This is a genomic window from Puia sp. (assembly GCF_035546395.1).
GTDB lineage: Bacteria > Bacteroidota > Bacteroidia > Chitinophagales > Chitinophagaceae > Puia.
Genome location: NZ_DASZXR010000019.1, coordinates 919328 through 1034670, shown reverse-complemented (window position 1 = coordinate 1034670; position 115343 = coordinate 919328). Strand labels below are relative to the sequence as shown.

The following is a 115343-nucleotide window of genomic DNA, read 5'->3' as shown; positions in this document are numbered from 1 at the left end:
GCGTGCCCGTTTTTCGCTACGGGCGGTGGAGAGGTTCATAAAGTTGATACAAGCGATGAGCAGGATGAAGCCCGCGATCAGGGCAAATAGCCGGACGATATGGACCCTGTCGCCGACGAGGACGCCGTTCTCGCTTTTTGAATAAAGATGGAGCCGGGCCATCGGCTGGGTGAACACCTGGGTGGTCTCCTTGCGATCGGAGTGAGCGATGGTAATATCCCTGACCTCACGATCGAAGGCCGCCTGCGAGGCGCCGGGTTTCAACAATACAAAAGTAAATACGGAATTGGTTCCCCACTGGTCGTTGTCATGGCTGGTCCTTATGACGAAGGACCAGGGCAGGAGATAATCGAACTGGAAGGACGTGTTGGCAGGCAGGTCCTTCAGCACTCCGGTCACGGTAAAATTGGTGTTGCTGTCGATGCGAACGATCTTGCCCATCGGGTCGGAGTTGCCAAAGAGGTTTTTTGCCATCTGCCGGGTGAGGACGATGCCGCCCGGGGAGCTGAGGGCATGGGCGGCATCGCCCTGTATCATGGGCAGGCCGAACATTTTCAGGAAGGCGCTGTCGGCGCAGGCGCCCCTGGAATTGAGGCGGGTGTCGCCAGTTGAAAGGAGGTAGATGACATTCCGGTACCGGGTGACGTCCTCGACGTCGGGGAAGTCCTTTTTGATAAAGGGGGCGAGGGGTTTTGGCGTATTTGGCCAGGCCACGAGGTTGCCCTGGAGGTTATCGCGGTTGTAAAGTTGATAAAGCCGGCTGGTGTTGGGGTACCAGCGGTCGAACGTGAGTTCGTTGTGGACCCAGAGCAGGATGAGCAGGGCGCTGGCCATTCCGATGGCGAGGCCGCTGATGTTGATGGCGGAGAAGCCTTTATTGCGAAGAAGATTGCGGATGGCGATCTTGAGGTAGTTGTGTAGCATATCTTGCCAGCAACCAAGGGGGTGCCAGAGTGCTACTTTATTGGGGAACAAGGGGTTGTTTTTTCGGCTTGAGGGCCGGTTGTTCGGGTTTGATACAGGCGGTGTGCGGAGTGTACGGGGCTTCGCGTGGCGGTTGGCGGCGAGGGTTGGTGGCCGTTCATTCCGAGCGGAGGATGAGGACGGGGTTGGTGAGGGCAGCGCGGACCGCCTGGTAGCCGACGGTGCCGACGGCGATGATGACGGAGAGGAGGCCTGTGAAGGCGAAGACAGACCAGTCCATGGCGATGTGATAGGGGATGCCGTCGAGCCATTGGCGCATGAACCACCAGGCAACGGGACTGGCAATAATAAATGCGAGGATGACGAGGACAAGAAAGTCCCTGGATAGCAGGGTGGCGAGCCGCATGATGGAGGCGCCGAAGACCTTTCGGATGCCTACTTCCTTCAGGCGGGATTCGGCCATATAGGCGGAGAGGCCGAAGAGGCCGAGACAGGAGATGAAGATGGACATTCCGGCGAAGAGGGCGGCGAGGGTGCCGAAGCGGGCGTCGCCCTCGACTCTTGCCTGCATATACTTGTCGACGTAGAAATATTCCAGCGGATAGTTCGGATTGTATTTCCGCAAAATGGCGGAGAGCTGTGCTTCGCAGTCGGCGCGGCTGCTCTGTTCATTGAACCGGAAGCTGAGGGTGCCGTAGTTGGTGGCCTGTAAGGGAGTGCCCTGGACGACGATGGGAAACGTTCGGTTGAAAACGCTGCCGGTGACAAAGTCGTTGAGCAGGCCGACGACGTGCCAGTTGCGGGTCCGGTCGGTGATCGTATGGCCGACGGGGTTAGGGAGTCCCATGCGCAGGGCCGATTCCTTTGTCAGCAGGATGGCGGAGGTGTCGGCGGGGTATCTTTCGATGTCGATATCGCGGCCGGCGAGCAATTTCAGGCCCATGGTGGCGGCGAAGGCCCGGTCGGTGTGATACTGTATGAAGAAGACGCGATCCTGCGGGTCTTTGCCTTCCCAGGTGTAGCTATCGTTCCAGGTCCAGATCTCGGAGATGGGGGCGTCGGTGCGGGTGAGGGTGGTGACGGTGTGGGTTGCGAACAGCTGCTTGCGGATATCCGGGTAATTCCTGCGGATATCGCCTTTGATATACACGAAGGCGAGGCCTTCCTTGTCGTAGCCCGACTTGCGGTGCATGGCGTAATCGAATTCGCGGTAGATGACGATGGTACAGATGATAAAGGTGATGGCGAAGGCGAACTGGAAGACGACGAGGATGCGCCGGGGTGTCACGAGGGCGTGGATGGTCTTGAAATGACCTCTTAAAATATTAACGGGGCGGAAGGCGGAGAGATAGAAAGCGGGGTAGCTGCCGGCGAGCAGGCCGGTGAAGATGATGAAGCCGGCGCCGCCGAGCCAGAACGCCGGTTCTGCGTAGGGTATGGCCAGATCGGTGCCAACAAGCCGATCGAACCAGGGCAGGGCGATGACGACAATGCCGAGCGCGAGGGTGCCCGCTACCGCTGAGAGCAGGAGGGATTCCCCGAGGAAACGGCCGATGAGGGAAGGCCGATCTGATCCGATGACCTTGCGGATGCCCACTTCCCGGGCATGGCGGATGCTGCGGGCGGTGCTCAAATTCATATAATTGATACAGGCGATGAGCAGGATAAAGGCGGCGATGACGGCGAGCATACGTACGAAGCCGATGTCCCCGCCATCGGGCTTGCCGCCGACGAACTTGCCGTATAGATGCAGTTCACTTAAAGGATAGAAGAAGAGCTCTTCGGGGGTCTCCTGGGCGTGCTCGCGGATGACCATGCGCATGGCCTGGTTGGCGGCGGTTTGGGTGACGCCCGGGCGCATTAAAACATACGTAAAGATCGTGGACTTCTGCCAGAGGGGTTCTTCCCAGTGGACTTCCTTCGTATAGGACCAGGGGACTAAATAGTCGAACTGGAAGCTGGTGTTGGAAGGCGGGTCTTTGGTGACGGCCGTTACGACGAAGTTCTTGATACTGTCGACGCTGATGGTCTTGCCGAGGGCGGAGGAGTCGCCGAAGAGTTTTTTTGCCAGCCGCGCGGTGAGGACGATGCTGCGGGGGGTACTGAGGGCGGTGGCGGTGTCGCCGCTTAGCAGGGGAACGGAGAAGAGGCGGAAAAACCCCGGGTCGCAGAGATAACCGCCGGTTTGGACATGATTCCCGCCGTTGGAGAGGATGAAGGCGCCGACCCAGTTAATGCGGACGGCTTCTTCGATCTGCCGGGTGTAACGGGTCTTTAGTTCGGGGGCCATGACCATGGGAGTATGACGTGAGACCTCGAGTTGGCCGTCGAGGGGGGCGCGGGTCATGGCGAGGTAGAGGCGGTCGCGGTTGACGTGGAACTGGTCGAAGGAGAGTTCGTTTCGGATCCAGAGGAGGAGGACGACGGCGCTGGCCAGGCCGATGGCGAGGCCGGATATGTTGATGGTTGTGAAGCCTTTGTTGCGGCGAAGGGATCGCACGGTTGTGGTGAGGTAGTTGGCGACCAGGTCGCGGGTTTGGGCAAAGTTGAGGCGTTGGGCCTTGGGGGCGTATTTCGCGGCGTTGGTTTCGGGGGCCTTTGTTGCGGCGGGGGTGGTTTCGGGGGCCTTTGTTTCGGCGGGGGAGATGTCGCGGAGGACCATGCGGGTGAGGTGCCGGTTGAAGGCTTGTTCGGCCTCGGCTTCGGTCTCGTCTGCGGGCGGGTGGGACCTGTAGAGATCGGCCAGGAGCTGCAGGGAGTACGTCATCTCAGGATGTTGCTGCTGAAGGCGTTCGAGCTCAATTAGCTCATCAGGCGTCGCTTCGCCGGATAGCTTTCGGGCCGTGAGAGTCCATATCCGGGAGCGTTCCTTCATTTGTGCGTAGTGGTGCTTTATGCAGGCATTGCCGCCGGCCTAACCGGCGTCGTCACGAATATCGGAAGAATCGGTTGCATTGGAGCCAGGACCACCCTCTTTTTTGCTGTCTTCCACATAGGAGGCTTCCCTTTTACCCAAAACAATAAACCATGAAAATGGAACAGCTTGCCGAAGAGGCAAAGCTCTTGGAAGACCTTGAAAATAGAGATATCAAGGCCTTTATTCAACTTTATAAAAACAATAAGGACGACGTGATCATCTTTGCGTTCAGTCATCTGCAGGACCGGGCAAAGGTGGCGGAGGCCGTCGACGAGTTGTATGAGGGTTTATGGGTGGCAACAGGGGGGTTATTTTTCGACGAGCTGTTTGATCTGGTCGAGGATGGGACTCCAGCCACCGCCGTCGACGGTATGGCGGTAGCGGTTGTCGCCGTCGGCGACACCGCTGTAATCCCCTTGAGAAACAAAGAGATGGGTTTTGCCGTCCTGTTCGGTGAGGGTACAGGTGACGGTTAGGTAGTTCTCGGGGAGGTCGGGGATCGCGGGGTTATTGGGATCGATAACGGTATAGACGAGCGAATGGCCGGGATCGAACCGGACGACCTTTCCTTTTACCGCCACCATTTCCACGTCATTGAAGGTTCCTTTCCAAAGCAGGGGGCTGCCGGGTTTCCAGTCGGTGACCGGTTCGCATCCAAACATGTATTGTTTTGTCCATTCCGGTTCGGTAAGCACTTCCCAGACTTTTGCGGCGGGGCCGTCGATGGTGATGTCGTTGGTAACGATGAGTGGCGTATTCATATCTTTTTTTTTACAATAGTACGGCGGGGCCTGGGGGGCCGATTGCATTTTACGGATTTTTTCTCACTGCGTCCGGTGTGCTGCCGAAGCGCTTTTTGAAGGCGTTGTTGAAATGTTGCGGGGTGGAATAGCCCAGCTGGTAGCCGATGTCGGCGGCGGTGCGCCGGGTGTCGAGAAGATATTGCCGGGCCAGGAGGAGGCGTTGTTCGCTGAGATAGCCGAAGACGGTATTGTTGAATACCTGCCGGAAGCCGCGTTTCAGCTTGTACTCGTTGAGGCCGACGGTGCGGGAGATGGTGGTGAGATTGGGTGGTGACTCGAGCTTTTCGTTGATGAGGTCGCGGACGGCGAGGATCTTTTCCTTGTCGGCGGGCGAGGTGAGGAAGGCTTGCTTCTTTTCGGCGGTGCGGCGGCAGGATTCCGCACACAGGACGAGGAGTTCGACACTTTTGCTAAGGAGGAAGATGGGTTCGAGGTCGCCTTTGTAAGGGTTGTTGACGACCTGGTAAACGACCTGCTGGATGGCGGGGTCGACGGCGCCCCATTCTTCGGAGAGGATGGCCGGGGTGCCGGATTCAATCTGATCGGCAAACCGTTTGAGCCCATCGGAGGCGTTTTGGGTAAAGCGGAGGAAGGTGTCTTTTGGGAATTGGATGCCGAAGGTTTCGAGGGTAAGGGTGCGGTTCTCGACGGTCATTTCAAAATCTTTCGAATAGAGGATGTTGGCGTGTCCGCCGATGAGGTGGTAGTCGGTGTCGAGCTGGTGGTAGCGGAAGCTGTAGTTGCCTTTGAGGCCTATGTGGAGGCGGACGAGTTCTTTGCCGGCGCCTTTTGCGGTGAAGTGGGTGAGGTTGTTGAAGGCGCTGACGGCGTGGCCCATGCGGATGCCGTCAAATTCCCAGAGGAGGGAGTCGCGGGTGCCTTCGTTCGTCGAGGTGCGTTGGGGGGTGGACATTGCTTTGCAAATATAGGGGTTGCGATTGTGGGCGCGCTTCGCGCGCGAGCGCTAATTATTGGAGGCCTTCGTCGGAGCTGCTTCGCCACGCTCCTCCTCGGTCGGAACCTTCGCTTGGCTCGGTTCTGGCCGGGGCAGCTTGCAGCCGCCCCAGGGGCCTGTCGCTGACTTTGACGCCATTGGATCAGACGGCGGAGAGGGTGCGGGTATTGCGGATATCGGCGGTGGGGTCTTTGCCGAGGACGAGGAAGCTGGCGCGGCGACGAGCTTGCGGGCGTCCGTGAGAGGAAAGAGATGGGCGGCGGCGGGTGCGGCGGCGGCGTGTGCGGCGGTGGCGGCGTGTGCGGCGGCGGCGGCGGCAGCGTCTGCGGCGGGTCAGTGAGCGGCGGCCTGTGCGGTGGGTTGCATTGCGGTGGCGATGCCGACGCGGGTCCAGGCGTTGATGATGATCATCGCCATGAGGAGCTGGGCGAGGTATTCTTCGTCGAAGAGGGCGGCGGCGGCATTGTAGGTTTCATCCGACACGTGGTTTTGGATGAGCGTTACCTCTTCGGTGAGGGCGAGTATGGCGCGCTCTTCGGGCGTAAAGAAGGGGGTTTCGCGCCAGGCGTTGAGGGCATAGATGCGTTGTTCGGTCTCGCCGATGGCGCGGGCTTCTTTTGTGTGTTTGTCGATGCAGTAGGCGCAGCCGTTGATCTGGGAGGTACGGATCTTCACCAGATCGATATGGGTGGCGGAGAGACGGGTGGTTTCGAGATATTTGTCGAGGGACTTCAAGGCTTTGTAGGCGTTCGGGTCGGCTTTGCCGAGGAGGAGACGTTGTGACATATGATTGTGTTTTTGCTTTTCGATTTGGTTTTATTTTTTGCTTTTGCTCTACAAAATTGCGACATGGAGGAAGCGAAAAAAATAATCATGATTAAGAAATTGGCATTGGGAATTTTTTTTAATTTTGTCTTGCCTTTTCAAGCCAATCTTTCATCTTCACTTTAGGGTTTTTACTGTGCTATCGTGTAGCCGGTAAAAAAAATCAAAATGAGAACGTTTGTAATGGGGGACCTTCATGGGGCCCACCGGGCGCTTATGCAGTGCCTGGAGAGATCGGGTTTTGATCTTGGCAAAGATGTATTGATCCAGTTGGGGGATGTGACGGATAGAAATGATGAAGTGTACGAGTGTGTGGAGACCTTATTGACCATCCCGAAGCTGATCGCGATCCGGGGGAATCACGACGAGTGGTTCCGGGCGTTTATCGAGTCGGGATATCATCCGGCGCTTTGGACCTATGGTGGGGATGCGACTGCCCGGAGCTATTTAAAGCAAGTGAAGAAGGAGCGGTTGATCTTTCGGGGCAGCCTCGGATATAAGACGGCGTTGAATCCTTCGGATATTCCCGAACGGCATCAGGAATTCTTCCGGCGGCAATTGTTGTATTGTTTGGATGAGGTGGGGAATTGTTTTGTGCATGGTGGGTTTGACCGGGAGGTGGCGCTTGAGGGGCAGCGACCTGACATTTTCTATTGGGACCGGGAGTTGTGGCGGGCGGCGCTGGTTTGCGATCGGTCGCGGTTGCCGACGAAGGAAAGGATCGAATCCGTTTTTATTGGGCATACCAGTACGACGAACTGGAAGACGGACCAGCCGATGCGGGCGGCGAACGTATGGAATTTGGATACGGGGGCGGGGAATGTTGGGCGGCTGACGATCATGGATGTGGAGACGAAGGAGTATTGGCAGAGTGATCTGATGGGGGAGTTGTATGGGTGAGGCGGTGGCGGAGGTGGGTTATTGGCAGGCGGTGGGGTTGCGGTGTGGTGGCGGTGGGTGGGTGGCGACAGGGGATCGGGCGGTGGCGGGCTGGCGGCGGGTTACTTGCGGCGGGATTTGATCTTGCTGACGAACTCGGGGGTGAAACCGAGGTATGAGGCGACCATATATTGGGGGATGCGCTGGACGAATTCGGGGAAGCTGTCGCTGAAATGGTGATAGCGCTCTTCGCTGGAGAAATTGTGGATGAAGAAGAGTTTTTGCTGGGTGGCGGCGAAGGCGCGTTGGACGATGAGGCGGAGATAGTGATCGAGTTGGGGGAGCCGCGCGCAGAGGGCGGGGAGGTGGGTCCGGTCGAGGACGGTGACCTCGGTGGGTTCGATGGCCTGGATGTAAAACCGGGAGGGCTGTTGCCAGTCGAGGCTTTGGAAGTCGGTGATCCACCAGTTCTCGATGGCGAACTGGACGATCTGCTCGACGCCGTCCTCGCGGATGAAATACATGCGAAGACAGCCTTTGACGACGAAATAATTTGCCGGGCAGACCTGCCCTTCCTTAAGGAGGAATTCCTTTTTCCTGATCTTTTTGTGGTGGAGACCGGCGGCGAGGATCGACTCTTCCTCCTCATCGAGGGCGACGAATTTCCGCATGTGGGCGAAGAGAGGTGTCATAGTACGGACAGGGTTATCCTGACGATATCATCGGCGGCTTTTTTTTCGAGGCCCAGTTTGAGATTGGTGGTAAGGCCCCAGAGGCTGTTGAGCAGATAGCGGGCGAGGGCCCGGGGCTGGTGGTCCCTTGCGATAAGGCCCTGGTGCTGGCCGCGTTTTATGGCCCGGGCATAGGCATCTTCCAGCGCCTGCCGGTTCTCCCGCACGATATCCTCCACTTCTTCGTCGTGGGTGGCGACCTCGTTGAGGGTATTGACCATGAGACAGCCCTTGCGGGGTTGTTTGCTGGTGAAGTAGTCGTACGCCGCATGGAAGATGCGGCGAATGGCCTGGGCGGGATCGCTGGCGGCATCGAGGTATTCGATAGCGGCGGCGGTCTCGGATTGCCGGTAGCGCTGCAAGGTCTTTATGAACAGGGTGCGTTTGTCGCCATAGGTGTCGTAGAGACTGGACCGGCTGAGGCCGGTGCCTTCGAGAATGTCCTGGGGCGGAGTTCCGTTGTAGCCTTTCTGCCAGAACACTTCCTTTGCCTTGTCAAGGGTTTCGACTTCGTCGAAAGATTTGGTGCGGGGCATGTGCGGGTTTTGAAGGCTACTAAGGTACAAATTTCGGGCCGATCACCGGTGCTTCTTCAGGGCCCCGATCTGGGCCTGCATTTCGGCCATTTTCCTGTCCTGTTTGCCGACCTTCTTGTCCAGCTGGATGATATACAGGGCGAGTTCCTCCACGTTCTGCAGCAGCAGGGTCAGGTCATTGCCCAGGTTGACATCTTCTCCCTGCATCTTCTTTGCGGGGGCCACATCGGGCAGGTGGTGATTGGCGCGGATATAATTTTCCACCTGCCGCCGGGGTGGCAGCCGGTAGGAGGGTTCGAATCCGAAGTCGGCGACCGGTGGAAGGTTCGGAGCCGCCATGAAGGGGGTAGCCGGCAACCGCAATTCCGATCCCGGCGTTTCCGGTGGCGGGCCAGGGGTTTGTGTTCCGGGCGAAAAAATTTCCGACTATGACCTCATATGGGGCTTGCGCCAGCGGGTGAGCCACCAGGCGGGGGCAGCGGAGAGGAGGAGGATGATGGCGAGGGTAACGGGAACGGCCATCCTGCCGGAGGATTCCGATGAGATGGCGCCGGTGAGCGCCAAAACATACACGGCGAGTGGGAGGAGGAACAGGAAGCCAAGGCCGATCCGGCCAAGGGGGATGCGGAAGGGCCGCGGGCGATCGGGCTCTTTTATCCGCAGGATCAGCAGGGCGATGAATTCGAGCGAAAGGCCCGCGCCGTAGAGGATGATATCCATGACTACCAAATCGCCAAAGGTGAACAGGATGAGGACGCTGACGATGACCGAGGAGGCGATGATGGATACATACGGTGTGCCAAACCGGGGGTGACGGGTGCAGAGAAAGGAGGGCAGCAGCCGGTCGTCGGCCATGACCTGGGGAACGCGGGACACGGAGAGCAGCACGGCCGAATAGAGGCCCAGGGCGCTGGCCATGCCGCCTGTCGCGACGAGGATGCCGAGCCAGCGGCCACCGACGAAAGCGCCCAGAACGGGGAAGCCGCCCTTTTCGATATCGATGGCTTCCAGGCTGATGCCCGACCGGGCAACCGCCAGGGCGGCAATGAAATAGATGCCGAGGGTGATGAGAAAGGCGATGCAGACCGAGATGAAATAGGTACGGACGGGCCGGTTGACCTCTCCGGCATAGGTGGTGGCATTGTCCCAGCCCAGGAAGTTCCACATGACATAATAAAGGCCCATCCCCAGGGAGGAATAGCCGGCGCCGTTCAGGGATGGGGCCGGGATGGGGGCGCCGCCATGCTGAAAGGCCAATCCAAATGCGAACAGAAAGGGAATGAGGACGCACACGCTGAAGATGAGCGAGGCCCGGCCGACGGGGATGACGCCGATGATGTTGAGAATGGCAGAGGACCAGATGATGGCGAGGCAGACGGGTATCTTGTAATGCGCGATATCGGGGACGAAGTATGCGGCGTAGGTGATGAACAGGACGGGGTAGATGGCCAGGTCGCAAAAGGTATACAGCCAGGTCCACCACCCTTCAAAAAAAGCCCAGCGGATGCCGAGGGCATGTTTGACCCATTGGTAGTAGCCGCCGGTGATGGGCATGAGGCTGTTGAGCTCCAGGACGGTGAGGATCGTCGGGACATCCCACAGGAGTGGGGTGACGAGCAGCAGGAGGAGGGCGCCATGATTGCCTACTTCGGCGAACAGGGATTCGAGCCCGTAGGGGCCGCCGGAGACGGTGAAGAAGATGATGGCTGCAAGATGGAGCAGCCGGAGCTTGGGGGGATTTTTCGAGGTTTGACGCATTAGTGTGTACGGGCGAGGTTGGCGGGGTCGAAGATGCGGTCGTCGAGGGTGACATTGGTCTTGCAGTCATGGTAGGTCTCGACCTGTGCCAGCTTGCCATTGAAATAGAAGCTGCATTTTGTCTCGAGCCACCCGCCGTCCATGGGTTTCCAATCTTCGAAGAGGGCTTCGAGGTGGCTCCTGGGATCGACCTTTAACATGCGGACGGGATAGAGGTTTTCCTTGTCGATCCAAAGCTGGTTGGCGCCGGTGTCACCCTTGGCCGCGCCGATGACGTAGACGGAACGGCCATTCCAGACGTCCTCGTGTCCTTTGGACAGATCGTAGTGGAGGGAGTCGAAGATCTTTTCGGTCTGCCGGAGGGGATAGAAGAACATGCCGCCGAGCAGGAAGATGAGGCCCTCGTTGTTATTGATCGTGGTGCTCCGGAGCTTTCCGTTGCGGAAACGGTAACAGGAGTCCCGGCGGAAGATGGCGGCGTTGCCGCTGTCGGCGGAGCCGAAGTCCATGCGGAAGCGTTCGGGGAAGCGGATGAATTCGTACCAGGTCTGCGTGGACCTGAGCGAGTCGTTGCGGTAGACTTCGGTGGTTTGGGAGAAGGTGAAGCTTCGGTACCACTTGCCCGCATAGCGGTCGTGCATTTTTTTGACGACGTCACGCCCGGTGGGTTGGGCCGTGGCGGCCGTAGCGAAGGCGGCCAGCAGGACAGTGAGGAAGAATCTACTCATATTGGGCAATATAGCCATTAATCCAATGCGGCATGGCATCGGCATAGGAGTAAATATGTCTACTGCGCCCAAGAAATATCCCTTTTATGTCCGGGTGACGATCATCCTGTTGGGGCTGATCCTTTTCTCCTATGCCCTGGCGAATCTGCAGAGTATCCTGATCCCTTTTTCGTTTGCCTTGTTCCTGGGCATCCTGTTGAATCCGCTGGTTGAGCGGCTGATGGGCTGGCGGGTGCCGCATGTGGCGGCGATCGTGATCGCATTGGCGGTGGCGATCATCGTGATCGCGGCTGTCTGGTATTTCCTTGCGACGCAGATGATGCGTTTCACCTCGCAGTTGCCGGCGTTGGAGGCGAAGCTGGAGGCCCTGGTGTCGAGGTTGCAGCAGGAACTGGCGCGAAAGATCCCGTTGCAGAAGCAGAACCAATATATCGCCGAGGCAAAGGCGGGGATCAAGCCGCTTGTCGGGCGGACGCTGGGGTCGGTGGTGGGGACGCTGACGACGGCATTCCTGTTGCCGGTGTACACCTTTTTGCTGCTCTACTATAAGAACCTCATCCTGAACTTTCTTTATGAGATCTTCGCCAAGGAGAACGAGGAGGAGGTGCGGGCGGTGCTGCGGCAGACGCGGGGGGCGATCCAAAGCTATATGTATGGACTGCTGATCGAAGGGCTGATCGTGGCAAGTCTCAACACGTTTGCCCTGTTGATCCTTGGCGTGCCCTATGCGGTGCTGCTGGGGGTGCTGGGAGCGATCCTGAATGTGCTGCCTTTCTTCGGGGGTATCCTTGCGGTACTGTTGCCGGTGCTGGTGGCGACTATTGAAAAAGATGGGTTCAGCACGCAGATCTGGGTTTGTATCTCTTATATGATCATCCAATTCACGGATAATCATTTCCTGATCCCTTATATCGTCTCGGCGAAAGTAAGGATCAACGCGCTGATCTCGATCGTGGCGGTGTTGCTGGGAGCGGCGGTCTGGGGACTTTCGGGGATGTTCCTGTCAATCCCGTTCATTGGGGTGTTGAAGATCATTTTCGATCGCATCCCCGAGATGAAACCCTGGGGACGGTTGTTGGGGGATGAGACGCCGGCGAAGCTAGTGGGGATCCGGGGGCGGGTGAACCGGCGGCGGAGTGCGAGGGGTGCGAGGGCTGGGAGCGCGAGGGTCGGGGGACCTGGGAGTGCGGCGGAGGGCGGGGCTGGGGCCGGGAAAGGCGTCTAGAAAAGAGCCTGCCAATGTTGGCAATATAGAGAGAAAAAAGTCAACGCGGCGACGAATTTTTATCGACACGTTCATCGATTAATTGACACGGTTATTCGTGAAATCGACACCCCAAAAATTGATTTTTCCGATTAACGGATATAGTGCGGGATAAATCGGCTAAGGTTGTCGGTGACGAGGGTGTTGCTTTCGCGGATGCCGAGACCGGCGGGTTCCTGGCCGATGATCCAGCTGCCGAGGACGGGGTGGTTGCCGTCGAAATCGGGGAGGGTGGCGAGTTGTTGATAGATATAGCCTTCGGCGCCGTAGGCGCCGGGGGTGATCTGGAGCGTCGATGTACCACGGATCAGTTCGATATTGGCGCCTTCGCGGGAAAGGATGGGCTTCTTTACATAATCGGTCAGGCGGCCGGGTTCGAAATAGGCGGGCAACAGCCAGGGGCAGTCGGGGTACAGCTGCCATAGAATAGGCAGGATAGCCTTGTTCGAGAGGATCATCTTCCACGCGGGTTCGATCCAGAAAGACTTGTTGCGATCGGCCAGGATGTTTGCGCCAAACTCTTCCGCTACCATCCATTCCCAGGGATACAACTTAAAAATATTCTTTATCGGTTCGTCCTGCAGGTCGACGAAGACCTGGTCGTTGGTGTCCCAGCCGATATCGTCGATGAAGACGAGCTTTGTTTGCAGGCCGGCCTGGATAGCGCAGTCGCGGAGATATTCGGTGTTGGTAAGGTCCTCGAGGGAGGCTTTCACGCAGGAGAAGTGCAGCGGGCCGGGGTAGAGGTAGCTTTTCAGAACCTTCCAATAGTCGATCAACTTCTCATGGATGCTGTTGAACTGGTCCCTCCCCTTGTCGTAGTCCTGTAACCAGAACCATTGAACGATCCCGGCCTCGTAAAGACTGGTGGGGGTATCGGCGTTGAATTCGAGCAGTTTTGGTACGCCGTCCTTGTAACAGAAGTCATAACGGCCGTAGATGGCGGGGTGATCTTCCTGCCAGGTCTTTTCGATGTAGGGGATGTATTGATCGGGGATGGCAAACCGATAGTAGAGGTTGTTGTCCATGGCATACTGGACGGCGCCGAGACAACAGTCCCAGAGTTCGGCAGAGGCGCGTTCGATGAGAAGGATCTCGTCCATCGAGAATTCGTAACACGCGCTTTCATCCCAGTAGGGTACGTTGGTGGTGTGGAAGCCGAAGCCCAGTTTTTCAACCTCTTTCTGCCAATTATTTCGGGGGGTAAGCGTATGTCTTTGCATGTTCGATCGTTTAGGAGCTGACGGAATAGCCTGAGCCGAAGCCGCCGCGGACAATGCCGCTTTTTTCGCCGCTGAGGCCGATATTGCTGCGTTCGCTGATAGCGGAGGAATAATAGCCGACCCGGCGATAGCCTGAAAAATAACTATAGTTGCCATAGGGCCGGAAGGCATAGTACCAAAGCGGGCTGCCGGCGGGATGGGTCATGGGGGCGTAGGGCGCCGTGCTGTCGCTGCGGATATAGGCACGCCGGTGTTGGCCATTGGCATTTACCCAATCGCCATTACCGGGTTTATGACAGGAGGCCAGGGCAGCCGTGATGAGAACAAGCGATATCTCTTTTGTCTTTTTCACGGAGTTATTTTACGGTGATAAAGAGTTGGTAGTCCTTTTTCACCCGGACCTGCGTGGTATTGCCGTTGTCATTCCCGGCAGTTGTGGTGAGGGAGTCGAGACCCGGCACCGTATCGCGGTGGACGATGACGGCGTATTGCTTGTTCCTGATCCAAACCTTATGGTTGGTAAGGATGATATCGTGGGTGCTATCGGCATGTTCGACGCTGATGGTGGTTTCGACGGAGCCGTCCTTATCGAGGGTCTTGCCCTGGTCTTCGTCGGCGTCTGAGGATGAGTGCCGGTTGGCGAGATAAAGGATGACGAGGAGGGCGGCCAGGATGATTATTACGATGATGGGTCTACGGCGCATGATACGACGGGTTATAGGGGTAAAGATAGAATGCGCCGGCGAAAGTTGTCAGCGAAACAGGAGGAATGGCGGGGAATCTTATTGCGACAGGGCCGGCCAGAGGCCGGCCCTGTCGATACCTAATTGATAAGCAATGCCTTACTCGACTGTTAGCTGTCTGTCAACTTTTGTTTCCGTCTGGATATGCAGGGTGCGGGTAATCTTTTCCTTTCCGCTGCTGATGGTGACGATATACTCGCCGTCTTCAAGGTCGGAGAGGTTGAAGACGTTCTCATAGGTAGGTTTTGCGGTGAGGTCTTCGAAGAGAATATCGTGTCCGTGAAAGATGGAGATGGACACGGCGTGGTCGTTTGCGTTGACGACGGTGATCCGGAATCTCATTTCACCGGCATTGGTCTGTCTAATGGTGACCTGGAGCGGAGTTGGGGCGGCGGTAAGAGTCAGGGCGAAAAAAAGGGGAAGAATCGCCATTCCGGCGAATGCGTGTTTCCGGGTGAACATACTAATGGATTTTTGGTTTTCAATTGACCGGACCCAGTCCGGTCTGTTAGGGGCGGAAGCGCTTCTGCCTTTCGACGCCGCAAAGATCGAATGGGTATATTACCTGAGCGTTATGGAGAGATTACAATGTTGTTAACATATGCGTTGGGGTTATGCGCGGCGGGATTGTTCACGTTGCGGGATGATCCGGGTTGGAAGAAGTTGGAGGCCGGTAGCGGCTTCCTGCATTCTGAACAGTTCGATATGTTCTTTTTGGAGAAGGCCGCGGCGGAATTTTCTGCATTTATCATCATACCACCAATGCAGGTAGGCGTTGGTGCTTTTTTGGGGGAGGCTGCCATTGTTCTCTTCGATAAATTTCATCAGAGCTTCCAGCCCTTTCCCGAAGGATCGCTGCCTGGATGAGAATTTAAAACCCAGCTCCGTCAGTCTTGCCTCGACAAACTTTGGAAGGGTTCCGGCCTTCCTGGCTGCGCGGACGTTGAAAACGTCTCTATGGATACCGGTACCTTTACTGCTTGGAAATCCCTTATGTTTCGCAAAATAGGTCTCCATCCGCTTCAACCTGGCTGTCCATAGCTCCATGCGACGATCCTTGACCGACACTATTTCTTCCAGCAATTTCCGCTGCGCCGGTTTCAGCCTGTTCTGCCGGTATTTCACTTTTTGGATCGTGAGCCAGTTTGCCAGGAATTTGCCCAGCCGGTTGAGTGGAGGTAATTGGCCACGTTCTTCGATGATCTTCCTGACCTCGAGATAGTGGGCGTGCCATTTTGCATCGTTACTATTGTCCCAGATCATGCCGATGCCGGAAAGAAGGGCCGCCTTTTCCGGAGAAAGCCTGCCTGCCCTGAACGCCTTACGTTGCCAATCGAGCCACAGCAGAATGGCCCCATTTCCCTTTGTCTTCACTTTCAAATTGCCATTCCGCTCGTAGATCGCCTTCAGTTCCAGATATCTTATCATCCACCTGTCTATCCGGCTTTCGAAGGAGGTCAATATTTCCCGTATTCCCTGGGTTTCGTCGACAAATTCGACGGCAGTCGGCTTTATTTCCTGTCGCGTATAGGCTGCTCTTGTCTTTTGACCGATCGCCGCTGCCTTCTCTTCTTCGTAATCGGTCTTAAACCGGATATGCTGAATATTTCTGAAATTATTTACCAGGTCCAGGATGACGGGTTGTTCTGTTTGCCCGACGGAAAAACATCTCCCGATCTGCTGATACCATATTATCGGAGAGTTGGTCTCCCGTAATAAGATCACGGTGGAAATGTCCTTTCCGTGGAGTCCTTCGGTGACCATATTCACCGTGAAGAGGACTTTTGTCAGGCCATCTTCTTCATTAAACCTGGAAAGGCGTCGCTGATTCGTTTCCCGTCCGAATCTGGTGTGAACAGGCAGAGAAACGACGGCGCCAAAAATGGTTGTGAGAATGGGAGTGAGTCTTTCCTCGGCCATCGTCATTTCTTTCAGTGATGCGCAAAAGACGATAAGCTTCTTTCTCGATGGGGGCAGATGTTTCCTGAGAATAACGTCGAGGCCGCTGCTGTTCTCCCAGTCGATGACGCGGGATCTCAATTCCTTGAGCAGCGGCCCCTTTTGTTCCTGCCGGGAGCGGATGATCCGCTCTTCCATTCGCCGGTATTCCTGCGAAATCGAATATACTGCGCTGATGTATTTCGGCGCTATCAATATTCCTTGCAGGAAGGATTGATTGAGGGAGAAATAGGAGGCGATATTGCCCTTGAACAGTTCGAGAGCCATGTTCCGCTGGTCATCGAGGAAGCGAATGTGGGTGGCTGTGGTGCCGAGGACTTTTGCATCCGGGTTGGCGGCGAGCAATTTGAGAACCTGTGGTCCCCATTTTGCGGCGCCGACGCGATGGAATTCGTCGAGGTAGATGTAGTCGAAGAGCGGGGCCATAAACGTTGCGTTGGACAAGGAGGCATTATAGTTGTAGAAGCTGAATTCCGCGCCTTCGGTGTGCTTGGCGACCTCGGCGGCGATGTGTTCGCCTGGGGCAAGGAGGAGGTGGCGGGCGGTGGGGTTGGAGACGATGAATTTTGCGATGATGACGGCTTTGCCGGTGCCGGTGGGGTGGATGATGCAGGTGCGGTTGTGTTCCTTGAATATTTCGACGGCGTTATCGTAGGCCCGCTGGTTGTGGGGATAGAGTTGCATAGGGACTAGTTTTGGTCCGGAGCAAATATATCGGGGTGGGCTGCGCCTATTGCGCGGTCTCCTTTTTTGGGGGCGCGGCTTTTTGCGGCCGCCATCAGGTGGCGGTTAGGCGAGGCCGTGCTCGGAGCGGAGCTCTGGGATGCAGACGTCGGCGAAGCCTTTTTTGAGGAGGCGGGCCTGGAAGGCTTGCTGCACGTCGTATTCGCCATGAACGATAAACAGGGTCCTGACCTGTTTGGGGTCCTGGCAGGCGAGGAACTGGCTGAGATCTTCGTAGTCGCCGTGGGCGCTCATGCTGCGGATGCTACCGACCTCGGCGTGGACTTCGTGGTGAACGCCGAAGATGTTGACTTCCTTGGCGCCGGCGATGAGGCGGCCGCCGAGGGAATGGGGTTCGCAATAGCCGACGAGGAGGATGGTGTTGCGGCTGTTGCCGATGTTGTTCTTGATGTGGTGCTTGACGCGACCGGCATCGGCCATGCCGCTGGCGGAGATGACGACGAAGGGTTCGTCGCGGAAGTTGAGGAGTTTGGACTCTTCGACGGTCTTGATGTATTTCAGGCCGTGGAAGGCGAAGGGATCGTTGTCGGTCTCGAGTACCTTCTGTATCTGCTTGTTGAAATATTGCGGATAATGCTTGACGATCTCGGTGGCGGCAACGCTGAGCGGGCTATCGACGTAGTAGTCGAGCGGCGGAAGCCGCCGTTGCTCCTCGAGGGTGTTGAGTGCGTACAACAACTCCTGGGTGCGGCCGACGCTGAACGCGGGGATGATGAGCTTGCCCTTCTTCTTAAGACAGGTCTGGACGATCCATCTGAGCAACATATCGGGGGTGGTTTCGACGGGATCGTGGAGGCTGTTGCCGTACGTGGACTCGAGCAGGACATAGTCGGCCTGGGGGAAGACCGCGGGACTCCGGAGGATGACATCCTTATAGCGGCCGACATCGCCGCTGAAGGTAAGATGGGTTTCTTTGCCATCTTCCCTGATCTTCAGGCTGACAGCGGCGCTGCCGATGATATGGCCGGCATCGGTGTAGAGGACGCTGACATACTCATCGACGGCGAACCAGGAATCGTATTCGACAGTGACGAAATGATCGACGGTGCGTTTGGCATCCTCCTCGTTGTACAGCGGCTGAATATAGGGTTCGCCTTCGGCCTTTCTTTTCTTATTGATGTATCTTATTTCGTCTTCCTGTATCCCGGCGCTGTCCTCCAACAGAACGGCGGTGAGTTCGCGGGTGGCGGGGGTACAGTAGATCTTTCCTGTAAAGCCATCCTTGACGAGCTTTGGGATGAGCCCGCTGTGATCGATATGGGCGTGCGAAAGGATGAGTGCGCTTACCTCCGCGGGATTGAAGCCCCAGTTGCGGTTAAGAACGTCCGTCTGACTGCCGAGTCCCTGGAACATTCCGCAGTCGAGCAGGTATTTCTTACCACTATTGAGTGTGAGGAGGTGTTTTGAGCCGGTGACGGTACGGGCGGCGCCGTGGAAAGCGATCTTCATATCGTTTGATTATCGGGGTAAATGTAGGTAAAATGCGTTTATAAAGGAGGGAAAATCCGTTTATAAAACGCCCATTCTTTTTACTACTCAATTTGCTCTTATTTCCGCAGCCGCACAAAACAAGTACTTTGGCTGCTTTGTATGCGCAGCCATGACCGGCATAACAACCCCCACGAACCAAACCAATACATATGAACATTCGTTTACTTCTTCTCTTCTGCTTTTTCGCCGGCGCGTTGTCCGCAGCGCCGCCGCGCAAAGTCGGTAACCGGCTCTATTTTACACCGGCCTGTCCCATCATCGCTGAGACCTTCAATACGAGCTATGACGTAAATGGAGCAACCTCGGACCCCAGTTCCGTGGGATGGTACCTGGATGCGTCAAAGGTCCCGGGCGCCGTCTATTTTTCGATCAAATCGCATCGCATCAAGGCGCAGACCCTGGGCGGGGAAGGTGTTTGGTACTCGCAGGTGTTCGACATCTCCGGCTACACGGGCATCCAGGTGGATGCGAAGATATCTTCCGAGGGGACGCTGACCAGCAGTGAATATGTGAAGGTGTCCTATATCCTTGACGGCGGGCCGGAGACGCTGATCGCCACCTATACCGGGAACTTCGGGACGCCCCTGGTCACGTCGCCACAGATGACGGGCAAAAAAGTTCAGATCGTCATCCGGTTGAAGAACACCACCGCCGGCAATTCGGACTATTATATCGAACAGTACGATGTGTTCAAGGAGGCGGGTCCATGTACGGTAACGTCGATACCGGTGACGATCACCCCATCGAGCTCCCTTGGGCTGACCTGCAACAACACCTCCCTCATCCTGTCGGCGGGCACGACCGCGACGGGGACGACGACGTACAGTTGGAGCGGGCCCAATGGTTTTTCTTCTTCTTCCCAAAGTGTGACCGTGAGTACCGCCGGGACCTATACGGTAACCGGCACCAATTCCGCGGGTACGGGAACGGCCACCTATACCGTGGTCGCGAACAACAGCGCACCCGATGTAACCGCGACGGGGGCCGCGCTGGCCTGTGGCACCAGTGCAACGATCAGCGCCGGTTCGTCGGTGGCGGGAGCCGTGTTCGGCTGGACCGGGCCCAACGGCTTTACTTCTGCTTCGGCCAGTCCCACGGTGAATACACCCGGCGCCTATACGGTGACGGTGACCAATCCTGCGACGGGGTGTACGGCCACTCAGACCGTTACCGTCACTACCGGCGCGGCCGCGCCGGCGGTGTTCTGGCTGGAGGATTTCACCCTCGCCAACGGTACGACATCGGACAATGGAGCCACGGCCTGGACCTCGGCGACCAGCGGTACCGGTACGTACTCCGTGCAGAACAACGAATTCAAGACCTCCTTCAGCGGGCAGACCCTGGGCGTATGGACCTCCGCCGTGATCGATATCTCGAGACAGACCAACACGGCCTTCTCGGTGGACCTGCGAAGCGAAACGGCCTCCAGCGGCGACTTCTTCGAGAACGCCGACTATGTGAGTGTGTATTACAAACTTGACGGCGGCCCGGCGGTACTGGTGTATGCGGATTCGGCGGGCATCGGCAGCAGCACGACGGGGACGGCTTCCACTACGGTGACCTCCCCGGTATTGAATGGTCATACATTGCAGATCATTATCAATACGGACAATTCAGACCCGACAGAACGGTATTATTTCGACAATGTCAAGCTTACGGGAACGCCTGTGCTCGTCAATGCCGTTGCGAGTGCCGGCGGGGAGCTGACCTGTTCCAATTCCTCGGTCACCCTTACCGGCAGCACGATCGCGACGGGGGCCACGTTTAGCTGGACCGGGCCTGGGGGATTCAGTTCGACCGTTCAGAATCCCACCGCCGGTGCTGCGGGCATCTATACCCTAACGGTGACGGCAGGGGGTTGTACGGCCACGGATACCGCGCTGGTGGCATTGGACACGGTGACGCCACAGCAGCTGACCACCACCGCCGTCCCGGTGTCGATGCAGCTGACCTGTACCAGTTCCAACGTCGTCTTCACTGCCGGGTCTTCGACCCCGGGCGTGAGCTATAACTGGAGCGGCCCGGGCGGTCCGTTGTCCACTTCTACTACTGCGACGGCCACCGCTGCCGGCGTTTATACGCTGACCGCAACCAATCCCGCCAACGGGTGTTCGGCGAGCGTGTCTTCCACGGTGACGCAAAACACCACTCCGCCGCAGGGTGTGACGACCACGGCAGATCCAGCCACGGCACAGATCACCTGTACCCATCCGAGCGTATCGCTTACCGGCGGATCGGTCACCCCGGGCGTGACTTATGGCTGGAGCAGTTCGAACGGGTTCAGCGGGACCGGGCAGACCGTCCCGGTGACCGCGGCCGGTGTCTACACGGTAACGGTGACAGACCCGACCAATGGCTGTACCACGCTGTTGTCGGGGACGGTGACCAAAAATGTGAATGTCCCGGTTGGCTTAGCGGCCAGCGCGAGCGATATCATCAGTTGCTTCACCCCCACGATCGATCTACAGGGGAGCTCGACGACGCCGGGCGCCAGTTTCAGCTGGACCGGGCCAAATGGTTATACGGCCAATACGGCGATCGCTGAAACGGAATTGCCGGGGGCTTACACGCTGTTGGTCACCAACCCCGCGAACGGCTGTTCCGCCTCGACCGGGACGACCGTGCTGGCGGACACTGTTACGCCTGCGGGTGTGACGGCTTCCAACAACGGGCCGTTGAACTGTAACACGACGAGTGTGACGCTTAGCAGCAGCTCGACCACTCCGGGAGTGGACTTCACGTGGGTAACCCCGGATAACAATTTCATTGCCGGTTCCTCCGCGGTGGTGACTGCGCCGGGAATCTATACCATCGTGGTGACCAATGATGGCAATGGTTGCAGCTCGCAGGCTACGACCACAGTGATCCGAAACAATACCGGCTGTTCGGGATCGAACGCCTTCTCGTCCGGGTCAACTGCGTCGAGGATGGCTGTCCTCACCGACGCGCTGGTCGACTCAGTAACGGGTTTTGCCTACAAGGCTTATCCCAATCCGTTCCGGTCGACGGTGTCCGTAGAGTTTGTGGCGCCGGAAAGCACCGCCGTTTCCGTAGAGCTGTATAGTCTTTCCGGTTATAAGGAGCGGATTCTTTTCAACGGGCGGGCGAACGCCAACCAGGATTATAAAGTGACTGTGGGAGCCGCCGCGCTTTCTTCCGGCACTCATTTCTGTATTATCCGTACCGCGGACAAGGTTTATTCCATCAAGCTACTGCTGGTGAAATAGTTTCTTCCTTTTGCGTTTTTTGAGCCGTATTCCTACGAGGGATACGGCTTTTTTTCCTTAGACGCGGATAAGGGTATATTTCGAAGGGGGGAGGGGAAAATCCGCGGCGGAGTTTTTGTAAGTTTATCGCTTCTTAAACCCAACAATCGAACCCATGAAAAACTTTACGCTTACCAGTTGCCTGGTGCTAATATTGGCCATCACGGGCCGGGCGCAGGCCAGTCTGAATGGCGCTCTGCCGGCCGATACCCGGATCTGTACCGGCAGCAATGTCTCCTTCGCCGTGTCGGCCACGGCAAGCGGCGCCCTCACCTACCAATGGCAGGAAAGCACGGATGGCGGCATCAGCTGGAACAACCTGCTGGAGGGCACGACGACGGGAGCCAATCCCGCAAATGGCGTCTATACCGGCACGACCAGCGGCATGCTGACGATCACCCGCGCACCGTCAACGATGAACGGTAACAAGTACCAGGCGCTTGTTTTTGTCAACGGCGCTTTTGCCGCCACTTCGCGCGCGGCCACTTTAAACGTGGGCCCGGACGTCAGCCTGGATAACACTCCGTTGATGAACTGCCCGGGTACGAGTGCTACCCTTGGGGCGATACCGGCCACGGGTGGAAACTTTCAATGGCAGGTGAGCAGCAACTCCGGCGCGAGCTGGTCCGATATCGTGAACGGGGCCGATCCCACGGGCGTCACCTATTCCGGGGGAGCTACCGGCGCGCTGACGATCAATCCGCTGACGACGGCTGTCGACGGATATCAATACCGACCGATCGCGAGCGACGGGGCGGGATGCACGGTCACGGGCGGCGTGTTCACGCAACGGGTGCCGACGTTGGCGGTGTTTACTTTACCGGCGGCGGGAACAGTATCGGCCGCCGTTGGGCAAAGCGCCAGCATCCCGGCGACCATCACGGCCGGAACGGGACCCTTTACCTACCAGTGGCAGGTAGCCGTCGGAGCCGGGGGCTTCTCCAATATCTCCGTTGGAAATTCGGCTTATACCGGTCAGACGGCGAGCATTCTGAACATTCTCAGTGTTACGAGCGCCATCTATTCCAACCGGTATCGCGTTGTTGTAAAGAACGCGGGCGGGTGTGCGTCTTCCAGCGCCTCTTTTGCGCAGATTGGAGTAGCGGTGGCCTTGCCTTTGGCGATAACCACCTTTACGGCCGGACGCCAGGGACCGTCGCTAGTGAAGCTCAAGTGGACGGCGGAGAATGCTGCCGCCGCGGCCGCTTTTACGGTGCAACGTGCGGCGGCAGGGGTTGGGTTTGTGGATATCGGCGCCGTTGTGGGTGAGACGGGTACGAACGACTTTCATTTCGTAGACGCCGGAGCCGGCGGCGGCGCCCTCCAATACCGGGTAAAAGCCTTGAATACCGATGGGTCGGTCGTGTATAGTTCCCTGGCCGAGGTAGCGGGGGACAGCGGCGCGGATGTGCTGGAATTGCGGCCATCGGTTGTTACCGGTGGAAATCTTAATCTCTATTCCTCGTTGAACAATGGCGAGTCCCTTTTCCTGACGATCACGGATGTGACGGGCCGGGTTCTCTGGTCGGCGACGGTCCGGCTGAGCAAGGGCGCCAGTAGTACGTCGCTGGATGTGGCCCGGTTGGGTAAGGGTCTTTATTATTTGCGTGCCGCCAGCATGACGGGAGTCGCACGGACGATGTCCTTTGTCAGGGATTGAGGCTTTTCGCTTTGAAGGACCAGGTGATAAAAAATTCTGCTATGGGTTCGTTTTTGGCGTTCGTGCCGACCGAGCGGACTTTGATGGTGGTGGGCTCGCCGGTGGCGATAGCTTTTTCGACGGCGGACTTTATCGCGGCGCCGTCGGCGCAGAGGAAGCTGGTGGTGCCGGTGGCCTTTTTGAAGTAGGATGCTTCGGCATGGACGACGAGCATGGAGACTTTTGGCGTGCGTTTGTAAACACCTGCCATGGCGAGGACGCCGGTGCTCATTTCGGCGGCCATGCTGAGACAGGCGAAATACGTCGATCGGAAGGGGTTCTTTGTGAACCAGCGATAGGGGACGGTGACGACGCAGTGTTGCTCATCGGCCTCGGGGATCCTCAGACCGGCGAAGAAGGCGCTGGGGAGGTTGGCCAGGAGGAAGAGTTTTACTTTCAGGGGGCTGCGGATGAGGTTGAGGAAGCTGGCCATGGGTTAATGTTTGCTGATCTCGACAATGGTGGCGACGACGGCGTTGTCCTTGTCCCCGCTGACGGTGAACTGCATGTTGCCCTTGGCGGAGGATTTGAACTGGACATTTTTTACGAGCTGGCTGGCCAGGGCGGCGTTGAGACGGGCGCCGTAATCCTGCTGTGGGTTGCGGCTGATCTCGTTGTTGAGGGCATACCAGTTCAGGGGCTGCTTGCTGACGACAACGGCCATCTGGTCGCGGGTTCCGATACTATCGGGCATCATGCTCTGTCCTTTTGGGAAGAGGCGGTAGCCCGTGATGCCGCAGAAGGGAGAGTATTTTGTCTTTTGCGGATTGTCCTTTACGGGATAGGGAAAGAGTGTGTAGCTGGTGCCGTCGGTCTCCTTACCAAAGACATAGACATAACATTCGGTGCTGTTCCGGACCTCCATCTTGAAGCGGGTGCCCATTTTGACGGGGGAGATGGTTTCGAAGACGTTGTTGTTTTTCACCTGCAGCGGGATGTATTCCCCTGGGACTGTCTTGTTGCCTTCGTAGTGAATTTCGACGAGGCCGATCTCACAGGCGAAGGGTTCGTTGGCTGCGGCGCCTGTCTTCGCCATGGGTTCTATGCCGTAGGCCTCCTTCACGAAATATCTGAAGTCCGGGTATCTCACCCATGCGAAGCCATTGTTTCCCCATTCGGGTCCCCAGCTGTTCATGATGAGGAAGGCGCCGCCGTATTTCCTGTCGTCATAGGCGACGACGCATTGGGCGTGGCCGCCGAAGCCGGCGAGGCTGCGATCTTCGCCGGTGGGTTGCCAGACATCTTTGCCCATCATATCCTGCATGTAGGTGCCGCCGACCTGCATGCCGATGACGACGGGGGCGCCCTGGGAGATGTTTTCTTTAATGGCATGAAGATCGATCACATTGTTTCGGTCGCCGGGGGTGAGGCGGTTGAAGCCGCGCATCTTGTATTGCTGGGCTTCCTGCATGAGATTCTGGTCGGGCTGTTTTGAGCAATCGCGATCGTCATAGGGGAATTGATCGTAGGGGACGGAGCCGGAGCGGGTCATGAATTCCATGGCGCGTTCGATATAGCTGCCGTCGCAGTTGTCGAGGCCGATTTGGTTGTAGAGGAATGACGGGCTGAAGCGAAGGCTGTTGGGATCGGCGCCGCTGCGGGCGGCTTCGGCGATGGTGCGGGCGGCATAGGCGCTGGACCAGGCTACGCAGCTGCCCTGGTGGCCCTGGTTGCCGACATGGGGGGCGTAGCGTTGGAGGTTGGCGGCTTCGGGGAGCGGATCTTTTGTCGAGTCGAGGGACTCGTAGATGTTTGCTTTTTCAAATTGTTTGGGATCGAGGAAGCCGCCTCTGAACAGCGACTGACTTGTATTGGGTTGGTTGTTGTCGCCGGGGTTGCCACCGATGATATTGCGGCATCCGCCGCGGCCGAGAAGGAAGTAGCCGCCGGCGAGGATGGCCAGGAGGAGGATGAGGCCGCGGCCGCGGAAGAGACCGAGGAGCATGAAGATGAGGCCGAGGATACCGTTGTCTCCTCCTCCCCCGCCCCAACCGCCGCCCCTGCCACCACCGGAGTCTTCACCACTGTTGTCTTGCGGGTCGTTTGGGTCGTCAACCATTCGGATAGGCATGGCGTTACAGTTTAGTACTATAAATATAGAAAGATTGCGGGGATGACGTTACATTAAAGTTCTATTTGATTGCGGAGCAGATCTTCGAAGGTGTCGCGACGGCGGATAAGGTGGGCGGCGCCCTCCTTTACGAGGACCTCGGCGGGCTTGTAGCGGGAGTTGAAGTTGGAGCTCATTTCGAAGCCATAGGCGCCGGCGTTGTAAAACACGAGATAATCGCCTTCGCGGACCTCATTGATGGTGCGATCCCAGGCGAAGGTGTCGGTCTCGCAGATATTGCCGACGACGGAATAGCGCTTTGGCGCTCCCGTTGGGTTACTGATGTTTTCGATGCGATGATAGGCGTCGTAGAACATGGGGCGGATGAGATGATTGAACCCGCTGTCGACGCTGACGAAGGTGGCGGCGTCGGTGTCCTTCATCACGTTGACCTTTGTAATGAAATACCCGCATTCGCTGACGAGGAACTTGCCGGGTTCGAACCAGACCTGGAGGGGGCGGCCGCCGGAGCCGTTTACCGGCGATCCGTTGACGGAGGCGTGGTTGGCGAACGCCTGCTCGACCTTTTGGGCCAGCTCGGTGATGTTGGTTTCGCCGTCGTGTTCCTTGTAGGGCACTTTGAAGCCGCCGCCGAGGTCGATGAACTGTAATTCCTTGAATTTCGGGATGAGATCGAAAAGGATCTCGATGCCTTTTACGAAGACGTCGACGTCTTTGATCTCGGAGCCGGTATGAATATGGAGGTCGGCGATGCGGAGGCCATATTTTCCGACGAGGGCGAGGATCTTATCCGTTTGGTCTACCGGGATGCCAAATTTGCTTTTATCGTGACCGGTGCTGATCTTGAGATTGCCGCCCGCCATGATATTGGGGCGAAGGCGGACGCCTACCGGGTAGCTGTGACCGAACTTCTGGCCGAACTTTTCCAGGTTGCTGAGACTGTCGATATTGATGATCACCCCGAGGGCCTGGGCTTCGACGATCTCGTCAAAGCCGATGCCGTTGGAGGTGTATAGGATGCGTTGCGGCGGAAAGCCGGCGTGGAGGGCGAGCTTGACCTCGTTGATCGAGCTGCAGTCGACGTTGGCGCCGATGCTGTAGATGTATCGTAAGATGTTTACGTTTGTGAGGGCCTTGCAGGCGTAGAAGAAGACGGTGTTGGTGCCGCGGAAGGCGGTTGTGAGTTTGGCGTACTGTTCCTTTATCTTTTCGGCGTGGTAGACGTACAACGGGGTTCCGAATTGCTGGCCGAGGGTGATGAGGTATTCGGGGGAGAGTTGAGTTTCTTGCTGGGACATTGCGATCGGTTTTTTAGGGATGGGCTTCGTCAGGGCTTTCCGGGTCGACGGCTTCGCCATCTCCCTCTTCGTCAGATTCGCCTTCGGTTTCGGCGGGGCCTTCGGCCTCGGATTCTATTTGGGCTTCGGCCTGTTCGGCCTCAGCCAGTTCGTTGTTATCGTCGGTTTCGTCGGGTTGCTCATCCGCTTCCCCGGATCGAGGGGCAACGGGGTATTCCGGGGCGAGGCTTTCGCCGGCGTCGGAATACGGGGGAATCCCGCCGTCAACTTCCTGCAGTTCGCCTTGTTCAGAGACGTGGAGGGGAGAAGCTTCCCCTTCCCCTTCGTCTCCCGCCGTATTGGGTTGGAGCGGGGCGATGTCATCGGGGCTGTGGGTGATAGTGGTCGGCTCGACGAGCACTTCGGCGAAGACCTCCTTGAGCTTGGGCAGATCGGCGGGAGAGTTGATCCCGAAGTAATCCATGAAGGTTTTCGACGTGGAATAGACCAGGGGTTTGCCGGGCATATTTTCGTTGCGGCCGGAGATGACGATCAACTCCTTTTCGAGCAACTTCTGAATGCTGTAATCACTGCTGACGCCGCGGATGGCTTCGATCTCGCCCTTGGTGATCGGTTGTTTGTAGGCAATGATAGCGAGGGTCTCGAGCGCGGCGCTGGACAGACGTTTTAGGAACTTTTCGCCGTTGAGCTGGGCGACCGTCTTATGATAGTCCTTCTTTGTGAGGAACTGCCAGCCGCCGCCGCTTTCGCGGACTTCGAAGGGATAGAATTCGGATGCATATTTCTCGATGATGCCATCGATAGAGGTCTGGATCTGCTCGAGCGTGAGCTTCTCTTCCATGAATCCGAAGGCGTTGTTGATCAGCTCGGTGATCTCCATGGAGGTGAGCGGTTTGTCGCTTGCGAAGATAAGCGCCTCGATATGCGGGATGATGTTTCCGATTTCCATATGTTAAGTTTTCCGCCTTTGCCCGATGGGCCTGGCTGTTTACCCCTGGAGCGCCGCGGCGCCGGACACGATCTCGGTGAGCTCGGTCGTGATGGCGGCCTGACGGGCCCGGTTGTAGGACAGTCGAAGCGCCTTGAGCAGTTCGTTGGCGTTGTCACTCGCCTTGTCCATGGCCGTCATGCGGGCGCCATGCTCGGAGGCCCAGGCATCCAGCACGGCTTTGTACAGTTGGGTGTTGAGGATCTTCGGCATGAGCTCGGTGACCAGCTCTTCCTTGCTGGGTTCGAAGATGAAATCGACGTTGGCGGCGCCGGGTTTCCTCTCCACCTTGGGGATGGGGAGGAATTGTTCGACGACGAAGCTCTGGGTCGCGGCGTTGCGGAACTGGCTATAGACGATGTCGACGGCGTCGAATTCGCCTTTTTCGAAGGCCCTGACGGCCGCCTGTGCCGCTGCCTGTACCTGGTCGAAGGTGAGGTTCAAAAAGATATCCTTATAGGTATCGGTGACGTTGAAGTTGTTCTTGGCGAAATGTTCGTACCCTTTCTTGCCGATGCTCCAGAAAGTGACATTGCCCTTGGCGAGCTGGGCGGCATATTTCTCGCGGGCGGTGATCTTGGCGAGCTTGATCACATTGGAGTTGTATGCGCCTGCCAGACCGCGGTCGCTGGTGATGACGAAGATGAGTACTTTTTCGACGGGGCGTTGGACGGCGAGCTTCATACCCAGATCGCCTTCGCTGTTGCTGACGATGTTGCTGAGAAGTTCCTGCAGCTTCTGGGCGTAGGGGCGCATTTGAAGGATGGCATCCTGGGCGCGGCGGAGCTTGGCTGCGCTGACCATTTTCATGGCTTTTGTGATCTGTTGCGTGTTCTGGATGGATTTGATCCGGTTGCGTACCTCTTTTAGTTGTCCTGCCATAGTCGCGAAGCGTATTTTTTGATTTTGGTGTGCGGCGGGGCTTCGCGGTCTGCGGAAGCGGGGTTCGCCTGCTCACAAAATGGGTGCAAAAATAGCGCAAAGGTGCGAGAAATCCCGGCGATGGGGGGAAAACGGGGGAAAATTCCGAAATAATGCTGATTTTTGCGGACCGGGGTTTGCCCGGTGGTGTACCCGCGGCTTCGGCTGGCGAATTTGCCGGGAGACCTGGCCACGGGGCTGTATTATTAAATTATCTATGGAAAAGAAGACAACTAACGAGAAGAGAGCAAGGAAAGTCAACGGAAAGACTGCTGCCACCAAGAAGCCCGGTAAGACGGGTGCGACGGGAATAATCAAGACGACAGACGTGACAGCGAGGGTGGCACGAACCGAGAAGACGGGTGCTACGGGGGTCATTCGCGAAACGGGAAAGAACGATGTGGCCGTGGAGGCTTCGCCTGCCGCCAAAGCAATGATAACCAGTGGAAAAGCCGGCAAGATCGGCGGGAAGCGGCTGCCGACGATATTGGTGACCAATGACGACGGGATCATGGCGCCGGGCATCCGCAACCTGGTGGAGGCAGTTCGTGGACTGGGGAAGGTTGTCGTTGTTGCGCCGGATAAACCCCAGTCGGGCATGGGTCATGCTATTACGATCGGCAACCCACTACGGCTTCAACCCATGCATCATATCTTCGAAGGCGTCGAGGCCTGGTCGTGTAGCGGAACGCCGGTGGACTGTGTGAAGCTGGCCGTGGACAAGGTATTGCGTCGCAAGCCCGATCTCTGCCTGAGCGGGATCAACCATGGGGCGAACCATTCCATCAACGTCATCTATTCCGGGACCATGTCGGCGGCGGTGGAAGCGGCCATCGAAAGCATCCCTTCGATAGGCTTTAGCCTGCTGGATTACAGTGTCGAGGCCGATTTTGGCCCCGCGCGGAAGTATGTGCGGATCATCGTGGAGCAGGTACTCTCGCAGCCGATGGATAAGCACCTGATCCTCAATGTGAATTTCCCTGCTGTGCCGGAGAACCTGATCAAAGGCATCAGGGTGTGCCGGCAGGCTTATGCGAAATATGAGGAGGATTTTGTGGAGCGCAATGACCCGAACAAGAGAAAATACTATTGGTTAACGGGCAAATTTGTAAATTTTGACCGGGGAAGGGATACGGATGTATGGGCGTTGGAACACAATTATGTCAGCGTGGTGCCCGTACAATTTGACATGACGAATTACGTTCTTAAGAGCAAACTCGAAAAAACGTGGAAATCGTGATATTCAAAAAAGACAATCTCCGGCTTGGGTTGATCCTAGGGCTTGTTGCGCCTTTGCTGAGCCTGGTCGTGTATTATTTTGTCAAATTCTATCCGCTTTATACGGTCAGGGATTTTTTGAATTTTATTCAATCCAATAAGACGCAGATCACGGCGATCTCGGTGCCGTGCCTGGTTTTGAATATTGTGCTTTTTACGGTGTATATCAATTCGCATCGGGATAAGACGGCGAAGGGGGTTTTTGCGGCGACGTTGATCTATGCGATCATTGCGTTGTTGTTCAAGTTTATTTGATTGTTGGGTTGCCGCTTCCTTTCTTATTGATTCCTTGCGGTTTTGCGGGATCTTCCCTTAAATTATTTTGGAGGGTTTGGGGTCAAAGCTTATTTTTGCACTCCTTTTTGCGGGCCGGGCTTCCACTGGCTGGCATTTTGGACGGATTGCCCGATAGTATAATGGTAGTACGACAGATTTTGGTTCTGTTTGTCTTGGTTCGAATCCAGGTCGGGCAACAAATCAACCGCTCAGCTCCGCTGAGCGGTTTTGTTTTGTGGTAGTGAACCGAGCTCCGCTTGGGTGAACGGACACGAAAACAAAACGAGCCCGGCTGTGGCCGGGCGTGGTTGTTTGGGTAATGCAAATGCGGGGTGGATCAGGCCGTCCCACGAGGGACGAGTGGGCGGGATAATCCAGGTCGGGCAACAATTTTAACTCCACTCTTCAAAACCCGCTCTGACAGCGGGTTTTTTAGTTCGATACATCCAGGAGCCAATCACTTTAATTTCTTAAGTATTTTATTGCCATAAACTTACATGTTCGAATCCTGGATGGTCGACGGCTTCTTAGAATGATTTATATTAGCCTCATGAAGAAGAAGACCTTATCCTTCGAATTTATGTTTATTTATGCCTTAATGGCGCCTTACCAATATTGCATTGGTCAAGAGACTTCCAGGGACTCCAGTATAATCGCCGAATTTGGTAAATGCCTAAGTATCGATATAAAGAAAGACAACCTTCATGGCAGTATGTCCGCGGCGATAATAAAGGACAGTGCGGTGATTTGGGCGGGTGCGTTTGGCTATGCAACCGGGGATAAGGATATTGCCGCAGACACGAACACTATTTATCGTATCGGATCTATTTCCAAGACGTTTACAGCTGCTATTCTAATGCAGCTTGTTGAGGAGGGAAAGGTCAAGCTTGATGACCCTGTCGAAAAATATTTGCCAGAAATAAGATCCCTTAAAGGTTATTCAGATCAGACAATTATCACTTTGCATGAGTTGGCATCCCATACTTCAGGGTTGAAACGGGAGCCGGATTTGCCTGGCGCGGGTTTGGGGCCGGTTGACCAATGGGAAAGTAAAGTATTATCCTGTATACCCTATACGTCGTTCGCTAATGCACCCGGAGTCCGTTATCAGTATTCTAACATAGGGTATTCCTTGCTTGCGCTAGCCCTCCAACGTGCGTCAGGTGTCCCATATTTGCAAATGGTTCAACAAAGGATATTTACGCCGCTACACATGGATAATACTTTTTTCTCGATACCCGAAAACAGGAAGGCTAAAGTGGCCGATGGTATTGTTAATTTCGACGAGAATGTAAGAGAACAACTAAACAACACCCCTTCATTCCAGGGGATTTTAGACAGCACCCTTGGCGGTTACACAACGCCTTCTGGCGGAATTTACTCGACTTCCGTTGATCTGGCAAAATTTGTAATAGCACTGATGGGAAAGACTCCATTGCTTAAGCCAGAAAGCCTTCGGGAAATGCAAGTTCCTGGTCCGGGTGGCACGCGTTATGGTTTGGGTCTTATGTCGGCACAGCATAAAGAGTTGAAATTTGAAGGGCACGAGGGCATCGCTCCGGGATTCAATGCGCAGTTTACTATAGAACAGCATAATATTTATGCGGTCATTTTGCTGCGTAACTATAATAGGGGCGAAACTAATCTCACATTAGGTAGCAGGAAACTGCTTTACAAGTTGTCAAAAAGCAATTCAAGATGAAGCCACTTCCTTGAATTTTACTTTTGAGCAGGCAAGTAAAAGAAAATCGAACACTTTACGCCGTGTGCATGAATATATCTGCTGGCAATTGAAAATAATCCTTTAGCTTCTGAGCCATTTTCAATGTCAATTCCCTTCGTCCCGAGAGGATAGATGACACGTGACCTTTAGATCCTATCAAGGGTTCCAGGTCCTTTGCTTTGAGACCTCTTTCTTCCATCTTTAATTTGATAGCATCAATGGGATCGACCTCTGGTAAAACGATATGCTTGTCTTCATAATCTTTTATCAGGACAAGCAATAATTCGAGTTCGTCAGATTCTGACGTCCCGGGCTCTGCTTGAAATATGGCCATTGTGCGTTTGAGCGCCTTATTGTATTCAGCCTTGGTTTTTATCACTTTCCAGTCCATATCATTTGCTTTTGAAGTTCAATATTTCGATATCAAAATTAATTTTTGAAGTATCTATCTTATCGTATTCTTTGTGGGTCCCGAACCAGATCACGTAAGCCGCCAATTGCCGAAAATTGACAGAAGTCACCAGCCTGAAATCATTCCCTTTTATATTGAATATAACCCGGTTATTCGCAACGAAACTTGCATTCCCATTACTCAACCCCCGTCACCGGCGGCCTTACTGAACCAATTGCAACGTAAATTTCCGGGAGGAGAATATTACTCGACCTACGAAGCCGGCTTCAACGGAACGAGCACCCACGAGGATCTCTGCAAGCTCGGCATTAAAAATATCGTTGTCCATCCCAAGTGCCCCCTCGCGTTGCGAGGGGTATTTCTTTGAGTGGGACAATTACAATCTATTCATCCAACAATCCATTCCAGATAGTTGCTCTGATGGATAGTTGCAAACTTTGCATCCGGGTAAGCTTTAGCGAAAGCTGCGGGAGGCTTGGCATTCTGATTTTGCCACTTACATTCAAGGGCCTGTAAATGCTGCTTATTATCTAATTCAATCAGGTCAATTTCCTGTCCGTCGTAGGTTCGCCAAAAGAAATATTGGGGATGATAACCGCGATAACTATTGAACTTCATCCGTTCGCTTAAAATATATTGTTCCCATAATTGCCCGATATCGTTCCTGTTTTGAAGCGAGCTAAAATTGTTGATCAATGCATTGCGAATACCATTATCATAAAAATACCATTTCTTGCTCTTCGTTACTTCCTTGCGAAGATTATTGCTATAACCCGACAACGGGAAAATAATAAATACCTTGGAAAGCAGATCAAGATAGCGCTCCACTGTAGCCTTGTTCAGTTGAAGACTGTTTCCCAGTTCGGTTGTACTCACCTGGCTACCTACCTGCCATGCCAGCATTTGCAGCAGTTTGTACAGGACCTCTGCTCCTTTTACGTTTTCCAATATCAACAGATCCTTTAGCAAATAGCTATTCACCATTTGTTTTAAATAATTCTCCTGGTCCTGTTGATCGGGAAGTTGCCACAATTCGGGATATCCTCCGTAAATCAAGCGCTGTTCAAGGTTCCTGATGGTAGTCATTCCGTCTTCTATAGTAGACAGTTCAGTTTGAGCAATAGGATACAGATAATGCACGATATTACGGCCGACCAACGGCTCTCCAGTGTGGTATACCAGGTCGAAACTACTACTACCCGTGGCAATAATCGTAATACCCTTAACATTATCGATCATCAATTTCAGGATTTTGCCTATTTCCGGAATAACCTGGGCCTCATCAATAATTACAATCTTCTTTCCTCTTGTCAATTGGCTATAATTAGCTACTGTCCTTTGCTGTAACAGGCTGGCGACCTGCATATCTTCCCCTTGGAGCGATAGTACATCACTACCATGGCGTGCAGCGATGTGCTCAATGATGGTTGTTTTACCAGTTCGCCGGGTTCCGTACAGCATGATGACCTTCTGCTTACCCAGCTCGGATTCGATCTTCTTTTCAAGCAAACGAGGAATATTCATGTTAATTAGGTCATTAGACTAGCGCAATTTACGTAAATTAGGCTATTTTAGCAGCCTAATTTACATATTCGTCCAGCCTGGCCAACGTTTGCCGCTGTTGCTAGCCGTCCAGACTAACGCCCCCTCCACGGTTTGTCGATTGTTAAACAACAAACTAGCAAAGGCAATCCGCAGGTGAACTTTCACATCTTCGGCAAGCTGATTGACAGCCTCCCCGATTACTTGAATGTCATACAAACAGGCTTCGATGACCATGAAATTATGGAAAATTCATCGAAAGAAAGATTGCCGGTGTATGTCTCGATGTGCTCGATAAATCGTAGGATATCACCTACAACAATCGATGGAGTGCATTTAGACATATAAAATGTCCTTTTCGACCGAAGAGAGGTAAATGGGTTTGATCGATCGTTTTGGAACACCACCTTTGTTCCGAATAGGTCTTCGATCTCATTGGCCATTGCTACGAAATTAAGCCCCATTGAACCGTTGAATTCGACGGCTACGTCAATATCACTGTTCTCGGTGGCTTCTCCACGCGCGTAAGAGCCAAACAAACCCAAGCGGGAGATAGGACCCCTTGTTTAACAAATTGGGCCTACCCAACCTGAAAGTTTCGGTCTTAAATAAGAGAAAATCAGGCGCTTAGCCCGACGACCATTCTCAAATCGGCCAGGAACCGGTTCGAGAAACGTCCAGTCCGGGCAACAAATCAACCGCTCAGCTCCGCTGAGCGGTTTTGTTTTGTGGTAGTGAACCGAGCTCCGCTCGGGTGAACGGACACGAAAACAAAACGAGCCCGGCTGTGGCCGGGCGTGGTTGTTTGGGTAATGCAAAGCGGGGTGGATCAGGCCGTCCCACGAGGGACGAGTGGGCGGGATAATCCAGGTCGGGCAAGAAGTGGAGGGTATCAAAAGTAAAATGAGGCAACTAAAAGGGCAGATTATATTTCCCGAACAAAGCTTTATTTTCAATACTCTTTGCAAAGTTCGGTGTTTCCTCCCGGTTGTGGGCGTCCGACGCTTCTTGTCTGGCTTTAGCAGCCTGGGCAATGCTTATTCCATGCGCAGCAATGAAATTCAGGAATTCGGGGGTAGCAGTTGCATGAATAGTGTTAGTATATCGTGTAGTTTTTTCATCTATGGGTTCAACTTTCAGCTCCCATAGAACCTGTACCCTGGACCGGCCACTGGCCGTGAGTGTGTCCGACAGGGACAACATCCTGCAATAATCGGGACGATGTTCCGTTGCCACGTAATGTTGGACTACCAGTGCGTCGCCTATAGTCTCTACGTTGATAGACATCGGCTCTCCATCATACGTTGTTGTATTGCCGGCGGCGATATGGTGCACAGAGCAACGCTGGTATTCGGCATCCGGAAGGTTAAGTAACCAGTCCGCAATATTTATCCTTTCAAAGGGGGCATTGATAATTGCACTTACAGTTGAAGCAGACAATGCATTTTCTTTCGTTTGTTTGATTTCCATAATCTTTTTGTTATTGTTGCTACAAAGCTGGCAATTATTTCTAAATCTATTAAACTCATTTTTTCGATGTTCTATATCGATTATTTCGATTTATAAACTTTAGATTTGTTTAAAGAATTGATATGGAATTACGACAATTGAGATATTTTATCCGTGCTGCCGAACTGCTCAACTTTACCAACGCTGCCGCTGAACTATACGTCAGCCAAAGCACGCTTTCCCAACAGATCAAGCAACTGGAAGACAACCTTTGTGTTTCTTTATTCGACAGACTGGGTAAACGTGTAAGACTTACCGAAGCCGGCAACATGTTCCTCTCACATGCACGAAAGACGCTCCGGGAGGCTGATGAGGGGAGGCAGGTCCTGAAGGATCTTGTTGATCTGAAGACCGGAAACCTTACTATCGGAGCAACTTATGGCCTCACGGCGGTTTTGGTGGAGGCCATCGCTGTATTCAGCCTTCGTTACCCAGACGTCAGTATCCAAATCATATTTGGCTCGACTGAATATCTGCTTGAATGCATCTACACGGCTAAAATTGACTGCATGCTCTCATTCATGCCTGTACAATCAAGCGAGAGTTTAGAAATAAAGCCGCTTTTTAGCGCTGCGCTTTCGCTGGTGGTTCACCAATCGAACGAATTGGCTAAGCGAAGAAAAATCACCTTGCGACAGTTAGCCAGGATTCAATTGGCGCTACCGGCAAGAAGCTATAGTGTAAGGAACCATCTCGAGGTGGCCCTTTCGAGGGAGGGAATGAATTTGCCAGGTGCAATTGAGGTCAATGATATCAATACGTTGCTGCATCTGGCGGACACCGGCCATTGGAGCACAGTACTGATGAGTAGCTCACTTTTTAATTTTCCATCATTAAGAGCAATACCGCTAGAAGGTACAGACATGCAAAGACAGGCGACGATTACTCTCCCCCTGGGCGTTTATCGGAAAAAATCGTTGGTTGCTTTGAGTGAAATTATTTTCAACAAATCATGAATATCCTTCCTGCGCGCCGAACGGAGAGGATGACTTGATACTATGGGTCGGGATTAATCTCCAGAATGTCGTTTGATCCGATAACGGAAACCGTCAAAAAACGAGTTTTTCGGGAAAAATCGAACCAATGATGACCCGCTTCCGCTTTACATCTCCTTCTTTGTACAATTCGTCCAGGTGGACCAAATTGGAAACGGCCTTTCCCAGCAACGGCTCTATATTGGTGGATACCCTCGAAGCCTCAATTAGGCGCACTTCCAGCATTTCGATCTTTTTCTCATTTTCCCGCTTGATCTCCCGGAAATGCTGGGCGTCTATTTCTTCTTTCAACAGCAGTTTCCGGACTCTCGTTACTTCCATGTTAGCCGCCTCGATCTGTTCGCTGATCGCGCAATGCGGGTAAACAAAAAAATGCTCCTGGCAAAACCAGGACCACATTGCTGATTTGACGGCCCACTCTGGGATCATCGGAACTGGCCCTCTGTTGACTACTTCAAGTTCTTTTGCAAAGCGAATTCACAAACAATTATTTCACTCTTGTTATCAAGATAGGACACAACATATTTTTTGCGATAATTGATGCACCTGAGATTTAGCGCTTTCCAAGCAGGAGGATGCTTACAAGGACGATGAATAATGCGGTCATCGGAGGAGAGAAGCGAAAAAGGCGAAAGCGTCATCAACGAATTTCTTTGCAGTTTTGGGTAATCCTTCGCCTTCAATAAACAGTGCTATGCGGGCAACTTCTTCAATAGCAGGTTCAAGAATCGTTACTTTCCTTTTGCCCATTTATCAATGAGTTTGTGGGCCAACTTCTTGCCATCGGCAAGGGATAGCTTTTTTGGCTCCGACTGCCTTGACGGCTGACTTTGTCCGAAGGTCTTCATATTCCTTCCTGGGAAGTACCACGTATTCCTTATTTTCAATATTTATCGTGTTCATTAAAGCAAATTTTCGCTCTAATTTACGAAAAATACTCTTTAATCAGCAGCGACACCGGGCGGGCGGAGCAGGTCACTGTAATAGCAAGCGTATGCCGGTCAAGGTGGAAAATATCCGCTCTATATATCGATATTAGACAGGTCAAATCCACCAGGGATTGGTTCGAGAAACGTCCACTCTGGGCAACAAGTGACCGCTCAGCTTCGCTGAGCGGTTTTGTTTTTGTGGTACTAAACCGAGCTCCGCTCGGGTGAACGGACACGAAAACAAAACGAGCCCGGTGCCAACCGGGCGTGGTAGTTTGGGTATGTTTTAACGGCGTGATTCGACTCAGTCAGTCGTCTTTCTGTCGCTTTCTCCGGTAGTGTTCCCGGAACTCTAAAGGGGTTTCCCTGGTTGTCTTCTTGAAAATACGGCTGAAATAGGAATTATCCGTGTAGCCGAGGTCGAGGGATATTTGAATGATATTCATGTTCGTGTGGATGAGCATTCGTTTGGCCTCCAATACGACCCTTTCAGTAATGACTATTGATACGGTCTTATTCATGATGACCTTACAAATCAGATTTAGGTTCTTTTCACTCATGAACATTTTCTTCGCATAGCTTGCCGGCGACTTTATATCCTTGAAATTGTCGTCGATCAGCGCGTTTAACCTTCGAATATGAGCCAGCTGCAGCTCGCGATGTTTATTTGCTCTCTTCTCCGGCAGATAGATGCGGGCGAGGTCTATGTAAAGTACGTTGAGCATCGAACATATCTTTTGGAAATGCATCAGGTATTTGCTCTTATACTCCTCAACGATAAATCGGAACTGAACTGTCAAAGAAACTGCCTGTTCCTTCCCGAGTTGTATGAGTGGTGCATTTTGACTATTTCCAAAGAACGGGAAGTGCTCAATTCTTTCATAAGTGAAATTTAGATCGAAGAACTCCTTTTTATGGAAAATAATATAGCCGTCTATATCTTCCGACACCTTCCAATGATGTACCTGGCCAGGTGACAATAGAAAAATGTATCCTGGCCGGATATTGAATGATTGAAAATCCACTTCGTGAATTCCACTACCCTTCGTGAATAATACACTTAAGTAAAAGCCATGCCGATGGGGCGCCAGAACCATATGATCGTGCTGAAGAAGATGCTCGGCGAAAGTATTAGCATAAAAATCACTCTCCGACCCCAGATACTTGAAATCTGCAATGTCATATATCGGCATCTCTCTTTGAGACATGTGTTAAAGGTAGAGAAATTGTTCGATTTGTCCTATACCATGTGTATTCCATGATATCGATTTCTGTATTGCGGAAATACCTTTGTTCCAAGAGGCGATGGTGCTCAGTACTAACCTAAAGATTAAATCAATACCCATGCATAGAAATTTGGAAGCACTCATCATCGACGACGATCCATTTTCGCTGGCGATGGCGAAAAGGATGGTCAGCGATCGAATTCCAAGAAAGCAGATCCGTATTTTCTCGTCCCCCAAATTCGCTCTCCAATACCTCCGAACGGAGAACGATGTACAGGGAAAGAAAACAGGCAGGCGCGGTATTATACTTACTGACCTGGAAATGCCGGATATGGATGGAATCGAATTCCTTGATGAATTCAACCAATTTCAAAAATCGATCAGGGAGAAATATGTAATATTCGTATTATCATCAACCAACGAAAATTTTAAAATCCAACGTCTGTATGAAAAGCCAGGTTTCGAGGGCTTGATCCCTAAACCTTTGACTGTAGGAAAACTTGACCAACTGTTGACGCAAATCGGCGCTCGATGAAGAAGACGCAATCCTCCCTGTGAACCGTCCAGTATCCAATAAAGAGCTCCAAAAGAGCTCTTTATTCTTACAACAGTGTTGTCCATCCCGCCGCTGAAAAAGTGTTACTCATTTAACCATGCACTCTGCGATGAACCAGGATGGCGGCGCCTTTAAAACAAAGCGATTTGCGCCTTTAAAACAAAGCGGCGAATAAGCTGGGTGCCGATATTTGTCTTCATCAAAATAACCTGATGACAACAAATTCGAATACTGACCAACTGGTACTTGTGACGGGTGGCTCCGGTTTTATCGCCGTACATTGCATCCTTCAGCTGTTGAATGCCGGCTACCGGGTTAGGACAACCATCCGATCACTGGACCGGGAGCCAGAAGTACGAGCCATGATGAGAAAAGGCGGCGTCGAGGCCGGGCATCGGTTATCATTTATCACAGCGGACCTGAACTCAGACACACATTGGAATGAAGCCACTGAAGGTTGCTCTTATGTATTGCACGCAGCCTCCCCAACCCCGCTGAAAGCCTACAAGCATGAAGACGAAATGATCATTCCTGCACGCGAAGGAGTAGTGCGGGTACTCCGCGCATCCCGTGGGAGCGGCGTACGGCGGGTAGTACTGACATCCGCCTTCGGCGCCGTCGTTTACGGTCATCCGCCCCGCACCACTCCTTTTACAGAAAAGGATTGGACAGTGACAACCGGCAAAGTACCGCCGTATCAAAAATCGAAGACGCTCGCTGAGCGAGCCGCCTGGGAGTTCGTAAAAAAAGAGGGAGGGCCCGAGTTGTCCGTGGTCAACCCGGTTACCGTTATGGGACCGGTGCTGGGTCCGGACTATTCGCATTCCATTTATCTGATTCGCAACTTACTTGAAGGCACGATGCCTGGCTGTCCGAAGATCAACTCCGCCTTCGTCGATGTTCGAGATGTAGCTGATCTCCATCTACGGGCAATGACGAATCCCGTAGCGAACGGCGAACGCTTCATTGCTACAGCCGGCGAAAGCATCTGGTTGATCGAGGTAGCTAGGATCCTGAAGCGGGCGATGGGCAAAGCGGCGGCAAAGGTCCCGGTAAAAGAGTTGCCGAATTTCTTACTACGAATCGCGGGTCTGCGGGACCCAACCGTCAAATCAATGGTCCCACTGCTCGGCCTTGTCATGAACACTACTAATGAAAAAGCGGTCAGTATGCTTGGGTGGTCGCCGCGCCCGACAGAGGAGGCAATAATAGCGGCCGCAGAGAGCCTTGTTCGTCTCGAACTGATCAAATAATTTGCACTAATTTTATGGCCATGAAGACGCCCGAGCGGGCGAACATCGCCGAAATATTCATATCCTGCAAAAAGGAAGCGCATTACAGCCGGGAATTGATGCTTCCACAGCATGCCCTGGTGCACATCATGTCGGGACAAATGCGTGTTGCGGCGGCTGATCGACAGTATAATTTTTTCAAGGGTGATACTGTCCTTTTGCCTCGTAACCAATTGGGTAGGGTGAGCAAGCTACCGATGAATGGGCAGCCCTGTCTTGTCATTTCCATTCTTCTGCGGCAGGATATTCTCAAGGACTTTTATAATAAGCACCCGCTCGATCAGCCGTCGTATTATTCGCCGGAGCCGCTTTTCTTTCGCGATCATCCATTGTTGGAAAGCCTTTTTAATTCACTCCTTCCTTACTTCAAGCTGGCTGATGTTTTGCCTGCCGATATTGCCGCAGTCAAAATCGAAGAAACCATCCGCGTCCTACGCGCGATCGATAAGAATGCCGATCTTTTGCTCGGCTATTTTAAGGAGCCGGGAAAGGTTGACCTGGTAGAGTTTATGGAAAAACATTATATGTTTAATCTTTCCCTGGAGAAGTTCGGCCATCTCACTGGTCGGAGCCTTACCACCTTTAAAAAGGATTTTGAAAAGGCGTTTAACAGTTCGCCTGGTAAATGGCTTACCCACAAAAGGTTACAGTTGGCCCATTACGAAATCTTTGAAAAGAAAAGGAAACCGTCCGACGTGTATTTAGACGTCGGTTTCGAAAATCTTTCCCATTTTTCCTTTGCCTTTAAAAAGGAGTTTGGATATAGTCCTTCGGACGCACGGCAGCCGTATAACAACCGCCCGGTGTAGTTTCTAATGCCGCTTAGCGATAAAAAATTTGCGAAACCGAAAAGTTGCATATATATTTGCAACCGTTCGGTTTCATTAAAGCAAACAGCTAATTGGGAAACCCATGTAATCAATCAGACAACTTATTATCAACAATTAAAAAGACTTTAAGATGAACAGTCCACAAGTCAGCGTTACGGTTGACAAATCCACAAAAACGGTTTACATAACCAGAGAGTTTGCTGCCCCTCACTCGTTGGTCTGGGATGCATTTACGAAACAAGAGATCCTTGACCAATGGTGGGCGCCCAAACCTTTGACGTCAAAGACCAAAAGGATGGACTTTAAAGTTGGGGGACGAAGATTTTACGCAATGGTAAGCCCCGAAGGAAAGGAAATAGGCTGGCAGATACAAGACTACACTTCAATAAGCCCGAAAACCAACTTCAAATTCTTAAGTGCATTTGCAGACAAAGACGAAACCCCTCATTTGCCCGGTTCCAACTGGGATTTGAATTTCAGCGAACAAAATGGAATAACCAAAGTAAGCATATCGATATTCAATGATTCCCTGGAACGGATGGAAAAGATGATCGAAATGGGCTTCAAAGAAGCGTTAACCATGACCTTAAACGAATTGGAAACATTATTAAATGGTAATAATCATGAATAAAGAAATTAAAAAAAGTAAAGCCCAAAAACTTTTGGCGGTGGTGGGTGTGATCTTAATTTGCGCCCTTCGCTTAAACGCACAAACAATCAAGCCTAATGTCAGTGGCTATGCACCGGTTAACGGCATCAAAGTATATTACGAAATATATGGAGAAGGAAGGCCCATCGTTCTGTTACATGGGGCATTTTATACGATTAGCATGAACTGGGGGCAATTAATACCTGAGCTATCAAAAACAAGAAAAGTAATTGCCATTGAAATGCAGGGACATGGGCATACACCTTATTCTGATAGAAAATTAGATATTAAGACCTTGGCAAAGGATGTGGAAGGAGTAATGGATTACCTGAATATAGATAGTGCCGATGTAGCAGGATACAGTATGGGTGGCTCTATTGCTTACCAGTTTGCCGTGCAAAGCCCGAAGCGATTACGGAAATTAATTATCATATCTTCTTCCTATAAAACGAATGGTTTTTTACCAATAGTTAACGGTGCTTTTAAGGATTTTAAACCGGAATTTTTTGATAACACCCCAATAAAAACCGCCTACGATGCAGTAGCACCCGATACTACAAAATGGAGAAAGTTTTTAGCGCAAATGATAGCTTTTGCCGGTGTGCCATTCAATGTGGGTGATTCGAATATTGCAAAAATTTCGGCACCTGTGTTGATTATATCCGGCGACAATGATGGCCTGGATAAAGTCGAGTTGATGAAAACATACGAGTTGCTTGGAGGCGGCATATCTGCCGATTTAGAACCGATGCCAAAATCCCAGTTAGCCATTCTTCCTTCGCAAGGGCATGTGAGCCTGATGATGCAGACAACGGCCATTTCGAATTTTATAAACAGCTTTTGAAAATATAAAAACTTTTCCCATGTTCGTATCGTCTCATCAACGAATCCGGTGACCGGGTGGATAAATCCGGGGTATTCCCGAAGAGATATTATTCAAATGGGTCAATTATAAGCAAAACAGGAGCTGTCGGACTTTATGCGGCCATCCCGGTAACCATGAATGATCAGGCGATCAGCAGCCGGTTGGATATAAAGAAAGCCGCATGCATTCCATAATCCATGGCGTTCTGGGGACCTCGTTCAGGATCAGATTGCGCCGCCCCACCGTCAACGGCATCAGGCTTTGCATCAACCCCGAAACCAACTCATGCATAGATATGGTATTCATAAACACATATGGATTTACCCTATTAAAAACGCCGATGTAAAATTCGATAGGGTACGGATCCCTGGCTTTTCAGAATTAATTTTATGGGATGGAAACCAACAGGGTACTGGTGGCCGATGACCATACCATCGTCCGATCGGGAATAACGCTGATCCTACAAGACCTTCTTCCGTCAACCGTCATTGACGAGGCCTCGAATGGGAACGAAGTCATTTCTTTTGTGAAAAAGAACGGTTACAACCTGATCGTGCTGGATATCAATATGCCCGAAACGGATTCCATCACCCTTGTCACCAATGTTCTTGCCTACCGGGAGCAGTGTAAGATTCTTATCTATACCATGAATTCGGAGGAGCTTTATGCGAAACGGTTCATCAAACTGGGGGTTCACGGATACTTGAGCAAGGAGTCCCAGGCCGGGGAGATCAGGAGGGCGATCGCGGCGGTACTGAACGGGGAGCTGTATGTCAGCAAGAAGGTGAAAAAGGAACTGAGTGAGGATCTGAAAAGGGGGATGGACAATCCTTTTCACCAACTTTCGGACCGGGAGATGCAGACGGTCAAGTACCTGCTGCATGGGTATACTCTACCGGAAATAAAAAAGGTTTTGAACATCCATTCCTCGACGATCGGAACCTATAAGACCCGGATCTTCGAAAAGCTGAAAATAAAGACGCTTCGCGAGCTGAATGAGCTTGCCAAGATGTACCGGATGGAGATCTTTAAACTTTGAACCGGACCTGAACCACGGTGCCTTTCCCGGGTTCGGACTGAATATCGATATCTCCATTCAATTTCCGGGCAAGCTCCATGATGAACCGATAGCCAAAAGTCGATGCCGGCCCGTACATATCTTTTTCGCCAAAAGCCGTTATCTCTGCAATTCTTGAAGCCGTCATTCCCCGGCCGGTATCTTTTACCATCAGCCGGATATGCCCATTCTCCTGACCGGCGCTGATGCCGATGCCGCCGGAGCTGGTGTATTTGACGGCATTGTCGACGAGGTTCCGGATGACGATGGCCAGCATATTCCGATCGGCCGACAGGACCATTCCGGAAGGAACGTCACAATCAAAATACAGTCCCTTCCGCATGGCGATATTGCGGTAAAGAACGGTTGTCTCATTCATAAAGTTGTCCAACCGGATGTTTTCCGTCTTTATCAAAAATCCCTGTCGCTGACTGTCGTACCAAAGGAGAAAATCGTTGCTGAACTGAACGATCCTGTTGCTGGAGTCCTTTAATATATAAAACAATTCGTCGAGCTTGGGGCCGCTCAGCTTATGATAGTTCTCGTGCAAGTGATCGATCAACAGCGACTGTGAATACATCGGGGACCGCAGGTCGTGCATGATGACGGAAAGAAGCCGCTCCTTCATCATGGTACTTGTTCCAACTCAAGGGTGCGTTCATCCACCTTGGCCTGCAGCCGGATATTCTGCTGGGTGAGGATGCGAGTCCTCAGTTTGTACAGGAAAAATAACAGCACGGCGACGGCCAGCGCCAGGGCTATATAAAAAAACCAGCTGTTGTACCAATGTGGCCGTACTTCGAAGGCAATGGTCATGGTCGTAAACCGATTGGTCCCGGCGCCATTGTGCCGTTCGTGTAGTCATCGAGATCGCTTTTGCGGGTCCGGAACAAGCCATGGTTCGTGTTGATCCAGAAGAAGCCATTGTCATCCTCCAAAAAGGTGTGGGCCGTAGACAGGTATTTCTCCGCGTCCAGGGGGATCGGGATAAATTTCCCGGCCTCATATTTATAGAAGCCGTTCCCATAGGTGGCCACCCAGATGCTGCTATCCCTTGCCTTATAAATATTCCGGGCATAGACATGCGGCAGGATCGGGTCCTTATGGATGCTTTCCCTGGCCAGGTCGTAGACGTAAATGCCATCCCGGGTGGCGATCCATGCCACCATCGGCGCGACCTCGGCGACGGACTCGATATTATGGGTGACAAAGGGTGGATAATCCTTTAGGACATACTGCAGCCCGGCCGTTGACCCGCTTTAGCAGTGAAGTGAGCGTGCTGACCCAGACGGTATGCCTGCTATCTTCAATGATGCGGATATATAGGAGTCCAGCGGAAGACTGTCCATGGTCCCTTCGGTGGAAAAATTCCTATCATAAATGTGCAAATGTTTGTCTTTGCTCAGCCAGACCGACCCGTCTTTCGCCTCATAAAAACAATTTCCATCGGGTTTCGTATCGCTGGTAAACAGGCGATGGTTGCCGGCATTCGTCCTGTTCAGGACGCCATTCTGGGTAAGTATCCTTTTGCCCGGCAGCAAAAGGAAGGCTTTAAAGGAATTGTTGAGCCGATCGGAGGTGTCAAATGCAATTGTGCTGAACGGTCTTTTTGTAACGATGATAAACCCGGTCGTAACGGTGGCGATGAAAAGCCGCCGGTTTGGCTTATCGTACAGAAAAGAAGTGGCGATGAGCTTGTCCAGGATCTTCAGGTCCGGAAAGATCAACCCGGCCTTCAACACTCCGTTGTCGAGGACCAGCTCATAAATGTCGTCCTGCTGTCTTATGATCACCTGTTCGCCGCCGGGACCCAGGATGGATTTGAGCCCGGTGGTGGAAGCCGCCAGCCTTACCAGGTCGGAGACCGTCTTATCCACCTGGATGGACACCGGCCTGCCCTGTTGAAAAAAGCGCCATTCGCCTCTTTCGGAGAAAATACAGAGGATCCCTTTCAGGAAGAAAACATGGATGTCCGCGCCTTTAATGTCTACGGGCAACTTATTCACCGTATTGGACCGATTGTCAAGGTAATACCATTCATCCCGGCTGTCCTGAACGACTACTTCATTGTCGTTCAGGACCACGAAAGTCGGTGATAAGCAGAGGCGATGAAGCAACGAGGTGTCGACACCGTTCCTGGCATTTGAATAATATTTGAATAAAGGAGTGCAATCGAAAAAGCCCGGTGAATTGATATGGATGAATTTGTGAGCGATCCGTGTTCTTGCGGTATCGAGGACCAGCTTATAATCCGGTCCCACCTTATAAATTTCTGCCGGATCGAAGGACGAACCCAGCAGCACTTCCCGTTGCGACGATTCGCCGATGACGGAAAAACGATTGGACTTTATGGCGGGTGTATTGGACTTATCATATAGTTTGAATCGCCGGCCGTCAAATCGCACAAGCCCGTTCTGCGTAGCGACCCAGAGGAAATTATTCTTATCGAGTAAGAGTCCGGTAGCGCTGTTTTGCGGCAGGCCGTTCTCGCTGTTGTATTGCCTGACATCATATTGATCCTGCCTGACGTCATAGTTTTCCGTCTCGGCGAGGGAGAGATCGCTCCCGCCGGCCTGGGCGGCAGCCCATTCGACGCCTATTCCCAGAAGGCAGAACAGGAATGATGCTATGCACCGCATAAGTCAGCCAGGAAACCCGTTGTAGTAAATTTACTACAAAACTGCGATAAAACCGCACTCGTATTCTGGCCTGCGGGGATCAGAAGAACAAGGTGAGCTTCAGCCTGGCGAAGAAGGGGGTGCCGGGGGTAAAGCTGACGCCGTCGACCGGGGCAGGCTCGTTGCGAAGGCGGGATGTGTAGGCGAACTGACCTTCGTTCCAGGAGCGATCGAAGAGGTTTTCTATTGATGCGCCCATCTCATAGCGTTTTTTTGTATAGTTGATGACGAGGTCGGTGATGAAGTATCCTTTGGCGACGAGGGTATTGTCCTCGTTTGCCGGGCGATCGTGGAGATAGCGATAGCTGATCCCGCCGTTGAAACCGGAAGGGAGGTGAAAATTTATTGCGGCGGTGCTGGAGAAGGTTGGAGCGAGGGGGAGATAATTTTCGCCTTTTGCGGCGTCGAGATCGCGAGGGCGGGCGAGGTCGACATTCAATTTGCCGAAGAGCCAGGGGGTAAACTGATATCGCGCCGAGAGATCGATGCCCTCGCGGCGAGTCCGGCCGCCGGGCGAGACGGCCTGGTCGCCGAGGTCGGCGCCGTAGGTGAATTCCTGCTTTAAAAAGAGATACCAGAGGGCAGCGTTGATAAAGAGGGCTTTTGCGGGCTTCCAGTTGATGCCGAGGTCGGCGCCATAGGCTGCGGGCAGGATGTCATAGCCCTGGTTGGCGATGACGACGCGGGCATCATTGGAGTGAAAGCCTTTACCGAGCTTCAGGTAGAGTTGTGTGGCTTTGCCGGCGGTGTATTGGATATTCAGCTTTGGGCTAAGGATGGCTTTTGCCGCCGCCGAATCGTTGTAGACGAATTGGAGGTAGTCCAACCGCGCGCCTATGTTGAACAACCAGCGGCCTTTTTCGAGGGTTTCGCTCCACCAGGCGTTCAGCGCCGTTTCGCGGATGTTTCCCAACTGAACATAGTCGAGGATCGAATCGCCGCCGGCGGTGTGGGCGAGAAAGGAAGGCGTGATACGATCATATCTTGCGCCCCAGCCTGCTTCGGAGGTCAGGGTGGCGTCGCCATGATTGTGGACGGCGGTGAGCCGGCCGGTGTAGCCGTACAGATCGCGTTTCTCGTGCTGGCGGAACTCGTCACCGGAGGTGGGATAGAAATAGAAGTAGGTGAAGTTGGACAGCAGATCGAAGGTGTAGCGGGAGTACCAGGCCTGGTTCTCGAGACGAAGATTTTCCTTTAACCGGGTGTCGATGCGGAGCGAGGCATTTGTCCGCGAGGTATTACCGCCCTGGGCGCTGTCGATGACGCCGAAGCGATCCTTTATATATCCTTCCGCGACCGCCCGCTCGGGAATCTCACCGGCGGCCCGCCACCTGGAGGCGAAGGTAGACCCAATGAGCGTGAGGGTGCTGGACCGGGTCAGGGGCGTGATGAGCTTGCCGCAAAGGTTCCCGCGGTTGAAATGTTCTGGATAGTGGAAGGGGCCGTCCGAATACAGGCCTTCTGCGGCGATATAGGCTGACTGCCCTTTTTGCCGGGCGGCGGAGGACAGCAGGTTGAGCAGGGTTACGATGCGGCCGGTGTGGAATTGTCCGCCTTCGATGGTGACCTGGCTGTTTTCGATCGTCTTTTTTGTATCGTAAGAGACATAGCCGGCGGTGGTAAAGTCGCCTTTGTCTGCGTAGTAGGGTCCCTTTCCGAAGTCATAGCTGCCGATGGTTTCCGGAATGATGAAGTGCATGTCTGCATAGCCCTGGCCGTGGGCCTGGGAGACCATGTTCACCGGGATGCCGTCTGCGGTGATGTTGACGTCGGTGCCGTGGTCGGCGTCGAATCCTCTTAGAAATATCTGTTCTGCCTTGCCGCCGCCCTGGTGCTGGGCGATGAAGAGACCCGGGACGAGACGGAGAAGATCCTGGGCGGAGCGGACAGGTTGCCAACTGAGGTCGATGCGGCTGAGGGTGTGGAAGGAGCCGGCGCCGGCGGAGCCGGAATGGGTGATGGTTATCTCTTTGAGGTCGACGATGTGTTGGCCGGTAGTGTCGATGAGCTGCTTTGCGGCGATGTCGGCGGATTGGCCCGAGACCGCTGTGATCATGAAAAGAAAGGGGATGAAGCAGGTCCATTTCATAAAGGGCAAATCTACATTGAAAATCCAGAATAGCTATCTTGTGGAATGCAGCACCTGGAATTTGAGCCTCCCGAGGAGCTAAGGGATACGATACAATGCTTTTGGTATGACCAACGGGACTATGGAGACGAGCAGTCGGGCTTCGAGGTACTTCCTGACGGGTATGCCGAGATCATTTTTCATTTTGGGAGTGGCTGCAGTGTTCTTTTTGAAGGGAGTTTGCGACCGTTGCCATCGCCGTTTATGGTGGGATTGTTGGGGCAGCCTGTTGTTTTTTATGCGAGGGGCCGGCTGGAGATCATTGGGGTCCGGTGTTTTCCGTGGTCGGTTTTCGATCTTCTTGGATTGCCGTCCGGTAAAGGCGGGGTGCATGTATTCGAGCATCCTGTTGCCCGGCTGCAATCCCTTTTGACTGGGTGGGTCGATGCCGGCAGGATCGGGGATGCGATGGCGGAAGTGAGGCGGTATTTTTTGGAGGCGCGGTCGGGAGTACCGGTTGACAGCCTATTGTATAAGGCGGGGGTTGCGATGCGAAAGGCGAACGGTACGTTACCGGTAAGCGAGGTGGCGGCGGCGGCGAATGCGACGGTGCGAACATTGGAACGAAACTTCAAGCAGTCTTCGGGGCATACGGTCAAAGATGTCTCTGCGCTGATGCGCTTTGAGCAGGCGCGGAACCGGCTGTGGAATTTTCCGGATACTTCTATTGCCGGGCTGGCCCAGGAGGTGGGTTATACGGATCAATCCCATCTCAGCCGCGAGTTCAAGCGATACAGCGGCACTACGCCGGGGGCTTTTGCGCGAAAGGCCAGGAAGGGAAGGCAGATGGCAGGTGGTGATTTTGTCGCGTTTGTACAAGATTAGGGGGGTGGCTTTTCTGAACTTTGTGCGCTATGAAAACTTACGATGTACTTATTTCCGGCGCCGGCCCTGTGGGGCTTTTTCTTGCCTGTGAACTGGCTCTTGCCAATTGTTCGGTTCTTATACTTGAAAAATCTTTGGATGCGCGGTCGCCGCTGAAGCGGCTTCCCTTTGGGATACGGGGTCTGTCGGCTCCGACTATCGAGGCGCTTTACCGCCGGGGGTTGCTCGGCGAACTTTCGATCCACAAACATCTTAAAAGTCCCCATCAACCTGCCGGGCGGGAGCTGCGGCGGCCTGTTGGGCATTTCGCGGGGATCCCTTTTCATGAGGGGGACATTGATACTTCCAGTTGGAAGTATCGGTTGCCGGGGTCGACTGCGACTTCTTTAATTTCTGAAATGGAGGAATTGGAAACGGTGCTGGAGCGGCGTGCAGAGTCGTTGGGGGTGGAGATGAGGAGGGGAGTTGCTGTTACCGGGTTTGAACAGGGCGCGGATGGGGTGACGGTTCGGGCGGGAGATGAGTCTTTTTTTGGTAAGTGGCTTGTGGGGTGTGATGGGAGCCGGAGTGTTGTACGTAAAGTCGCCGGCATCACTTTCGCGGGAACCGAGCCGGAGTTTACCGGTTATACGGCGCAGGTGACGGTTGCCGATGCTGAGAAGTTGGGGTCTGGCCGGGTCATGACGCCGACGGGCATGTACCTGCAATCGCAGCCGGGTTACCTGGTGATACAGGATTTCGATGGCGGGGCATTTCATGATTCGGGATTGCCGGTGACCCGCGAGCATGTGCAGGCGGTGTTGCGCCGAATTTCGAGCACCGATGTTACGATCAGTGCGCTTTCTATCGCCACTACCTGGACGGATCGGGCGCGGCAGGCGACAACGTATCGGGTTGGGCGGGTATTATTGGCCGGTGACGCCGCGCATATTCATGCACCGTTGGGGGGTCAGGGTCTAAACCTGGGGTTAGGCGATGCCATGAACCTGGGCTGGAAGCTCGCGGCAACCATACGCGGGTTTGCGCCGGAGGGGTTGCTGGACAGTTATTTTTCCGAACGGCATCCTATTGGGGCGCAGGTGCTGGACTGGTCGCGAGCGCAGGTGGCGATCATGCGACCGGATGCCGATGCGCGGGCGTTGAACGCCATTGTCCGTGATCTGATGAATACGCGTGACGGAGCCACTTATTTTGCGGGCAGGGTGTGGGGCATCTCTATGCGCTATGACCTGGGCGGGGGACATCCGTTGGTGGGAACTTCTGTTCCGGATTTTGAGTTTGTTGATGTTGGGAGGCTTGGGGAGCTGATGCAGGACGGGCGGGGGATATTGCTTGACTTTGAGGGGAACACTTCGCTTGCGTCTTTTTCGGGTGAATATGGAGATCGGGTGAAGTATATTTCGGGCCGGGTGAAGGAGTCGTTTGGTTTGAGCGCCTTGTTGATCCGGCCGGATGGGATCGTAGCCTGGGTAAAAAAAGATTAGTCCACTATTGCAGTAGGGTTTATATTTGCAGTTCGAAAAACATCGAGTCACTAAATTCACTGTTATGATGAAATTGCTAACCGGGCTGCTGCCGGAGAGGCGCGGGCTGTTTTTGGCCGGGCTAATGCTTATCTTCTTCTCTTTTTCTTCTCAAGCACAATCTATCAAAGTTCAGGGCGTGGTCACGGGTAAGCCGGATGGCTTGCCGCTGGAGGGCGTGACGGTGAGGGTAAAAGGAACCGCGCGGGCTACACAAACCAATACCCAGGGTAAATTCGAGATCGCCGCCTCGTCCCGGGAGGTGCTTCAATTCAGCTTTGTGGGGTATGCGCCGGTGGAATTGCCGGCTTCTTCGGCTTCGGGGTTGGATTCGGGTCTGCAGGTAACGCTGGAGCCGACGAAGGGCGCGCTGAACGAGGTCGTGGTGACGGCGCTTGGCATCACGCGCCAGAAGAAGGCGCTGGGCTACGCCGTGCAGGAACTCAAGTCGAAGGACATCTCCGAAACCTCCGAGGCGAACCTTGTCAATACCATCGAAGGGAAGGTGGCGGGGGTCCGCGTGACGAACAGCCAGGGGGATATGGGCTCTTCCCGTATCGTGATCAGGGGCGAGACGTCGATCTCGGGGAATAACCAGCCGCTGTTTGTCATCAACGGATTCCCTGTGGACAACGATCAGCAGTTGGGTACGGCCCCTTCGCGGGACTTTGCCAACCCCATCTCCGACATCAATCCCAACGATATCGAATCGATCAGCTTCCTGAAAGGACCGAATGCGGCGGCTTTATATGGCTCGCGGGCGGCGCATGGCGTCGTGCTGATAAAGACGAAGAGCGGCCGGAAAAAGAAGGGGGTTGGCGTCACGGTCAATTCCAATACTGCCTTCGAGAATCTGCTGACGTTGCCGAAATATCAGAATGTCTTCGGCCAGGGGGCAAATGGGGAATTCAGCTATAAGGACGGCGCCGGTGGCGGCGTCAACGACAACGTGGATGAAAGCTGGGGTCCGAAGATGAACGGTCAGCTGATCCCGCAGTTCTTCGACGGAACGCCGCAACCCTTTGTACCGCATCCGGACAATGTGAAGAGCTTCTTTAAGACGGGTGTCAGCTATAGCAATGGGGTATCGCTCGGCGATGCCGGCGACAACTACGACTACCGGTTTGCGGTCAATACGCAGAAGTTGTTTGGGGTCATCCCCAACAGCGACCTGGGGCGGAACAATTTTACCCTTAACTCGACGTTGAAGCTGGATCCGAAGCTGACCCTGTCGGTGAATGCGAATTATGTGCAGACGATTGCGGGCAATCTTCCGGGTTCGGGCGGGAAGCGGAGTACGAGTACGATGCTCCAGTTTATTTGGATGGGACGGCAGGTGGATATGAACAAGCTGCGCGACCATTATAACAGCACGGGAAGTCCGCTCAACTGGAACAATGCGTATTACAGCAATCCTTTCTTTGTGGCCAACCGGAATACGGTCGGTCAGCGGCGGGACCGGTTGATCGGGAATATCGGGTTGAGTTATAAGATAACTCCCGAACTGACGGCGAACCTGAAGTCGGCAACCGACTACTATACGGATCGGCGCAAGCTGAGGATCGCGTATGGGACCAGCGGCACCCCTTTTGGCAGCTATGAAGAGGACGCTTATACCGTGAACGAAAACAATACCGAGTTCACGCTGAATTATGCCCATAAGCTGAACACCGACTTTGCTTTCGAAGTCCTTGGCGGCGCCAACCTGCGGACCAAGTCCTTCGAGGAGAACGACCAGAAGGCGCCGCGGCTGGCGGTAGCCGACCTTTATACGCTGACGAACTCCCGCGATCCGCTGGTGTCCTCGAATAACTTCTACAAATTGAAGACCTATAGCCTGTTCGGATCGGCGCAGCTGAGCTATCGCAACTATGCTTTTGTGAATTTCACCGCCCGTAACGACTGGTCCTCTACCCTACCGGTCAACAATCTCTCCTATTTCTATCCCTCGGTCAGCGCTTCGCTGGTGCTGTCGGATGCCTTCGATATAAAGGGAGACGTGCTGAGCTATGCCAAGGTCCGGGGCGGATGGTCCAAGGTCGGCGCGGATGCGACACCGTACCAGCTGTTGAACACCTATCCCTTTATCACCCCCACTTTTGGCTCTTATCCCCAGTTGACGGCGGGCGCGCTCGACCTGAATGCCAACCTCAAGCCGGAGACAACGACCAGCTCGGAGATTGGTGCAGAGGCCGGCTTCTTTGACAATCGCATCCGGTTGGACCTGAGCCTGTACCAGAGCAGCAGCTACAACCAGATATTGGCTGTGGACGTCAGTAATACGACGGGGTATTCCCAAAAGCTGATCAATGCCGGCCGGCTCAACAATAAAGGCCTGGAGGTACAGCTGGGTTTTGTACCTGTGAAGACCGCCCGATTCAAGTGGGATGTCAATGCCAACTATGCGATGAATCGCAGCAAGCTGAAGGCTTTGGACAACCAGGGCCTGTTGAAGAACTACGTGCTGGGCAGCGATGGTTCCATCGAGACAGTGGCCACGGTCGGGCAACCCTATGGCAGCCTGTTCGGGACCGCCTTCCTGCGCAATGCCCAGGGTCAGATAATAGTCAATGACGATGGAACGCCTGCCACCAATCCCAATAACCAGGTGCTGGGCAAGTATACCCCGGACTGGCTGGGCGGCATTACGAACACCTTTACGTACGAGCGGCTTTCGCTGAGTGTCCTGGTGGATGGTAGCTTTGGCGGGCGGCAGTATTCTTCGACGAATGCAACCGGCGCCTATACCGGGGTGTTGGCCCTTACGTTACCGGGTCGCGATGCGGCCCATGGCGGGCTTTCTTATACTTCCGGCGGGAAGACATATGACGATGGGATCATCTTCAAGGGCGTCACCCTAGATGGAAAAGCGAATACGGCTATCATCCCCGCCTCCCAATACTATAAGACGCTGAACAATTTCGATGAGGAGTGGATCTATAGCTCATCTTTTATCAAGCTGCGGGAAGTGAAGCTCAGCTATGAGCTGCCTGCGAGATGGATGGAGCGCATTCACTTTGTCGGCGCGACGGTGAGCCTGGTAGGGCGGAATCTTTGGATCATCCACCGGAACATCCCCAATGTGGACCCCGAGACGGCATTCAACACGGGTAATGGACAGGGGCTTGAAGACCTCAGCCTTCCCGGTACGCGGAGCTATGGCATCAATGTAAACTTCAAATTCTAACTATCATGAAGACACTCTTTAATATACTATTGGGCGGGCTGGTGCTGGTCTCGGCGTCCTGCAAGAAAGAGCTGGCGAACATCAACAAGAACCCCAACGCCACGGAGAACCCCCAACCGGATTATCTTTTGACGGCTGCCGAAAAGCTGACGGCCGATGCGTACTGGGGTGTGGACAATAATCTGAACTCTTCGCTGCTGTTCATCCAACATTGGGCGAAGATACAGTACACGGATCCGGACCGGTATATCTTCAACAACAGCAGCTTTACTTCGTTGTGGAAGACGTTGTATGGGCAGAGTATTACGGACTTGAATAAAGTGATCTCGATCGGGGATGCTTTACCGAATGCCAACTATAAAGGCGTGGCGTTGACGCTGCGTTCGTGGGTGTTCCAGCTGCTGACGGACGCCTATGGTGATATCCCTTATCAGCAGGCGGGAAAGATCGACAGCTTTCTGACCCCGGCCTATGATACGCAACGGGATGTTTACCTGGGACTGCTTGCGGACCTGAAGACCGCGCAGTCGCTGCTGGACCCTTCGGGTGCGGCGATAGCGGGAGATGCCATCTATGGCGGGAATATCGGCAACTGGAAGAAGTTCGTCAATTCGCTCCGGCTGCGGATCGCGTTGCGGATCGCGGATGTAGAGCCCGCGCTGGCCAAGCAGGTGTTGACGGATATACAGACGGAGGGTGGTAGTTATTTTACCGGCAATTCCGATCTGGCGAAACTGACTTACCAGGACTCGCCGAACCAGAACCCGGTGAGCCTCACCTTCGACACCCGTCAGGACTACCGGATCAGCAAGACGATGGTAGACCAGCTCGCGGCGTTGAACGACCCGCGGCTGCCGGTCTATGCCCAGCCGACGGATGATGCGCCGCATGGCTATGTGGGTGTGCCGAACGGGCTGACGACCGGCGATGCCAATAACCTGGGGCTGAGCCGGACCTCGCGCCCGGGGGATTATTTCCGGGCGCCACATGCGCCGGCGGTGATCATGAGCTATGCGGAGGTATTGTTCGATCTTTCCGAGGCTGTGTCGCGGGGATTTATAACGGGAGACGCGGCGGATTTATATAAGCAGGCTGTGCTTGCCAGCCTCGATCAGTGTGGCATCGACGATGCGACGGTCACGGCGAATTATCTTGGGCAGGCATCGGTGCAATATAATGCCGCGAACTATAAGCAGTCCGTCGGTAACCAGAAGTGGATCGCCCTTTTCGGACAGGGGCTGGAAGCGTTTGCCGAATGGCGGAGGCTGGACTATCCGCAGCTGGCGCCGGCTGTGGCGGGGACGTTGAGTGGGAAGATGCCGGTGCGATTCATTTACCCGGGGTCGGAACAGAGTCTCAATGGGGCCAATTATCAGAAGGCAGTGGCGCACCAGGGGCCGGACCTGCTGACGACGAAACTTTGGTTCGACAAGAATTGAGTATAAAAAAAAGCCGCCCGATGGGCGGCCTTTTTTTGACTTTTTACTGTCGTGGACTGAAGTCTTCCATCTTTGGTGTGAGGACTACGTGGATCGATTTACCCGGTGTTGCGTTCATGCTTGACTGCCGGAGCGAGACGTTGACCTTTTCCACGCCATTTTGGAGGAAATTGTCGGCGACGGCGACCATCCGGGCCTGTTTGAGGGCCAATGCACGATTGTGGAGGCGGGGGTTGTTATAGATCGCCGTGCCTCCTTCGGAGGAATAATGGTGATGAACCTTCTTGTGTGGTGTGGCGCCGCTGGCTGGGCTGCCGGCGGTGCTGCTGCCGGCGGTGGCGTTGCTACTGCCGGATGATCCGCCGCCACTTGCGGAGCTGCCGGTTCCCGAGCTGCTGCGGCTTGCCGTGGAGCGACGATGATGGCGGGGTTTGTGGGGCTCGGTGCTGGCCGTGGAGGCGTTGCCGTTGCCCGTACCCATGGTCGTCATGTCGCCGGAGGTGGAATCGCCGCCACCGACGAAGACGTTCATGTTCGAATGGTTCCTGATCACCCCGGCCAGACCATCGAGGGCCTTCTTTCCGCCGGCCGAAACGGTGGCGCTGTTGTTTTTAAAAAGTTCGTCCTCGTCGAGGCGAACGTGAACGGAGCTGTTGACCTGCTGGACATCACCATTGGAAACACCTGCCTGGGTCAATGCGCTTTTGACATCGTCACTGGCCTGGGCAACTGCGGTCTGTTGATCTTTAAAATAGTTCTGATAATAGTCCAACGACTTCTGCGTAGCGGCATTGCGGCTGTTGGCGGATTCTACCGACTGTTGCAGTGTGTTGTTCTTGTTTTGCAGATCCTGCACATTGTTGTTCAACGATGATACCTGCTGAGCCAGCTGGGCGCTATCACTCCTTACTTTGGACAGTTCTGCCTGGGAAGCCTTGTATTTCTTGCTCGATACACAACTGGTAAGAAAGAGCAGGGCTATACCCGCGCTGACAAATGACGTTTTTAGTCTTGTCTTCATGATCAAGTTGATTTAGCTGATTGATGTCTTTACAGAGTTGATACTATTTACTTAAAATTTGATGCCATGGGAGCGCGGCGGGCGCCTACGGCCTGGCAGACGCGGAGTTGTACTTGACTATCAATCAATTGCGATTTATCCCCAGCCAAGGTATTGTTTCATTCGCTGTTCGGTGGATCGGACAGGGCGGGTAAGGGATTCAACACTCTTCTTTACGACTGCTGCGGTGGGGATGGGGGCTGTGGTGAAGGAGGTGGCGTGGGTGGCCGGGTTAGAACTTGATGTCGAGCTTTTGGGAGATCAGTTTGTCGTCTTTATAATATTCCAGCAGCCATTGGCCGTCCTTTTTGAAGACGACGCCGGTGGGGGCGCCGCCGGCGGCATCGGTCCGGGCCAGGTAGAAGTCCGGCTGGGAGGTTTTTAGGAGGGTCATAATTTTTTTGGGGGAGAGGTCGATCAGTTGGTAGCCGTTGGGAATGGATTGGGCGTAGAGGATGCCGGTGACCGGCCCGGGGTTTGTGGGGGGTATTTGCGACTGGGGCTGACTTTGCGACTGGGGAGGGGCTTGCGTTTGGGGCTGACTTTGCTGCGGCTGGGTTTGTTGCGGCCGGCCCTGTTGCGGCTGGGATTGCACGGTGAGCGTGCTGTCATAGTTGTACGGCGTGGCGTTCAGGGACGTGAAGGCATCTTTCATGGCTTCATCGTAGGCAACGTAAAACTCCTTTTCGCGGCTGCGGCCTTCTTTGCCTTTGAAGACAATATTACCCAGACAGTCTTTCAATACAAGGGTAAGATTGGTGGTGAACATGGCCTTCCGCTGGGTTACTTCGGTTTGGAGGGCGGCACATTTGTTGCCGGCCAGCGAGGGTGGGAGGACATCGTCGGTCCAATACACGTTGAATCCTTTTTGCTCGAGCAGCGACTTCGTCGTCGTATTCAATGCGTATTGGTCGTCCGACTTTTGAAAATCGAACCGATGCGGCACCAATACGTATTTGTAGTTGTTGATGGTGTTTGGCGTGGTTTGTGAATAACCGGCCATGGTGGTCAGCAAAAGCGTAAAAAGGGCTTCAATTTTCATATACTACCTGGTAATTTTCCTATACTATCCAGCAATCAGGATTGTTCTAAGGTAACGAGAAATCTGGTTAAGTTACGCATGCCCCGAACATTCCCATGAACGGGGGTTGCCCGTAACGGGCGGCTGTGGCGCGGCGGCGCCTATTTCTCCGAATGATCTTTCTGGTTCTCTTTATCGGCCTGCATGGAGTCGCGGGTGTTCTTTTGGACGGCGACGGCGCCGAAGATGGCCAATAGGAAAGCAAACGCATAGAAGCCTTTCTCACTGGGCAGGATAGTCGCATTCCAGAGGCCTATCACCAACAATATAATCGACAGGATCGTGGCAAACCAGGCGATGCCATAGTACAGATCGGTCACGGGGATGTTTTCCAGGCGATCGCGGACGGCTTTTTGGAGGGAGACGACGGCGAAGAGGCCGAACATCAGCACCGTAAAATAATAGCCTTTTTCGTTGAGCTGCATTTCGGCGCGCCAAAGGCCGATAAGGTAACCGAGTGCGCCTGCGCCAAGGGCGATCCAGGAGGCGCCGATAAATGCGGCGGAGGGTTTGTTTGACATTTGGTTAGGGGTTTATATACTAAATATCCAACTTTTAGCGGTTTGAATTGCGATCATTCTTGTTAAAATCGGTCAATAGACGGATACCCTGTTTTATTGCATCGCGGCCGTCGGACTCTATCCCATACCAGCCGCGGTAGCCGGCTTTTCGGCAGAGGCCCAGTATTTTACGGGTATCCTCTTCGGTGGGTTGATTCCGGTAGGACATCCCTTTTGCGAAGGGAAGCATCTTTTGGAGATAGGCGACGTTGTCAAAATCGGGGCCCGGCTCGCGCCAGTCGGCGGTTCGTGGTCCAGAGCTGTTCGATCAGTTGCCCGACGGGTGCAGCGGACCTTTCGTGACGCGATGCAGTGGAAAGCAGTCGCCAATCGACGAAATTGTCGGTGATCTCATAGGCGTTGAAGCGGAACAGCGATTGGAGTACGTGGGGATACAGCGCAACGCCGATGATGATACAGTTCTTCGGGGCATTCAGGATGACGGGCTTGATCGTCTGGCCGAAGATGTAGGCGTCGGGAATCTTTGCGGGATTGTCGCAGGCGAAGATGCCGGTGTCCCGTTGTTGAAAGATGATGCCTGGGGTACCGTCGGCATAGTTGGGATAGGCCTTGTCGGCGCTGCCGTCGATGTACCAGGCGCCCCGTACGAAGGGCTTTAGCCTGTCAGGGATGGTTATGGTGTTTTCCCGGCGCAATTGGGCATTATGGAAATCTCCCTAAAGTTAGGGAGATTTTCACAGGTAGTACCAGACCTTCACCGGCGGGCCAGAAGAGGACGAGCCTCTGGCCGGGGCGGTGCATGGATTGGGGGTTTCTTTAAATATACCGATTTTATGCCTATATTTCCCTCCCGAACAATCTGTTATTATGTCGCCTTCCGGATTTATCATCCTGCTATTGATCGCTGCGAATATTCTTGTATCCTATAAGGGCTTTACGAACCGGTCCTTTTTCGAGCGGTATAGGTTCGAGGTGGAAAAGATCCTGGTGAACAGGGATTACAAGCGGCTGTTGACCTCGGGGTTCCTGCACGTGGGCTGGTCGCACCTGCTCTTCAATATGCTCAGCCTGTATTTCTTCAGCGGCATGGTAGTGTCGGTGCTTGGGATCCCGGGTTTCCTGGTGATCTATTTTGCCAGCCTGATCGGTGGGGATCTGCTTTCCCTGCTCATCCACCGGCATCATGGGGATTACAGCTCGGTGGGGGCGTCGGGAGCGATCTGTGGGGTAATCTTTGCCTCGGTGGCGCTGTTCCCGGGAATGACCATTCCCTTATGGCCGCTGCCTATCAGTCTGCCGGGATGGCTTTTTGCGTTGTTATATGTGGGGTTGAGTATCTATGCGATCCGGTCGCGAAAGAACAATATTGGTCACGAAGCACACCTGGGTGGCGGGCTGGTGGGGATGATCCTGGCGATAGTCATTCAGCCCTGGGCCTTTGTGCAAAACTATGTGGCGATCCTTATTATCCTGGTGCCTTGTCTTGTTTTTGTCTACCTGATCATCAAGCGGCCGGAGGTCCTTTTTGTCGACAATCTCTTTTACAAGACGCACCAGGACCATGTTTCGATCGATCATAGGTATAATATGGAGCGGTATGACCAGCAGCAGGAGGTGGACCGGATATTGGATAAGATCAGCCGGAGTGGGATGGGGAGTTTGAGCCGGAAGGAACGGGCTACGCTGGAGGAGTATTCCAAGAAGGGGAAATAGCGGCTTTGCGGCGGGCTGGGTGGGGTTTTGCAACGGCGGAGCGCTTTAGACAACGGCTTTGCCGAAAGGCATGAGGGAGAGTTCCACGAGTTTCAGGTGCTGGCGGGCGAATGGGATGCCGATGATGGTGATGAAGAGAAGGGCGGCGAACAGGAGGTGGACGAGCGCTGTATAGAGGCCTCCACAGATCAGCCAGATGATATTGCAGATGACCGAAAGGCAGCCCATGCCGCTGCTGGTGGGGACCACCTGGCGGCCGAAGGGCCAAAGGACGAGACTGGCGAGCTTGAAACACTGCAGGCCAAAGGGGATGCCGATGATGGTGAGGCAGAGGACGAAGCCGCCGACGATATAGCCGAGGGCTGCCAAGAAGCCGCCGAAGACGAGCCAGATGATGTTTCCGATGAAGTTCATCGATTGAAAATAAGAAAAAAATGAATAATGGACTTATAAAGGAGCGTATCCGGGGGATCGATACGATCCGCGGGCTGATCATGGTGATCATGACGCTGGACCATAGCCGGGATTTTCTGCATTTCCAGGGGCCGGCCTATGCGCCGACGAATATGGCGACGACGACGGTGATCCTTTTCTTTACCCGGTGGATGACGCATTTCTGTGCGCCGACCTTTGTTTTGCTGAGCGGGGTATCGGCTTTTTTGGCGGGCTTGCGGCGGAGCCGGAGCGAGCTGACCGGCTTTCTCTTTACGCGGGGACTGTGGTTGATCCTGACGGACCTGCTGGTGATCTCGCTGCTGTTCACGTTCGATGGACGGTATCACGTCTTTGTGCTCGAGGTGCTATGGGCGATCGGGTGCAGTATGGTGCTGCTGGCGCTACTCGTGTGGCTTGGAGCATCCCGTCTCTTTATCGGCGCACTTGGGTGCGTGCTGGTGTTTGGGCACAACCTGCTGGACTACGTGCATATCCCCCCGGGGGGCGTGAGCGGGAACCTGATGACTTTGTTCCTTACCGGGCGGGGAGCGGTGATCCCTCTCTGGGGCGATCGCATCGTTGTGCTGCTGTATGCGGCCCTGCCGTGGAGTGGGATGCTGCTGATCGGGTATGTGCTGGGATCGTTTTACCGGCCTGACGTTGATGCGGCGCGGCGGCGGCGGGTCTTGCTAAGGGTGGGTTGCGGGGTGATCGTCCTTTTCGTTCTTGTTCGCTGGATCAATGGGTATGGCGATCCGGCGCCGTGGTCGACGCAGCGGAATGCGGCGCATACGGTGTTGTCGTTTTTAAATACGACTAAGCAGCCGCCTTCCCTGCTATATGTGAGTATGACGATCGGCCCGGTGCTGGTGTTGCTGGCGTGGGTGGACCGGGTGCGGAATGGGTTCACTTCTTTTTGCACCGTGTACGGGAATGTGCCTTATTTCTACTTTATCCTGCACCTCTGCCTGCTGCGCGTGTTGAATATCCTGCTGATCCCGGCTTCGGGGCTTGCGTTCGAATCGGATGGTAATCCGCTGGTCTGGCAGGCGAAGGGATTCGGATTTCCGTTGTGGATGTGCTATGGGTACTGGATCTTTGTGGTGGTTGCGCTTTATCTGCCTTGCCAGTGGTATGGGAAGTACAAGCGGACGCACCGGCAGTGGTGGTTGTCTTATCTCTAGACGGAAATCAGGTGTTTTTACGGTATTTTCAATGGCTTGGAATTCGTAAACTTTGTTCAAATTCCATTGATCATGCCTATCCTTAAACTGATCATCAGCTGCAAAAACGCGCTCACGTTAAAGTATGGGGCGGCGGACTTCAAGAAGGTCGATGCGTTGCTGGCCAAGCTGGCGGCGGCGGACAAGAAGAAGGGAATCACTACGAAGGTCGTCTATATCGACGATCCCGCATCGGCATCGAAGGCGGGGATACCGGTGTTTGCGTCCACGACGGAGAAGGATTGCAAGAATGCCGTCGATGCGCTGTACACTAAATCGAAGCCGGATTACATCCTGCTTTTCGGAGCGCAGGATATCGTGCCGTTCGTGTCGATCGTGAATCCCGCTGCTGCGGGTGAGGACCCCGACACTACGGTGCCTTCGGACCTTCCCTATGCCTGTGACGCGCCCTACAGCACGCAGGCGCAGGATTTTATCGGTCCTACGCGGGTTGTAGGCCGGTTGCCGGATATTCCCGGGAAGGGGGATGTCGCCTATGTGCAGGCGCTGGTGGATACAGCCAGCGGATGGAAGCCGGGGAAAGCGGCGGACTATTCCGCCTATTTTGGGATCACGGCCAAGGTATGGCAGAAATCGACGAGCCTGAGTCTGCAGAGCGTCTTTGGCAATTTCTCCGCGCTGCTGCAATGTCCGTCGGATACGGCGACCTCGAAGAGCGGCAACCTGAAGCCCTTGTCCCATTTTATCAACTGTCATGGTGCGGCGCTGGATTATTCATTTTATGGGCAGATGGGCATGAGCTATCCCGAATCGATGAATACAAAAGATCTTACCGGCAAGATCGGCAAGGGGGCGGTGGTGGCCGCGGAGTGTTGTTATGGGGCGCAGCTGATCAATGCGACGAATGCGGGTGGCGGCACCCAGTTGAGCATTTCGAATAATTACCTGCTGAACGGGGCGCTGGGTTTCCTGGGCAGCAGCACGATCGCTTACGGGCCAGCCGATTCGAATGACCAGGCCGACCTGGTCTGCGTCTATTTCTTTCAGAGTGTCCTGAAGGGGGCGTCAATGGGGCGGTCGCTGCTGGAGGCGCGGCAGCAATATCTTTCCAAGGCAGGGCCGCATCTCGACCCGGTGGCGTTGAAGACGATGAGCCAGTTCTACCTGCTGGGTGATCCGAGTGTTCAGCCTGTGGAGAACCCGATGGACAACAAGAAGGCCGCGGCGGGGGCGGATACGATCAAGGGGAGGCGGCTGCAACTCTTTAACAAGGGCGCGGTCCTGCAGCATTCGACGATCCCATGCAAGAAGGTACCGGTGAAGAAAAGCGTCCGGCGGCGGAAAGATATCCGGACAATCCTCGAGCAGGAGGGCATGATGGCCTCCAAAGAAGAGCATTATATCGCCGATCCCAAGCGGCAGCGAGCTTCCCTGGCCGCCAAGCAGATGGCCGGCGGTCCTATCCAATTCCGTACCTTTACCCTGGCAACGCCGGAAAAGGGAAAGAAGCGGGTCAGACAGATCAAGCTGCTGCTGGTAAAGGAGAGCGATTCCGGCATTTTGGACTATCATGTCTATTTCGCGCGGTAAATTGTCGGACTATGGCCAATATGGTGGAACTGCAGGGAAAGGTGGTGTTGAAAAAATTCGCCCCAGGTTCCAAGTCGGAGCATGACGCCGTGTTCCTCGAGACGGATGACCAATCTTATCAGCTGCGGCGGCTGGGAGGGAATCCTTTTGACGATCCTGCTTTAAAGGCCATGGTGGGGAAGACCGTCAAGGCAAAGGGACTGCTCAACGATCAGCTTTTCATAGCCCATGAACTGAAAGAGGGGGAAGGGGCATAGGTTTCGAGGAGGGCCTTCACTTCTTCGAGGCGGAAGGGTTTTGCCAAAAAATTATTCATCCCGGCGGCCAGACAGCGTTCCCGGTCTTCCTTCATGGCGTCGGCCGTGAGGGCGACAACGGGGATATCGCATTTGGGTGCGGGCAGCTCGCGGATGCGGCGGGTGGCCTCGAAGCCATCCATCTCGGGCATATTTATATCCATGAAGATCAGGCAGGGGGTGGTTGTCACCAGGCGGTCGAGGGCTTCCTTTCCGTTGGAGGCGCCGATGACGGGGAATCCCATTTTTCCCAGCACCTCCGAGATGAGGAGCATGTTGATGGCATCGTCTTCCACTACCATGATGCTTTGTTCGCGGATGTGGACGGGGGTGTGGTCATGGCCGTTGCTTTCGGCCTTCGGCCGGTTCCTTTCTTCGAAGATGCCCGCGAGGATCTGGTTGAGCTGATCGACGAGCACGGGTTTTGTCAGGAACATATCGATCCCGATATCTTTTGCTTCCTCGCGGTAGATGTTCCTTTCTATCGACGAGAGCATGAGGATGAAGGGTTGTGCGGGTCCGGTGAGCAGGGTCTTTATTTCCCGGACGAGGGCGATACCGTCCATGCCAGGCATCTGGTAGTCGGTGATGATGAGATCGAAGCTGCGGTCCTGGCGGCGATGGGTGGCGAGGACGTTCAGCGCTTCCTGGCCGCTTGTGGCGGTGACGCAGTCCACGTCCATCTGGCGGAAGATGTCCTGCAGGAGCCGGCAATTGGATGCGTTGTCGTCGACGATGAGAATGTTGCGTAGCGCGGGGCGGCGCATCGGCTGCGGGACCGGGGCCTCGCTGACGACGGGCAGGTCGATGCAAAGGGAGAACGTGGTGCCTTCGCCCGGTTTGCTTTTGACGGAAAGGCGCCCATGCATCATTTCGGCGAGAGTCTTTGCGATGGTGAGGCCCAGACCGGTGCCGCCATATTTCCGGGTGGTGGAGGAGTCTCCCTGGGTGAAGCTTTCGAAGATGGTGTCCAACTTGTCGGCCGGGATACCGATACCCGTGTCCTGGACATGGATGCAGATGGAATCTTCTTTTTTCACTCTTACGACGACCTCGCCTTTTGCGGTGAATTTGATCGCGTTGCCGATGAGGTTGACGAGGATCTGCTGGATGCGGAGGCTGTCGCCGCGGAAGAGGGACGGCAGGCGGGGGTCTATCTCGCATATCATCTCGAGGCCTTTTTCAAAACCTTTTATGGCGAGCATGGAGACCGTTTCTTCGACGAGGTGAGCGAGGTTGAACTCGGTGTCTTCGAGGAGCAGCTTCCCTGCTTCGATCTTGGAAAAGTCGAGGACGGCATTGATGAGACCCAGGAGATTGTACCCCGCGCGGCTTACGTGTTCGATGTATTCGCGTTGAGTCTGCTGGAGGGAAGTGGAAAGGACGAGATCGGTGAATCCTATGATGGCGTTGAGGGGTGTCCTCAACTCGTGGCTCATGTTGGCGAGGAACTCGCTTTTGGCTTTACTGGCCAATTCGGCCTGTTCGCGGGCCTTGCGTTCTTCGGCGTTGGAGAGTGTCAGCTGCGCCGTTCGTTCCTGTACCTGCTGCTGGAGTTGGCTGCGATGGAGGCGGATGTTGCGGAGGCGAAGACCATGGATGAGCAGGACCAGCGCGACCAGGGCCAATGCTGCGAGGACCCGGAACCAGGTCGTCATCCAAAAGGGCGGGATGATGACGAGCCGGAGCGTGGTGGGTGTGGCCAGCCAGGTGCCGTCTCCCTTCCTGGCGTTGACCATAAAGGTATAGGTACCGGGGTCGAGATTGGTATAGGTTACGGTCCGTTTCCGGCTGGTATTGGTCCAGTCCTTGTCGAATCCTTCGAGCCGGTAGCGATACCGGCGGCTGCCGGGCGCGGTATAGTTGAGCGAGGCGAATTCGATGGTGATGACCGAATTGTTATAGTCCAGCTTCAGTTCCTTCGTCTCGGTGATGTCGGATGTCAGCGGCGAAGGGTGTTTTGGATCGGTGGAAACGGCGACTTCCCTGTTGAATATCTGGAAGCCGGTGATGACGAGGTTTGGGTCGACCGTATTTTCTCTTATACTGTCGGGATAGAAGGCATTGAAGCCGTTGACCCCGCCGAAATACATTTTCCCGTCGCGGCTTCTGAAGGCCGAATGTGCCTTAAAATCGTTTGCCTGCAGGCCATCGTCGGCGGTATAGGTGATGATCCGGTGTTGCGCGGGCATGAACTTCGACAGTCCCTTGTTCGTGCTGATCCAAAAGACGCCGTTGTTCTCTTGCAGGACGCCATAGATGACCGAGCCCGGCAGGCCGTCCTTTGTGGAGTAATTGGTGAACCGGCCGGTCGCGTGGTCAAGACGATTGAGACCTTCGGCGGTGCCTATCCAGATGTCTCCGGTGCTGTCCTCATAGATGCAGTTGATGGAATTGTTGCTCAGGCTGCCGGCGCGGGTCTCGTGCCGGTAGTGGGTAAATCGATCGGTCCGGGGGTCGTAGCGATCGAGACCGCGGTCGAAGGTGCCAACCCAGATGATGCCTTTCGTGTCGGCGAGCAGCGCATGGACGCGGTCGCTGGAGATGGTATTGTCGTCGGCGGGGTCGTGGCGGTGGTGGATGAACTGGTGTTTTGCCTCATCGAAGCGATCGAGGCCCTGGCCGTAGGTGCCGATCCAGATGCGGCCGTCTTTGCCGGTGGCCAGGTCGTACACATTGTTCGAGGCGATGCTTGCGGAGTCGCCCGGGATGTTCCTGTATTGCGTGAAGCGGGTCTTTGTCGGATCGATCACGGTGATGCCGCCGCCCCAGGTGCCGGCCCAGAGGTTGCCATGGCTATCCTCCCGCAGGGCCAGGACGTAGTTGCCGCTGAGCCCGCCGGGTCTTGCCGGATCGTTTGTGAAGTGACGGAATTGACCGGTCTTTTTGTCGAGAAGATCGATGCCGCCGCCGTCCGTGCCGACCCAGAGGTTATCCCTCGAGTCTTCGAAAATATCGAGTACGTTATTGTTCGAGAGGCTGCCGGGCTCGGTGGAGTGCCGGTAGTGCCGGAAATTATCATTGCCCCTGGCGAAGAGATTGGCGCCGGCGCCATAGGTGCCCAGCCACATATTCCCTTGTTTGTCCTTATAGATACAGTCGACGGAGTTGTTGGAGAGGCTGCTGTTGTCAATATCGTCCTGGTAATAGATCTTATAGCGATCACCGGTGGGGCCGATGATGACCAGTCCACCGTTGTCCGTGCCCACCCAGAGGTTGCCGTCGGCGTCGCCGGCGAGGGCCTGGATCATATTCTCTTTTAATTTGCCGGAGGGTTTTCCGCTGAAGAAGTGTTTGAAGGCTCCCTTGCGATCGGTCATGAGGTCGAGGCCGCCACCGAGGGTGGCAATCCACAGGCGATGGCCGGCGTCTTCATAGATCGCCTTTACCGCGTTGGAGCAGAGAGAAGAAGGGTCTGCATTGTTGTGAGCGTAGTTGGTGAATTTATCGGTCTTCCCGTCGAAGCTGTAGAGGCCGCCGTTGGCTGTCCCTACCCAATACTCGTGGCGGCTGTCTTCGAAGATGGTGTAGATATCCAGGTCGCCAAGGCCGGCGGGATTTTTTGCATCCGCGTAAAAGCATTTGTGTTTCCCGGTAATTGGGTCGATCTTATACAATCCTTCGCCGTCGGTGCAGATCCAGATATTGCCTTCGGAGTCTTGCAGGATATGGTTAACGAAGGCGTTGGCGAAGGCGCTGTCGACGAGGTTGAATGTTTTTGTCCGCCGGTCGAAGCGGTTGACTCCCCCACCCCAGGTGCCCACCCAGATATCGCCATTGCGGTCTTCAATGAGGGTGGTGACGAAGTTGTTGGTGAGGGAGTGTTTTTCTTCTTCCCTGTTCCGATAGACGGTAAAGTTGTAGCCGTCGTACCGGTTGAGACCGTCGCGGGTACCGAACCACATAAAACCTATTTTGTCCTGCAGGATGCAGGTGACGTTGGTTTGAGACAGGCCGGCGTCGGTACCGATATGTTTCAGTGTAAGGCCATCAATCTGGCCGAGGGCACTTAGGGATATGGCCTGCAACAGTAAGAAGAGTAAGCGGTAGGGGGTCATAAGATATCTCCCTATTCCAACACATTAAAACAATTCTTATTGTGGAGGTGCAGGCAAATATTTTAGCAGGCTTTTTTGTACGACTCGCTTTTAAATGAAAACACCTATCTCGGACGCGACCGAATACGCTGCACGTTAAGGCGTTACAGTGATGAGTACGTCCTGTTGCGGGGTAAGCCGGCCGAAGGGTTTGGTGTTTTCGGGTGGCAGACCATGTTGGGTGAAAAGATCTTCCACTTCTTTGGCGCCTTCGGGGGTTACGGCGACGAGGAGGCCGCCACTGGTCTGCGGGTCGGCGAGCAGGTGCTTTTGTCCTTCGGCTGCCAGCCGCACCTTATAGCCATAGCTGGCCCAGTTGCGGACCGTTCCGCCGGGGATGCAGCCTTTTTCCAGGTAGTGGTGGGTGGAGGGGATCGTGGGGACCTTTGCGGGGTCGATGATAGCCGAGAGGCCGCTTCCTTCGCACATTTCCGAGAGATGACCGAGGAGACCGAATCCGGTGACGTCGGTCATGGCTTTTACGGCATCGAGCTTGCCGAGGGACTCGCCGAGCTTGTTGAGGGTGACCATGGAGCGGAGGGCGATGGCGGCATCTGCTTCGGCGAGGAGCCCTTTTTTCTGGGCGGTGGAGAGGATGCCGACGCCGAGGGCCTTTGTGAGGTAGAGGAGGCAGCCTTCGGTGGCGGTGGAGTTACGTTTCACCTGTTTTGTGGGCACCAGGCCATTTACGGCGAGGCCGAAGACGGGTTCGGGGCAGTCGATGCTGTGGCCGCCGGCGAGGGCGATGCCCGCCTCGGCGCAGATAGTGCGGGCGCCTTCGAGGACTTTTTGGGCGGCTTCGGGGGGCAGCTTGTCGACGGGCCAGCCGAGGATGGCGATGGCCAGTACGGGGCGACCGCCCATCGCATATACATCGCTGATGGCGTTGGCGGAGGCGATACGGCCGAAGTCGAAAGCGTCATCGACGATGGGCATGAAGAAGTCGGTCGTCGAGATGAGGGCGTTGCCGTCACCGAGGTCCCAGACGGCGGCGTCGTCGCGTTTGTCGTTGCCGACGAGGAGGCGGGGATCGGTGGAGAAATCCAGGTTGCTGTGGAGGATCTTATCGAGGATGGCCGGGCTGATCTTGCAGCCGCAGCCGGCGCCGTGTGAGTATTGGGTCAGTCTTATATCCATGCTATATCGTTGTAGTCGTTGTGAGTGATCTTGCCGCGGCGAGCAATCTTGCCGTGTTCTGCAGCGGGTCGTGGGTATCGAGGGGAAGCTCGACGATACGGGCCGTGTCCCGAAATTTAAGGCCTTTGCGATAGGCCTTGTCATAGTACACCAGGACCTGGCGGATGAAATCGGGTATGCGACCTTCGCGGATTGCGGCGATGGCGTTTCTGGTCTGCTCGGGCCCGAGGCGTTTGGTGATGCGTTCGGTGCATTCTATTAAGAAGCTGCGGTCGAGGTTACCATATTCCTGTTCGAGGGCGGCGATGCGTTGGTCGAGCGGGACCTGCAGGTCGAAGATGGCCGCCTCCCGCATGCGGGTATAGAAGGGTTTTGCGAGGATGCATCGCCCGATGTTCTGGCTTTCGTCTTCGATCCAGATGGGGCGGGTGGCGTCCAGTGTCGAGAGACGGGAGGCCAGGTCGTTCTCGAACTGCTCTTGCGTCGGCTGGATCAGCCTGTTGAGGGTACCATAGGTCGAGCCCTGGTGTTGTGCGAGGTCTTCGAGATCGACGGTTTGTTCTCCTTGTTTAGCGAGTTGTTTGAGAATCGCCGTTTTACCCGAGCCAGTCATTCCGCCTATGACGCGAAACTCCCAGGGCTGTTCCATCCTTTTGAGCACCCAGCGCCGGTACTGTTTGTAGCCGCCCTGGATGAGGGAGACATCGAAGCCGTAGAGATCGAGGGCCCAGGCCATCGCTGCGCTGCGCATGCCGCCGCGCCAGCAGTGAACGGCCACCTTTTTCTCCGGCGCCAGCTCCAGCGCCTGGCGGATAAAGGCTGACCATTTTGACCCGGTGAGATCGAAGCCCAGGAGGATGGCGGCTTCTCGGCCCTGTTGTTTGTAGGTGGTGCCGACGGTAACCCGTTCTTCGTTTGTGAAGAGGGGGATATTCACCGCGCCGGGGATGTGTCCGTGGGTGAACTCTGCCGGGGTGCGGACGTCGACAATGGGAACGGGTAGCCCGGTAAGGAGTTGATCTATCGTGTAGCGGCGCGTCATTATTTACCCTCCGGCCGAAACCGGGGGGTAAATATCGGAAATTTAAATGTTCGTTTGGAAAATGCTGTCCCAGCCCGGCTCTGCGTCGTGCAAATAATACAGAAAGACGAGTGCGATGCCGGTGATGCCTTCCATCAGACCGAAGGAGGTGTTGCTGGTGAACCGGTTCTCGTCCTCGTCGAAGATGCGGTAGGCATAGCCGCCGGGGAATTTGCCGGGCTGATAGTAGTGTTCCATCGTCATTTTGAGCCAGTGCGCGGCCGCGTCTTTGAACTTCGGGTTCCGGGTGGCCTGGTACAAGCGGTGATATTGATGGACGAGGCCGACCGTGCCGTGGCAGAAGGGGGCGTCTTCGCAGCCGGCGTATTCGAAGGGGATGGCGGTAGTGCGTTGTGCGATGGCGATGCCTTTGTGCCGCCATTCGGAGTGACCGAGGGCCCGGCTACAGTGAAGGAGGGTGTTGGCCATCCCGAGGTCGCCATAGCACCAGCCATGCCGCCAGGACAGCTGCATCTTGTTCTTTCCCGTTTCGGGGTCGGCGGGGCTGACGGACACCGGGAAAGAATAGAGCCGATCCCTGCTGGCGCGCTGGGCTAGCAGAAAGTCGAGACAGGAGGAGATCAGGGAGGCGATGGTGGGCCGGCGGATGCCCACCTCGTACACCCGCGCCAGGAATGAGAGCAGGCCGGGCATGCCGTGCGCCATTCCGAAATTGAAAGCGGTGGGCTCCTCCTGTTCGGACCGGCGGGAGGTCCACACGTGGCAGTTGTTCTCCACGACGGCGAGAGATTCGATGTAGTCGACGATCTTTTCCAGGTGGCGTTTCTCTCCTGTCTCCTTATGTCTTTCGAGGAAGTAGATGCCGAGGCCTACGAGGCCGTGCTGGGGATCCCAGTTGCCGTTGGCATGATCGCGGTCGGCGCCGATGCTGATGACGCGATCGAGGTCGTTCCAATCGAGTCCTTCGACGGCATCGATGAGGCCGATATTGCGCAAGTGCTGGAAGACGAAACCGATGCCGGCCTTGCCGGTGGAAAGGGTGTGAGTCATGGTCTTGCGCCGCAGGCTCTCGCGGAGATCGTTCAGGCAGCGATGCATGATCTCTTCGTATTCCCCACCGGGGAAGGTCTTTGCCAGGTAGGCGAAGAGGAGGGTTACGCCGGCGCGGCCGTTGAGGAGGCCGGATGTACGTATACGGCCCATGTTGTGATAAAGGGCTCCTGCGATGGAGTCGATCTGTTGGTGCAGGGAATAGTCTGGCAAGGCAGACCTTCTGCTCATTCTGCGTGTATATGACATTATGTTGACTTTAGCAATTTGCTGGCAAGCCGTTGCTTCAAGTGAATTCAGGTTGGTAAAACAGGAGCTACGTAATACAGGGAAGCGCGAGGGGTAATTTCGGGAGCAAAATAAGGGAACTTTGCGAATACGTGGCAGTGCCTTCTAACAAACGGCGCGTGTGGGTTGAGGAACGGCATCTTATTTTCTGTTTGTGGATGAGCGCTTGTTCATGACGGCCGCCAATTTCTTCAATTTTGTCTCCCAGAATTTATCGAAATAGTCAATGAAGTCCTGCAGTTGATTGAAGCCGTCCTGTTTCAGGGTGCAGTGGCGTTCGCGGCCAATGTCGGTGATGGAGATGAAGCCTGCGTTGTACATGATCTTTATGTGTTTCGAAACGGCGGGACGGCTCATGTCGAAATTTTCCGCCAGGGCGTTTATCGTCATACTTTCTTTTGAAAGCAGCATCAGCATTTGCCGGCGGCTGGGGTCGGCGACGACCTGGAAGACGTCGGGGGTTTGTGTGGTCATTGTTTTACCGGGGATGAGAGTTGAGCGAGCCTGTTTCCGCACCTGGTCCAGCCTTCGTCGTGTCCTGTTACATCTTCCAACGCGGTGAAACCGTCATGGACTAATTGTAATTCCGTGCCGTCGCCTTTTTGCGTCAGGGTCCAAACGACTTTCGAATCGAAGGGTTTGCCGGTGCTGACCGAGTTGGTCCGCCAGGAATAGGAGAGCTTTTTGTATGGGTTTACTTCGAGCACTTCGCAATCGTTGATGACGCTGCAGACGAAGCGGAATTTATGACCGACGACGGGTTGAAAATCGGTTTTCATCAGCCAGAGGGCCAATAGTTCGGGTTTTGTAAGATAGTCCCAAACTTCTTCCGGGGATTGGTGGAAGAACCAGGTCTGCCTGATCTCCTTTTGCATTTTGGGTAACTATTAAGTTACTCAAATTTAGGGCTCCGTTTTGGCCTGTGCAAATCTTTTCGGCTGTCGTCGATCCAATGGCAACCGGTCAGGAATACTGCCAAACGATTCCCAGTCGTTTTATTTTGTAAGTCAATGTGGTGGGGGGGATCTGGAGCAACTCCGCGGCGCCGCCGGCACCGGAGACTTTTCCATGGCATTTGCGCAGGACCTCGAGGATATGGGCCTTTTCCATTTCTTCGATGCTCTTTATATCGGTGGCGGTGTTTTCGGGCCGCTTGCGGGTGGGTTCGGGAAGATCGATGTTATCGATGATCGCGGTGGTGGCGGAAAGGACGTGCCGTTCGATGAGATGTTCCAGTTCGCGGATGTTGCCGGGCCAGGAATAGGCGGACAATTGGCGCAGGGCTTTTGTCGAGAAGGAGCTTGTGCTACGGCCGAATTTGGAGGCGAAATGGGCGAGGAAATGTTCCGCCAGGGGGCGGATATCTTCTCTTCTTTCTCTCAGGGGTGGGATATGGATGGGGAAGACATGTATACGATAGAACAGATCGATTCGGAAACGGCCGTCGGCCATTTCTTTATAGAGATCCCTATTGGTGGCGGCGACGATCCGCACGTCGATGTGGATGGTGGAGGCGCCGCCGACCCGTTCGATCTCCTTTTCCTGCAGGACGCGGAGGAGTTTGACTTGGATCTCCGTTGGGACCTCCCCGATCTCGTCGAGGAAGATGGTGCCGCCGTCGGCCAGTTCGAATTTGCCGATGCGTCGATCCATGGCGCCGGTGAAGGCGCCTTTTTCGTGGCCGAACAGTTCGGATTCTATCAGTTCCGGGGGGATTGCTGCGCAGTTAACCTTTATCAGCGGCTTTCCTTTCCGGGGAGACAGGCGGTGGATAGCATCGACCAGTCGTTCTTTCCCGGTCCCGGTCTCACCGGTGATGAGGACGGCGCTGTCGAAGGGGGCCACTTTATCGATCTCGTCGAGGACGTGCAGGATCTCGGGGCTTTTGCCGATGATGCCCGGGAAGCGACCGGTCTTGTTTGCCGGGGCGGGGCCCGATTGCCGGGTCTTCGCCATGCCGGAACGCATTTCGAGATCGTGGGAATGGCGGTAGATGGCGATATCGAGGGTGGCGAGGATGTCGCGTTCGCGGAAGGGTTTTACGAGGAACCCATAGGGATGGGTGGCCCTTGCCGCTTCCAGCGTTGCCTGATCGGAGTTCGCGGAAAGATAGATAAAGGGGATATTTTGTTCGCGGAGCTGATGGGCGAGATCGATGCCGGTCTCCGTGCCTTTGAGGAAGATATCGACGAAGACGAATTCAGGGTTCTCGGTCCTTATTTTCTCGTTGGCGGCTTTGACCGATGCCGCGAAACCGCATACCTTGTGCCCGGCCCGTTCCAGGATCTGCCGGAGATCGCTGGCTTCGATAAACTGGTCTTCGACTATGAGAATTTTTCGAGCGGTCATAATTGTTTTCTAAATTAGTGAATATCCGGTGGGGTTGGAAAGAGACCGTTGATTTGGACAAGGAATGGCGTTTCTCATCCATCCCTATGTGGATGGATCGGTTATTTTTGTATCAAATTGAAACAAATGACTACCAACAGTGGCAAGCATCCGGCGGATGTCGTGGTTCGATCGAGTGCCTATTCGGTAAAGGAGTCGATAGACCGACTCGAGGACTTCTTAAAGCATTACGGCGTGACCATCTATGCGCGGATCGACCAGCAGGGCGAGCTGGAAAAAGCGGGGCTTTCGCTTGCGCCCCTGGAATACCTGCTGTTCGGAAATCCGAAGGCGGGTGGGCCGGTGATGCAGGCGAACCCGGTGGCCGCGATCGCGCTGCCGTTGAAGGTGATTGCCTGGGAGGATGCGGATAAGAAGGTTTGGGTGGCCTATTATTCGGGCGCTATGATAGCGGCGGCTTTTGGGATACCCGCAAGCATCGCCGCCCCGCTTGATCTCGATGGACCGATCGGGAAGGTCCTCAATGCGGGGCCCGCTGTTTAAATTCCTTGAAACTTTGGCCGGCTGCTTTTTTGAAGAAGCGGCTGAAATGACAGATATCCTCGAAGCCGAGGTTGCTGGCGGCCTCTTTTAGCGAGCTGTTGGCGTATACGGCCATGCGTTGGGCTTCCAGCACGACACGCTGGTGGATATGATAGCTGGTGGTGCGGCCCGATACCGCTTTGATGGTCTGGTTGAGATAGCTGGTGCTGAGGAAGAGCTCTTCGGAGTAATCGGCGGGTCGGTGATGGGTGGAATATTTCTTTTCGAGCAGGTCCATGAATTGGTCGAAGATGTGGGTTGCGCGGTTGACACAGGGCCGGGGCTGTCCGGCGGACAGGCGGCTGAGGTAGATGAGGAATATTTTCAGGAACTCTCCCAATGCTTCGGATCTGTAGCGGCCGCCGTGGTCCTGTTCATGCTTCATACATCCCAGGAGTTCGGTCATGGCGGCCTGTTTGTCCTTTGGTACCTGCAGGAGGGACTGGCTAAGGCGGCCAAACCGGGAAGCGAAGCAAAGCAGGAAGCCGCGGGGATCGTTTTGCCGAGTGAAGTGATGGAGACTGCCGGGCCGGATGAGGCAGATGTCGCCGGCGGAGAGTGCGTATTCTTCCATATCCACTTTGCAATCGAGCTGTCCGGCGTTGAGATAGATCAATTCGAAATGCTCGTGACGATGGATGGGCTGTGGCTGGGCTTCTTCGATGCGTGTGATGGAGTGCTGGATGGAATTCATTGCTGGTCTATTTTGGGATAACCATGACCAACGAAGTGCCATTTTTATAAGATATTGATTAGCAGCGGGATGTCTGCTTGTTGGGTTTTCGAAAAGAGACGATATATCGTCGATTTACGGGTTTATTCTGATTCGGTCTCGTAGAGGCGGATCAGTTTTTCCTGTTCGATGTCGAGGATCGTGTGGTATTTGCGGATGATCTCCTCGTCGTTGGCGAGCGACTTGTTGAGATCGAGGAGGAACTGCCGTTGTTGTTTGAGGACTTTCAGATAGATCTTCCTATACTGTAGCTGGACTTCGGGGGTTTGGCGGTGCAGCTGTTCGTCGTCGGTGCAGAGGCGATTGCGAAGCTGGCGGAGGAGGGGGTTGGCAGCCATCTCGCCGGCATAATGTGCGTCGAGGAATGCGAGACTATGTTCGGTCAGTTGCAGACGCACCTGGACATCCTGTTCTTCGGGGGTGAGATCGTGGTCGGGGTCCTTCATATTGAGCTTGCGGATGACCAGGGGAAGGCTCAGGCCCTGTACCAGCAAGGTCAGGATGATGACCATGAAGGTGATGAAGAGGATGAGATTCCGCTGGGGGAAGGGGACGCCGCTGCGAAGTGTAAGAGGGATGGAGAGCGCCGCCGCGAGGGAAACGACACCGCGCATGCCTGCCCAGCCGAAGAGGATGGGTCCTTTCCAGCCGGGGCGGCTTTCGGCAGTTGTGATATAGCGGCTGATGAATACGGTGAAGACCGAAGAGCCCAGGGTGCAGAGGAGTCGGCCGACCATCAACAGGAGGGTGATGCCGACGCCGTAGATGATCGCCTGCCTGAGGCTGACACCGCCGAGCTGGCGGATGATCTCCGGCAGTTCGAGGCCGATGAGCATAAAAATAAGTCCGTTGAATACGAAGCCGATGGTGGTCCAGACATTGTTGCCGCGAAGCCGGCTGCGGTGGCTGAAGATCTGGTAGTTGCGGGTGGAGAGCAAAAGTGAGCCACTGACCACGGACAGGACGCCTGAAAAATGCAGGCTTTCCGCGGCAAGGTACATGACATACGGCGCGGTAAGGGTGAGCACGATATCGATATCCGGTGTCGTGGGCAGCCAGCGATAGATGGCCGTATAGGCGAGGGCGATCGCTACGCCGATGGCGATGCCCATCGTGATCACCAGCAGGAAGCTTCCGAGGGCTTCATGAAAGACAAACCGTCCGGTGGCCACGGCGGTGAGTGCAAAGCGATAGATGATGAGGCTGCTCGCGTCGTTGAGGAGGCTTTCTCCTTCGAGGATATGGGTCAGTCTTTTGGGTGCGCGGACCAGCCGCATGACGGAGGTGGCGGAGATGGCATCCGGCGGGGAGACGATGCCGCCGAGGAGGAAGCCCAGGGCAAGCGTGAAGCCGGGTATCCATGCCCAGGACACGAGGGCGACGACTCCGGAGGTGATGATGACGATGAGGACGGCAAAGACGCTGATGACCCGGCGCCAGCGCCACATCTCTTTCCAGGACGTGTACCACGCGGCCTCATAGAGCAGCGGCGGGAGGAAGACCAGGAAGATGAGCTCCGGATCGATCCGGATATGAGAAAGGGCGGGTATCCAACTGAGCAGGAGTCCTCCGGCCACGAGCAGGAGCGGGGATGCGATCTTTAGCTTGCGGGCGGCCATGACCAGGAGCAGGATGAGGAATATCAGCAAGATATAAAGTACAAATGCTTCCTTCATAGTAAGAGTGTTTTTCACCGTCGGACTACTTAAAGATATAGTAACTTTAAAGAAAAAAAATGGAAAACAGGGGGCTGTTGTTCATTCCGGATATCAGCGGGTTCACCCAATTCGTCAACTCGACGGATATCGATCACAGCCGGCTGATCGTGCAGGAGCTGCTCGAGACGCTGATCAACGCCAACCAGAGCGGCCTGGAGGTATCGGAGATCGAAGGCGATGCGATACTCTTTTACAAGTTCGGCGAGTGTCCGGGAATGGATGAGCTATACAAGCAGGTGGCGGCCATGTTCCGCGGATTTCACAGGCATCTGAGGGCATACGATCAGAGCCGGTTCTGCCGGTGCAGGGCCTGTCAATCGGCGGCGGGGCTGACGCTGAAGATAATCACCCATTACGGCGAATTCACGGGTTACAATGTGAAGAGCTTTAATAAGCTGATCGGGAAGGATGTGATCGTTGCCCACCAGCTGTTAAAGAACGATATCGATCAACATGAGTACTGGCTGGTCACCGATCCCTGTCTTACGGCGAAGCCGCTGGAGGGGCCGGAGTCCTGGATGGAATGGACTCCCAGTATGAAGCAGACGGAATCGGGAGAGATCGGCTTCCAGTATGTGCAGCTGGGCGAGCTGAAGAATGAACTTGAGCCCGATCCATTCCCTGCGTCGGAATTTGCCCGGCGGACCAAGGTGTTCTCGGTGAGCCGGGAGTACAGCACGGATATGGTCAGCCTGCTTCATGCGGCGGGGAATGTTTCTTTCCGGCATCGCTGGCAGGAGGGTGTACGGAAAGTGGAGGAGCTGAATCACTGGCTGCCGAGGATCGGGATGCGGACGCGGTTTCACCGGGCAGAGGGGGAGAGTATTGTCCGGGCCAGCAGCTATCATTTTGAGCCGGATCATATTGAGTTCAGTGAGATTGATGAGAGTACGCAGGACCTGGACTATTTTACGATCGTGCTGTTGGCGGAGGGGAGGTGCAGGCTGACGATAGATCATTGGCGGGTGCAGGGGCTGTTGGGTGGGTGGGTGTTTGATTGGACGAGGAAGAGGCGGTTGGAGGAGGAATATCGAAGGGGGTTGGAGCGGATCGAGGAGGTATTGCCGGAGGTGCCGAAGTATGCGATGGCGGATTGACTTTGTGACGGGCGCCTTTGTGGCGGAATACTTATTGGCGACAGACTTTGTGGCGGGATTCGTATCTTTCGGAGATGAGAACGTGGTTGCCTGTCATTTTACTCTTTTTTATTGGGGGCGGGGTTGGGGCGGCGCCTGCGGTGTCCGTGGATAGTTTTTTTGTGACTTCGCCATCCGGGGCGGTACGGGTAGCGGTGTGGATGGAGGGGCAGTTACGGTATAGCGTGTTTTACGATGGGAAGCTGTTAGCGGGGTCTTGCGGGATCGATGCGTTGCTGGCCGCCGGGAAGGGGCTGAGTGTGGATGACGACATTCGCGATAAGAGCTTGCGGCGGGTGGAGGAGCGGATCGTTTCGCCGGTGCCGGAGAAGCGGCGGGTCATCCCGGATGTCTACAACGAATTGACCTTGCGATTCCGGCGGCCTTATACGGTAACGTTCCGGGTTTATGACGACGGGGTTGCTTATCGCATCGGCCTCCTTTTCAAAGACAGCGTGGTTATTCGTTCCGAGACGGCGACCTATCATTTTGCGGGCCGGCCGGGTATTTATTTCCCGGAGATACATAAGCGGGAGGATGTCGATGTTTTCCATACCTCTTTTGAGGAACTGTATCCTTTGCGGCCGATGGACAGCATCGGGCGCGATGCGATCGCCTATTCGCCAGTCCTGGTCCGGCCGGAGTCGGGTCCGGCGGTGGGGGTCACGGAATCCGACCTCGATGACTACCCGGGCATGTTCTTTCGTTGTGCGCCGGGCCCGACACTGGAGGGAGTGAATGCGCCCTACCCGCTTGAGGAACGGGTGAACCCGGGTGAGTTCCCTCAAAAGGTGGTGACGCGGCGGGCAGACTATATCGCGCGGGTGGCGGGGACGCGACAGCTGCCCTGGCGCGTGATGCTGATCGCGCCCGAGGACAAGGACCTTCCGGGCAATGATCTTGTCTACCGGCTCGGTGCGCCGTCGCGGGTAGCCGACCCCAGTTGGGTGCACCCGGGCAAGGGCACCGACGAATGGATCATTCATACTAATCTTTTCAACGTTCCATTTGTGTCGGGCATCAATACGAATACCTATAAATATTATATCGACTTTGCAAAAAGATTCGGCTTTGACCGGATCATGATGGACGCGGGATGGAGCGACAACAGCGATCTATTCAAGATCAACCCCGACATCAATATGGACACCCTGGCTGCCTATGCCCGGCTGCGGGGCGTCAGGCTGAGCATGTGGACGCTGGCCCTGACGCTGGACCGGCAGCTGGAACCGGCGTTGGATCAATTCAACAAATGGGGCGCCGACTTTATCATGACTGACTTTATCGACCGGGACGATCAGAAGGCGGTGCAATTCTATCACCGGATTGCCGCAGCCTGTGCGCGGCACAAGATCATGATCATGTATCATGGCGCCTATCCGCCAAAGGGTTTCAACCGTACCTGGCCGAACGCCATCACGCGGGAGGGCGTGCTGGGATCGGAATACAATATCTGGAGCGACAAGGTCACGCCCGGACACGACCTGATCCTGCCTTTTACCCGGATGCTGGCGGGACCGATGGATTACGAGCCTGGAATCCTCAACAATGCGGCGAAGGGGGCGTTCCGGATGGTGGAGGGTAACCCAATGAGCCAGGGGACGAGATGTCATCAGCTGGCGATGTTTGTCGTCTATGACAATCCCATGCCAATCTTTTCCGGGAATCCTTCGCAGGGGATGCTGGAGCCGAAATTTATGGAATTGCTGGGGAGTGTGCCCAGCACCTGGGACACCACGGTGATCGTGGACGCGCGCATCGGGCAATTTATTGTTACTGCGAGGAGAAAGGGGAAGGAGTGGTTTATTGCGGGGATGACGGACTGGACGGAGAGATATGCTTTTATCCCGTTGAATTTTTTAGGCGGCGGGGAATTTGCATATACTCTTTGCCGTGATGGGGTGAATGCCGACCGGTATGGGAGTGATTATGTTCTGAGTTCGGGGGTGACGGACGATACCGGTTCGATGAAGATCCCGTTGGCGGCGGGAGGTGGGTTTTTGCTGCGATTGCGGCCGAAATAAATTGTCTTTTTATTATGATAAAAATTTGCTTCCTGTTTGCCGGTCTGCTGATCGGCGTGCGTGTGGCGGCGCAGCCGATCGAGTGGCCGCATCATAAGAAGGCGGCGATCGTGCTGACCTATGACGATGCGTTGAAGTCGCAGTTGGATACGGCCGTGCCGCAGTTGCGGCGGGCCGGGCTGAAGGCCACTTTCTTCCTGACCGCGGATATGGACTATATCACTTTGCCCCGGTGGAGGAAGCTGGCCAAAGAGGGATTCGAGCTGGGTAATCACACCCTTTTCCATCCTTGTATCAATGGGGCGGACAACCCTGTGTCTTCGGACCGGTATACGCCCAATCAAATGATGCGGGAGATCGAGGTGATGAACCGGATGTTGTTTGCGGTGGATGGCCAAACGGACCGTACCTATGCTTATCCCTGCACAGAGACCGCGGTGGGTGGGCAGGACTATGTGGACACGCTTCGGCGGTATGGGTTGATCAAATATGCACGGGTGGGCGGGGATACGGGGGCGGTGATCACCAATCCGGCTACGTTGGATCCTTTACGGGTGCCCGCGCTGGGGCTGGAGGGTCATACGCCGGCCGATGCGTTGATCGGCTTTGTCAAGTCGGTGGAGAACAGCGGGGGGATGGGAGTGATCATGTTCCATGGGATTGGCGGCGACTATATCACGACGGATACGGATGTGCATCAGAAGCTGGTGGATTATCTCGTGGAACACCGGAGCTCGATCTGGGTGGGGACCTTCCGGGAGGTGATGGACTTTGTGATGAAAAAGAAGGGAGTTGGCGCGCGTTGACGGAGGGCTTGTTGGCGGGTGGGAAAGACGGGGCGTGGGGGCTTTCTTACCGGAGGGGTGTTGACGGGTGGTGGCGGCGCCGGGGGTTGCTAGCGGGTGGTGATCCCGGCGGAGCGGCAGAAGCTGCGCAATTTTTTCAGGCCGGTTGCGGTGAAGGTACCTGATTCGCTGCCTGGGAATCCCGGTACGGCGATGAGGCGGCCGCTTTCGAAGCTGACCTCGTAATAACCGATGATCTCCTTTTTCTTGTTGTAGAAGCAGAAGCAGTTGCGGGGCGACCGGCAGGTCGATTGCAAGGGCTTGTAGGTTTTTGGCGAGCTGATGATGGCCAACAGCTTGCGCGTCTGTTTTTTTGTGAGGACTACCTTGGGATGCGGATCGTATTTCCAGAGATAGCGGGAGAAGCCGGGCATCATCTGGAACATCGGGGCTCTGGTGAGCGTGTCTTCTTCATAATCTTCGATATCGAGATAGGAATAGCAAACTACGCGGCTGACCTGGGAGTTGAAATAGCCCGAGGCGATATGGGTGGTCTGCGGTTCGACGGCGAGGGTGTCCGGTTTGGGGTTTGTTTTTTTGGCGGCGGCGGGTGAGGATTTGGGGGAAATGGGAGTCTTTTCATGGGAAGCCGCGTTGGTGCACCGGGTGAGGAAGGGCGCGAGGGCGAGGGTGAGGACCGGCAGAGCGGGGATGATTCTCATGGAGATAGGTATTGGCCTAGCTATAACGATCAAATGGTTTGAAAATTGCCGAAAAAATATATTTGGAACGATCGTTCCAAAATACCTATCTTTGTGTTGTCAATATGACAAAACACAAGAAACAGGATAATATGAACACGCTGCAGAATAAGGTTGCGGTCGTTACGGGCGGCACCACGGGCATTGGATATGCCACGGCAAAAGAGCTCATCGAGCAGGGGGCAAAAGTTGTTATTACAGGCCGGAGCAAGGCGACGGTCGAGCAGGCGGCGAAGGAACTGGGGGCGACGGGCATCGTGTCCGACCAGGGAAAGCTGGCAGCTATTGAATCGCTGGTGAAGGAGGTGAAGGCGGGTTTTGGGAAGGTGGATGTCCTGTTCCTGAACGCCGGGGTGGCGCAATTCGCTTCGCTGGAGACGGCTTCGGAGGAGCATTTTGACAATATCATGCAGCTGAATGTAAAGGGGCCTTTTTTTACCGTGCAGAAGTTCCTGCCCCTGCTGAATGATGGTGCGTCGGTGATCTTCAACACGTCGATCAATGCAAGCATCGGTGCACCGGACAGCAGTGTGTATTCGGCGAGCAAGGGTGCGGTTCTGTCGATGAACAGGGTATTTGCGCGGGAGCTGGCTCCCCGGAGGATCAGGGTGAATGCGGTGTCGCCCGGGCCGGTTGCGACCCCCTTGTATGGCAAGCTCGGCCTTACTGCTGAACAGGTGGATGGATTTGGGCAGCTGCTGCGCGGGAAGGTGCTGCTGCATCGTTTTGCTCAGCCGGAGGAGATCGCTAAGGCGGTGAGGTTCCTGGCGTCCGATGACTCTTCCTTTATCACCGGCACTGAGATCACGGTTGATGGAGGTCTGACCGTCAATCCAATTGTTGATTAATTTTGCCGTATGGCCCGCAAGAAAGAGTTTGACGAGGCCGCCATTCTCGACAAGGCGGTGGAGTTGTTCTGGCGCAACGGGTATCATGCTACTTCGGCGCAACAGCTGGTCGAGGCATTGGGGATCAGCCGCAGCAGCCTTTACGATACCTATACCGACAAGCGGACGCTCTTCCTGAAGGCGCTGAAGCAGTACCAGGACCGGTATGAGACGACCTTGATCCAATATGCCAACCAGGCCAGCGACGCGGAGCAGGGGGTGCGGGGGATCTTTTCGGGCCTCCTGCAGGAATGTGCGGTGGATGAATTGAACAAGGGTTGTTTTATGGTGAATACTTCGATCGAGCTTTCGGCATTGGACCCGGAGATAGGTCAATTGGTTGCTGAAAACAAACGGAATGTCGAGGATGCGTTGACGCGGCTGGTGAAGAAGGGACAGGATGCGGGGCAATTTAATACGAGGAAGACGGCGCGGGCGTTTGCGCGGTTTCTTTTTGGGGCGATCACGGCGTTGCGGGTGGCTGCGCGGTCGGGGACGGATCGGAAGGTGTTGCAGGATATTGTGGATGTGACGTTGTCGGCGTTGAAATAAATTTAAGAGGGGGTTTTTGGCCCCCTCGTTGTCAATTGTCGTCCTGGCGTTTGCCGCTGCCCATATCGTCCTGCGTATCAGGGTCCGTTTTGCCCGGGTTCTTATTTCCTTGCTGCTGGTTCTTATCTTGTTGCTGGTTCTTGTTCGGCATGTTCTTCATTGGGTTTGTTGGGGCGCCATCGTTGTTACCGGTATGCTGCTGGCCAGTGACTTTTTTATCAGCCTGCTGCCTGTCCTTGTCAGCCTGCTGTTTTTCCTTATCCGCCTGCTGTTTATCCTTTTGCTGCATATCGGATTGCCCGGATTGTTCGGGAGACGGTTTCTTTACCGTCTGCTTCTCATTTTGGTTTTGCATGACTCGATCGATTTTTTTGTTAATGAATGGGTACCTCGGGGTTATCGCTGCAATTCCTCTGCCAGGCCAATTTGATGATTGTCGATAATTGGCGTAAGTTCATGGAAACTATTTGAACGTGAAGCAGCTGCTATTTTCCTTTTTAACATTTGGGGTGTTGACGGGAGTCACCGCGCAGAGCGCATCGCCGGCGATCCCGGGTGCGTTTGCCCTGACGGGGGTTACGATCATCGATGCGAATCATCCGTCGGGTGCCACCAAACAGACGGTCGTTGTCCGGGATGGGATCATTGCGGCCGTGTACCCGGATGGCAGCGTATCGTTGTCCGACTCGGTCCGGCGGATCGCGATGACCGGTAAGTATCTACTGCCGGGATTGATCGATACGCATGTGCATATGGCGACCGATCCCTCGGGCACGGACAATCGGGCGGCCACGCTTGCCGTCCTCGACCGGATGCTGCGCAGTGGGATCACGATCGTCCGGGATATGGCCGGCGATGCGCGAACCCTTGCGGGCTTGTCGAGGGACGCCTTTGTGGGAGATATCGTTTCGCCGGACCTCTATTACTCGGCGCTGATGGCAGGGCCCTCGTTCTTTGACGATCCGCGGTCGATCGCTACGGCGCAGGGCGGGAAAGCCGGGGCGATGCCTTATATGCTGGGGGTGACGAATGCTACGGATCTTGATGAAGCGATGGCGGAGGCGAAGGGGACCGGGGCCACGGGTATCAAGCTTTATGCCGATATCGATGCGGCGCTTGTCCGGAAGATCGTCGACGCGGCGCACCGGCAAGGGTTGCTGGTCTGGGGTCATGCCTGGCTGGACCCAGCCCGGCCTTCCGACATGGTTAATGCGGGAGTGGGGTCGATCTCTCATAGCCCGTTGCTGGTGCGGGAGAAATTCGCAAGAATCCCGGCCAGTTGGAAAAAAAGGGGACTGCGTCCCAATTTCTGGAAGGATTCCCTACCCGATCTGAGCGAGCTCTTTGATGCGATGAAGGCGCATGGCACCATCCTGGATGCGACGATGTCGGCTTATCATCAATGGGCCCAACGGGATCCAGAGATGGAATACAGCTATGCTATCGCAAAATACTATACTGCCGCGGCCTACCGGGCGGGTGTCCTGATCTGTGCGGGAACGGACGATGACCAGGAGGAATTCGTCCAAAGCGAGATGGGGTTGCTGGTGCATGATGCGGGTCTTACTCCTGCCGATGCGATCGTTGCGGCAACGAGTACGGCCGCGAGGGCGCTGGGAATGGACCGGAAGTGCGGGACGATAGAGAAGGGCAAGTGGGCCAATCTGCTGGTCGTCGACAACAATCCGCTGACGGCCATCGAGAATATCCGGAAGGTGATCCTGGTGGTCAAGCGGGGAAGCATCGTCGGGGAGACGGTGAAAGTGGGCGGCATCGAGATGGCGCTTGACCGACGTTTTGTGAAACACGTGCTGACCCGCGATTTTATCTCCGAGGGCGCCGCGATCGCCGATGTGAATGGCGACGGCAAGCCGGATATCCTTGCGGGCGCCTATTGGTTCGAGGCGCCGGGCTGGACGCGGCATGCGTTGACGGAGGCGAAGCAATATGACCCCACGACTCAGTTCAGCAACTCTTTTTTGAACTATTCGCTTGACGTGAACCAGGACGGGTGGCCCGACCTGATCCGGATCAGTCTGCCGGGGGAAGAGGCGGTGTGGTATGAGAATCCCGGGAAGAAGCCGGGGTATTGGCCGATGCATTTTTTGTTGAGCCATTGCGGGAACGAATCGCCGGCCTTTGTGGATGTCGATGGGGATGGGCGGCCGGATCTGTTGTGTAACGATCCGATCGCGAAGGAAGTGATCTGGCTGAAGCCGCCGGTGCGGAAGGGTGACAGCGTTTGGACGCGGCATGTCATTGCTTCGGGTGCGGGGACGCCGGGGGTCAACCGGTATACGCATGGAATGGGGTTGATCGACATGAATGGGGATGGCCGTAAAGATGTGGTGGTCACGAAGGGTTGGTGGGAGCGGCCGGCGGATGTGATGCAGAGTGGATGGGTGTTTCATCCGGCGGGGCTTGGGGAGGACTGTGCGCAGATCTATCCGCTGGATGTGCGGGGCGATGGCCGGATGGCGCTGGTGAGCAGCAGCGCCCATCGGTATGGTATCTGGTGGCATGAGAAAACGGATACGGGGTGGGTACATCACCCGATCTTTTCCGGGGTGTCGGAGACCCATGCCTTGACGCTGGCCGATGTCAACGGTGACGGGCATCCTGACCTGGTGACGGGGAAGCGGTATTTTGCGCATAATGGCGAGGATCCGGGGGCCTATGAGCCTTCGCTGCTGTATTGGTTCGAGTTTCATCCAGGGGTTAGTCCTTCCTGGACGCCGCATTTGGTGGATATGGATTCGGGAGTGGGGCTGCAGGTGTTGGTGCAGGATATTGACGGCAATGGGTTGCCGGATATTATCGTGGCGAATAAGAAGGGGGTTTTCTTTTTCGAGCAGGTGCGGCGCTGAGACTGCGGCGGCGTGCTGGTTTGCAGCGGCGTATTAATGTCCGATTAAATAGCGATTAAGCGCCGGTTAAAAAGGAGCAGTGGTTTAAATGGGGCGGCAGGAATCTCTATCTTTTTGGAAAACCTGTTTTATGCGCTATTTACCCCTTTTGTTGCCGGTATTCCTGGTGACCTCCTGCACCGTTCAGCAACCCATCTCGCAGGAGCCTGCTCACAACAACCAGGACTATAAGGTCGATTATCTTTTTGAACATGATGGATGTAAGGTGTACCGGTTCTGGGACCGGAATTACTATGTTTATTTTACGAATTGCAATGGGGAGGCTATTGCCAGGACGGATAGTACGGCGGTGAAGAATGAGACGAGAGTCGTACATTAGCTTCATGAGAATATTGTCTGGCCTTTTGTTGGGATTGGACCCGGATCGAACTGAACAATGACGCGGTCTCGCCGTTGTTCCTGGCGGCGATAGAGGCAACGGAGGAGGCTATAATCAATTCGCTGTTTGCGGCCAGGAAGACGAAGGGGATCCGGGAAACGGTAGAAGCGTTGCCGATGGACAAGGTGATCCCTATTTTGAAGAAATACAACCGAATCAAATAAATATGCCGCATTTTGTTTTTGTGAATGATTCGCTGGTTCCGGCCGACGAGGCTTCGCTGTTGATCGGCGACCTGGCGATCCAACGCGGGTATGGCATCTTTGACTTTTTCAAGACGATGGATGGGGAGCCGGTGTATCTCGACGAGCATCTGGACCGGTTTTTTCACTCGGCGGCGGCGATGCGGCTGGATGCCGGGGTGAACCGGGTAGAATTGAAACAACGGATCGGGGCTTTGCTGGAGCGCAACGGGATCGCGAATTCGGGTGTGCGGCTGACGTTGACGGGTGGCTATTCCCCGGACGGTTACAGCCTGGCGCAGCCCAACCTGGTGATCCATCAAAGTCTGCTTGCTGTCCCGGTCAGCGCGGAGCCTACACACAGTATCCGGTTGATGACCTATCCGCATCTGCGGCAGTTGCCGGAGGTGAAGACGATCGACTACCTGGTGGCGATATGGCTGCAGCCTTTGCTGCGGGAGAAGGGAGCGGATGACGTGCTGTATCACCGGGATGGGGTGATCGCGGAATGTCCGCGGTCGAACTTTTTCCTGTTGACGGACCGGGATGTGCTGGTGACGCCGGGGACGAATATTTTGAAGGGGATCACTCGAATGAAGGTGCTGGAGGCGGTGAATGGGCGACTGGCGACGGAAGAGCGGGAGGTGTTGCTGGCGGAGTTGACTTCCGCGAACGAGGTTTTTATCACGAGTACGACGAAGCATGTGGTGCCGGTGACGGAGGTGGATGGAGTGCGGATTGGGGATGGGCGGATCGGGCCGGTGGCTAAGTGGGTCAGCGCGGAGTTGTATAAAAGGGCGGCGCCCTATGGGCGCCGCTGAGTGATTATTTTACGGCGCGGAAAATGGTGTTTGTATAAGAGGAGTCGACGTTGCCGGCGAAGACCATGATGCCGGCCTTCCTGGCGCCGGAGGGTTCCCAGGCGGCGGCGGTGGTGGCGTTGCTGAGACTGTTGTATTGTTTGGAGACGCCGACCATCGTTTTGGAATTGCCGATGTGAGTGGCCCAGCGATTGAAGCGCGTGGTATTATTTTCCCAATAGCCCATATCTTCAACAAAGTTCAGATACTGAGCTACGCTGGTATTTTGCCCGATGGCGGTACCGGCGGCGGCGCCGTCATAGATGGCTGCCGTGTAAACGGTCGTGGTGCTATTTGACGACAGGGGGCCGAAGTAACTGCCGAACGCCTTGATGAGATTCGTATAGTTGGTGTTCGCGGGGGTGCTGCCGAGATGTTCGACGTCGAGGGCGATGCCGTCGAAGTGGAGGGAGTCGATGATGCAGGCTTTTACGAAGGCGGCGAACTGGGTATAGTTGAGGCCCGTTCCGTTCCAGGTGGTGAAGGGCGTCGTGGTGTTCCAGGAGGCGGCGTCGTCGACGTTCATGAGGACCTTTACGCCGCGGGATTGCAGGACGCGGACGTCGGCGATGATGGATGCATAGGAATGATAATGCGGATTGACGGTGAGGATGTAGCTGCTGCTACTGCCATAGTGGACCGAGTCTGCCATCTCCCAGGCGGAGCCTTCGAAGAGGACCACCTCGTTGGCGGCGTTGGCAAAGTTGATGAGCGGGAGATTGACAACGGGGCTGCCGGTGGGGGTGGCGTCGAAGGCGTAGTAGGCAATCTTGTTATTAGGGGCGGTGGGAAGGGCGAGAGGGGTTGCCGCTGTGCCAGTGAGCGCAGAGGCATTGGCGGCGTCGGTGGCGGTGGAGGACAGCGGATCGTTGAGATTGTTCATCCTGGAGCAGGATGTGATGGCAAAGGTAGCCAACAACGCGAGCGCGTAGGATTGCTTTTTCATAATACAAGCGTTTAATGGTTAAAGTGACGGTTTTTCCCGTCGTAGGGGAAGTTAGCGGGGAATTCGCAATCGCGTGCTGCTAAAATAGGGGTGATAGAGAGTAGCACTTAAGATCAAAGTCGGGGGCGTGGCCCCCGACTTTGATCTTTAATGAGGACGGGGAAAAATTATCGCGAAAGAGGCGAGTACGAGATAGGGCAATGCCAGAACGAATATGGAGATCCAGAAGTGTTTTTTTTGTTTGGGATTCTGCTCAGCGAGTTCTTCATATTTCCCGAATATTTTTTGGTCACGGTCTTTGACGATGAAGATATAATGGAACAGGGCCGCGGTGAGCAGGTAGATGCTGCTGGCGAAGATCATGGACTGCATCGGGGAAGTGAAACGCGTATGCTTGATGAATTTCAAGTAGACGGATTCCATTAAGAGGAGCCAGCCGCCGGAGCCGAGGGAAAAGAGGAACATGGCCTGGGTCCGGAAGTAATTAGTGGGCCGGTAGTGGCTTAACCTGTAGAAATAATTATAGATATTAAAGTACAGGTAATCTATGTGCTTCATAGAGTCGTTTTCAGTTTAGGGTATGTGGATCGAATTAGGGTACGGTCCCTTCCAAGCCGCTGGAAGCGGCTTGTCCGAAGGACAGACTTAAGCCATGTGCTGGAAATGGCCTATTTTTCCTGAAAGGACATTTCCAGTACTTTTAATTAACGCGTATCGGGGAAAGATAGTGCCCCTGGGGGGGCTTGCTCAGGGTAACTACTTGGTTGTCAATAAATATTTTTTGGGGCGGGCATAAGAATTGAGGTATCTGGGTAGGCATGGAAAAGGAGTCTTTTTGGCGAAAATGGGTGTTCAGCACGGATCATAAGGTGATTGCAAAGCAATTCCTCATCACAGGTATAGTCTGGGCCATCATCGGTGGGGCGTTTTCGGTACTGATGCGCTTACAACTGGGGTTCCCCAATTCTTCCTTCTCCTTTCTCGATCTTGGCGGCGCTGAATTTGCCGGGGGCAAGATCCAGCCGGGGGTCTACTACCAGCTGATGACGATGCATGGCACGATCATGATCTTCTTCGTCCTTACGGCGGGGCTTAGCGGTACTTTTGCCAATTTCCTGATCCCGCTGCAGATCGGTGCGCGGGATATGGCTTCTCCCTTTGTCAATATGCTTTCCTATTGGTTCTTTTTTGCCGCCAGCGTGGTGATGATCTGCTCTTTCTTTGTCAAGGGCGGGCCTTCCGGTGTAGGCTGGACGGCATATGCCCCGTTGAGCGCGCTGCGGGAGGCCGATACCGGCAGCGGGACCGGGCTCGATCTTTGGTTGCTGGCGCTATCTCTTTTTATCGTCTCGACCCTGATGGGAGGGATCAACTACATCTCTACCATCCTGAACATGCGCACCAAGGGCATGGCGATGAACCGACTGCCGCTAAGCGTCTGGGGACTTCTGTTCACGGCGATCATGGGGTTGCTTAGCTTCCCGGTGTTGTTTGCGGCGTTTGTCCTATTGATGATGGATCGAAATATCGGTACCGGCTTTTACCTGAATTCGATCTACTTACCGGCTGCGGGGAGGATCTTGCCGTATGACGGTGGGAGTGCGATATTGTACCAGCACCTGTTCTGGTTCCTCGGGCATCCGGAAGTGTATATCGTGATCTTCCCGGCCTTTGGGATGGTCTCGGAGATAATCAGTGTCAACGCCCGCAAACCCATCTTTGGTTATCCGGCAATGGTGGGATCGATGTTCGCCATTCTGAGTCTTTCCTTTCTGGTTTGGGCCCACCATATGTTTGTGTCGGGGCTGAACCCGCTGTTGGGATCGGTCTTTGTGTTGTTCACCGTGTTGATCGCGGTGCCATCGGCGATCAAAGTGTTCAACTGGATCACGACGCTTTGGCGGGGGAATATCCGGTTCACACCGGCGATGCTTTTTTCGATCGGATTTGTATCGCTCTTTATTTCCGGTGGGCTGACGGGCATTTACCTGGGAGATTCGACGATAGATATCCATTTGCACGACACCTATTTCGTCGTCGCTCATTTTCATCTCGTGATGGGGGTGGCATCGGTGTTTGGGATGTTTGCGGGCATCTATCACTGGTTTCCGAAGATGTTCGGCCGGATGATGAATCCCTGGCTGGGGTATGTGCATTTCTGGATCAGTTTGCCGGCGGCCTACCTGATCTTCTGGCCGATGTATTACGAGGGGCTCGCGGGTATGCCCCGGCGATATTTCGATTTTTCCGGCTGGGTCTCTTTCAACCAGTTCCAGGGGTTGAACGAGGTCATTTCCGCGGTGGCGGTGGTGGTTTTTGCGACGCAGCTGGTGTTCCTGATCAATTTCTTCTATTCCATGTTTCGGGGGGACCGGGTGACGGTCCTGAATCCCTGGGAGGCCAATACGCTGGAGTGGACGACGCCGGTGGTGCCCGGCCATGGGAATTGGCCGGGGGAGATCCCGGCGGTGTACCGCGGGCCTTATGAGTATGGCCGTGATGGGCGGGATTTTCGGCCGCAGACGGAGCGGCCGTCGGGGGTTGAGGAGCCGGCTGTGCCGGCTCCGGTCGAAGATCAATAATGGCATTTCTGGCATTCGGTGCCGCCGATGTCTTCAACGGTGACGCTGTCGTAGCTTTTGAATTTTTTTGAGTAGGTGCTATAGAATTTGTTGCCGTGGCCGGCGGAGTCGGGGAAGTCGATCTTTGTGGTGCGGTGGCAGTTGATGCACCAGCCCATGCTGAGGGGGGCGAACTGGCGGACCTCGTCCATGTCCTGGATCGGACCGTGGCAGGTCTGGCATTGCACTTTACCGGCGCGGACGTGCTGGGCGTGGCTGAAATAAACATGGTCGGGTAGGTTATGGATGCGAATCCATTGGATGGGATGGCCGGGTTTGGTATATCGCTGTTTGACGGGGTCATAGCCGGTGTAGCTGTACAGCTTCTGGATCTCTTCGTCGGGGTTGACGCGGGAGCCGTCTTCACGGACGAGGCGTTCGCCGTGGTAATCGTTGATGGCGGCATGGCAGTTCATGCATACCTTGGGGGGTGGGACGGTGGCGGTTTTGCCGTCCCAGGCGCTGGTGTGGCAGAAGAGGCAGCTGATTTGGTTGAGGCCGGCGTGGACATGATGGGAGAAGAAGATGGGTTGTACGGGTTGGTAAGCTTGCTGGCGGCCGATGCCGATGGCTGCTTCGACGAGGTAGTAGCCGATCAGGACCGAGACGACGATCGTGGCTAAGACGAGGTAGGTTTTGTGCCGATAGATGGGGATATGGGGGGACGGTGGAAGACCGCGCTTTTCGTCGGCGAGGCGTTTGAGGCTGACGTTCAATATGTACAGGCCGATCGCGAAGATGGCGAGGATGAAGGTGACGATGGCATAGAGAAGGGTATGATTTTCGGGGGCCTGTTCGGTCGGGTTGAGGGAGGTGTTGGTTTTTGCGAGGGGCTCGTTGTAGTTGGAGACATAGTTGAGGATGGCGTCGATCTCGGCGTCGGAAAGGTTGGGGAAGGTGTTCATGGGCGCGCGCCCGTATTGATTGAAGAGGTTGTTGAAGTAGGTGTTGCCGGAGGCGAGGACCTTGGTGTTGTTGTGGATCCAGTCGTGGAGGAGTTTGCGGTCGGTGACGCGGTCGGTGACGCCTTTGAGGGCCGGGCCGGTGAGGACTTTAATGGGGTTGTGGCATTGGGCGCAGTTGGTTTGGAAGAGGGCTTTGCCGTCGGCGGTGGTGGGCGCGGGGGCATTTGTTGCGGGGGCGTTTGTTGCGGCGTTTGTTGCGGGGGCAGTATTGGTGTGGGCTTGAGGGGTTGCCCGGGCGGCTGCCTGGCCGGAGGCCTTGGTGATGGTGATCGCGAGGATGAGAAGCAGGAGGGTGCTGCGGAGGATTGGACGGCGCATGATGGGTTGGGGATTAAAAAATTGTGCCATGGGGCGGAGTGTTGCAGCGGCGTTCGCCGCGTGGGGTTGGTGGCTAAGTTGCTGGTGAGGCTTTTCGGTTGCTTGTGTTGCAGGGCTATGCACTGGCTCTTGTGGCGGGACCGGGCCTGGATGCGGTGGCTGGACTTCCGACTCAGCCGGCACCGGGGTTCTGATCCTTGTCTACGAGACCGGCTTTTTCGCCAATCGCGGTCCGGAGGCAGAGCATAATGACTTCGTGCAGATCGGTGCCTGAGGCATTCAGGGGATCTATCGCCTTCACCAATTTTGTGCACAGGGCCAAGAGCTCTTCCCGATTGTATTTTTTTGACGCTTTTACCAGCTCCGGCTTCATCAGCTGCTCCTGCTGATCCTGTTTAGGATTAAAAATTTCGTTGATATGACTGCACTGATGGCAGACGCCGTTCTTGTTGATCAGCGCGCGCCATCTGCGCTTTATCAAGGGGTGAAACTTTTGACGGGATAGTTCCGCAGAAGATGACCTGACTTGGCGTGCCGGTGAATGGGGGGCCAGGCCTACAAAAATATGCTGACTTATGGGGGATCAGGAGTTCGCGTCTCATTGCGTTTGGTGAACGCACCCAGTATTTATCCAAATTTCCAGTGACCGCAGCATATTGTCGAGCAGTGGCTCGCTGACCGGCTTGATCACAAAACTGATCGCTCCCTGGTTGAGGCATTCTTCCATATCCCTTTTTAGCGGGGACGTGCTCCAGACGATCTTTGGGATCCAATCGTAGCGGGTACCGGACCCGGTTTGCTGGAGGAATTGCGGAGCGTTGAGCCGTGGCATTTTATAGTCGAGCAGGATATAGACGGGGAACGACTGGGAAGGACAGTCTTTCAGGTATTCCAAAAGATGATCGCCATCGTCGAACACGATAACGCCGACATGCGGATACAGGCGCCGCATGCCGGAGACGAAGAATTCTCTGTCGTCGGGATCATCATCAGCTAGCAGTACATATGGAAATTCTTGTGTCATGGAGAGATCGTTTAATGGATTTACAATTGCCGAACGTAAATGAGTAGGGGCATTTACATGAGGTGCGGTATCATCGGTCGATCGATGGACCGAATAGATGTGGAGCACCCGGCGGCGCAATCGTTCTAACGGATTGTCTTTTTTTTGTAATTGCAGTTACCTGGTTCGTAATCATAATAAGGCTCTAAATAAATTATAGAGACGATCCGGCCACTGTTAGGATATCTATTGCGATAGGGTAGAGAGTGATGGAGTCTTGATAGGGGTATGCCAAATATTGTGCCATTCGGTTTTTGTAAGTGTCATCGAACTGTTAATGCGGGAGCGCGCCGTCTTTGTGGAGAATTGAAATTCATTGAATTGACTTTTATCACTTTTTTGGGAGAGGGAGCGCTGTTACGGTCTGGTTACGGGGGAATGTAACCGATGACATTGGGGGTACGTGAGACTTCATAGCGCTCTTTTAGGTGGCGGGAAATGAATGCGTCTGCGGTGGTTTTGCTACTGTATATGCGCAGTCTACTGAGCGTTTACATTTAATTGTTATAATATGTCTGGTATCGGGTTTGTTTTTGTTGAATGAGAAATTATATTCACAACAACCTAAACAATTCGGCTATATGAAAAAGTTACCTATCCTATCCGGTTTTTCGGTTATTGTTCTTCTTTTGGCCTCCTGCGGTAAAGAACGACCGGCAAGCTTCTTATCCCCAGACGCAACTCTGATCCAACGAGCACGCCAATACTTCAAGGATTCTGTCTTTCGTGTTGCCGCCGGAGGGAATGGCGGACTGTTCAATCTTCGAAACTTCTGCCCGAAAGTCCCCATATGGGATTCTGCCCGTACGATCTCAACCGCTATTGGCGGAGCGGTAGTGGAGTCGCATTGTCAGCGCTGCCTAAAGCCGATGCGTTCGCGGTCTTCCCATTTGCGTTGGGAGGTTTTTTCGTCGAGGAGGTTTTCCATGGCGTCGTAAATCTGGTTGAGCTGGACGTCGTGTTCGCCGAGGCGGTCTTTGAGCTCCTGGAGTTGGAGCCGGGAGTCGGACTGGTGAACGAGGATGCGGCGGACTTCGACGAATGCGCGCATGATGGCGATGTTCATTTTGATGGCCTTTTCGGAGTGGAGGACACCGCTGAGCATTGCAACCCCTTGTTCTGTAAAGGCATATGGGAGATAACGGGTGCCCCCGCGGCCGGGTTTTGAGGTTTCAACGTGCAACCTCAAAGGTTGGGTACCCTCGGAGTTGGGTTCGACGGGGACTGAGGTTTCAGTTTGCAACCTCAAATCATCCCACTCTTCCTTCGTAAGCTGGAACATGAAATCTTCGGGGAATCGCTCGATATTGCGCTTGACGGCCAGGTTGAGGGCCTTTGTCTCGGTCTCGTAGAGGGCTGCTAAGTCCTTGTCTAACAACACTCTCTCCCCTCTGATCACGTGGATTCGGTTCTGGATACTTTGGATTATCTGCATATAATCAGGGTTTCGATTAGCGTGAAGTTAGGCAAATTTTGTAGCCATAGGTTGCAAATTTGGGGCCGTTTGGGGGCGGCGAGCGGGCCGGGGATAGCGTGTGGTTCGGGGGCGATGCCGAAGGGGCGGCGGGGCCACGGGGATGGGGAGGGCGGGGAGAAGGGGCGTCGGGGCGCGGGGGGGGGGCGCGGGGGGGCTCTGGCGCGGGCGGCGCTAGTTTTCGAGGGGATGGGGGTGGTCGACGGGGTAATCGCGGCGCCAGTAGGCGCGGAAGGAGAGGCTGCAGTCCTTTATGTACTTATAGTAATCATAATCATTCTCGAAACTGCGGATATACTCGTAGGTCGGCCGGTAGAGGCGCATGAAGGTGTCGAGGAGGGGCTTCTGGAGGCCGGTGATGCGGCGGACGAGGGTTCGGTTGAACCGATAGTCTACATACTTGTCGTGCTCCTCTTCGATGAGGCGACTTTGGAGCGATAACATCTGGCGGTTCTTGCGCGCGTTGAAGATCATGTCGAGGTTGAGGCCCACACCGAGGCCGCCGCCCGTGCCGCCGGCGAGATAATCGGGGGCATAATCGAAGACCTTACGGTACTCGTCGCGGTTCTCGAGGGAATCATAGCGATAAGGCTTGGGCTTGACGACCACGATGGGCAAACTGTCTACCGTGACGGCGAGGCTCATGTTCAGCGGATAGTCGGGGGCCAGACGGCGGACGGCAACGGCGCCGGTCCGGCGGCCGAGGTAGGAGAAGTAAATGCTGTCATCGGTTCTCAGCCGGATACGATAGTGGCCGACCGAATCGGTCATGGTGCCGGCGCCGGAATTGCTGAGCACGCTGACGCCGGGCATGGTGAAGAGCTGGGTCTTGTCGAAGACGGTCCCGGAGATCTCGACGATTTTTGCGGGGGCCTGGGCGCGCTCCGGCGGCGACGCCTTTTCCTGGGCTTGGGCTTGCGCGGGGGTGGCGCGGAAGAGGAGGAAGATGAGCGCGGTTGCTATGATGTGGAGGGACTTCACTGCGGGTTGCTTTTTCTCCCATTGATCATACCCGAAACGATCCCGGGGAACTGGCCAATATCGGCGCGGATGACGCCGGCTAGATGCAGCAACACATACCCATATATAACATATTGCACGAATGCATGCAATTGCTTGACGGGTGCGCGCCATTCCTTGAAGAGGGTAACATTTTCAAACGCGAGTACGAGCCCGGTCAAGGCCATGACGGCAATCGCGGCGTAAAAAACGAGATAGGAGCGCTTGACCAATAAATAATGTTGCTGTTCGCCCCGCTCTTGCGGGGAAGACGGCTTGAAGGTGAGGGCTGCCTTAAGCCTGCGGCCCAGGCGCTCGGCGGAGGGCTGGGTCCACTCTATTACTATGCGGACCACTACGAAAAAACAGAGGATATATCCGAGCCAGGTATGCAACCCCCACAACTTGTCATTGAACTCATGGGCAACGGCACGGGCCTGGTCGGGATTGACGGCGACGCCTTTCTTTTGGAGCTGGGTTTGGACCGATGCGATATTGTTCCGGGTGCGAAAAAGGGTCGAGGCGAGGCCGACGGTGGCGAGGGAGGCGGTTAAAATGAGAAAGAAACTCCAATGCCAGATACGGATGGCGGCGCTATGGCGCTGACGAAGATCCAGGGTGTTGTTGATGTTCAAGTCGAGCCGTTTGATCCGGCAAGATACCATTATTTTTTGGGCTAGTTGAGGGCCTGCTTGCGGTACTGGTTGGGACTGAGACCGACCTCCTTTTTAAAGAGCCGCGAGAAATACGGCAAATTCCCGAAGCCGAGGCGGTAGGCGGCCTCGGAGATGGAGAGATCGGGCGTATTGAGGAGGTTCTTGGCCTCCCCTATCAGAAAAATATGAATGAGCTCGATGGCGGTCTTACCGGTCTCTTCTTTCAACAAATCGCTGAGATAACGAGGCGATAGATTCAGGGACGAAGCGAGGTGGTTTACGGTGGGCAGGCCCTGGGTTTCGACGAGCCCCTTTTCGAAGTAGCCGCTGAGGGTCTCATTGAACTTCGAAACGGTATAGCTGGTCAGGGGCGCGCGATGGATGAACTGCCGCTTGTAGAACCGCTGCGCATATTTGAGGATCGAGTCGAGATGAGAGAGGATGATATCGCGGCTGTATTCGTCGGTGTTGGCGACACTTTCGGCCTGGATCTTGAAATACAACTCCCACATGGTCTTTTCTTCGCTTGGCGAAAGATGGAGGGCCTCATTTGCCTCATAGTCGAAGAATCCATACTTTTTGATCTGCGAATGCAGGGGATGCCCAAGAAGATAATCCTCATGAAAAAAGATCAAAAACGCATCCTCTTCGAATTCGAGGTCTACAAATTCGACCATCTGCCGGGGCCGGACAAAGGACAAACTCCCATTTTCATGATCATATTTTGTACGGCCGTAGCGTATGACGCCGGACTTTAGCTTCTTAAAACCAATCATATAACAATCGCTGGTAAACCGGCGATCGCCCGATGAACAGGCGTGATGACAGCGCACCGCCGCGAGCAACGGATGCTCGGGCGGTGGCCAGCCACCATCGACCAAAAGTGAATGGAGGGTCTTATAATGTCTCATGTGTGTCCGGGTTACCTGTTATTTTCCGTGTGCTGCCGTAGCGACATCGTTCCATTGCTCCCAGGTGGCGAGTCTTTCGGTATACACCTGTTTCGCCAGCGGGTAGGCGATCTTTCCGAGGAACAGGCGGAGCGGCGGATTGGGATCGTCGACCAGCTTGAGGATCGGATCGGTGGTCGCTTCCGGTATCCCCCAGATGTCGCCGGAGGCTGCTTCCCGGAACGCGGCCTTGACGGGTTCATAGGCGGCGATCGGGGCGGTCTGCACGGCAGAGGCGCCGCCCCAATCGGTGGCAAAGCCATTGGGCTCTACGAGCGTGATATGAATACCAAATCCTTTTACTTCGGTGGCCAGCGTTTCGCTGAGGCCTTCGACTGCAAATTTCGACGCGTTGTAAATCCCGAGAACAGGGAGGGTGACCACACCCAACATGCTGGACAACTGGATGATGTGTCCGCTCCCCTGCGCCCGCATGATGGGAAGGGCCGCCTGGGTCACCCACAATAATCCGAAGAAGTTTGCCTCCATCTGATCCCTGGCTTGCTTTTCGGTGGTCTCTTCGACCGTTCCGAAAAGGCCATATCCGGCGTTGTTGATAACAACATCCAAACGTCCAAAATGTTCTTTCGCCTGTCGAACAGCGGCGAAGCTGGCATCGTGATCGGTGACATCGAGGCGGATCGGCAGCAGGCTGTCGGGATATTGCTTTTTGAGATCGGCCAAGGTGTCGAGATTGCGGGCAGTGGCGGCGACCTTGTCCCCGCGCCGGAGGAAGGCTTCGGCCCACAGCTTACCAAAGCCGCGGGATGCACCGGTGATGAAGATAACTTTTTTCATACTTATTTATTTGATGATGTAAAGTTACCCTCACGGAACCCGGTGGTGTTAGCACAAAAGTAGGGAAGACTTATCCATTTTACCGCCGGGTTACAGGTGGGGCAGGGCCGTGTAAGGGGAATGGGGTTCGAAATAGCTCCAAAGCAACGCGGAGACCTGGCGGGTCAGCCGCCAGGCCTCGTTGTCCTTCTCCCAGCGCTGATCTTTGTTATTCTTTGTCGCAACATAAAAGACATAATCGCCATGGGGAGCGTTGACCAAAACGACCTCGGATCGCGAGTCATCGACCATCCCCTGCTTCGAAGCCGCCTGCACATACGGTGGAATGGCAGAAAGGGCATAGTCATCATAAAAGATATGGGTCATGATCCTGTACATATTCTGACTTACATCGGGGTTGATGGCCTCTCCATTCCGGATCATGGTGACGAGGCGGGCCATCTCGCGGGGTGTGGTCTGGCCCCAACCATAGAGTTGGCGATTGGCCTCGCGGCCGGGCGTCCGGTTGTTGAGACGGGTGTTCTTGAAGCCATGGGCGTCGAGCCAGGCGTTGATGGCGACGCCGCCACCGGCGAGGCGTTCGCACCAGACGGCCGTGGTATTATCGCTGTTGGTGATCATGAGACTTATGCAAGTGCGGAGATCGGTCGCGGAGCTGTCCTTGAAAAACTGCATCAATCCTGAACCCTTTTTTGCGGCGGAGTCGCGATATACCAGGGGCTGCTCATAGGTGTATGCTCCCTGGGCAATCTTGTCGAAGATGCCGACGAGGATCGGCACTTTTATAATACTGGCCGTGGGAAAGACGGTGTCGGCGTTGATGGCCACTTCCCTACCCGTCTTTAAATTCTTTACATAGATACCGGCGACGCCATGGAAGGTGTCGACGAGAGGATGGAGAAGGGCTTCGAGCCGTTTGTCGGGACGCTGGGCGAAGAGGGCGGCGTGGCACAGGGCGAGGAGGGTGAGGAGGCAGAGGGACTTTCTCATTGCGTAGATTTACAGGGAATTTCGCTGTAATTTAAAAAGAATTGAGGGAAAACGGCATGGATGGCTGGCATGCAAATTGAAAACCGCTAATCCATGCTATTATTTAACAGGTACCAGTATGAACCTTCCACCGACTGTATCGGGAAGGGGGAATATTCCTTAGTGTTCGAGGCTCTTGACACCCATATTTATCTCCCTGTAGCGGTAAAAGTCTACCGGGCGATGGGATCGTCGGAGAAGTTCGGCTTTGTGAACGTGAATAAGTTTGCCGGCCTGGACCATCCCAATATCTGCCGGTATCTTTATATGGGGGAGATCGGCAAGGAAACGGTGCCGGGCGAGCACGAGAAGCGCCAGGTCTGCGTGATGGAACTCCTGCGTGACGGGGACTTTGCCAGCTATTACCAGGCGAACCGGCAACCGGAGCTGTTGCGCAAAATGGTGCTGGATATCCTTCACGGTCTTACCTACCTGCACTCGAATCGGATCGTCCACCGGCGGCTCAAACCGTCGAACCTGCTCGTCGGGATGACGACGCAGGGCCCGGTGGTGAAGATCACGGATTTTGGATTGGGGTCGGGGAAGGCGGCTTCAAGGGATGCGCATTTTTCCTCGATGGTGATGGAGGTGACGCGGATCGCGCCCGAGCAATTCAACCCCAAAGAATATGGCGTCGAAGGAAGCGTTTCCTATCACGTCGATTTCTGGGCGCTGGGTCTGGCGGTGTACGAGGCGATCGCGGATAACGACGTTCTTTTCCGGAACAGTCCGCGGGACAGCCGGGAGCAGGTGATCCGGAATATCCTTTCCCCCACCCTGCCCGAGAAGGTACGGCGGCTGCCGGCGCCTTTTGACCGATTTGTTTCGAGGTGTCTTGTGAAACATGCCGGGCGGCGGCCGCAGAATACCAGGGAGTTGATCGAACTGCTGAACCGGCCAGTCACGGCAATTCCTGTGGAGAAGGGGCCGGCTGTGATACTTCCCAAGAGGGATATGGCGGAGGTGGCGGTGGCTCCTGCGGCGCGGGTGGTGGAGTTGGAAGAGGAACCTGTGATCGAAATGGAGGCGCCGGTGAGAAGCATCCGGGAGATACATCCCTTTTTTAACCGGTATGAATACGATCCGGGTAAGGCGCTGATCGGCAAGGGGGGATTTGCGAGGGTGTACCGGGCCCTGGACAAGAAGCTCAACCGGTGGGTGGCGTTGAAATTTTATAAATCGGCGGATATTTCCGAGCGGTGTAGTCCGACTGCGGAGATCCGGCGGGTGATCAACCTGGATCATCCCAATATCTGCCGGTACCTCGATATCGAAGAGATCGAGAAAGAAAATGTCTTTGGCGAACCGGAGGTCACGCAGGTGTGCGTGATGGAGCTGCTGGATGGCGGCAATCTCCTTGAATATTACGCATCGCATCCGACGGAGGCGGTGCTGAAGAAGCTGCTAACGGATGTGCTGAACGGACTGGCCTATCTGCACAAGAACGGGATCGTTCACCGGGATATCAAACCGGGAAATATCCTCATCCGGGAGACGTCCGACGGGCCGGTGGCGAAGATCACGGACTTTGGCGTCAGCAAGGTGCTGGATGCGGCCAAGACCGGGCATTCCTCGGCATTGGTGGTGTCGATCCCCTATATGGCGCCGGAGCAACTGAACCTGAAAAAATACGGGATCGACGAACGGCTTGCGCCCAATCTCGATCTATGGGCGCTTGGGGTGACCATCTACGAGGTGATCACGGGAAATGTGCTGTTCAGGAAAGGCCGGGAGGACAGCAATGAGGAGATGATGGCGAATATTCTTTCGCCGGAGCTGGTGGGCCGGGTCGATGAGCTGCCGCCCCCCTTCCGGGAAGTGGTGCGGCGATGCCTGGTGAAGGATGCGCGGCGGCGGGTGCAGCGGGCCGAGGAGCTGATGGAATTATTGCGTCGTCCTGTGGAGGTTGCGCCTCCACAAGTCGTGGAAAGGATGCCACAAGAACCGGTGGTTGCAGAGGAAGAGCCAATCAAGGAGAAGCTGGTGCCGCGGCCGGAAATGAGGCTGATCCCGGAGACGGGACCGGTGACGCAGGACCTTTTTGTACCGGAGAAGAGTTGGGTTTGGGCGGAGGCAGTGAGCGCGCCGGCGCCGGACGAGCCTGCCCGGACGCCGGTGGCTCACCTGGGGTCGCGGATTTGGAATGACGGTCAACGGATTGCGATCATTGCGGCTACCGTATTGATCCTTATCGCCGTATATATTATCATCCATAATCACCGGATGAGCCGGGTTCTACACGCCCTCCCGGTCCAGGACAACGCTACGAGTATGAAATACAACGGCTTGAGGCAATACCACTAATATGTTAGAATAATTTTGTGTACATTTTGGTCGCCAATTCGGGTTTTCCTAGTAACTTTCGCTTTCCCTTCTGCCAGAGAAAGTTCCGATCCGTTAAAGGTGATTACCCGGCCATTCGTAACCCTGCCGTATCCTGCTCACTAAACTATTGTCGCAATATGAACTGCTCTAAATCAATAACAGCAGCGTGGGTATGTCTTCTCTTGTGTAACCTTCTTTGTGCGCAGGACAATCTCGTTTTTTCCCCTGTTGATCGTATTGATTCCAACATCCCAGGTACCGGGACGGGGCAAGGTATGGGCTTGGCAATAGATACTACCGGGGCTGGGGGGGTGTCCACCCAGGACAGCGCCACGAGGGCCCGCGTGAATGCCTTGCTGGGGAGTGTGACCCGGAAGGAATTCGAGGAGAAGGCGGAGAAGAAGACGGCGCAATTCACTGATTACCTGAAGGTACTTTGTGATAAGACGGCGGGTTACGAGGAGCTGGACAAGGCGGTGTCACAGGCGGTGACGCTTTTTGTGAACGATGAGGCAACGGTCGAGGTGTCGTCCAATAACCGCAATGCGGTGCTCAGGCTGAAGATACGGGATTACCTGAAGCGGGTGAAGCAGATACAATATGACCGGATCGAGGTGAAGTGGACGCATGTGCAATATGTGAGCGATCTGAAGCCGGGGCCGGACGGCAATCTTTATGGAACGGTCTCTTTTGAACAGGAGTTCAGGGGGTACCGGGATGGGAGACTGGTATATAGTGATGTTACTCTAAAGCATGCCAATGTGGTGCTCAAGACCTATAATAAAACGTATGAAGGCTCGACCCGGAAGCTCTGGGACGTCTTGTTGTCGGACATCGGGGTTGTGGCTACGAAAACCTTGTAATGTTTTGTAAATTATGAAGGCGCCCCTGTCGAAAGCTTTATTCTTTTTGCCCCTGTTGCTATGCCGGATAACCGTTCCCGCGCAGGTGTTCAGCAATGATGCCGCGACGCGGGAGGCCAATTTTGTGACCAGGGTGATGCAACTGGACGAGTTCATCCACCGGTTCAATAACGATACAAGCAGCGCGATCCGCCGGTACTATCTTGCCCATCATCGCCCGTGGAACAAGAACCGGGAGCAGCTGATCCGAAGCCTTTTCAACTATTCCACCCAACGTTGGGATTCGCTGCAAATGGATCATTTTATCCGGCGGGCGACTGACCCGAACCAACCGGATTCGCTTGGATTTATGCGGGATCAATGGTACGCCGAGGCGGTCTGCCAGTTCGTGTACCGGGAGGATCTTGTCCGGGCGAACCTTATCCTTAAGATCCAGCTGAACCCGGATGGGAGCGCGCAGTGGGTGATCGCGGGAGTAAAACCCCATTTTAAGCTGGCAGTTGGAAAGGCAACGGATGCGCGGCCGGGAGATGTGATGGCGAGCAGCGGGAATTCGGAGGGAGGGGGGGTGAAGACGGCGGGAAGGAAAGTGCCCTTGCCGGTGATCGTCACGATCAGCAGTGTGAACCCAAGGCGGCGGTTCATCCAGCCCGCTGCGAATGAAACTTATTTTGCCGAGCTGGACCGGGATTTTGCCGACAAGCGCCGGCTTCACGATCTTTTCGATCCCCGCTTTTTCGAAGGCCGTTATGCCATGCCGTTCTACCAGGCGGTGCTTCGGGGCCGGATCAAATTCGTCGCTGTGAAAAAGTTACGATACCACTATCTGCAGGTGCATGACTGGATCTTTACGGTCGAGAATTTTGAGCGGGCAACGCGGAACTCCGGTTGGCTGATCACCAGCATCCGGCCCGCGGGTCCCGAAGATCAAAATAATTATGTAAAGAAGCTGCTGGGAGAATAGTGCGAAAACACAAAATGAAATCATGAAGGACCTATCGCCCGTACTGTTGTTGTTTGTCGCCGCCTTTGGGACGGCAGGGCGGGTTGTGGGACAAGATTCCCTTTCCAGCCGGGACGCCGCGGAGATAAGATATAAGGCGGAGAGATTAGTAAAAACGGAACTGAACGATTTGTTGAATACCTTGTCGAACAACAGTTACCAGACTTTGGAAGTGGCCGAGAGCATTCACTCCTCGTATACATTGAATAGCCGTAACCGCATCTTCCGCGACTCCCTGGTCGTGGTGGAACCGGATGTCAGTCCCACGGTCGTTCGCTCCGGGCAGGCCGGCGAAGAGGTACTTGGAAAATACCTGCGGGATGTCGATCTCCTTTATAAAAAGAGCGACAGCGCCACAATCGCCTTCGACCATGTCCGGTGCAGCCCGGTGAAGAAGAATGAAGACCTCTATGTAAAGGTCTATTTCAACTCCCTTTTCAAGGGCCGGAGCGCTATCAGCGACCAGCCCTATTCCGTGACGAACCGGCTTGCGGAGATCAAGGCGGAGAAAGAGGGTACTCAATGGCGGCTATATATCGTCCGGCTTGCCTTTTTCAATCCTGAGGATACCGCCGGTGATGTCGCCAACAATATTCCCATAAAGAACGATGCGAGGGCCGCGGTGGCCTCCACAGACGCCGAACCCGCAAAGGCCGATCCGGCCCAGTTGTATGCCGGATTTATCGAAAAGGCGCGGCTACAGGAGAACAACCGCCAGTATAAGGAGGCGATCGAGAATTACCGGAACGCCATCCGGCAGAAACCTGACGCCTCGGCGAGTCTTCAACAGCATATCCAGCAGCTGACGGACAAGTACGCCACCCTATCCTATCTGCAGGAAAAGTACAATGCCGGGCTATACAAGGAAGCGCTGAACGAGTATACTGACGCGATCCGAAAGGACCCGAAGAACTCGGACTATTATCTTGGCCGCGCCCGCTGTCATGAGAGGCTGAACCATGAGTCGAAGAACATCGAGCTGGCGATAAAAGATTATTCGGAGGCCTATGAGCTGGATCACGGAAATCTTGCGGCCATTCGCTACCGGGCCGACCTCTATGCCGCCACGGGGGAATATTTCAAGGCGCTTACCGACTATACGATCTACCTTACGACGGACCGGACCAATACGGGGATGTACGAACAGAAGGCGGTGATGCATGTCCGGCTGAAGCTGTACAAGGAAGCCTTTGCGGACCTGGATGAAGCATTGACGATTGATCCCAAGGCCGCGCATGTCTACCTGACCAAGGGGCTGTTGCTGATGCAATACGGGCAGGCGGGTGATGGGCGGCAGGCGTTGGAGAAGGCAAGCGACAATTTCGGGCTCTGTCTTCAGCTGGACAGCAGCAATGCGTTACCCTTTTTCTATCGTGGGCAATGCGATCTGCGGCTGGGCAGGGTGCGGGAGGCGGCAGCAGATTTCGATCAGGCCCGGGTGAAGGGGCTGGACGCGGACAACCTTAAGCTCGTGACGGGATATGCGGTGAACTTTGCCAACCAGGCAGCGGATGCCTTTGCGCATAAGAATACGGATTCGGCGCTGCATTATATAGACGCGGCGATAGCGATAGAGCCAGGCTCAGCCCTGTACCGGTTTACCCGCGGAGAATATTACTACGCGCTTGGCGACAATATGAAGGCCGTGATCAGCTATGATCATGCCGTGCGGAGCAACCCCACCTACGTGCAGGCTTACTATAAACGGGGCCTTGCCTGGTATGAGCTGAAGGACTATAAGGTGGCGATCGACAATTTCAATATGGCGTTGAGCCTGAGTCCGCAGCACCTGTATGCGATGAAGGGGAAGGCGGATGCGTTGCGGGCGCTGAAGGACTATACGCGTGCGGCGGAAGCCTATGAGAGCGCGTTGCGGCTCGCGCTGAATACCCGGGGAGTGGCCCCTACCCTGTTGCCGGAGCTGTATAACGACCTGGGCGTTTGCCATTTCCAGCTGGGGCAATATGACAAGACGATCGGCGATGAGAAGCGGGCGATCGCGGAAGACCGGAATTTTGCCGACGCCTATTTCAACCGGGGGTATGCCTATTACCGGCAGGAGCGACTGGCCGACGCCATCGAGGATATGACCAAGGCGATCTCCCTGCTGGACAAGCACCCGGAGTGGCATTATATATTGGGAAGGGCCTACCTGGACAGGAAGGAGTATGCGGGCGCGGCGGCGGCTTTTGGCGACTATGTACGGAGAGACAAGGAGTTGGAGAAGCCGGATGCGGTGTACCTGCAAGGGTATTGCAACTATATGCTCCAGAATTATACTGCGGCGTTGCCGTATTATTCCCGCAGTCTCGCCTTACATTTGGACACCGTGCATTCTTTCCCGGTGGAGATCGGGGAGGTGTACCTGAATACGGGAAAGTATGATTCCGCGTATTTTTTCCTCCATAAAGCCTATCAGCGGGACAGCACGAATGGCTGGGCCTCGTATGGGATCGGGTCTTCGCTTGCCTTGCAGGGTAAGGCGGATGAGTCGATCGTGTGGTTCGAGCGAAGTTTCCGGAAGAAGACGCCCAGCTATGACCAGATCAAACGGGACCGGTTGCTTGGGGATATCCGGAACAGTAAGAAATTCAAGGAATTGCTAAAAAAATATTTTTGATCATGCGGGTTACCCAAATCGACTATCTCCACGAGACCGGCGCCAAGCGAAACCAGGAAGATTTCCTCTTCCCATTGCCGGGTACCGCTTCCGAGAAGGACCGGATCTTTATCGTGTGCGATGGGGTCGGTGGTTCGGAGAGCGGGGAAGTGGCGAGCCAGTATATTGCCGAGGGAGTGGCGCAGGGGCTGCAAGGTGCGCCGGAATCGGAGGTGGGGCTTGCCTTGATCAATTCGCTGCTGGAGGGTGCCCGGTCGCGGCTTGTGGAGCATGCGTTGCTGAAGGGACTTGGCAAGGATATGGCGACGACCTTTACGCTACTGTACCTGATGGAGGGCCGGGCGTATATTGCCTGGTGTGGGGATAGCCGGGTGTATCATCTTCGGGGGGACCGGGTGCTGTTCCGGACGACGGATCATTCGCTGGTGCATAGTTTGGTGCGGACGGGGGAGCTGTCGGAGGAAGATGCGAGAGATCATCCGCAAAGGAATTTGTTGCTGAAGGCGATCCGGGCCGATGAGCCGGGGCCGGAGGCGGAAGGGCATTGGGTGGAGGATATCCGGGAGGGGGATTATTTCCTGCTTTGTACCGACGGGCTGCTGGAGAATATCTCCGATGCCGATTTGTTGTTCCTGCTGCAGCAGAGTGAGCATCGGGAGATGTACCTGGCGAAGGCTTTTAGGACGTACTGCTATAATAAGACGAGGGATAATTATTCCATGTACCTGGTAAGGGTGAGTCCCGCGCCTGCGTCTGTTTCGACGGCGGTTGCTTCCGGATCGGTGGGGCGGGGTCCAAGCAGGGCGAGTTGGATGCTTTTGTCAATGGCGGTGCTGATCGCTGCGGCGGCGTTTGTGATACGGGGGGATATTTTTGCGAAGAAGGATTTGGGGCGGCCTGTGCCGTCCAGGGTGCAATTGGATACGGCGAACATTCAGACGGTCGTCCCTACTGCGGGGTCGGCCAAAGATACTTTAACACCTTAAAACCAGCCTTAAAACAATAGTCATGTTATTATTCAACCGGTACCAGTATCAACCTTCCACCGATCTTATCGGCAGGGGGCAGCTTACGCGGGTATACAAGGCGCTCGACAAGCAGATCTATCTGCCTGTGGCGCTGAAGATCTACCGGGGTAGCGATCCACTGGACAAGGTCGGCCTGGTGAACGTGAAGAAGTTCATCGCCATGGATCATCCCAATATCTGCCGTTATCTGCATATTGAAGACGTCGAAAAGGACGGGCCGTTGGGGGAGAAGGAGCGGACGCAGGTCTGTGTGATGGAGCTCGTGCCGGACGGGGATTTCGGCACCTATTACCGGGAGCGGAAGGACGTTGAGCTGTTGCGGCGGATGGTGACGGATATCCTTCGGGGCCTGGCTTACCTGCATTCGAAGGGGATCGTTCACCGGCGGCTGAAGCCGTCGAACCTGCTTGTAGGGGAGACGACGCAGGGACCGGTGGTGAAGATCACGGACTTTGGATTGGGGTCGGGTAAAGCGGCGCTGCGGGATGCGCGGCTTTCGTCGGTCGTTGTGGAGGTGACCCATATGGCTCCCGAGCAATTCAATCCCCGGAAATACGGTGTCAATGGGAAGGTGAGCTACCAGATAGATTTCTGGGCGATGGGGTTGGTTATTTACGAGGCGCTGACGAATAACGATATTCTTTTCAAAAATAATCCTGATGACAGCCGGGAGCAGGTGATCCAGAATATATTGGCGCCGACACTACCGGAGAAGATAAAGCGGTTACCGCCGCCGTTCGACCGGGTGGTTGCGCGTTGCCTGGCGAAACATGCGGATGACCGGGTGCAGAATACGCGGGAGCTGCTGGAGTTGTTGTCGCAGCCGATAACTACACAGGATGATGTCTATGAGACGGTGGTGTTGCCGGCGATGGCGAGGGAAGAGGCGGAGGAGGAGCGGGAGGCGGCGGAGTATACCGAGTCGGTGGTGAGGGCGATGGTGGCGAGAGTGGTGAAGGGGGAGCAGGTGGGCGGCCTGGCGTCGGAGGCCTCCGCTGCGGCGGCGTTGGCGGCGATGAAGGAGGCGGGGGCTAAGGCTAAGTCGCCGGCGGAGACTTTTGCGGCGGCGAGGTTGGCGGCGGCGCCGGGTGCGGCGGCGGCTGTCGGTGCGGCGGCGCCGGGTGAGGCGGCTGTCGGTGCGGCGGCGCCGGGTGGGGGTGATGTGGCTACTACGAACCGGGTGGACGAGCCTCATGTGCTGTTCAATCGGTATGAATATAATCCCCGGACCGGATTTATCGGTAAGGGTGGATTTTCGAGGGTCTATAAGGCGCTGGACCGGAAGCTGGACCGGTGGGTGGCGCTGAAGTTGTATAAGAGCGGGGATTCGACGGACCGGTATAGCCCCTTTGCGGAGATCCGCCGGGTGATCAACCTGGACCATCCCAATATCTGCCGCTACCTGGATATCGAGGAGATGGAGAAAGAGAATGCGTTTGGAGAAAAGGAGGTGATGCAGACCTGTGTGATGGAGCTGCTGGATGGGGGTAACCTGCACGAATATTATGCGGCGCATCCGACGGACGAGGTGCTGAAGAAGCTGTTGACGGATGTGTTGAAAGGGTTGGAATACCTGCATAAGAACGGGATCATTCACCGGGACATCAAGCCGGCGAATATCCTGATCAAGGAGGCCTATGACGGACCGGTGGCTAAGATCACGGACTTTGGGATCAGCAAGTTGTCGGATTCGATCAATCACCATAGCTCCTCGGCGCTGGTGGTGTCGATTCCCTATATGGCGCCTGAGCAACTGAATGTCAAAAAATATGGGGTTGACGAGAAGATCGGGTATAATCTCGACCTATGGTCGCTGGGGGTGACGATCTATGAGATCATTACGGGGAAGGTGCTGTTCAAGAACAGTGAGGGTGAGACGAGCGAGCAGATAATGACGAATATCATGGCGCCGGAGTTGCCGGAGAAGATCAATGAGTTGCCGCAGCCTTTTTTGGAGATTGTGCGGAGATGTGTGGTGAAGGATGCGCGGCAGCGGGTGCAAAGGGCTGAGGAGTTGATCGAGTTGTTGCATCGGCCGGTCGTTGTGGCGGCGCCTGTGGTGGCGCCTGCGGCGCCGATACCGATCGAGGTTGCTGCTGTTGAGGCCGTTCCCGCCGAAGTTGTTCCTGTCCAGGCTGCACCCGATGTGACATTGCCGGAACCTGAACTAAAAACAGACCAGACGTCGGAGATCGTTTGGCCGGCATGGGTTGAGCAGGAGGTTGCGGAAGCGAAGCCCGAAGAGCCTTATGTTCCGCTATCGCGGGTGGAGCGGCCGAGGAGATGGCGAATCGCCGCCATTGCCGCGGTGGTGCTGTTGGTGGCGGTGGGTCTTTATGCCTTTATGGAGAGAGATCGACTGAAAGCGGCGTTCGGTTATTCTACACTCAAGACCGATTCAACGAATATTGTTTCCGGCGCAACGCCGGCGAGTGCGGCGCCGGCGCCTAATACGGCCGCGGCTGCCGTCGATTCCTCGAAGATAAAGAGCAACGCGGTTGTCGCTGCCCCCGATGTTGCGGAGAAGAAGCCGCGGAAAAAGAAGGAGCGGGTGGCGACCGAGACGGATGAGACGAGTGGACTGGGTGCGGGGACGACGGGTTCCGAGGATTCGACTGCGTTGACTGGAACGAATCCTGCAGCCACGGGCTCCAATCCGGCGAGCACGGGTTCGAATACAGCGGGAACGACTACGACGGCGAAACCCAAGGAGACGAATTCAGGGGGGACGGAGTTGACGAAGTATGTGCTGTTGCTGACCACTCCGGCGACCTGTTCGATCAATATCAATAACGTACCATACGGGGTGCTCGAGAGCGGGAAGACCATGAAGGTATATCTTTCCCCGGGCAACTATATCATCCAGGCTACGAACACGAGCAATCCTTCGGCTGTTTATACCGGGCGGCTCGTGGTGCAGGAGGAGAATCTCAACCAGGTGGGCAAGTATACGATACCGCTATAGCGGCTTTTGCCCGACGATCGCTTCCAGCCGGCGGTTGAGCCTGGCGAGGACGCTGGGTTCGGGACTGAGGGGCGAATACAGCAATTGATTACATTCATCTAATAGAGACCGGGCCTTCCCCGCGAGGGAAGGGTCTTTTTGTTGGAGGATATTGAGAATGTCTTCTTCTGCCCAGCTGTCGGTTTGCAGGCAGGACTGGAGGAAACGGATGAGGGTTTGCTTTATGTCGGCGAGGGCAAGGTCTTCTTTGGTGAGATCTTGCTGCAGAGAGAGCGGTGTTGGGGGCTCTTCGCTTACGGCGGGTTGGTTGGGTTTGGGTGCGTTTATGATCGGGACGTCGGGGATCGGGGCGTTTGTGACGGGGGCGTTGCCGATCGGGGCGTTTGTGACAGGCTGGGTTGCCGAGGGAGGATTTGCTGCGGGTGTCATTTCCGCGGAGACTCCTGGCGGCGACGTACGGCGGCGGCGGACGACGAAAATGACACCTGCAATGACAACGAGAATGAGGGGAATCAGGAATTTGAGTAGCGGTGCTTGTTGGGTTGCCGGGGTTTTAGGGTTTTTCACTGCGACAGAAGCTGATGGTGGTGGCGCCGGGGCTGATAAGACGTGCACGATCAGGCTGTCGGTGCGCTTTGTATGATATCTTTCCGCGACGGGGTCGAACCAGGCAAGCTCCATGGGTGGCAGGGAATACTGGCCAGGGATGGAAGCGGTGAAGGGGATGGCGATGATGGTCCGGCCGGATTGTGGGGTGGTGGTGTCGGTGATCTCCCAGCGTTGGATGGGTTCCATATGACGAAAGCCGGCCGGCCAGCGCATGTAAGGGGCCGTTAGGTTCTGGAAACTACCGGAGCCGGTGATCTCGACGAGCAGGGTGTCGTTCCCGGAGGAATCGGTGTGGGGGGCAGCGAGCCGGCTTTGGATCTGCCATTTCCCGACGAGGCCGCTGAAGGCCGGCGGCCGATCGATGGCGGGCAGGGGAAGCACATGGATGGTGGTCAGGCGGCTGGCGACGACGCCGGAATAGTGGGCGGTCCTGCCATCGGGCGTAGAATAGCTGACGTCATTGCCGGTCTTCAGGGGATCGATGGTGTATTCTCCGGGTTGCAGCGGGGTGAGAAGGGCTTCCCAGACTGCAAAACCATGGTAGCGGCGACCATCGACGGTTTTTTCGGGGAGCGGGGTCTCGTTGGGGCGGCGTTGGTTTATAACGAAACCGTTAAAGATAGGTTTTGCCGTTATCGTGGTGGTGCTTTGCAAGGCGGTGTAGAGCTTATAGGTAAGCCGGATCTGTTGGCCCTGGTAGCACTCGGGGTGGTCGACGCTTGCGACGATGAAGATGTTGTCCCGGATCTTTTTTGCGGGGTCTTCGCCTTTGGCAAGGATCGAGCGTTTGGAAGGGTCGTCGATCGGGAGGTCGTCAAAGGCGTGCTGGGCCCGGGCGGGCCGGGGAATTGCCAGGAGGCCGGCCAGCGAAAGGGGTATAAGGAGTTGCCGCATGCTGCATTGAGCTGCAATTTTGGGGCCGGGCGGCGGTTTTTGGATATTTATTGCGGGAGCGTTTGTTGCGGGAGCGTTTGTTGCGTCATCCCTGGTTGCGGCTGCCACTAATTGCGGATGATCCGGCGGCCCTGGGCGTCGGGGGGGCCGAGGACTTCGTCCATTTTCTTCTGGTAGTCGGCTCGGGTGATGAGGCGGCCCTTGTCGGGGGCTTTGAGGTCGCGGCTGTCGACCTTATCCTTTATCTCTTTTGCGCTGAAGACGATGATCCCGTCGTCGACATCCAATTTCAAGATGGCGCCGGGGAGGCCGTTGAACTGTTCGGGACCGACGGGCACGGGGATATCGCCGGCATACCATGCGATCACCCTGGCGCCGCGGGTCGTAGTGGTGGTTGCCTTTTTACAGGGATGCCCGAGGATGGAGGCCGTTTCATCGGATAGTTTCCAGGGCAGTTGGCGAAGGGTATCGGCGATGATATACTTCGTCTCGGCGAGTGTGGCCTCTTCGAGTACCCGGCCGCTGCTGTAATTCCGATAGAGAACGCCGTCACCACTTCCTCCAAAACGGAGGACGAAGTGATTCCCGCCGGCATTGTTGTCGAAGGGATCGGGAGCCTCATCCTTTGGCATGGCCTTATAAACGGCGATACTGTCCCTGAACAAAACTTCATATGCCCCTGTCTGGAACTGTGGGACCATGGCTTTCATCTGTTCGTCCTTGATCGTGCGATGGACGTCTACCTTTCTTTCAAATACGATAACGCCCTGCCGGGTCTGGGCCGAAAGGCCGACGGGCAGCAGAAGAATGAGAACGGCTTTTTTCATGTTCGTTGCTTTGTTCCAAATTTATCCCGGGACCCGGTTAATCAAACTGGATATAAGGTTAATTAAGGTTAATAGGTGTGTTTTCACCGAATTTGGGTTTATTTTTATTGGATGATGAAGCCGTCAGGGAAATTGAGGCTGGCCGCACTGCTGATGATCGTAACGATCGCGGGGGTTGCGGCGTTCCAGGGGTACTGGATCCTGAAGCTGTATTCGGAAGAATGGAATACGCTGCGAAGGGAAACGGATGTGGCCTTTCGCGATGCGATGTACGATTTGCAGCTACAGCGATTTCACAAGGGCAAGCTGATAGTGCAGGATACCCATTTTGCCGGCAGAAAGGAAGACAACCTTTTTATGCTCAATGTGCTGGACAGCATGAAGACCTTGATCCGGGACAGCTTTCAGGCGGCTCCGAAGGACTCGTTGCTATCGAAGGATCGTCCTGAACGCCGGATGGCCATTACTTTCCGGACCGATCTGAGACATGACAGTCTTCCGCTGGATATGATTCGCCGGATCGGTCATCCCGCCGACGATGGCCATCCCGTGATCGTCCGATATGTGTCCAACAGCGATTCGAACGCCCGGCCGCTTACGATGGGGGAAATGGATACAGCCTACAAGCGGGTTTTGTTAAAGGCAGGTATCCCGGTGCCTTTTACGCTGCAACGGATCGCGGGTAAAGACACCGAAGAAATGAACCAGCCGCTGAAACATGAACTAAAGACGGCGTTTGTGTCCATCGGGTTGTCGAATGCCGTCGGCTATCGGGCCAGCTTTTCCAATCCCCTTGGATATATCGTCGGGAAACTGCGGCTGCCGATCGGGATGAGCGTTCTGCTGCTGGCTTTTACGGCGTTGTCCCTCCTCTTCCTCTATAGGAACCTGGTGCAACAGCGACAGATCGCGGCTATCAAGAACGAATTTATCAGCAATATGACCCACGAGCTGAAGACCCCGATCTCGACCGTTACCGTTGCCGTGGAGGCGTTGCGGCATTTTGGGGCGCTGGAGGACCCGCAAAAAACAAGGGAATACCTGGACATCTCGGCGCTGGAGCTGCAGCGGCTGTCGTTGCTGGTGGATAAGGTGCTGAAGCTGTCGCTCTTCGAGAATAAGCAGATCGAACTGAAGCCCGAGCGGATAGATCTGCCGGCACTGACGGCAGAAGTGATGGCCAGCATGCGGCTGCCGATGGAGAAGGCCGGTGCCGTGGTCCAGCTGAGCTGTACCGGCGTAGGGCTTTTTGTCCGGGCGGACCGGATGCACCTGGCGAGCGTGATCAGCAACCTTCTCGACAATGCGCTGAAGTATAGCCGGGAGCATCCGGCGCTGACGATCAATTTATCCCGGGAAGGCGGGGCAGTCCTGCTTTCGGTGGCGGATAACGGGATCGGCATTCCCGCGGCATATCGGGAGAAGATCTTCGAGAAGTTCTTTCGCGTTCCGTCGAACGATGTCCACACGATTAAGGGGTACGGTCTTGGGCTCAGCTATGTGCATCATATCGTCACCCGGCATGAAGGGCGGATCACGGTGGACAGCCGGGAGGGGAAGGGAAGCACATTCATCATTCAATTACCGGCGGAATGAGCAGGATCAAAGTATTATACGCCGAGGACGAGATCTTTCTGGGCAAGATCGTAAAAGAGACCCTCGAGAGCCGGGGGTTCGAGGTGCTGATGGAGACTCATGGCGCGAGGGTATTGACGGCCTTTGAGAACGGCAGGCCCGATATCTGTGTGCTGGATGTGATGCTACCCGATGTCAACGGCTTCGAGCTTGCGGAGGCGATCCGATCGCGAAATGACGATATCCCCATTATCTTTCTTACGGCCAAGACCCAGACGGAGGACCTGGTCCGGGGTTTTCGGACGGGCGGCAACGACTATATCCGCAAGCCCTTCAGCATGGAGGAGTTGATCGTGCGGATCGAGAACTGCCTGCGGGTGCGAAGGGAACCGGCGCCTATGGCGGCTTTGCCCGAAACCCTCGTGATCGGGGCATTTCATTTTCATCCGAACCGGCAGGTGCTGACGGGGGGAGGCGAAGAGCGAAAGCTGTCCTACCGGGAGAGCGAGCTATTGAAGCAGTTGTGGTTGCAACGGGACCGGGTGATCGCGAGGGAGGATATCCTGCAGGCAATCTGGGGAAATGATTCATTCCTAAACAGCCGAAACCTGGATGTGTATATCACCCGGCTGCGGGGATACCTCAAAGGGGATGAGCGGGTGGAAATATTGACGATAAAGGGTGTGGGTTACCGGTTTGTGATACCCTGACGTGGATGTGACGGGCGGGTTTGATATTAACGTGGCTTAACCTTTCTCACAGGTTGGTTAACTGAAATTGGGTTTGCCGATCGCTAGTTTTGGACAAAACAAAACCTCATGTCCAAAGCATTGCTCCTCCTTCTTCTTATTGTTTGTTCTCATGCCTCTGCGCAAATGATCACCGGACGGGTGATCGATAGTGTCGCGGGAAAGGGATTGGCGTATGCGACGGTTTCCCTGGTAAAAGCTGACGACAGCGTACTTGTCGGCTTTACGGTGGCGGACAGTGCGGGGAGGTTTCGGCTGACCCGGATACCTGATGGGCGTTGTTTGTTGTCGGTGTCTTATGCGGGGTTTGTGCCGGTGTGGAGGTCGGTGGCGGGGGTTGGAGCCGTTGGGGATATCGTGCTGATACCGGTGGGATTGCAGGATGTGCAGGTGATAGCGCGGCGTCCGCCGGTGGAGATCAATAATGATACACTGGAGTTTAATAGCGAGCATTTCAAGACCCAGCCCAACGCGGTGGTGGAGGACCTGCTGCGGAAGATGCCTGGAGTGACGATCGAGAGCGACGGTACGGTCAAGGTGAACGGACAGACGGTGCGGAGGGTGTTGGTGAATGGGAAGGAGTTCTTTACGGGCGATGTTAAGATGGCTACGAAGAATCTCAATGCCGATGCGGTAGACAAGGTGCAGGTGTTTGACCGGAAGAGTGACCAGGCTAGTTTTACGGGGGTGGACGATGGGAATAGTGAGAAGACGATCAATTTGAAGTTGAAGAAGGGACGAAATAATGCCTTATTTGGAAAGTTGATGGCTGGTGGTGGTGCGGGTGGCTCCGGGTCGGGCGGAAGCGAGGGGCGGTTTGACGGGCAGACGAATATCAATAAATTCAAGGGTGATGAACAGTTATCCTTTCTGGGCATGGCCAATAACACCAACCGGCAGGGCTTTACGTTGATGGATGTATTGAATTTCACGGGAGCGCTTGCGCGCGGGATGCGCAATGGCGGTGGTGGCGTACAGGTGCAGATGGGTGACCCGAACAGCAATGACGGCCTACCGGTCACCGGGCTGGGACAGAATCAGCAGGGGGTGGCGAC

109 protein-coding genes, 1 tRNA gene and 1 pseudogene (2 of these 111 running past the window's edge) are annotated in these 115343 nt (G+C 55.0%); 44 read left to right on the top strand and 67 right to left on the bottom strand.

From position 1 onward, the window contains the following. The 5 genes from VHE34_RS30625 to VHE34_RS30605 form a co-directional block, all read right to left on the bottom strand. A protein-coding gene (locus tag VHE34_RS30625; protein ID WP_325595323.1) for an ABC transporter permease crosses the window boundary here: on the bottom strand, window positions 1-924 show its 5' portion. It extends 1443 nt beyond the left edge of the window; only the first 924 of its 2367 coding nucleotides appear in the window; it begins with the start codon at window positions 922-924; the stop codon falls past the left edge of the window. Between the two features lie 157 nt (window positions 925-1081). Further along, window positions 1082-3799, bottom strand: a complete 2718-nt coding sequence (locus VHE34_RS30620) for an ABC transporter permease (protein WP_325595321.1) — start codon at window positions 3797-3799, stop codon at window positions 1082-1084. A 350-nt stretch (window positions 3800-4149) separates the two neighbouring features. Next, window positions 4150-4602: an SRPBCC family protein gene (locus VHE34_RS30615; RefSeq protein WP_325595319.1), complete on the bottom strand. Its 453-nt coding sequence runs from the start codon at window positions 4600-4602 to the stop codon at window positions 4150-4152. Window positions 4603-4651: 49 nt separating this feature from the next. Next, on the bottom strand, window positions 4652-5557 hold the full coding sequence (locus tag VHE34_RS30610; protein ID WP_325595316.1) for an AraC family transcriptional regulator: 906 nt from the start codon (window positions 5555-5557) through the stop codon (window positions 4652-4654). Window positions 5558-5932: 375 nt separating this feature from the next. Beyond that, window positions 5933-6385 carry a carboxymuconolactone decarboxylase family protein gene (locus VHE34_RS30605; protein ID WP_325595314.1) on the bottom strand — a complete coding sequence of 151 codons (453 nt, stop codon included), beginning with the start codon at window positions 6383-6385 and terminating at the stop codon, window positions 5933-5935. Window positions 6386-6592: 207 nt separating this feature from the next. Between VHE34_RS30605 and VHE34_RS30600 the strand changes: the two genes are divergently transcribed. Beyond that, window positions 6593-7324, top strand: coding sequence for a metallophosphoesterase (locus VHE34_RS30600; RefSeq protein WP_325595312.1), 732 nt, complete (start codon window positions 6593-6595; stop codon window positions 7322-7324). A gap of 101 nt (window positions 7325-7425) precedes the next feature. Here the strand turns inward: VHE34_RS30600 and VHE34_RS30595 are convergent, their stop codons facing one another. The 5 genes from VHE34_RS30595 to VHE34_RS30575 form a co-directional block, all read right to left on the bottom strand. Beyond that, entirely contained in the window at window positions 7426-7995 is a 570-nt protein-coding gene (locus VHE34_RS30595; RefSeq protein WP_325595310.1) for a Crp/Fnr family transcriptional regulator, read from the bottom strand. Then, entirely contained in the window at window positions 7992-8570 is a 579-nt protein-coding gene (locus VHE34_RS30590) for a TetR/AcrR family transcriptional regulator (RefSeq protein WP_325595308.1), read from the bottom strand. Before VHE34_RS30590 ends, VHE34_RS30595 begins: the two co-directional genes overlap by 4 nt. Before the next feature lie 42 nt (window positions 8571-8612). After that, window positions 8613-8909 (bottom strand): hypothetical protein, encoded by a 297-nt coding sequence (locus VHE34_RS30585; protein WP_325595306.1) that lies wholly within the window; start codon window positions 8907-8909, stop codon window positions 8613-8615. 87 nt (window positions 8910-8996) lie between these two features. Continuing rightward, entirely contained in the window at window positions 8997-10328 is a 1332-nt protein-coding gene (locus VHE34_RS30580; protein WP_325595304.1) for an APC family permease, read from the bottom strand. Further along, the gene (locus tag VHE34_RS30575) at window positions 10328-11056 is read right to left on the bottom strand and encodes a hypothetical protein (RefSeq protein WP_325595302.1); all 729 of its coding nucleotides are present in this window, start codon (window positions 11054-11056) and stop codon (window positions 10328-10330) included. Before VHE34_RS30575 ends, VHE34_RS30580 begins: the two co-directional genes overlap by 1 nt. 55 nt (window positions 11057-11111) lie before the next feature. Between VHE34_RS30575 and VHE34_RS30570 the strand changes: the two genes are divergently transcribed. Then, a complete protein-coding gene (locus VHE34_RS30570; protein ID WP_325595300.1) occupies window positions 11112-12281 on the top strand; it encodes an AI-2E family transporter in 1170 nt (389 codons plus the stop codon). Window positions 12282-12412: 131 nt separating this feature from the next. Here the strand turns inward: VHE34_RS30570 and VHE34_RS30565 are convergent, their stop codons facing one another. From VHE34_RS30565 to VHE34_RS30540, 6 genes are all read right to left on the bottom strand, one after another. Beyond that, window positions 12413-13543, bottom strand: a complete 1131-nt coding sequence (locus tag VHE34_RS30565) for a glutathionylspermidine synthase family protein (RefSeq protein WP_325595298.1) — start codon at window positions 13541-13543, stop codon at window positions 12413-12415. Window positions 13544-13553: 10 nt separating this feature from the next. Beyond that, entirely contained in the window at window positions 13554-13895 is a 342-nt protein-coding gene (locus tag VHE34_RS30560; protein WP_325595296.1) for a hypothetical protein, read from the bottom strand. A gap of 4 nt (window positions 13896-13899) precedes the next feature. After that, window positions 13900-14247 carry a hypothetical protein gene (locus VHE34_RS30555; RefSeq protein ID WP_325595293.1) on the bottom strand — a complete coding sequence of 116 codons (348 nt, stop codon included), beginning with the start codon at window positions 14245-14247 and terminating at the stop codon, window positions 13900-13902. A gap of 138 nt (window positions 14248-14385) precedes the next feature. After that, window positions 14386-14748: a hypothetical protein gene (locus tag VHE34_RS30550; RefSeq protein ID WP_325595290.1), complete on the bottom strand. Its 363-nt coding sequence runs from the start codon at window positions 14746-14748 to the stop codon at window positions 14386-14388. A 150-nt stretch (window positions 14749-14898) separates the two neighbouring features. Continuing rightward, entirely contained in the window at window positions 14899-16929 is a 2031-nt protein-coding gene (locus VHE34_RS30545) for a Helicase associated domain protein (RefSeq protein WP_325595288.1), read from the bottom strand. A gap of 105 nt (window positions 16930-17034) precedes the next feature. Further along, window positions 17035-18438: an MBL fold metallo-hydrolase gene (locus VHE34_RS30540; RefSeq protein ID WP_325595286.1), complete on the bottom strand. Its 1404-nt coding sequence runs from the start codon at window positions 18436-18438 to the stop codon at window positions 17035-17037. Between the two features lie 191 nt (window positions 18439-18629). Here VHE34_RS30540 and VHE34_RS30535 point away from each other — a divergent pair, with 191 nt between their 5' ends. Together VHE34_RS30535 and VHE34_RS30530 are read left to right on the top strand one after the other, a co-directional pair. After that, entirely contained in the window at window positions 18630-21707 is a 3078-nt protein-coding gene (locus VHE34_RS30535) for a T9SS type A sorting domain-containing protein (protein WP_325595284.1), read from the top strand. Window positions 21708-21861: 154 nt separating this feature from the next. Continuing rightward, window positions 21862-23406, top strand: a complete 1545-nt coding sequence (locus VHE34_RS30530; RefSeq protein ID WP_325595282.1) for a hypothetical protein — start codon at window positions 21862-21864, stop codon at window positions 23404-23406. Here the strand turns inward: VHE34_RS30530 and VHE34_RS30525 are convergent. The 5 genes from VHE34_RS30525 to atpG are packed head-to-tail and all read right to left on the bottom strand — an operon-like array spanning window position 23396 to window position 28684. Further along, complete coding sequence (locus VHE34_RS30525) at window positions 23396-23878, bottom strand: DUF4442 domain-containing protein (protein WP_325595280.1); 483 nt, start codon at window positions 23876-23878, stop codon at window positions 23396-23398. The genes VHE34_RS30530 and VHE34_RS30525 overlap by 11 nt on opposite strands. Before the next feature lie 3 nt (window positions 23879-23881). Next, a complete protein-coding gene (locus tag VHE34_RS30520; RefSeq protein WP_325595278.1) occupies window positions 23882-25516 on the bottom strand; it encodes a C1 family peptidase in 1635 nt (544 codons plus the stop codon). 53 nt (window positions 25517-25569) lie between these two features. Then, complete coding sequence (gene lysA, locus VHE34_RS30515; protein ID WP_325595276.1) at window positions 25570-26814, bottom strand: diaminopimelate decarboxylase; 1245 nt, start codon at window positions 26812-26814, stop codon at window positions 25570-25572. A 13-nt stretch (window positions 26815-26827) separates the two neighbouring features. Continuing rightward, window positions 26828-27763: an SMC-Scp complex subunit ScpB gene (scpB, locus tag VHE34_RS30510; protein WP_325595274.1), complete on the bottom strand. Its 936-nt coding sequence runs from the start codon at window positions 27761-27763 to the stop codon at window positions 26828-26830. A gap of 39 nt (window positions 27764-27802) precedes the next feature. Further along, window positions 27803-28684 (bottom strand): ATP synthase F1 subunit gamma, encoded by an 882-nt coding sequence (atpG, locus tag VHE34_RS30505; RefSeq protein ID WP_325595272.1) that lies wholly within the window; start codon window positions 28682-28684, stop codon window positions 27803-27805. 256 nt (window positions 28685-28940) lie between these two features. Between atpG and surE the strand changes: the two genes are divergently transcribed. The 4 genes from surE to VHE34_RS30485 all read left to right on the top strand — a co-directional run bounded on the left by surE (window position 28941) and on the right by VHE34_RS30485 (window position 31979). Then, a complete protein-coding gene (surE, locus tag VHE34_RS30500; protein WP_325595270.1) occupies window positions 28941-29963 on the top strand; it encodes a 5'/3'-nucleotidase SurE in 1023 nt (340 codons plus the stop codon). Continuing rightward, on the top strand, window positions 29951-30256 hold the full coding sequence (locus VHE34_RS30495) for a hypothetical protein (RefSeq protein WP_325595268.1): 306 nt from the start codon (window positions 29951-29953) through the stop codon (window positions 30254-30256). The genes surE and VHE34_RS30495 overlap by 13 nt, the downstream gene beginning before the upstream one ends. A gap of 147 nt (window positions 30257-30403) precedes the next feature. Continuing rightward, window positions 30404-30474: transfer RNA gene (locus VHE34_RS30490), tRNA-Gln, on the top strand. Between the two features lie 353 nt (window positions 30475-30827). Then, entirely contained in the window at window positions 30828-31979 is a 1152-nt protein-coding gene (locus VHE34_RS30485; RefSeq protein WP_325595266.1) for a serine hydrolase domain-containing protein, read from the top strand. Window positions 31980-32034: 55 nt separating this feature from the next. Here VHE34_RS30485 and VHE34_RS30480 read toward each other — a convergent pair whose 3' ends face one another. Next, window positions 32035-32391 carry a helix-turn-helix domain-containing protein gene (locus tag VHE34_RS30480; protein ID WP_325595264.1) on the bottom strand — a complete coding sequence of 119 codons (357 nt, stop codon included), beginning with the start codon at window positions 32389-32391 and terminating at the stop codon, window positions 32035-32037. A gap of 1 nt (window position 32392) precedes the next feature. Beyond that, on the bottom strand, window positions 32393-32596 hold the full coding sequence (locus VHE34_RS31270; protein WP_414709930.1) for a type II toxin-antitoxin system HigB family toxin: 204 nt from the start codon (window positions 32594-32596) through the stop codon (window positions 32393-32395). A 30-nt stretch (window positions 32597-32626) separates the two neighbouring features. Between VHE34_RS31270 and VHE34_RS30475 the strand changes: the two genes are divergently transcribed. After that, window positions 32627-32779, top strand: coding sequence for a hypothetical protein (locus VHE34_RS30475; RefSeq protein ID WP_325595262.1), 153 nt, complete (start codon window positions 32627-32629; stop codon window positions 32777-32779). A 20-nt stretch (window positions 32780-32799) separates the two neighbouring features. Here VHE34_RS30475 and VHE34_RS30470 read toward each other — a convergent pair whose 3' ends face one another. From VHE34_RS30470 to VHE34_RS30460, 4 genes are all read right to left on the bottom strand, one after another. Next, complete coding sequence (locus VHE34_RS30470; RefSeq protein WP_325595260.1) at window positions 32800-33921, bottom strand: ATP-binding protein; 1122 nt, start codon at window positions 33919-33921, stop codon at window positions 32800-32802. A 75-nt stretch (window positions 33922-33996) separates the two neighbouring features. Continuing rightward, a complete protein-coding gene (locus tag VHE34_RS30465) occupies window positions 33997-34191 on the bottom strand; it encodes a hypothetical protein (protein ID WP_325595258.1) in 195 nt (64 codons plus the stop codon). Beyond that, window positions 34155-34508: a nucleotidyltransferase domain-containing protein gene (locus tag VHE34_RS31265; protein ID WP_333783485.1), complete on the bottom strand. Its 354-nt coding sequence runs from the start codon at window positions 34506-34508 to the stop codon at window positions 34155-34157. Before VHE34_RS31265 ends, VHE34_RS30465 begins: the two co-directional genes overlap by 37 nt. A gap of 358 nt (window positions 34509-34866) precedes the next feature. Further along, window positions 34867-35424 (bottom strand): hypothetical protein, encoded by a 558-nt coding sequence (locus VHE34_RS30460; RefSeq protein WP_325595256.1) that lies wholly within the window; start codon window positions 35422-35424, stop codon window positions 34867-34869. Window positions 35425-35546: 122 nt separating this feature from the next. Here VHE34_RS30460 and VHE34_RS30455 point away from each other — a divergent pair, with 122 nt between their 5' ends. Further along, window positions 35547-36419: a LysR substrate-binding domain-containing protein gene (locus VHE34_RS30455; protein WP_325595254.1), complete on the top strand. Its 873-nt coding sequence runs from the start codon at window positions 35547-35549 to the stop codon at window positions 36417-36419. 93 nt (window positions 36420-36512) lie between these two features. Here VHE34_RS30455 and VHE34_RS30450 read toward each other — a convergent pair whose 3' ends face one another. The 4 genes and pseudogenes from VHE34_RS30450 to VHE34_RS31260 all read right to left on the bottom strand — a co-directional run. Next, window positions 36513-36857, bottom strand: coding sequence for a hypothetical protein (locus VHE34_RS30450; protein WP_325595252.1), 345 nt, complete (start codon window positions 36855-36857; stop codon window positions 36513-36515). A 204-nt stretch (window positions 36858-37061) separates the two neighbouring features. Beyond that, window positions 37062-37208 (bottom strand): hypothetical protein, encoded by a 147-nt coding sequence (locus VHE34_RS30445; RefSeq protein WP_325595250.1) that lies wholly within the window; start codon window positions 37206-37208, stop codon window positions 37062-37064. 487 nt (window positions 37209-37695) lie between these two features. Then, window positions 37696-38112 (bottom strand): AraC family transcriptional regulator, encoded by a 417-nt coding sequence (locus VHE34_RS30440; RefSeq protein ID WP_325595248.1) that lies wholly within the window; start codon window positions 38110-38112, stop codon window positions 37696-37698. A gap of 228 nt (window positions 38113-38340) precedes the next feature. Next, window positions 38341-38484: pseudogene (locus VHE34_RS31260) on the bottom strand (AraC family ligand binding domain-containing protein); the annotation flags it as partial. 247 nt (window positions 38485-38731) lie between these two features. On the opposite strand from VHE34_RS31260, the gene VHE34_RS30435 reads away from it, so the two are divergent. The 5 genes from VHE34_RS30435 (at window position 38732) to VHE34_RS30415 (ending at window position 42784) form a co-directional block, all read left to right on the top strand. Further along, window positions 38732-39148, top strand: a complete 417-nt coding sequence (locus VHE34_RS30435; RefSeq protein WP_325595246.1) for a response regulator — start codon at window positions 38732-38734, stop codon at window positions 39146-39148. Between the two features lie 233 nt (window positions 39149-39381). Then, a complete protein-coding gene (locus VHE34_RS30430; RefSeq protein ID WP_325595244.1) occupies window positions 39382-40422 on the top strand; it encodes an aldehyde reductase in 1041 nt (346 codons plus the stop codon). 20 nt (window positions 40423-40442) lie between these two features. Beyond that, the gene (locus VHE34_RS30425; RefSeq protein WP_325595241.1) at window positions 40443-41270 is read left to right on the top strand and encodes an AraC family transcriptional regulator; all 828 of its coding nucleotides are present in this window, start codon (window positions 40443-40445) and stop codon (window positions 41268-41270) included. 151 nt (window positions 41271-41421) lie between these two features. Then, window positions 41422-41922 (top strand): SRPBCC domain-containing protein, encoded by a 501-nt coding sequence (locus VHE34_RS30420; protein ID WP_325595239.1) that lies wholly within the window; start codon window positions 41422-41424, stop codon window positions 41920-41922. Next, the gene (locus tag VHE34_RS30415) at window positions 41915-42784 is read left to right on the top strand and encodes an alpha/beta hydrolase (protein WP_325595237.1); all 870 of its coding nucleotides are present in this window, start codon (window positions 41915-41917) and stop codon (window positions 42782-42784) included. The genes VHE34_RS30420 and VHE34_RS30415 overlap by 8 nt, the downstream gene beginning before the upstream one ends. A gap of 171 nt (window positions 42785-42955) precedes the next feature. Here VHE34_RS30415 and VHE34_RS30410 read toward each other — a convergent pair whose 3' ends face one another. After that, a complete protein-coding gene (locus tag VHE34_RS30410; protein ID WP_325595235.1) occupies window positions 42956-43111 on the bottom strand; it encodes a hypothetical protein in 156 nt (51 codons plus the stop codon). A gap of 88 nt (window positions 43112-43199) precedes the next feature. Here VHE34_RS30410 and VHE34_RS30405 point away from each other — a divergent pair, with 88 nt between their 5' ends. Then, entirely contained in the window at window positions 43200-43844 is a 645-nt protein-coding gene (locus tag VHE34_RS30405) for a response regulator transcription factor (protein WP_325595233.1), read from the top strand. On the opposite strand, the gene VHE34_RS30400 is transcribed toward VHE34_RS30405, so the two are convergent. From VHE34_RS30400 to VHE34_RS30380, 5 genes are all read right to left on the bottom strand, one after another. After that, window positions 43834-44493 (bottom strand): HAMP domain-containing sensor histidine kinase, encoded by a 660-nt coding sequence (locus VHE34_RS30400; protein WP_325595231.1) that lies wholly within the window; start codon window positions 44491-44493, stop codon window positions 43834-43836. The genes VHE34_RS30405 and VHE34_RS30400 overlap by 11 nt on opposite strands. Next, entirely contained in the window at window positions 44490-44678 is a 189-nt protein-coding gene (locus VHE34_RS30395; protein ID WP_325595229.1) for a hypothetical protein, read from the bottom strand. Before VHE34_RS30395 ends, VHE34_RS30400 begins: the two co-directional genes overlap by 4 nt. After that, window positions 44675-45031, bottom strand: coding sequence for a hypothetical protein (locus VHE34_RS30390; protein ID WP_325595227.1), 357 nt, complete (start codon window positions 45029-45031; stop codon window positions 44675-44677). Before VHE34_RS30390 ends, VHE34_RS30395 begins: the two co-directional genes overlap by 4 nt. A 90-nt stretch (window positions 45032-45121) precedes the next feature. After that, window positions 45122-46501, bottom strand: a complete 1380-nt coding sequence (locus tag VHE34_RS30385) for a two-component regulator propeller domain-containing protein (RefSeq protein ID WP_325595225.1) — start codon at window positions 46499-46501, stop codon at window positions 45122-45124. Between the two features lie 79 nt (window positions 46502-46580). Beyond that, on the bottom strand, window positions 46581-48629 hold the full coding sequence (locus VHE34_RS30380; RefSeq protein ID WP_325595223.1) for a TonB-dependent receptor: 2049 nt from the start codon (window positions 48627-48629) through the stop codon (window positions 46581-46583). A gap of 45 nt (window positions 48630-48674) precedes the next feature. On the opposite strand from VHE34_RS30380, the gene VHE34_RS30375 reads away from it, so the two are divergent. The 4 genes from VHE34_RS30375 to VHE34_RS30360 all read left to right on the top strand — a co-directional run bounded on the left by VHE34_RS30375 (window position 48675) and on the right by VHE34_RS30360 (window position 55642). After that, window positions 48675-49493, top strand: a complete 819-nt coding sequence (locus VHE34_RS30375) for a helix-turn-helix domain-containing protein (protein ID WP_325595221.1) — start codon at window positions 48675-48677, stop codon at window positions 49491-49493. A 29-nt stretch (window positions 49494-49522) separates the two neighbouring features. After that, window positions 49523-50977, top strand: coding sequence for an FAD-dependent monooxygenase (locus VHE34_RS30370; protein ID WP_325595219.1), 1455 nt, complete (start codon window positions 49523-49525; stop codon window positions 50975-50977). Window positions 50978-51041: 64 nt separating this feature from the next. After that, window positions 51042-54203, top strand: a complete 3162-nt coding sequence (locus VHE34_RS30365) for a SusC/RagA family TonB-linked outer membrane protein (RefSeq protein ID WP_325595217.1) — start codon at window positions 51042-51044, stop codon at window positions 54201-54203. Window positions 54204-54208: 5 nt separating this feature from the next. Next, window positions 54209-55642 carry a SusD/RagB family nutrient-binding outer membrane lipoprotein gene (locus VHE34_RS30360; RefSeq protein ID WP_325595215.1) on the top strand — a complete coding sequence of 478 codons (1434 nt, stop codon included), beginning with the start codon at window positions 54209-54211 and terminating at the stop codon, window positions 55640-55642. Between the two features lie 43 nt (window positions 55643-55685). On the opposite strand, the gene VHE34_RS30355 is transcribed toward VHE34_RS30360, so the two are convergent. From VHE34_RS30355 to VHE34_RS30335, 5 genes are all read right to left on the bottom strand, one after another. Beyond that, complete coding sequence (locus VHE34_RS30355) at window positions 55686-56663, bottom strand: hypothetical protein (RefSeq protein WP_325595213.1); 978 nt, start codon at window positions 56661-56663, stop codon at window positions 55686-55688. Between the two features lie 271 nt (window positions 56664-56934). Then, window positions 56935-57744, bottom strand: a complete 810-nt coding sequence (locus VHE34_RS30350; protein ID WP_325595211.1) for a hypothetical protein — start codon at window positions 57742-57744, stop codon at window positions 56935-56937. Between the two features lie 140 nt (window positions 57745-57884). Beyond that, window positions 57885-58304 carry an inner membrane protein YiaA gene (gene yiaA, locus VHE34_RS30345; protein ID WP_325595209.1) on the bottom strand — a complete coding sequence of 140 codons (420 nt, stop codon included), beginning with the start codon at window positions 58302-58304 and terminating at the stop codon, window positions 57885-57887. Window positions 58305-58338: 34 nt separating this feature from the next. Continuing rightward, a complete protein-coding gene (locus tag VHE34_RS30340; protein ID WP_325595207.1) occupies window positions 58339-58533 on the bottom strand; it encodes a hypothetical protein in 195 nt (64 codons plus the stop codon). A 22-nt stretch (window positions 58534-58555) separates the two neighbouring features. After that, window positions 58556-58999, bottom strand: coding sequence for a DUF6597 domain-containing transcriptional factor (locus VHE34_RS30335; protein ID WP_325595205.1), 444 nt, complete (start codon window positions 58997-58999; stop codon window positions 58556-58558). 172 nt (window positions 59000-59171) lie between these two features. Between VHE34_RS30335 and VHE34_RS30330 the strand changes: the two genes are divergently transcribed. Next, window positions 59172-60017 (top strand): rhomboid family intramembrane serine protease, encoded by an 846-nt coding sequence (locus VHE34_RS30330; RefSeq protein WP_325595203.1) that lies wholly within the window; start codon window positions 59172-59174, stop codon window positions 60015-60017. 45 nt (window positions 60018-60062) lie between these two features. Here VHE34_RS30330 and VHE34_RS30325 read toward each other — a convergent pair whose 3' ends face one another. Next, window positions 60063-60431: a YccF domain-containing protein gene (locus tag VHE34_RS30325; RefSeq protein ID WP_325595201.1), complete on the bottom strand. Its 369-nt coding sequence runs from the start codon at window positions 60429-60431 to the stop codon at window positions 60063-60065. A gap of 20 nt (window positions 60432-60451) precedes the next feature. On the opposite strand from VHE34_RS30325, the gene VHE34_RS30320 reads away from it, so the two are divergent. From VHE34_RS30320 to VHE34_RS30310, 3 genes are all read left to right on the top strand, one after another. Then, complete coding sequence (locus VHE34_RS30320; protein WP_325595199.1) at window positions 60452-61636, top strand: DUF1624 domain-containing protein; 1185 nt, start codon at window positions 60452-60454, stop codon at window positions 61634-61636. Window positions 61637-61708: 72 nt separating this feature from the next. Continuing rightward, entirely contained in the window at window positions 61709-63226 is a 1518-nt protein-coding gene (locus VHE34_RS30315; protein WP_325595197.1) for a C25 family cysteine peptidase, read from the top strand. A gap of 11 nt (window positions 63227-63237) precedes the next feature. After that, complete coding sequence (locus tag VHE34_RS30310; RefSeq protein WP_325595195.1) at window positions 63238-63483, top strand: hypothetical protein; 246 nt, start codon at window positions 63238-63240, stop codon at window positions 63481-63483. On the opposite strand, the gene VHE34_RS30305 is transcribed toward VHE34_RS30310, so the two are convergent. The 7 genes from VHE34_RS30305 to VHE34_RS30275 form a co-directional block, all read right to left on the bottom strand. Beyond that, complete coding sequence (locus tag VHE34_RS30305) at window positions 63438-67580, bottom strand: two-component regulator propeller domain-containing protein (protein WP_325595193.1); 4143 nt, start codon at window positions 67578-67580, stop codon at window positions 63438-63440. The genes VHE34_RS30310 and VHE34_RS30305 overlap by 46 nt on opposite strands. A 135-nt stretch (window positions 67581-67715) precedes the next feature. Beyond that, window positions 67716-68756, bottom strand: coding sequence for a selenide, water dikinase SelD (selD, locus tag VHE34_RS30300; protein WP_325595191.1), 1041 nt, complete (start codon window positions 68754-68756; stop codon window positions 67716-67718). Window position 68757: 1 nt separating this feature from the next. Beyond that, window positions 68758-69798 (bottom strand): tRNA 2-selenouridine(34) synthase MnmH, encoded by a 1041-nt coding sequence (gene mnmH / locus VHE34_RS30295; protein ID WP_325595189.1) that lies wholly within the window; start codon window positions 69796-69798, stop codon window positions 68758-68760. 42 nt (window positions 69799-69840) lie between these two features. Then, window positions 69841-71079, bottom strand: a complete 1239-nt coding sequence (locus tag VHE34_RS30290) for a lanthionine synthetase C family protein (protein WP_325595187.1) — start codon at window positions 71077-71079, stop codon at window positions 69841-69843. A gap of 198 nt (window positions 71080-71277) precedes the next feature. Beyond that, a complete protein-coding gene (locus VHE34_RS30285; protein ID WP_325595185.1) occupies window positions 71278-71610 on the bottom strand; it encodes a metalloregulator ArsR/SmtB family transcription factor in 333 nt (110 codons plus the stop codon). Continuing rightward, complete coding sequence (locus tag VHE34_RS30280; RefSeq protein ID WP_325595183.1) at window positions 71607-72011, bottom strand: SRPBCC domain-containing protein; 405 nt, start codon at window positions 72009-72011, stop codon at window positions 71607-71609. Before VHE34_RS30280 ends, VHE34_RS30285 begins: the two co-directional genes overlap by 4 nt. A gap of 88 nt (window positions 72012-72099) precedes the next feature. Further along, the gene (locus tag VHE34_RS30275) at window positions 72100-73485 is read right to left on the bottom strand and encodes a sigma-54 dependent transcriptional regulator (RefSeq protein WP_325595181.1); all 1386 of its coding nucleotides are present in this window, start codon (window positions 73483-73485) and stop codon (window positions 72100-72102) included. A gap of 126 nt (window positions 73486-73611) precedes the next feature. On the opposite strand from VHE34_RS30275, the gene VHE34_RS30270 reads away from it, so the two are divergent. After that, window positions 73612-74028 (top strand): DUF302 domain-containing protein, encoded by a 417-nt coding sequence (locus tag VHE34_RS30270; RefSeq protein ID WP_325595179.1) that lies wholly within the window; start codon window positions 73612-73614, stop codon window positions 74026-74028. On the opposite strand, the gene VHE34_RS30265 is transcribed toward VHE34_RS30270, so the two are convergent. Beyond that, window positions 74006-74761 (bottom strand): AraC family transcriptional regulator, encoded by a 756-nt coding sequence (locus VHE34_RS30265; RefSeq protein ID WP_325595177.1) that lies wholly within the window; start codon window positions 74759-74761, stop codon window positions 74006-74008. The genes VHE34_RS30270 and VHE34_RS30265 overlap by 23 nt on opposite strands. Window positions 74762-74883: 122 nt before the next feature. Beyond that, complete coding sequence (locus tag VHE34_RS30260) at window positions 74884-76476, bottom strand: Na+/H+ antiporter (RefSeq protein WP_325595175.1); 1593 nt, start codon at window positions 76474-76476, stop codon at window positions 74884-74886. A gap of 59 nt (window positions 76477-76535) precedes the next feature. Between VHE34_RS30260 and VHE34_RS30255 the strand changes: the two genes are divergently transcribed. From VHE34_RS30255 to VHE34_RS30245, 3 genes are all read left to right on the top strand, one after another. Continuing rightward, entirely contained in the window at window positions 76536-77615 is a 1080-nt protein-coding gene (locus VHE34_RS30255) for a DUF2652 domain-containing protein (protein WP_325595173.1), read from the top strand. A 74-nt stretch (window positions 77616-77689) separates the two neighbouring features. Then, entirely contained in the window at window positions 77690-79678 is a 1989-nt protein-coding gene (locus VHE34_RS30250; protein WP_325595171.1) for a glycoside hydrolase family 97 protein, read from the top strand. 14 nt (window positions 79679-79692) lie between these two features. Further along, window positions 79693-80484, top strand: coding sequence for a polysaccharide deacetylase family protein (locus VHE34_RS30245; RefSeq protein WP_325595169.1), 792 nt, complete (start codon window positions 79693-79695; stop codon window positions 80482-80484). A gap of 89 nt (window positions 80485-80573) precedes the next feature. Here the strand turns inward: VHE34_RS30245 and VHE34_RS30240 are convergent, their stop codons facing one another. Beyond that, window positions 80574-81185 carry a hypothetical protein gene (locus VHE34_RS30240; protein ID WP_325595167.1) on the bottom strand — a complete coding sequence of 204 codons (612 nt, stop codon included), beginning with the start codon at window positions 81183-81185 and terminating at the stop codon, window positions 80574-80576. Window positions 81186-81316: 131 nt separating this feature from the next. Between VHE34_RS30240 and VHE34_RS30235 the strand changes: the two genes are divergently transcribed. Both VHE34_RS30235 and VHE34_RS30230 read left to right on the top strand, forming a co-directional pair. Then, entirely contained in the window at window positions 81317-82072 is a 756-nt protein-coding gene (locus VHE34_RS30235; protein ID WP_325595165.1) for an SDR family oxidoreductase, read from the top strand. 9 nt (window positions 82073-82081) lie between these two features. After that, a complete protein-coding gene (locus tag VHE34_RS30230) occupies window positions 82082-82663 on the top strand; it encodes a TetR/AcrR family transcriptional regulator (protein ID WP_325595163.1) in 582 nt (193 codons plus the stop codon). A gap of 31 nt (window positions 82664-82694) precedes the next feature. Here the strand turns inward: VHE34_RS30230 and VHE34_RS30225 are convergent, their stop codons facing one another. After that, window positions 82695-83018, bottom strand: coding sequence for a hypothetical protein (locus tag VHE34_RS30225; protein ID WP_325595161.1), 324 nt, complete (start codon window positions 83016-83018; stop codon window positions 82695-82697). A gap of 118 nt (window positions 83019-83136) precedes the next feature. On the opposite strand from VHE34_RS30225, the gene VHE34_RS30220 reads away from it, so the two are divergent. From VHE34_RS30220 to VHE34_RS30205, 4 genes are all read left to right on the top strand, one after another. After that, complete coding sequence (locus VHE34_RS30220) at window positions 83137-85530, top strand: FG-GAP-like repeat-containing protein (RefSeq protein ID WP_325595159.1); 2394 nt, start codon at window positions 83137-83139, stop codon at window positions 85528-85530. A gap of 130 nt (window positions 85531-85660) precedes the next feature. Further along, entirely contained in the window at window positions 85661-85909 is a 249-nt protein-coding gene (locus tag VHE34_RS30215; RefSeq protein WP_325595157.1) for a DUF4884 domain-containing protein, read from the top strand. Between the two features lie 17 nt (window positions 85910-85926). Continuing rightward, window positions 85927-86133 carry a P1 family peptidase gene (locus tag VHE34_RS30210; RefSeq protein WP_325595505.1) on the top strand — a complete coding sequence of 69 codons (207 nt, stop codon included), beginning with the start codon at window positions 85927-85929 and terminating at the stop codon, window positions 86131-86133. 2 nt (window positions 86134-86135) lie between these two features. Then, entirely contained in the window at window positions 86136-86972 is an 837-nt protein-coding gene (locus tag VHE34_RS30205) for an aminotransferase class IV (protein ID WP_325595155.1), read from the top strand. A 4-nt stretch (window positions 86973-86976) separates the two neighbouring features. On the opposite strand, the gene VHE34_RS30200 is transcribed toward VHE34_RS30205, so the two are convergent. Together VHE34_RS30200 and VHE34_RS30195 are read right to left on the bottom strand one after the other, a co-directional pair. After that, window positions 86977-87957 (bottom strand): EndoS/ChiA family endoglycosidase, encoded by a 981-nt coding sequence (locus tag VHE34_RS30200; RefSeq protein WP_325595153.1) that lies wholly within the window; start codon window positions 87955-87957, stop codon window positions 86977-86979. 147 nt (window positions 87958-88104) lie between these two features. Beyond that, on the bottom strand, window positions 88105-88515 hold the full coding sequence (locus VHE34_RS30195; RefSeq protein ID WP_325595151.1) for a hypothetical protein: 411 nt from the start codon (window positions 88513-88515) through the stop codon (window positions 88105-88107). A gap of 260 nt (window positions 88516-88775) precedes the next feature. Here VHE34_RS30195 and VHE34_RS30190 point away from each other — a divergent pair, with 260 nt between their 5' ends. Then, window positions 88776-90539: a cytochrome c oxidase subunit I gene (locus tag VHE34_RS30190; protein ID WP_325595149.1), complete on the top strand. Its 1764-nt coding sequence runs from the start codon at window positions 88776-88778 to the stop codon at window positions 90537-90539. Here the strand turns inward: VHE34_RS30190 and VHE34_RS30185 are convergent. From VHE34_RS30185 to VHE34_RS30145, 9 genes are all read right to left on the bottom strand, one after another. Further along, on the bottom strand, window positions 90533-91891 hold the full coding sequence (locus tag VHE34_RS30185) for a c-type cytochrome (RefSeq protein ID WP_325595147.1): 1359 nt from the start codon (window positions 91889-91891) through the stop codon (window positions 90533-90535). The genes VHE34_RS30190 and VHE34_RS30185 overlap by 7 nt on opposite strands. A gap of 142 nt (window positions 91892-92033) precedes the next feature. After that, window positions 92034-92342, bottom strand: a complete 309-nt coding sequence (locus VHE34_RS30180; RefSeq protein WP_325595143.1) for a hypothetical protein — start codon at window positions 92340-92342, stop codon at window positions 92034-92036. Between the two features lie 117 nt (window positions 92343-92459). Beyond that, window positions 92460-92885 carry a response regulator gene (locus tag VHE34_RS30175; protein WP_325595141.1) on the bottom strand — a complete coding sequence of 142 codons (426 nt, stop codon included), beginning with the start codon at window positions 92883-92885 and terminating at the stop codon, window positions 92460-92462. 889 nt (window positions 92886-93774) lie between these two features. Continuing rightward, a complete protein-coding gene (locus VHE34_RS30170; protein ID WP_325595139.1) occupies window positions 93775-94359 on the bottom strand; it encodes an ORF6N domain-containing protein in 585 nt (194 codons plus the stop codon). A gap of 213 nt (window positions 94360-94572) precedes the next feature. After that, a complete protein-coding gene (locus VHE34_RS30165; protein WP_325595137.1) occupies window positions 94573-95379 on the bottom strand; it encodes a hypothetical protein in 807 nt (268 codons plus the stop codon). Next, the gene (locus VHE34_RS30160) at window positions 95376-96062 is read right to left on the bottom strand and encodes a cytochrome b/b6 domain-containing protein (protein ID WP_325595135.1); all 687 of its coding nucleotides are present in this window, start codon (window positions 96060-96062) and stop codon (window positions 95376-95378) included. Before VHE34_RS30160 ends, VHE34_RS30165 begins: the two co-directional genes overlap by 4 nt. A gap of 11 nt (window positions 96063-96073) precedes the next feature. Next, a complete protein-coding gene (locus VHE34_RS30155; protein ID WP_325595133.1) occupies window positions 96074-96964 on the bottom strand; it encodes a helix-turn-helix domain-containing protein in 891 nt (296 codons plus the stop codon). Between the two features lie 18 nt (window positions 96965-96982). Next, the gene (locus VHE34_RS30150) at window positions 96983-97801 is read right to left on the bottom strand and encodes an SDR family oxidoreductase (RefSeq protein WP_325595131.1); all 819 of its coding nucleotides are present in this window, start codon (window positions 97799-97801) and stop codon (window positions 96983-96985) included. A gap of 90 nt (window positions 97802-97891) precedes the next feature. Beyond that, entirely contained in the window at window positions 97892-98791 is a 900-nt protein-coding gene (locus tag VHE34_RS30145; RefSeq protein WP_325595129.1) for a serine hydrolase, read from the bottom strand. Window positions 98792-98884: 93 nt separating this feature from the next. Here VHE34_RS30145 and VHE34_RS30140 point away from each other — a divergent pair, with 93 nt between their 5' ends. The 6 genes from VHE34_RS30140 to VHE34_RS30115 all read left to right on the top strand — a co-directional run bounded on the left by VHE34_RS30140 (window position 98885) and on the right by VHE34_RS30115 (window position 109634). Next, window positions 98885-101134, top strand: a complete 2250-nt coding sequence (locus VHE34_RS30140) for a protein kinase (RefSeq protein WP_325595127.1) — start codon at window positions 98885-98887, stop codon at window positions 101132-101134. Between the two features lie 296 nt (window positions 101135-101430). Next, the gene (locus VHE34_RS30135; protein WP_325595125.1) at window positions 101431-102018 is read left to right on the top strand and encodes a hypothetical protein; all 588 of its coding nucleotides are present in this window, start codon (window positions 101431-101433) and stop codon (window positions 102016-102018) included. 13 nt (window positions 102019-102031) lie between these two features. Then, window positions 102032-102982, top strand: coding sequence for a hypothetical protein (locus tag VHE34_RS30130; RefSeq protein WP_325595123.1), 951 nt, complete (start codon window positions 102032-102034; stop codon window positions 102980-102982). Between the two features lie 22 nt (window positions 102983-103004). Further along, window positions 103005-105641: a tetratricopeptide repeat protein gene (locus tag VHE34_RS30125; protein ID WP_325595121.1), complete on the top strand. Its 2637-nt coding sequence runs from the start codon at window positions 103005-103007 to the stop codon at window positions 105639-105641. A gap of 2 nt (window positions 105642-105643) precedes the next feature. Next, window positions 105644-106627: a PP2C family protein-serine/threonine phosphatase gene (locus tag VHE34_RS30120; RefSeq protein WP_325595119.1), complete on the top strand. Its 984-nt coding sequence runs from the start codon at window positions 105644-105646 to the stop codon at window positions 106625-106627. A 22-nt stretch (window positions 106628-106649) separates the two neighbouring features. Further along, on the top strand, window positions 106650-109634 hold the full coding sequence (locus VHE34_RS30115) for a serine/threonine protein kinase (RefSeq protein WP_325595117.1): 2985 nt from the start codon (window positions 106650-106652) through the stop codon (window positions 109632-109634). On the opposite strand, the gene VHE34_RS30110 is transcribed toward VHE34_RS30115, so the two are convergent. Together VHE34_RS30110 and VHE34_RS30105 are read right to left on the bottom strand one after the other, a co-directional pair. Continuing rightward, on the bottom strand, window positions 109629-111137 hold the full coding sequence (locus VHE34_RS30110; protein WP_325595115.1) for a hypothetical protein: 1509 nt from the start codon (window positions 111135-111137) through the stop codon (window positions 109629-109631). The two genes, VHE34_RS30115 and VHE34_RS30110, sit on opposite strands and share 6 nt — an antisense overlap. 107 nt (window positions 111138-111244) lie before the next feature. Continuing rightward, window positions 111245-111964 (bottom strand): GLPGLI family protein, encoded by a 720-nt coding sequence (locus tag VHE34_RS30105; RefSeq protein ID WP_325595113.1) that lies wholly within the window; start codon window positions 111962-111964, stop codon window positions 111245-111247. A gap of 111 nt (window positions 111965-112075) precedes the next feature. On the opposite strand from VHE34_RS30105, the gene VHE34_RS30100 reads away from it, so the two are divergent. From VHE34_RS30100 to VHE34_RS30090, 3 genes are all read left to right on the top strand, one after another. Beyond that, window positions 112076-113560, top strand: a complete 1485-nt coding sequence (locus tag VHE34_RS30100) for a HAMP domain-containing sensor histidine kinase (RefSeq protein WP_325595111.1) — start codon at window positions 112076-112078, stop codon at window positions 113558-113560. Further along, window positions 113557-114249 (top strand): response regulator transcription factor, encoded by a 693-nt coding sequence (locus tag VHE34_RS30095; protein WP_325595109.1) that lies wholly within the window; start codon window positions 113557-113559, stop codon window positions 114247-114249. The genes VHE34_RS30100 and VHE34_RS30095 overlap by 4 nt, the downstream gene beginning before the upstream one ends. Window positions 114250-114357: 108 nt before the next feature. After that, on the top strand, window positions 114358-115343 hold the beginning of the coding sequence (locus VHE34_RS30090; RefSeq protein ID WP_325595107.1) for a TonB-dependent receptor. Its footprint extends 1828 nt past the window's final position; 986 of the gene's 2814 nt are visible here — the first part of the coding sequence; it begins with the start codon at window positions 114358-114360; the stop codon falls past the right edge of the window.

Bases quoted from the DNA above. Each gene is read 5' to 3' on its own strand.
- VHE34_RS30130 (WP_325595123.1), top strand. From the start codon at position 102,032: ATGAAGGCGCCCCTGTCGAAAGCTTTATTCTTTTTGCCCCTGTTGCTA.
- VHE34_RS30350 (WP_325595211.1), bottom strand. From the start codon at position 57,744: ATGAAAATTGAAGCCCTTTTTACGCTTTTGCTGACCACCATGGCCGGT.
- VHE34_RS30425 (WP_325595241.1), top strand. From the start codon at position 40,443: ATGAAGACGCCCGAGCGGGCGAACATCGCCGAAATATTCATATCCTGC.
- VHE34_RS30250 (WP_325595171.1), top strand. From the start codon at position 77,690: ATGAGAACGTGGTTGCCTGTCATTTTACTCTTTTTTATTGGGGGCGGG.
- VHE34_RS30430 (WP_325595244.1), top strand. From the start codon at position 39,382: ATGACAACAAATTCGAATACTGACCAACTGGTACTTGTGACGGGTGGC.
- VHE34_RS30360 (WP_325595215.1), top strand. From the start codon at position 54,209: ATGAAGACACTCTTTAATATACTATTGGGCGGGCTGGTGCTGGTCTCG.
- VHE34_RS30310 (WP_325595195.1), top strand. From the start codon at position 63,238: ATGGCCAATATGGTGGAACTGCAGGGAAAGGTGGTGTTGAAAAAATTC.
- VHE34_RS30120 (WP_325595119.1), top strand. From the start codon at position 105,644: ATGCGGGTTACCCAAATCGACTATCTCCACGAGACCGGCGCCAAGCGA.
- VHE34_RS30585 (WP_325595306.1), bottom strand. From the start codon at position 8,909: ATGGCGGCTCCGAACCTTCCACCGGTCGCCGACTTCGGATTCGAACCC.
- VHE34_RS30195 (WP_325595151.1), bottom strand. From the start codon at position 88,515: ATGAAGCACATAGATTACCTGTACTTTAATATCTATAATTATTTCTAC.
- VHE34_RS30175 (WP_325595141.1), bottom strand. From the start codon at position 92,885: ATGACACAAGAATTTCCATATGTACTGCTAGCTGATGATGATCCCGAC.
- VHE34_RS30415 (WP_325595237.1), top strand. From the start codon at position 41,915: ATGAATAAAGAAATTAAAAAAAGTAAAGCCCAAAAACTTTTGGCGGTG.
- VHE34_RS30340 (WP_325595207.1), bottom strand. From the start codon at position 58,533: ATGCTTCCCTTCGCAAAAGGGATGTCCTACCGGAATCAACCCACCGAA.
- VHE34_RS30325 (WP_325595201.1), bottom strand. From the start codon at position 60,431: ATGAACTTCATCGGAAACATCATCTGGCTCGTCTTCGGCGGCTTCTTG.
- VHE34_RS30315 (WP_325595197.1), top strand. From the start codon at position 61,709: ATGCCTATCCTTAAACTGATCATCAGCTGCAAAAACGCGCTCACGTTA.
- atpG (WP_325595272.1), bottom strand. From the start codon at position 28,684: ATGGCAGGACAACTAAAAGAGGTACGCAACCGGATCAAATCCATCCAG.
- VHE34_RS30205 (WP_325595155.1), top strand. From the start codon at position 86,136: ATGCCGCATTTTGTTTTTGTGAATGATTCGCTGGTTCCGGCCGACGAG.
- VHE34_RS30225 (WP_325595161.1), bottom strand. From the start codon at position 83,018: ATGCAAAACCAAAATGAGAAGCAGACGGTAAAGAAACCGTCTCCCGAA.
- VHE34_RS30530 (WP_325595282.1), top strand. From the start codon at position 21,862: ATGAAAAACTTTACGCTTACCAGTTGCCTGGTGCTAATATTGGCCATC.
- VHE34_RS30245 (WP_325595169.1), top strand. From the start codon at position 79,693: ATGATAAAAATTTGCTTCCTGTTTGCCGGTCTGCTGATCGGCGTGCGT.
- VHE34_RS30570 (WP_325595300.1), top strand. From the start codon at position 11,112: ATGTCTACTGCGCCCAAGAAATATCCCTTTTATGTCCGGGTGACGATC.
- VHE34_RS30235 (WP_325595165.1), top strand. From the start codon at position 81,317: ATGAACACGCTGCAGAATAAGGTTGCGGTCGTTACGGGCGGCACCACG.
- VHE34_RS30405 (WP_325595233.1), top strand. From the start codon at position 43,200: ATGGAAACCAACAGGGTACTGGTGGCCGATGACCATACCATCGTCCGA.
- yiaA (WP_325595209.1), bottom strand. From the start codon at position 58,304: ATGTCAAACAAACCCTCCGCCGCATTTATCGGCGCCTCCTGGATCGCC.
- VHE34_RS30320 (WP_325595199.1), top strand. From the start codon at position 60,452: ATGAATAATGGACTTATAAAGGAGCGTATCCGGGGGATCGATACGATC.
- VHE34_RS30575 (WP_325595302.1), bottom strand. From the start codon at position 11,056: ATGAGTAGATTCTTCCTCACTGTCCTGCTGGCCGCCTTCGCTACGGCC.
- VHE34_RS30485 (WP_325595266.1), top strand. From the start codon at position 30,828: ATGAAGAAGAAGACCTTATCCTTCGAATTTATGTTTATTTATGCCTTA.
- VHE34_RS30200 (WP_325595153.1), bottom strand. From the start codon at position 87,957: ATGAAAAAGCAATCCTACGCGCTCGCGTTGTTGGCTACCTTTGCCATC.
- VHE34_RS30160 (WP_325595135.1), bottom strand. From the start codon at position 96,062: ATGGTATCTTGCCGGATCAAACGGCTCGACTTGAACATCAACAACACC.
- VHE34_RS30535 (WP_325595284.1), top strand. From the start codon at position 18,630: ATGAACATTCGTTTACTTCTTCTCTTCTGCTTTTTCGCCGGCGCGTTG.
- VHE34_RS30545 (WP_325595288.1), bottom strand. From the start codon at position 16,929: ATGCAACTCTATCCCCACAACCAGCGGGCCTACGATAACGCCGTCGAA.
- VHE34_RS30455 (WP_325595254.1), top strand. From the start codon at position 35,547: ATGGAATTACGACAATTGAGATATTTTATCCGTGCTGCCGAACTGCTC.
- VHE34_RS30540 (WP_325595286.1), bottom strand. From the start codon at position 18,438: ATGAAGATCGCTTTCCACGGCGCCGCCCGTACCGTCACCGGCTCAAAA.
- VHE34_RS30150 (WP_325595131.1), bottom strand. From the start codon at position 97,801: ATGAAAAAAGTTATCTTCATCACCGGTGCATCCCGCGGCTTTGGTAAG.
- VHE34_RS30400 (WP_325595231.1), bottom strand. From the start codon at position 44,493: ATGATGAAGGAGCGGCTTCTTTCCGTCATCATGCACGACCTGCGGTCC.
- VHE34_RS30095 (WP_325595109.1), top strand. From the start codon at position 113,557: ATGAGCAGGATCAAAGTATTATACGCCGAGGACGAGATCTTTCTGGGC.
- VHE34_RS30270 (WP_325595179.1), top strand. From the start codon at position 73,612: ATGACTACCAACAGTGGCAAGCATCCGGCGGATGTCGTGGTTCGATCG.
- VHE34_RS30275 (WP_325595181.1), bottom strand. From the start codon at position 73,485: ATGACCGCTCGAAAAATTCTCATAGTCGAAGACCAGTTTATCGAAGCC.
- VHE34_RS30230 (WP_325595163.1), top strand. From the start codon at position 82,082: ATGGCCCGCAAGAAAGAGTTTGACGAGGCCGCCATTCTCGACAAGGCG.
- VHE34_RS30450 (WP_325595252.1), bottom strand. From the start codon at position 36,857: ATGTGGTCCTGGTTTTGCCAGGAGCATTTTTTTGTTTACCCGCATTGC.
- VHE34_RS30410 (WP_325595235.1), bottom strand. From the start codon at position 43,111: ATGAATACCATATCTATGCATGAGTTGGTTTCGGGGTTGATGCAAAGC.
- VHE34_RS30525 (WP_325595280.1), bottom strand. From the start codon at position 23,878: ATGGCCAGCTTCCTCAACCTCATCCGCAGCCCCCTGAAAGTAAAACTC.
- VHE34_RS30520 (WP_325595278.1), bottom strand. From the start codon at position 25,516: ATGCCTATCCGAATGGTTGACGACCCAAACGACCCGCAAGACAACAGT.
- VHE34_RS30390 (WP_325595227.1), bottom strand. From the start codon at position 45,031: ATGGTGGCATGGATCGCCACCCGGGATGGCATTTACGTCTACGACCTG.
- VHE34_RS30265 (WP_325595177.1), bottom strand. From the start codon at position 74,761: ATGAATTCCATCCAGCACTCCATCACACGCATCGAAGAAGCCCAGCCA.
- VHE34_RS30190 (WP_325595149.1), top strand. From the start codon at position 88,776: ATGGAAAAGGAGTCTTTTTGGCGAAAATGGGTGTTCAGCACGGATCAT.
- VHE34_RS30595 (WP_325595310.1), bottom strand. From the start codon at position 7,995: ATGACACCTCTCTTCGCCCACATGCGGAAATTCGTCGCCCTCGATGAG.
- VHE34_RS30590 (WP_325595308.1), bottom strand. From the start codon at position 8,570: ATGCCCCGCACCAAATCTTTCGACGAAGTCGAAACCCTTGACAAGGCA.
- VHE34_RS30125 (WP_325595121.1), top strand. From the start codon at position 103,005: ATGAAGGACCTATCGCCCGTACTGTTGTTGTTTGTCGCCGCCTTTGGG.
- VHE34_RS30255 (WP_325595173.1), top strand. From the start codon at position 76,536: ATGGAAAACAGGGGGCTGTTGTTCATTCCGGATATCAGCGGGTTCACC.
- VHE34_RS30385 (WP_325595225.1), bottom strand. From the start codon at position 46,501: ATGCGGTGCATAGCATCATTCCTGTTCTGCCTTCTGGGAATAGGCGTC.
- VHE34_RS30290 (WP_325595187.1), bottom strand. From the start codon at position 71,079: ATGAGCAGAAGGTCTGCCTTGCCAGACTATTCCCTGCACCAACAGATC.
- VHE34_RS30445 (WP_325595250.1), bottom strand. From the start codon at position 37,208: ATGGGCAAAAGGAAAGTAACGATTCTTGAACCTGCTATTGAAGAAGTT.
- VHE34_RS30215 (WP_325595157.1), top strand. From the start codon at position 85,661: ATGCGCTATTTACCCCTTTTGTTGCCGGTATTCCTGGTGACCTCCTGC.
- VHE34_RS30420 (WP_325595239.1), top strand. From the start codon at position 41,422: ATGAACAGTCCACAAGTCAGCGTTACGGTTGACAAATCCACAAAAACG.
- VHE34_RS30605 (WP_325595314.1), bottom strand. From the start codon at position 6,385: ATGTCACAACGTCTCCTCCTCGGCAAAGCCGACCCGAACGCCTACAAA.
- VHE34_RS30100 (WP_325595111.1), top strand. From the start codon at position 112,076: ATGATGAAGCCGTCAGGGAAATTGAGGCTGGCCGCACTGCTGATGATC.
- VHE34_RS30355 (WP_325595213.1), bottom strand. From the start codon at position 56,663: ATGAAGACAAGACTAAAAACGTCATTTGTCAGCGCGGGTATAGCCCTG.
- VHE34_RS30240 (WP_325595167.1), bottom strand. From the start codon at position 81,185: ATGAGAATCATCCCCGCTCTGCCGGTCCTCACCCTCGCCCTCGCGCCC.
- selD (WP_325595191.1), bottom strand. From the start codon at position 68,756: ATGGATATAAGACTGACCCAATACTCACACGGCGCCGGCTGCGGCTGC.
- VHE34_RS30305 (WP_325595193.1), bottom strand. From the start codon at position 67,580: ATGACCCCCTACCGCTTACTCTTCTTACTGTTGCAGGCCATATCCCTA.
- VHE34_RS30365 (WP_325595217.1), top strand. From the start codon at position 51,042: ATGATGAAATTGCTAACCGGGCTGCTGCCGGAGAGGCGCGGGCTGTTT.
- VHE34_RS30145 (WP_325595129.1), bottom strand. From the start codon at position 98,791: ATGAGAAAGTCCCTCTGCCTCCTCACCCTCCTCGCCCTGTGCCACGCC.
- VHE34_RS30460 (WP_325595256.1), bottom strand. From the start codon at position 35,424: ATGGAAATCAAACAAACGAAAGAAAATGCATTGTCTGCTTCAACTGTA.
- VHE34_RS30155 (WP_325595133.1), bottom strand. From the start codon at position 96,964: ATGAGACATTATAAGACCCTCCATTCACTTTTGGTCGATGGTGGCTGG.
- VHE34_RS30370 (WP_325595219.1), top strand. From the start codon at position 49,523: ATGAAAACTTACGATGTACTTATTTCCGGCGCCGGCCCTGTGGGGCTT.
- VHE34_RS30435 (WP_325595246.1), top strand. From the start codon at position 38,732: ATGCATAGAAATTTGGAAGCACTCATCATCGACGACGATCCATTTTCG.
- VHE34_RS30620 (WP_325595321.1), bottom strand. From the start codon at position 3,799: ATGAAGGAACGCTCCCGGATATGGACTCTCACGGCCCGAAAGCTATCC.
- scpB (WP_325595274.1), bottom strand. From the start codon at position 27,763: ATGGAAATCGGAAACATCATCCCGCATATCGAGGCGCTTATCTTCGCA.
- VHE34_RS30440 (WP_325595248.1), bottom strand. From the start codon at position 38,112: ATGCTCAACGTACTTTACATAGACCTCGCCCGCATCTATCTGCCGGAG.
- lysA (WP_325595276.1), bottom strand. From the start codon at position 26,814: ATGTCCCAGCAAGAAACTCAACTCTCCCCCGAATACCTCATCACCCTC.
- VHE34_RS30465 (WP_325595258.1), bottom strand. From the start codon at position 34,191: ATGGTCATCGAAGCCTGTTTGTATGACATTCAAGTAATCGGGGAGGCT.
- VHE34_RS30140 (WP_325595127.1), top strand. From the start codon at position 98,885: ATGCTATTATTTAACAGGTACCAGTATGAACCTTCCACCGACTGTATC.
- surE (WP_325595270.1), top strand. From the start codon at position 28,941: ATGGAAAAGAAGACAACTAACGAGAAGAGAGCAAGGAAAGTCAACGGA.
- VHE34_RS30170 (WP_325595139.1), bottom strand. From the start codon at position 94,359: ATGCAGATAATCCAAAGTATCCAGAACCGAATCCACGTGATCAGAGGG.
- VHE34_RS30115 (WP_325595117.1), top strand. From the start codon at position 106,650: ATGTTATTATTCAACCGGTACCAGTATCAACCTTCCACCGATCTTATC.
- mnmH (WP_325595189.1), bottom strand. From the start codon at position 69,798: ATGACGCGCCGCTACACGATAGATCAACTCCTTACCGGGCTACCCGTT.
- VHE34_RS30185 (WP_325595147.1), bottom strand. From the start codon at position 91,891: ATGGCACAATTTTTTAATCCCCAACCCATCATGCGCCGTCCAATCCTC.
- VHE34_RS30555 (WP_325595293.1), bottom strand. From the start codon at position 14,247: ATGCGCCGTAGACCCATCATCGTAATAATCATCCTGGCCGCCCTCCTC.
- VHE34_RS30285 (WP_325595185.1), bottom strand. From the start codon at position 71,610: ATGACCACACAAACCCCCGACGTCTTCCAGGTCGTCGCCGACCCCAGC.
- VHE34_RS30565 (WP_325595298.1), bottom strand. From the start codon at position 13,543: ATGCAAAGACATACGCTTACCCCCCGAAATAATTGGCAGAAAGAGGTT.
- VHE34_RS30395 (WP_325595229.1), bottom strand. From the start codon at position 44,678: ATGACCATTGCCTTCGAAGTACGGCCACATTGGTACAACAGCTGGTTT.
- VHE34_RS30280 (WP_325595183.1), bottom strand. From the start codon at position 72,011: ATGCAAAAGGAGATCAGGCAGACCTGGTTCTTCCACCAATCCCCGGAA.
- VHE34_RS30610 (WP_325595316.1), bottom strand. From the start codon at position 5,557: ATGTCCACCCCCCAACGCACCTCGACGAACGAAGGCACCCGCGACTCC.
- VHE34_RS30600 (WP_325595312.1), top strand. From the start codon at position 6,593: ATGAGAACGTTTGTAATGGGGGACCTTCATGGGGCCCACCGGGCGCTT.
- VHE34_RS30380 (WP_325595223.1), bottom strand. From the start codon at position 48,629: ATGAAATGGACCTGCTTCATCCCCTTTCTTTTCATGATCACAGCGGTC.
- VHE34_RS30105 (WP_325595113.1), bottom strand. From the start codon at position 111,964: ATGAAAAAAGCCGTTCTCATTCTTCTGCTGCCCGTCGGCCTTTCGGCC.
- VHE34_RS30580 (WP_325595304.1), bottom strand. From the start codon at position 10,328: ATGCGTCAAACCTCGAAAAATCCCCCCAAGCTCCGGCTGCTCCATCTT.
- VHE34_RS30135 (WP_325595125.1), top strand. From the start codon at position 101,431: ATGGGCTTGGCAATAGATACTACCGGGGCTGGGGGGGTGTCCACCCAG.
- VHE34_RS30375 (WP_325595221.1), top strand. From the start codon at position 48,675: ATGCAGCACCTGGAATTTGAGCCTCCCGAGGAGCTAAGGGATACGATA.
- VHE34_RS30480 (WP_325595264.1), bottom strand. From the start codon at position 32,391: ATGGACTGGAAAGTGATAAAAACCAAGGCTGAATACAATAAGGCGCTC.
- VHE34_RS30260 (WP_325595175.1), bottom strand. From the start codon at position 76,476: ATGAAGGAAGCATTTGTACTTTATATCTTGCTGATATTCCTCATCCTG.
- VHE34_RS30110 (WP_325595115.1), bottom strand. From the start codon at position 111,137: ATGCGGCAACTCCTTATACCCCTTTCGCTGGCCGGCCTCCTGGCAATT.
- VHE34_RS30330 (WP_325595203.1), top strand. From the start codon at position 59,172: ATGTCGCCTTCCGGATTTATCATCCTGCTATTGATCGCTGCGAATATT.
- VHE34_RS30615 (WP_325595319.1), bottom strand. From the start codon at position 4,602: ATGAATACGCCACTCATCGTTACCAACGACATCACCATCGACGGCCCC.
- VHE34_RS30550 (WP_325595290.1), bottom strand. From the start codon at position 14,748: ATGTTCACCCGGAAACACGCATTCGCCGGAATGGCGATTCTTCCCCTT.